General features: G+C 70.7%; 109 protein-coding genes and 2 riboswitches (2 of these 111 only partly in view). Of the genes, 58 read left to right on the forward strand and 51 right to left on the reverse strand.

The features are described 5' to 3' along the window. Positions 1-782 carry the 5' portion of a DUF6891 domain-containing protein gene (locus OG844_RS35455; protein ID WP_406389557.1) on the reverse strand. The gene continues 130 nt to the left of window position 1, outside the view, so 782 of the gene's 912 nt are visible here — the first part of the coding sequence; its start codon is at positions 780-782; the stop codon falls past the left edge of the window. An 87-nt stretch (positions 783-869) separates the two neighbouring features. Continuing rightward, complete coding sequence (gene glnII / locus OG844_RS35460) at positions 870-1,889, reverse strand: glutamine synthetase (protein ID WP_329211796.1); 1,020 nt, start codon at positions 1,887-1,889, stop codon at positions 870-872. A 227-nt stretch (positions 1,890-2,116) separates the two neighbouring features. Between glnII and OG844_RS35465 the strand changes: the two genes are divergently transcribed. Then, complete coding sequence (locus OG844_RS35465) at positions 2,117-3,139, forward strand: Gfo/Idh/MocA family protein (protein WP_406389556.1); 1,023 nt, start codon at positions 2,117-2,119, stop codon at positions 3,137-3,139. An 18-nt stretch (positions 3,140-3,157) separates the two neighbouring features. Here OG844_RS35465 and OG844_RS35470 read toward each other — a convergent pair whose 3' ends face one another. Together OG844_RS35470 and OG844_RS35475 are read right to left on the reverse strand one after the other, a co-directional pair. After that, positions 3,158-3,844, reverse strand: coding sequence for a hypothetical protein (locus tag OG844_RS35470; protein WP_406389555.1), 687 nt, complete (start codon positions 3,842-3,844; stop codon positions 3,158-3,160). A 110-nt stretch (positions 3,845-3,954) separates the two neighbouring features. Continuing rightward, positions 3,955-5,364, reverse strand: a complete 1,410-nt coding sequence (locus tag OG844_RS35475; RefSeq protein WP_406389554.1) for a PLP-dependent aminotransferase family protein — start codon at positions 5,362-5,364, stop codon at positions 3,955-3,957. A 47-nt stretch (positions 5,365-5,411) separates the two neighbouring features. On the opposite strand from OG844_RS35475, the gene OG844_RS35480 reads away from it, so the two are divergent. Beyond that, positions 5,412-5,909 (forward strand): carboxymuconolactone decarboxylase family protein, encoded by a 498-nt coding sequence (locus tag OG844_RS35480; RefSeq protein WP_406389553.1) that lies wholly within the window; start codon positions 5,412-5,414, stop codon positions 5,907-5,909. Positions 5,910-5,914: 5 nt separating this feature from the next. Here the strand turns inward: OG844_RS35480 and OG844_RS35485 are convergent, their stop codons facing one another. Then, positions 5,915-6,859, reverse strand: a complete 945-nt coding sequence (locus OG844_RS35485) for a hypothetical protein (protein WP_406389552.1) — start codon at positions 6,857-6,859, stop codon at positions 5,915-5,917. A 38-nt stretch (positions 6,860-6,897) separates the two neighbouring features. Next, on the reverse strand, positions 6,898-7,257 hold the full coding sequence (locus tag OG844_RS35490; protein ID WP_406389551.1) for an arsenate reductase family protein: 360 nt from the start codon (positions 7,255-7,257) through the stop codon (positions 6,898-6,900). 119 nt (positions 7,258-7,376) lie between these two features. Between OG844_RS35490 and OG844_RS35495 the strand changes: the two genes are divergently transcribed. The 5 genes from OG844_RS35495 to OG844_RS35515 all read left to right on the forward strand — a co-directional run bounded on the left by OG844_RS35495 (position 7,377) and on the right by OG844_RS35515 (position 12,248). After that, entirely contained in the window at positions 7,377-7,646 is a 270-nt protein-coding gene (locus OG844_RS35495; protein WP_351176071.1) for a hypothetical protein, read from the forward strand. Positions 7,647-7,764: 118 nt separating this feature from the next. Beyond that, positions 7,765-8,571, forward strand: coding sequence for a hypothetical protein (locus OG844_RS35500; protein ID WP_406389550.1), 807 nt, complete (start codon positions 7,765-7,767; stop codon positions 8,569-8,571). 106 nt (positions 8,572-8,677) lie between these two features. Next, positions 8,678-9,541 (forward strand): arpA protein, encoded by an 864-nt coding sequence (locus tag OG844_RS35505; RefSeq protein ID WP_406389549.1) that lies wholly within the window; start codon positions 8,678-8,680, stop codon positions 9,539-9,541. Positions 9,542-9,599: 58 nt separating this feature from the next. Next, complete coding sequence (locus OG844_RS35510) at positions 9,600-10,400, forward strand: class I SAM-dependent methyltransferase (protein ID WP_406389548.1); 801 nt, start codon at positions 9,600-9,602, stop codon at positions 10,398-10,400. Positions 10,401-10,439: 39 nt separating this feature from the next. Then, the gene (locus OG844_RS35515; RefSeq protein ID WP_406389547.1) at positions 10,440-12,248 is read left to right on the forward strand and encodes a choline/carnitine O-acyltransferase; all 1,809 of its coding nucleotides are present in this window, start codon (positions 10,440-10,442) and stop codon (positions 12,246-12,248) included. Between the two features lie 347 nt (positions 12,249-12,595). On the opposite strand, the gene OG844_RS35520 is transcribed toward OG844_RS35515, so the two are convergent. After that, positions 12,596-13,096: a hypothetical protein gene (locus tag OG844_RS35520; protein WP_406389546.1), complete on the reverse strand. Its 501-nt coding sequence runs from the start codon at positions 13,094-13,096 to the stop codon at positions 12,596-12,598. Positions 13,097-13,977: 881 nt separating this feature from the next. Then, positions 13,978-15,387 (reverse strand): type I glutamate--ammonia ligase, encoded by a 1,410-nt coding sequence (glnA, locus tag OG844_RS35525; protein WP_351173582.1) that lies wholly within the window; start codon positions 15,385-15,387, stop codon positions 13,978-13,980. Between the two features lie 223 nt (positions 15,388-15,610). Between glnA and OG844_RS35530 the strand changes: the two genes are divergently transcribed. Beyond that, the gene (locus tag OG844_RS35530) at positions 15,611-16,078 is read left to right on the forward strand and encodes an RDD family protein (protein ID WP_384609859.1); all 468 of its coding nucleotides are present in this window, start codon (positions 15,611-15,613) and stop codon (positions 16,076-16,078) included. An 83-nt stretch (positions 16,079-16,161) separates the two neighbouring features. On the opposite strand, the gene OG844_RS35535 is transcribed toward OG844_RS35530, so the two are convergent. The 4 genes from OG844_RS35535 to lipB all read right to left on the reverse strand — a co-directional run bounded on the left by OG844_RS35535 (position 16,162) and on the right by lipB (position 19,298). Further along, the gene (locus OG844_RS35535) at positions 16,162-16,872 is read right to left on the reverse strand and encodes a DUF4191 domain-containing protein (RefSeq protein ID WP_406389545.1); all 711 of its coding nucleotides are present in this window, start codon (positions 16,870-16,872) and stop codon (positions 16,162-16,164) included. A 30-nt stretch (positions 16,873-16,902) separates the two neighbouring features. Next, positions 16,903-17,103 (reverse strand): hypothetical protein, encoded by a 201-nt coding sequence (locus OG844_RS35540; protein WP_329211826.1) that lies wholly within the window; start codon positions 17,101-17,103, stop codon positions 16,903-16,905. Between the two features lie 300 nt (positions 17,104-17,403). Then, positions 17,404-18,357, reverse strand: a complete 954-nt coding sequence (lipA, locus tag OG844_RS35545) for a lipoyl synthase (protein WP_406389544.1) — start codon at positions 18,355-18,357, stop codon at positions 17,404-17,406. A 122-nt stretch (positions 18,358-18,479) separates the two neighbouring features. Then, complete coding sequence (gene lipB, locus OG844_RS35550; protein ID WP_406389543.1) at positions 18,480-19,298, reverse strand: lipoyl(octanoyl) transferase LipB; 819 nt, start codon at positions 19,296-19,298, stop codon at positions 18,480-18,482. A 278-nt stretch (positions 19,299-19,576) separates the two neighbouring features. Here lipB and OG844_RS35555 point away from each other — a divergent pair, with 278 nt between their 5' ends. Then, positions 19,577-21,250, forward strand: coding sequence for a regulator (locus OG844_RS35555; RefSeq protein ID WP_406389542.1), 1,674 nt, complete (start codon positions 19,577-19,579; stop codon positions 21,248-21,250). Between the two features lie 6 nt (positions 21,251-21,256). Here the strand turns inward: OG844_RS35555 and OG844_RS35560 are convergent, their stop codons facing one another. Both OG844_RS35560 and OG844_RS35565 read right to left on the reverse strand, forming a co-directional pair. Then, on the reverse strand, positions 21,257-22,570 hold the full coding sequence (locus tag OG844_RS35560; RefSeq protein ID WP_406389541.1) for an NAD(P)/FAD-dependent oxidoreductase: 1,314 nt from the start codon (positions 22,568-22,570) through the stop codon (positions 21,257-21,259). A gap of 278 nt (positions 22,571-22,848) precedes the next feature. Continuing rightward, positions 22,849-23,748 (reverse strand): TIGR01777 family oxidoreductase, encoded by a 900-nt coding sequence (locus OG844_RS35565; RefSeq protein ID WP_406389540.1) that lies wholly within the window; start codon positions 23,746-23,748, stop codon positions 22,849-22,851. Positions 23,749-23,810: 62 nt separating this feature from the next. On the opposite strand from OG844_RS35565, the gene OG844_RS35570 reads away from it, so the two are divergent. Beyond that, a complete protein-coding gene (locus OG844_RS35570; RefSeq protein WP_406389539.1) occupies positions 23,811-24,338 on the forward strand; it encodes a GNAT family N-acetyltransferase in 528 nt (175 codons plus the stop codon). A 17-nt stretch (positions 24,339-24,355) separates the two neighbouring features. Here OG844_RS35570 and OG844_RS35575 read toward each other — a convergent pair whose 3' ends face one another. The 7 genes from OG844_RS35575 to OG844_RS35605 all read right to left on the reverse strand — a co-directional run bounded on the left by OG844_RS35575 (position 24,356) and on the right by OG844_RS35605 (position 34,844). Then, positions 24,356-24,877 (reverse strand): DUF4240 domain-containing protein, encoded by a 522-nt coding sequence (locus OG844_RS35575; RefSeq protein WP_406389538.1) that lies wholly within the window; start codon positions 24,875-24,877, stop codon positions 24,356-24,358. Positions 24,878-24,938: 61 nt separating this feature from the next. Continuing rightward, entirely contained in the window at positions 24,939-25,907 is a 969-nt protein-coding gene (locus tag OG844_RS35580) for a helix-turn-helix transcriptional regulator (protein WP_406389537.1), read from the reverse strand. A gap of 78 nt (positions 25,908-25,985) precedes the next feature. Then, positions 25,986-28,655, reverse strand: a complete 2,670-nt coding sequence (gene aceE, locus OG844_RS35585; RefSeq protein ID WP_406389536.1) for a pyruvate dehydrogenase (acetyl-transferring), homodimeric type — start codon at positions 28,653-28,655, stop codon at positions 25,986-25,988. 290 nt (positions 28,656-28,945) lie between these two features. After that, on the reverse strand, positions 28,946-29,569 hold the full coding sequence (locus OG844_RS35590) for a GntR family transcriptional regulator (protein WP_329211843.1): 624 nt from the start codon (positions 29,567-29,569) through the stop codon (positions 28,946-28,948). Between the two features lie 148 nt (positions 29,570-29,717). Continuing rightward, positions 29,718-31,529 carry a 2-oxoglutarate dehydrogenase, E2 component, dihydrolipoamide succinyltransferase gene (gene sucB, locus OG844_RS35595; protein WP_406389535.1) on the reverse strand — a complete coding sequence of 604 codons (1,812 nt, stop codon included), beginning with the start codon at positions 31,527-31,529 and terminating at the stop codon, positions 29,718-29,720. 59 nt (positions 31,530-31,588) lie between these two features. Continuing rightward, positions 31,589-32,977 (reverse strand): dihydrolipoyl dehydrogenase, encoded by a 1,389-nt coding sequence (gene lpdA, locus OG844_RS35600; RefSeq protein ID WP_406389534.1) that lies wholly within the window; start codon positions 32,975-32,977, stop codon positions 31,589-31,591. Between the two features lie 325 nt (positions 32,978-33,302). Further along, complete coding sequence (locus OG844_RS35605) at positions 33,303-34,844, reverse strand: leucyl aminopeptidase (RefSeq protein ID WP_406389533.1); 1,542 nt, start codon at positions 34,842-34,844, stop codon at positions 33,303-33,305. 238 nt (positions 34,845-35,082) lie between these two features. Here OG844_RS35605 and OG844_RS35610 point away from each other — a divergent pair, with 238 nt between their 5' ends. Further along, positions 35,083-35,898 carry an endo alpha-1,4 polygalactosaminidase gene (locus OG844_RS35610; protein WP_406396070.1) on the forward strand — a complete coding sequence of 272 codons (816 nt, stop codon included), beginning with the start codon at positions 35,083-35,085 and terminating at the stop codon, positions 35,896-35,898. Between the two features lie 6 nt (positions 35,899-35,904). Here the strand turns inward: OG844_RS35610 and cobS are convergent, their stop codons facing one another. Next, entirely contained in the window at positions 35,905-36,684 is a 780-nt protein-coding gene (gene cobS, locus OG844_RS35615) for an adenosylcobinamide-GDP ribazoletransferase (RefSeq protein ID WP_406389532.1), read from the reverse strand. Between the two features lie 87 nt (positions 36,685-36,771). Between cobS and OG844_RS35620 the strand changes: the two genes are divergently transcribed. After that, positions 36,772-37,539 (forward strand): hypothetical protein, encoded by a 768-nt coding sequence (locus OG844_RS35620; protein WP_406389531.1) that lies wholly within the window; start codon positions 36,772-36,774, stop codon positions 37,537-37,539. A gap of 3 nt (positions 37,540-37,542) precedes the next feature. Here OG844_RS35620 and cobT read toward each other — a convergent pair whose 3' ends face one another. Both cobT and OG844_RS35630 read right to left on the reverse strand, forming a co-directional pair. After that, complete coding sequence (cobT, locus tag OG844_RS35625; RefSeq protein ID WP_406389530.1) at positions 37,543-38,673, reverse strand: nicotinate-nucleotide--dimethylbenzimidazole phosphoribosyltransferase; 1,131 nt, start codon at positions 38,671-38,673, stop codon at positions 37,543-37,545. Between the two features lie 136 nt (positions 38,674-38,809). Continuing rightward, positions 38,810-40,012, reverse strand: a complete 1,203-nt coding sequence (locus OG844_RS35630) for a bifunctional adenosylcobinamide kinase/adenosylcobinamide-phosphate guanylyltransferase (protein WP_406389529.1) — start codon at positions 40,010-40,012, stop codon at positions 38,810-38,812. A gap of 87 nt (positions 40,013-40,099) precedes the next feature. Between OG844_RS35630 and OG844_RS35635 the strand changes: the two genes are divergently transcribed. After that, positions 40,100-40,303: a hypothetical protein gene (locus OG844_RS35635; protein WP_327119322.1), complete on the forward strand. Its 204-nt coding sequence runs from the start codon at positions 40,100-40,102 to the stop codon at positions 40,301-40,303. A gap of 73 nt (positions 40,304-40,376) precedes the next feature. Here the strand turns inward: OG844_RS35635 and OG844_RS35640 are convergent, their stop codons facing one another. The 3 genes from OG844_RS35640 to OG844_RS35650 form a co-directional block, all read right to left on the reverse strand. Next, a complete protein-coding gene (locus OG844_RS35640; RefSeq protein ID WP_406389528.1) occupies positions 40,377-41,450 on the reverse strand; it encodes a S1C family serine protease in 1,074 nt (357 codons plus the stop codon). Between the two features lie 97 nt (positions 41,451-41,547). Then, entirely contained in the window at positions 41,548-42,282 is a 735-nt protein-coding gene (locus tag OG844_RS35645) for a class I SAM-dependent methyltransferase (RefSeq protein WP_406396068.1), read from the reverse strand. A gap of 59 nt (positions 42,283-42,341) precedes the next feature. Beyond that, positions 42,342-42,941, reverse strand: coding sequence for a DUF3043 domain-containing protein (locus tag OG844_RS35650; protein ID WP_383173436.1), 600 nt, complete (start codon positions 42,939-42,941; stop codon positions 42,342-42,344). Positions 42,942-43,237: 296 nt separating this feature from the next. Here OG844_RS35650 and OG844_RS35655 point away from each other — a divergent pair, with 296 nt between their 5' ends. From OG844_RS35655 to OG844_RS35675, 5 genes are all read left to right on the forward strand, one after another. Next, a complete protein-coding gene (locus OG844_RS35655; RefSeq protein ID WP_351173641.1) occupies positions 43,238-44,020 on the forward strand; it encodes a PspA/IM30 family protein in 783 nt (260 codons plus the stop codon). A gap of 10 nt (positions 44,021-44,030) precedes the next feature. Further along, a complete protein-coding gene (gene pspAA / locus OG844_RS35660) occupies positions 44,031-44,309 on the forward strand; it encodes a PspA-associated protein PspAA (RefSeq protein ID WP_406389527.1) in 279 nt (92 codons plus the stop codon). Positions 44,310-44,512: 203 nt separating this feature from the next. After that, positions 44,513-45,799 carry a histidine kinase gene (locus tag OG844_RS35665; protein ID WP_406389526.1) on the forward strand — a complete coding sequence of 429 codons (1,287 nt, stop codon included), beginning with the start codon at positions 44,513-44,515 and terminating at the stop codon, positions 45,797-45,799. Beyond that, positions 45,796-46,488, forward strand: a complete 693-nt coding sequence (locus OG844_RS35670) for a response regulator (RefSeq protein ID WP_406389525.1) — start codon at positions 45,796-45,798, stop codon at positions 46,486-46,488. Before OG844_RS35665 ends, OG844_RS35670 begins: the two co-directional genes overlap by 4 nt. Positions 46,489-46,664: 176 nt before the next feature. Continuing rightward, positions 46,665-49,820: an efflux RND transporter permease subunit gene (locus OG844_RS35675; protein WP_406389524.1), complete on the forward strand. Its 3,156-nt coding sequence runs from the start codon at positions 46,665-46,667 to the stop codon at positions 49,818-49,820. A gap of 142 nt (positions 49,821-49,962) precedes the next feature. Here OG844_RS35675 and nadA read toward each other — a convergent pair whose 3' ends face one another. After that, on the reverse strand, positions 49,963-51,150 hold the full coding sequence (gene nadA / locus OG844_RS35680; RefSeq protein WP_383173422.1) for a quinolinate synthase NadA: 1,188 nt from the start codon (positions 51,148-51,150) through the stop codon (positions 49,963-49,965). 230 nt (positions 51,151-51,380) lie between these two features. On the opposite strand from nadA, the gene OG844_RS35685 reads away from it, so the two are divergent. Further along, on the forward strand, positions 51,381-51,737 hold the full coding sequence (locus tag OG844_RS35685; RefSeq protein WP_056784314.1) for an iron-sulfur cluster assembly accessory protein: 357 nt from the start codon (positions 51,381-51,383) through the stop codon (positions 51,735-51,737). Positions 51,738-51,810: 73 nt separating this feature from the next. Here OG844_RS35685 and OG844_RS35690 read toward each other — a convergent pair whose 3' ends face one another. Together OG844_RS35690 and OG844_RS35695 are read right to left on the reverse strand one after the other, a co-directional pair. After that, positions 51,811-53,280 carry a hypothetical protein gene (locus OG844_RS35690; RefSeq protein ID WP_406389523.1) on the reverse strand — a complete coding sequence of 490 codons (1,470 nt, stop codon included), beginning with the start codon at positions 53,278-53,280 and terminating at the stop codon, positions 51,811-51,813. A 140-nt stretch (positions 53,281-53,420) separates the two neighbouring features. Continuing rightward, the gene (locus OG844_RS35695) at positions 53,421-53,618 is read right to left on the reverse strand and encodes a hypothetical protein (protein WP_406389522.1); all 198 of its coding nucleotides are present in this window, start codon (positions 53,616-53,618) and stop codon (positions 53,421-53,423) included. A 160-nt stretch (positions 53,619-53,778) separates the two neighbouring features. On the opposite strand from OG844_RS35695, the gene OG844_RS35700 reads away from it, so the two are divergent. After that, positions 53,779-54,753 carry a carbohydrate kinase family protein gene (locus tag OG844_RS35700; protein ID WP_351181624.1) on the forward strand — a complete coding sequence of 325 codons (975 nt, stop codon included), beginning with the start codon at positions 53,779-53,781 and terminating at the stop codon, positions 54,751-54,753. Positions 54,754-54,760: 7 nt separating this feature from the next. On the opposite strand, the gene OG844_RS35705 is transcribed toward OG844_RS35700, so the two are convergent. Then, positions 54,761-56,143 carry a cysteine desulfurase/sulfurtransferase TusA family protein gene (locus tag OG844_RS35705; RefSeq protein WP_406389521.1) on the reverse strand — a complete coding sequence of 461 codons (1,383 nt, stop codon included), beginning with the start codon at positions 56,141-56,143 and terminating at the stop codon, positions 54,761-54,763. A gap of 271 nt (positions 56,144-56,414) precedes the next feature. On the opposite strand from OG844_RS35705, the gene coxB reads away from it, so the two are divergent. The 4 genes from coxB (at position 56,415) to OG844_RS35725 (ending at position 60,895) form a co-directional block, all read left to right on the forward strand. Beyond that, the gene (gene coxB, locus OG844_RS35710) at positions 56,415-57,383 is read left to right on the forward strand and encodes a cytochrome c oxidase subunit II (RefSeq protein WP_406389520.1); all 969 of its coding nucleotides are present in this window, start codon (positions 56,415-56,417) and stop codon (positions 57,381-57,383) included. Further along, complete coding sequence (gene ctaD, locus OG844_RS35715) at positions 57,380-59,116, forward strand: cytochrome c oxidase subunit I (protein ID WP_406389519.1); 1,737 nt, start codon at positions 57,380-57,382, stop codon at positions 59,114-59,116. Before coxB ends, ctaD begins: the two co-directional genes overlap by 4 nt. Continuing rightward, entirely contained in the window at positions 59,113-59,511 is a 399-nt protein-coding gene (locus OG844_RS35720; protein WP_406389518.1) for a cytochrome c oxidase subunit 4, read from the forward strand. Before ctaD ends, OG844_RS35720 begins: the two co-directional genes overlap by 4 nt. A gap of 127 nt (positions 59,512-59,638) precedes the next feature. Beyond that, positions 59,639-60,895 (forward strand): Ig-like domain-containing protein, encoded by a 1,257-nt coding sequence (locus tag OG844_RS35725; RefSeq protein ID WP_406389517.1) that lies wholly within the window; start codon positions 59,639-59,641, stop codon positions 60,893-60,895. Positions 60,896-60,957: 62 nt separating this feature from the next. On the opposite strand, the gene OG844_RS35730 is transcribed toward OG844_RS35725, so the two are convergent. After that, the gene (locus OG844_RS35730; RefSeq protein ID WP_406389516.1) at positions 60,958-61,359 is read right to left on the reverse strand and encodes a hypothetical protein; all 402 of its coding nucleotides are present in this window, start codon (positions 61,357-61,359) and stop codon (positions 60,958-60,960) included. A gap of 196 nt (positions 61,360-61,555) precedes the next feature. On the opposite strand from OG844_RS35730, the gene OG844_RS35735 reads away from it, so the two are divergent. The 6 genes from OG844_RS35735 to OG844_RS35760 all read left to right on the forward strand — a co-directional run bounded on the left by OG844_RS35735 (position 61,556) and on the right by OG844_RS35760 (position 68,650). Continuing rightward, entirely contained in the window at positions 61,556-62,176 is a 621-nt protein-coding gene (locus tag OG844_RS35735; protein WP_329211890.1) for a heme-copper oxidase subunit III, read from the forward strand. A gap of 55 nt (positions 62,177-62,231) precedes the next feature. After that, positions 62,232-63,041 carry a c-type cytochrome gene (locus tag OG844_RS35740; RefSeq protein ID WP_383186779.1) on the forward strand — a complete coding sequence of 270 codons (810 nt, stop codon included), beginning with the start codon at positions 62,232-62,234 and terminating at the stop codon, positions 63,039-63,041. After that, the gene (locus OG844_RS35745; RefSeq protein ID WP_406389515.1) at positions 63,038-64,090 is read left to right on the forward strand and encodes a Rieske 2Fe-2S domain-containing protein; all 1,053 of its coding nucleotides are present in this window, start codon (positions 63,038-63,040) and stop codon (positions 64,088-64,090) included. The genes OG844_RS35740 and OG844_RS35745 overlap by 4 nt, the downstream gene beginning before the upstream one ends. Beyond that, on the forward strand, positions 64,087-65,712 hold the full coding sequence (locus OG844_RS35750) for a cytochrome bc complex cytochrome b subunit (RefSeq protein WP_406389514.1): 1,626 nt from the start codon (positions 64,087-64,089) through the stop codon (positions 65,710-65,712). The genes OG844_RS35745 and OG844_RS35750 overlap by 4 nt, the downstream gene beginning before the upstream one ends. A 122-nt stretch (positions 65,713-65,834) precedes the next feature. Further along, complete coding sequence (gene trpD, locus OG844_RS35755) at positions 65,835-66,899, forward strand: anthranilate phosphoribosyltransferase (RefSeq protein ID WP_406389513.1); 1,065 nt, start codon at positions 65,835-65,837, stop codon at positions 66,897-66,899. Positions 66,900-66,983: 84 nt separating this feature from the next. Continuing rightward, a riboswitch (SAM riboswitch) is annotated at positions 66,984-67,100 on the forward strand. A 173-nt stretch (positions 67,101-67,273) separates the two neighbouring features. After that, complete coding sequence (locus OG844_RS35760; RefSeq protein WP_406389512.1) at positions 67,274-68,650, forward strand: aminotransferase class V-fold PLP-dependent enzyme; 1,377 nt, start codon at positions 67,274-67,276, stop codon at positions 68,648-68,650. Between the two features lie 79 nt (positions 68,651-68,729). Here the strand turns inward: OG844_RS35760 and OG844_RS35765 are convergent, their stop codons facing one another. Then, positions 68,730-69,011: an Lrp/AsnC family transcriptional regulator gene (locus OG844_RS35765; RefSeq protein ID WP_123470113.1), complete on the reverse strand. Its 282-nt coding sequence runs from the start codon at positions 69,009-69,011 to the stop codon at positions 68,730-68,732. After that, a complete protein-coding gene (locus OG844_RS35770; protein ID WP_356413741.1) occupies positions 69,008-69,760 on the reverse strand; it encodes a rhomboid family intramembrane serine protease in 753 nt (250 codons plus the stop codon). The genes OG844_RS35765 and OG844_RS35770 overlap by 4 nt, the downstream gene beginning before the upstream one ends. A 162-nt stretch (positions 69,761-69,922) precedes the next feature. Here OG844_RS35770 and OG844_RS35775 point away from each other — a divergent pair, with 162 nt between their 5' ends. From OG844_RS35775 to OG844_RS35795, 5 genes are all read left to right on the forward strand, one after another. Beyond that, positions 69,923-70,165, forward strand: coding sequence for a hypothetical protein (locus OG844_RS35775; protein ID WP_329211905.1), 243 nt, complete (start codon positions 69,923-69,925; stop codon positions 70,163-70,165). A 37-nt stretch (positions 70,166-70,202) separates the two neighbouring features. Next, entirely contained in the window at positions 70,203-71,564 is a 1,362-nt protein-coding gene (locus OG844_RS35780) for an NYN domain-containing protein (protein ID WP_406389510.1), read from the forward strand. 290 nt (positions 71,565-71,854) lie between these two features. Beyond that, the gene (locus OG844_RS35785; RefSeq protein ID WP_406389508.1) at positions 71,855-72,880 is read left to right on the forward strand and encodes an NlpC/P60 family protein; all 1,026 of its coding nucleotides are present in this window, start codon (positions 71,855-71,857) and stop codon (positions 72,878-72,880) included. Between the two features lie 236 nt (positions 72,881-73,116). After that, positions 73,117-74,139 carry an NlpC/P60 family protein gene (locus tag OG844_RS35790; RefSeq protein ID WP_406389507.1) on the forward strand — a complete coding sequence of 341 codons (1,023 nt, stop codon included), beginning with the start codon at positions 73,117-73,119 and terminating at the stop codon, positions 74,137-74,139. Positions 74,140-74,155: 16 nt separating this feature from the next. Continuing rightward, the gene (locus OG844_RS35795) at positions 74,156-75,409 is read left to right on the forward strand and encodes a hypothetical protein (protein ID WP_406389506.1); all 1,254 of its coding nucleotides are present in this window, start codon (positions 74,156-74,158) and stop codon (positions 75,407-75,409) included. On the opposite strand, the gene OG844_RS35800 is transcribed toward OG844_RS35795, so the two are convergent. After that, a complete protein-coding gene (locus tag OG844_RS35800; RefSeq protein WP_406396066.1) occupies positions 75,366-76,589 on the reverse strand; it encodes a glycosyltransferase 87 family protein in 1,224 nt (407 codons plus the stop codon). The genes OG844_RS35795 and OG844_RS35800 overlap by 44 nt on opposite strands. Positions 76,590-76,666: 77 nt before the next feature. Between OG844_RS35800 and OG844_RS35805 the strand changes: the two genes are divergently transcribed. Then, positions 76,667-77,809, forward strand: coding sequence for a glycosyltransferase family 4 protein (locus tag OG844_RS35805; RefSeq protein ID WP_406389505.1), 1,143 nt, complete (start codon positions 76,667-76,669; stop codon positions 77,807-77,809). Between the two features lie 106 nt (positions 77,810-77,915). Here the strand turns inward: OG844_RS35805 and OG844_RS35810 are convergent, their stop codons facing one another. After that, positions 77,916-79,712, reverse strand: a complete 1,797-nt coding sequence (locus OG844_RS35810; protein WP_406389503.1) for an AMP-dependent synthetase/ligase — start codon at positions 79,710-79,712, stop codon at positions 77,916-77,918. A 280-nt stretch (positions 79,713-79,992) separates the two neighbouring features. Between OG844_RS35810 and OG844_RS35815 the strand changes: the two genes are divergently transcribed. From OG844_RS35815 to OG844_RS35840, 6 genes are all read left to right on the forward strand, one after another. Then, positions 79,993-80,802, forward strand: a complete 810-nt coding sequence (locus OG844_RS35815; protein WP_406389502.1) for a metallophosphoesterase — start codon at positions 79,993-79,995, stop codon at positions 80,800-80,802. A gap of 120 nt (positions 80,803-80,922) precedes the next feature. Further along, positions 80,923-81,369 (forward strand): SRPBCC family protein, encoded by a 447-nt coding sequence (locus OG844_RS35820; protein ID WP_351180593.1) that lies wholly within the window; start codon positions 80,923-80,925, stop codon positions 81,367-81,369. Positions 81,370-81,373: 4 nt separating this feature from the next. Next, positions 81,374-82,567, forward strand: a complete 1,194-nt coding sequence (locus OG844_RS35825) for an ArsA-related P-loop ATPase (RefSeq protein ID WP_406389501.1) — start codon at positions 81,374-81,376, stop codon at positions 82,565-82,567. A gap of 81 nt (positions 82,568-82,648) precedes the next feature. After that, positions 82,649-83,140 (forward strand): DUF5304 domain-containing protein, encoded by a 492-nt coding sequence (locus OG844_RS35830; protein ID WP_406389500.1) that lies wholly within the window; start codon positions 82,649-82,651, stop codon positions 83,138-83,140. A gap of 75 nt (positions 83,141-83,215) precedes the next feature. Continuing rightward, entirely contained in the window at positions 83,216-84,157 is a 942-nt protein-coding gene (locus OG844_RS35835; protein WP_351180584.1) for an ROK family glucokinase, read from the forward strand. A gap of 76 nt (positions 84,158-84,233) precedes the next feature. Beyond that, on the forward strand, positions 84,234-84,995 hold the full coding sequence (locus OG844_RS35840) for an endonuclease/exonuclease/phosphatase family protein (RefSeq protein ID WP_406389498.1): 762 nt from the start codon (positions 84,234-84,236) through the stop codon (positions 84,993-84,995). 13 nt (positions 84,996-85,008) lie between these two features. On the opposite strand, the gene OG844_RS35845 is transcribed toward OG844_RS35840, so the two are convergent. Beyond that, complete coding sequence (locus tag OG844_RS35845; RefSeq protein ID WP_406389497.1) at positions 85,009-85,677, reverse strand: hypothetical protein; 669 nt, start codon at positions 85,675-85,677, stop codon at positions 85,009-85,011. Next, entirely contained in the window at positions 85,670-86,449 is a 780-nt protein-coding gene (locus OG844_RS35850) for an alpha/beta hydrolase (RefSeq protein WP_406389495.1), read from the reverse strand. Before OG844_RS35850 ends, OG844_RS35845 begins: the two co-directional genes overlap by 8 nt. Positions 86,450-86,732: 283 nt before the next feature. Here OG844_RS35850 and OG844_RS35855 point away from each other — a divergent pair, with 283 nt between their 5' ends. From OG844_RS35855 to OG844_RS35875, 5 genes are all read left to right on the forward strand, one after another. Further along, entirely contained in the window at positions 86,733-87,452 is a 720-nt protein-coding gene (locus OG844_RS35855) for a lysophospholipid acyltransferase family protein (protein ID WP_406389493.1), read from the forward strand. A 61-nt stretch (positions 87,453-87,513) separates the two neighbouring features. After that, positions 87,514-88,740, forward strand: coding sequence for a MacS family sensor histidine kinase (gene macS, locus OG844_RS35860; protein WP_406389492.1), 1,227 nt, complete (start codon positions 87,514-87,516; stop codon positions 88,738-88,740). Then, positions 88,737-89,429, forward strand: a complete 693-nt coding sequence (locus OG844_RS35865; protein ID WP_406389491.1) for a response regulator — start codon at positions 88,737-88,739, stop codon at positions 89,427-89,429. The genes macS and OG844_RS35865 overlap by 4 nt, the downstream gene beginning before the upstream one ends. A gap of 114 nt (positions 89,430-89,543) precedes the next feature. Then, complete coding sequence (locus tag OG844_RS35870; protein WP_406389489.1) at positions 89,544-90,581, forward strand: 6-phosphofructokinase; 1,038 nt, start codon at positions 89,544-89,546, stop codon at positions 90,579-90,581. Between the two features lie 67 nt (positions 90,582-90,648). Further along, positions 90,649-91,647 (forward strand): 2-hydroxyacid dehydrogenase, encoded by a 999-nt coding sequence (locus tag OG844_RS35875; RefSeq protein WP_406389488.1) that lies wholly within the window; start codon positions 90,649-90,651, stop codon positions 91,645-91,647. 40 nt (positions 91,648-91,687) lie between these two features. On the opposite strand, the gene OG844_RS35880 is transcribed toward OG844_RS35875, so the two are convergent. Together OG844_RS35880 and OG844_RS35885 are read right to left on the reverse strand one after the other, a co-directional pair. Then, positions 91,688-93,574: an anthranilate synthase family protein gene (locus OG844_RS35880; protein WP_406389486.1), complete on the reverse strand. Its 1,887-nt coding sequence runs from the start codon at positions 93,572-93,574 to the stop codon at positions 91,688-91,690. Positions 93,575-93,670: 96 nt separating this feature from the next. Next, entirely contained in the window at positions 93,671-93,727 is a 57-nt protein-coding gene (locus OG844_RS35885; RefSeq protein WP_124277238.1) for a trp operon leader peptide, read from the reverse strand. A gap of 97 nt (positions 93,728-93,824) precedes the next feature. On the opposite strand from OG844_RS35885, the gene OG844_RS35890 reads away from it, so the two are divergent. Next, on the forward strand, positions 93,825-95,177 hold the full coding sequence (locus tag OG844_RS35890; protein WP_351175095.1) for a class II 3-deoxy-7-phosphoheptulonate synthase: 1,353 nt from the start codon (positions 93,825-93,827) through the stop codon (positions 95,175-95,177). Positions 95,178-95,338: 161 nt separating this feature from the next. After that, complete coding sequence (locus tag OG844_RS35895) at positions 95,339-95,608, forward strand: (2Fe-2S)-binding protein (RefSeq protein WP_351175135.1); 270 nt, start codon at positions 95,339-95,341, stop codon at positions 95,606-95,608. 63 nt (positions 95,609-95,671) lie between these two features. Here OG844_RS35895 and bfr read toward each other — a convergent pair whose 3' ends face one another. After that, positions 95,672-96,151 (reverse strand): bacterioferritin, encoded by a 480-nt coding sequence (bfr, locus tag OG844_RS35900; RefSeq protein WP_329211947.1) that lies wholly within the window; start codon positions 96,149-96,151, stop codon positions 95,672-95,674. A 156-nt stretch (positions 96,152-96,307) separates the two neighbouring features. Here bfr and OG844_RS35905 point away from each other — a divergent pair, with 156 nt between their 5' ends. Then, positions 96,308-96,940, forward strand: a complete 633-nt coding sequence (locus OG844_RS35905; RefSeq protein WP_406389483.1) for a sulfite oxidase-like oxidoreductase — start codon at positions 96,308-96,310, stop codon at positions 96,938-96,940. Between the two features lie 48 nt (positions 96,941-96,988). On the opposite strand, the gene OG844_RS35910 is transcribed toward OG844_RS35905, so the two are convergent. From OG844_RS35910 to thiO, 5 genes are all read right to left on the reverse strand, one after another. Further along, on the reverse strand, positions 96,989-97,852 hold the full coding sequence (locus OG844_RS35910; protein ID WP_406389482.1) for a deoxyribonuclease IV: 864 nt from the start codon (positions 97,850-97,852) through the stop codon (positions 96,989-96,991). A gap of 5 nt (positions 97,853-97,857) precedes the next feature. Then, on the reverse strand, positions 97,858-99,771 hold the full coding sequence (gene pknB / locus OG844_RS35915; RefSeq protein WP_406389480.1) for a Stk1 family PASTA domain-containing Ser/Thr kinase: 1,914 nt from the start codon (positions 99,769-99,771) through the stop codon (positions 97,858-97,860). A gap of 149 nt (positions 99,772-99,920) precedes the next feature. Further along, positions 99,921-100,715 (reverse strand): thiazole synthase, encoded by a 795-nt coding sequence (locus OG844_RS35920; protein ID WP_406389478.1) that lies wholly within the window; start codon positions 100,713-100,715, stop codon positions 99,921-99,923. Between the two features lies 1 nt (position 100,716). Beyond that, on the reverse strand, positions 100,717-100,983 hold the full coding sequence (thiS, locus tag OG844_RS35925; protein ID WP_406389477.1) for a sulfur carrier protein ThiS: 267 nt from the start codon (positions 100,981-100,983) through the stop codon (positions 100,717-100,719). After that, a complete protein-coding gene (gene thiO, locus OG844_RS35930; RefSeq protein WP_406389475.1) occupies positions 100,980-102,197 on the reverse strand; it encodes a glycine oxidase ThiO in 1,218 nt (405 codons plus the stop codon). Before thiO ends, thiS begins: the two co-directional genes overlap by 4 nt. Further along, positions 102,195-102,307: riboswitch (TPP riboswitch) on the reverse strand. It overlaps the preceding gene by 3 nt. A gap of 51 nt (positions 102,308-102,358) precedes the next feature. On the opposite strand from thiO, the gene OG844_RS35935 reads away from it, so the two are divergent. From OG844_RS35935 to OG844_RS35960, 6 genes are all read left to right on the forward strand, one after another. After that, positions 102,359-102,700, forward strand: coding sequence for a hypothetical protein (locus OG844_RS35935; RefSeq protein WP_406389473.1), 342 nt, complete (start codon positions 102,359-102,361; stop codon positions 102,698-102,700). Between the two features lie 97 nt (positions 102,701-102,797). Continuing rightward, entirely contained in the window at positions 102,798-103,961 is a 1,164-nt protein-coding gene (locus tag OG844_RS35940; RefSeq protein WP_406396064.1) for an NAD(P)/FAD-dependent oxidoreductase, read from the forward strand. A gap of 67 nt (positions 103,962-104,028) precedes the next feature. Then, positions 104,029-104,394: an Rv2175c family DNA-binding protein gene (locus OG844_RS35945; protein WP_383186721.1), complete on the forward strand. Its 366-nt coding sequence runs from the start codon at positions 104,029-104,031 to the stop codon at positions 104,392-104,394. A gap of 135 nt (positions 104,395-104,529) precedes the next feature. Continuing rightward, a complete protein-coding gene (thiE, locus tag OG844_RS35950) occupies positions 104,530-105,180 on the forward strand; it encodes a thiamine phosphate synthase (RefSeq protein WP_406389472.1) in 651 nt (216 codons plus the stop codon). A gap of 121 nt (positions 105,181-105,301) precedes the next feature. Beyond that, positions 105,302-106,219, forward strand: coding sequence for a methylenetetrahydrofolate reductase [NAD(P)H] (metF, locus tag OG844_RS35955; protein ID WP_406389471.1), 918 nt, complete (start codon positions 105,302-105,304; stop codon positions 106,217-106,219). Positions 106,220-106,269: 50 nt separating this feature from the next. Then, a complete protein-coding gene (locus OG844_RS35960; protein WP_406389470.1) occupies positions 106,270-107,208 on the forward strand; it encodes a hypothetical protein in 939 nt (312 codons plus the stop codon). A 34-nt stretch (positions 107,209-107,242) separates the two neighbouring features. Here OG844_RS35960 and OG844_RS35965 read toward each other — a convergent pair whose 3' ends face one another. From OG844_RS35965 to OG844_RS35985, 5 genes are all read right to left on the reverse strand, one after another. Further along, positions 107,243-108,757: a phytoene desaturase family protein gene (locus tag OG844_RS35965; protein ID WP_406389468.1), complete on the reverse strand. Its 1,515-nt coding sequence runs from the start codon at positions 108,755-108,757 to the stop codon at positions 107,243-107,245. Positions 108,758-108,788: 31 nt separating this feature from the next. Further along, positions 108,789-109,406 (reverse strand): DUF4126 domain-containing protein, encoded by a 618-nt coding sequence (locus OG844_RS35970; RefSeq protein WP_406389466.1) that lies wholly within the window; start codon positions 109,404-109,406, stop codon positions 108,789-108,791. A 356-nt stretch (positions 109,407-109,762) separates the two neighbouring features. Then, positions 109,763-110,374: a TetR/AcrR family transcriptional regulator gene (locus OG844_RS35975; protein WP_406389464.1), complete on the reverse strand. Its 612-nt coding sequence runs from the start codon at positions 110,372-110,374 to the stop codon at positions 109,763-109,765. A gap of 29 nt (positions 110,375-110,403) precedes the next feature. Then, positions 110,404-112,491 (reverse strand): YhgE/Pip family protein, encoded by a 2,088-nt coding sequence (locus OG844_RS35980; protein WP_406389463.1) that lies wholly within the window; start codon positions 112,489-112,491, stop codon positions 110,404-110,406. Further along, on the reverse strand, positions 112,463-113,242 hold the full coding sequence (locus OG844_RS35985; RefSeq protein ID WP_406389462.1) for an ATP-binding cassette domain-containing protein: 780 nt from the start codon (positions 113,240-113,242) through the stop codon (positions 112,463-112,465). The genes OG844_RS35980 and OG844_RS35985 overlap by 29 nt, the downstream gene beginning before the upstream one ends. A 168-nt stretch (positions 113,243-113,410) precedes the next feature. Here OG844_RS35985 and OG844_RS35990 point away from each other — a divergent pair, with 168 nt between their 5' ends. Together OG844_RS35990 and OG844_RS35995 are read left to right on the forward strand one after the other, a co-directional pair. Then, positions 113,411-113,932, forward strand: a complete 522-nt coding sequence (locus OG844_RS35990; RefSeq protein ID WP_406389460.1) for an SAV_6107 family HEPN domain-containing protein — start codon at positions 113,411-113,413, stop codon at positions 113,930-113,932. 129 nt (positions 113,933-114,061) lie between these two features. Further along, on the forward strand, positions 114,062-114,519 hold the 5' portion of the coding sequence (locus tag OG844_RS35995) for a class I SAM-dependent methyltransferase (protein ID WP_406389459.1). Its footprint extends 301 nt past the window's final position; the window shows 458 of its 759 coding nt (coding positions 1-458); the start codon lies at positions 114,062-114,064; its stop codon lies beyond the right edge, outside the window.

The following is a 114,519-nucleotide window of genomic DNA, read 5'->3' on the forward strand; positions in this document are numbered from 1 at the left end:
GTCGCCGCCGAGCCGTCGAAGCCCCCGTAGTACAGCGCGAGTCCATGGCCCTCGGCGACGGCATCCGTGCCCTGGGAGTGGAAGAAGACGAAACCGCGGGCGTCCTCACTCCCCTCCGAGTGGATCTCCCCCGTCCCGCAGGAACGGCAACAGGTGAAGTTCTCCCGTGCGGTGATCCCGCGTCCGTCCAGCGCGGCGAAGGCGCGCTCGACGCGGTCCGCGCCGGTCACATCCGTCCACCCCGTCTGCTCCTCCACCCGCTCCAGCCACAACCGCTCCACGATCTTGCGCGCCTGCGCCATGGTGACCGGCCGGACGCCGTCCTTGACCAGGTGGTCCTCGGCCGTCTCGGTCAGCGACTTCACGGTGCCGTATCCGCCCCGCAGCGACAGCCGGATCCGCTCCTCCAACTGCTCCCGTATCTCCGGGGCAGGCTCGGGCACCTCTTCCTCCGGAGGCATGCCGGCGCTCTCCCAGCCGATCCCGGCATCCCAGTCCGGCTCCTGGCGCGCCCACCGGGCCATCACCCCGGCCACCTCGTCCGGCGATTCGAGGTCGATCCCGACATGACTCGCGGCGTTGCCGGCGCGGCACTCCAGCCGGTAGCTCCCGCCCTCCTCGTGCCACGTCTGCACGAAGAAGCCCGGCAGGTCGGGAACACGCTGCACCACCAGGAAACGGTCGCACTCCCCGCCGATCCGGTGCACCAGGGCGCTCAGGGCCTGTTCGGTGACGCGCAGGTGCCTCTGCTGGTTCTCGGTCTCCACCGCGATGTCGAGCATGGGCGGAACTCTGGCACACAGCACCGACAGCGAGGGCGCCCACCGCAGTCGGTGGGCGCCCTCGCCGGTGGAACCATGCCGTGCGGATCAGACCTGGTCGGCCTTCTCCAGCGCGGTGCAGCAGGTGTCGACGATCAGCCGCGTGACGACGTACGGGTCGACGTTCGCGTTCGGACGACGGTCCTCGATGTAGCCCTTCTGGTCCTGCTCGACCTGCCACGGGATACGCACCGAGGCGCCGCGGTTGGAGACGCCGTAGCTGTACTCGTTCCACGGGGCGGTCTCGTGCAGGCCGGTCAGACGGTCGTCGATGCCCGCGCCGTAGTTCTTGACGTGGTCCATCGGCTTCGAGCCCTCACCGAGCGACTCGGCGGCGGTGATGATCGCCTCGTAGCCCTCGCGCATCGCCTTCGTGGAGAAGTTGGTGTGCGCGCCCGCGCCGTTCCAGTCGCCCTTGACCGGCTTCGGGTCGAGGGTGGCGGAGACGTTGAAGTCCTCGGCGGTGCGGTACAGCAGCCAGCGGGCGATCCACAGGTGGTCGGAGACCTCCAGCGGAGAGACCGGACCGACCTGGAACTCCCACTGGCCCGGCATGACCTCGGCGTTGATGCCGGAGATCGCGAGGCCCGCCTTCAGGCAGTTGTCGAGGTGCTTCTCGACGATGTCGCGGCCGAAGATCTCGTCCGAGCCGACACCGCAGTAGTAGCCGCCCTGAGCCGCCGGGAAACCGCCCTCGGGGAAGCCGAGCGGACGGTGACCGTCGAAGAACGTGTACTCCTGCTCGATGCCGAAGATCGGCTCCTGGCCCGCGAACTGCTCGGCGACCGGGCGCAGCTCGGCGCGGGTGTTCGACTCGTGCGGCGTCATGTCGATGTTGAAGACCTCGCACAGGACGAGTACGTCGTCACCGCCGCGGATCGGGTCCGGACACGAGAAGACCGGCTTCAGAACCCGGTCGGAGGCGTGCCCCTCGGCCTGGTTGGTGCTCGAGCCGTCGAAGCCCCAGATGGGCAGCTCCGCGCCATCGGTCATGATCTTCGTCTTGGAACGAAGCTTGGCGGTCGGCTCGGTGCCGTCGATCCAGATGTACTCAGCCTTGAACGTCACGGACGCCATCCTTTGCGGGTGCTGCGGTCTATGGTGCGCAGCTTGGCAAGGCGCGATTTCCCGTCCGTTGCCCGAATGTGAACCACGTGTTACCGAGGTTTCCTGTGAATGCCCTGCAGCAGGTGCCCCGGGCCCTGAGGCGTCTCACCGTACGGCGCACTGGATACGGTCCACGCCCCAGGAAGGCCCCGGTCCGCGCCGCAGGAGGGGCCGGGCACACTGGCTGCATGACCACACCATCTGCGTCCACACCGCCCCGCCCCGCCCCGGGCACCCCGATGCGGATCGGCCTCGTCGGCGCGGGCCCCTGGGCCCGCATGACCCATGCCCCCGCCCTCGCCGAACACCCCGGCGTCGTACTGAGCGGCGTCTGGGGCCGCCGGTCCGAGGCGGCGGAGGCGCTCGCCGCCGCCCACGGCACCGAGGCGTTCACCGGCGACGAGGGCATCGACGCGCTCCTGGCCGTGAGCGACGCGGTCGCCTTCGCCGTACCGCCCGACATCCAGGCCCCCCTGGCGGCGCGCGCCGCGGCCGCCGGCTGCCACCTGCTGATGGACAAGCCGGTCGCCACGACCGTGGCGGGCGCGCGCGAGGTCGCCGAGGCCGCGGAGCGGGCCCAGGTCGCCTCGGTGGTCTTCTGCACCCTCCGGTTCGCCACCGGAACCGCCCGGTGGATCGCCGAACAGTCCGCCGCGGGCGGCTGGTTCACGGCCCGGGCCCAGTGGATCGGTGCGCTCTACGCCCCGGGGACGAACAACGAGTTCGCCGCCTCGGTCTGGCGCCGCGAGAAGGGCGCCCTGTGGGACGTCGGCCCGCACGCCCTCTCGGTGCTGATCCCGGTGCTGGGGGAGGTGACGGAACTCGTGGCAGCACGCGGACCGGCCGACACCACGCACCTGCTGCTCCGGCACACCTCCGGTGCGTCCAGCACGGTGACGCTCGCACTGGACGCACCGGTGGGTGCGGTGGGGACGGACGTCGAGTTCAGGGGCGAGCACGGAACGGCCGCCCTGCCTCCGGGGTTCGACGACGCGCTCGGTGGGTTCCGGGCGGCCGTGGACGCACTGGCGGAGGCGGCGCGTACGGGAGTGGCGCACCCCTGCGACGTACGGTTCGGGCTGCGGATCACGGAGCTGCTCGCGCAGGCCGAAGCGGGACTGGGGCCGGTGCCCGCGCAGGCCGAAGCGGGACTGGGGCCGGTGCCCGCGCAGGCCGAAGCGCGACTGGGGCCGGTGCCCGCGCGCTCCTGAGCCCGGGCACCTCCTCGCTCAGCCCACGCGCTCGATGCGGGCGTTGCGGATCAGGAACTTGCCGGGCTCGCGGACCTGCTCGAACGCGGCGTTGTTGAGCAGCGCGCAGCTGCCCGACACGGAGGTGACCTGCACGGTCGTCGCCTTGTCGTTGTCGAGGTTGGTCACCTTGAGCTCGGTGCCGACGGGGAACTGGCTGCTGGACGCGGCAGGGGCGCCACCCTCGCCCGAGAGCGTCACGGTGGACCCGGCACAGACGACCTCCCCGGCCGCCTGGTCCCCGCCGCCGGGCGGCGCGGCGTCCGTCGGTTCTCCGGCCGGAGCCTCCGGCGCTTCCCCGGCCGGCGCCTCCCCGGGCTGCGAGGCGGCAGGGGGCTCCGCCGGGGGAGCGGCGGGCGGAGCGGCCTCGCCCCCGCATCCCGAGGCTGCCTGCTGGCGCCGGATCTGCGCGAGGACCGCCTCCCGGTTCTCGATCCGGGCCTCCGACAGGGCGTCCGGATTCGCCCGCTGACCGGCGATGAACTGCTCGTTGTTGCTCAGGGCCGTGGCCAGCCCCGTACAGACGACCGACGAGGCGTCCGCCGAGGGCGACTGCGACGCCTGACTGGTCCCGGCCAGCACGGCCGCGGTCCCTCCGGCGAGCGCGACGGCCCCGGCGAGCAGGGCGAGCTTCTTCTTCCGGCCGATGGTCTTCTTGCGTGACACGTAGGGCTCCTGTCCTCGGCCGGGGCGCGAACTGCACTCCGGCCGGTGCGGTGCGTGTGTGTCCCTACGTACGGGTAACCGGCCCCTTCGTTTCAACGGCCGTCCCGGTATCACTCCGGGGGCAGTGCCCGGCACAGCGCGGCGAGCGCCTCCTCGTACGCGTGCTCCGGCGGTGTCGCATAGCCCACGACCAGGCCGTCCCGCCGTGCCGCCGCGCCGACGGCGGCCGGGTGCAGGTACGAGGAGAGCCCGTCCACCGCCAGCCCCTGCCAGGCCGCGGCCCGCACCACCGAACGCTCCGTGCCGCGCGGCAGTTCCAGCACGGCGTGCAGTCCCGCGGCGATCCCGGACACCCGTACCTGCGGGGCGCGCCGCTCCAGAGCCGCCACCAGCTGATCGCGACGCCGCCGGTGGCGCTGGCGCATCCGGCGCACCTGCCGGTCGTACGAACCCGACTCGACGAAGTCCGCGAGCGTCAGCTGCTCCGTGGCGCTCGACCACTGCTCCCGCTCACCCTTCGCCGTGAGTACACCGTCCACCAGACGTTCGGGCAGCACCATCCAGCCGATCCGCAGCGTGGGGGAGAGGCTCTTGCTCACGGACCCGAGTAGCACCACATGCTCGGGATCGAGTCCCTGCACCGCGCCCACCGGCTGCCGGTCGTAGCGGAACTCCCCGTCGTAGTCGTCCTCCACGACCAGGCCGCCGGTCGCCCGCGCCCAGTCGACCGCGGCGGCACGGCGCTCCGGATGCAGCGGACCGCCGGTCGGGAACTGGTGCGCCGGGGTGAGCAGTACCGCCCGCTCCCTCCGCCCCAACTCCCCGATCCGCGCACCGTGTTCGTCGACGGTGACCGGTCGGGTCCGGACCCCGTGACCGGCCAGCAGCTCACGATGGAACGGCAGCCCGTAGGCCTCGACCGCCCACGGCCCGCCCACCACGTCCGCCAGCAGCCGCAGCCCGTGGGCGGCGCCCGAACAGAGCACGATCCGCTCGGGCGAGGTCCGCACGCCGCGCACCCGGGCGAGATAGGCGGTCAGGGCCTCGCGCAGCTCGGGCCGCCCGTGCGGATCACCGGGCCCGAAGGCGTCGTGCGGGGCGCGGTCCAGTGCCCGACGGGCGGAGGCCAGCCAGGCGGTCCGCGGGAAGACCGAGGGGTCCGGCCTCCCCTGGACGAGATCGTGGACCGGCCGGGCGGGCCGCTCGCGGGTGCGCTGCCGGTACGTCCGGGTGAGGGGCGCGGCCCTCTCGGCGACCCTGGTCCCCGAACCCTGGCGGGCGGCGAGCCAGCCCTCGGCGACGAGTTCGGCGTAGGCGTCGGCCACGGTGTTGCGGGCCAGCCCGAGATCCACGGCGAGCGAACGGTACGGCGGCAGCCGGGTCCCCGGGGCCAGCCGCCCGTTCCGGATCGCCTCGCGCAGTGCCCGCATCAGAACGGCCCGCCGGTTGCCGGTGCCCGACAGCTCGAGCGGCAGATCGCTGCCCAGGATCTCCGCAGAATTGACCCAGGAATCCGTCACCGAAATGCACCTCGTAACCAGTCACCGAACCTCCTAGATTCGTACCCATGACGACCACGGAGATCAAGCCCGCCACCGACGCCTCCCCCACCGCCTCCACCGTCCGGCTCAATTTCGCAAAGGCCGCCCCCAAGGTGTTCCGCGCCGTGATCGGCCTCGACGCGGCGGCCCGCGAGGGCCTGGACCCGACCCTGGTGGAGCTGGTCCAGATCCGCTCCTCGCACCTCAACCACTGCGCGTACTGCCTCCACATGCACACCTGCGACGCCCGCAAGGCGGGCGAGAGCGAGGAGCGGCTGCACATGGTCGCCGTGTGGCAGGAGGCGGAGCACTTCTTCACGGCGAAGGAGCAGGCGGCCCTCGCCCTCACGGACGCGGTCACCCGCGTCGCGGACGCCGGAGTGCCCGACGCGGTGTACGAGCGCGCCGCCACGCACTTCGAGGAGCAGGAACTGGCCCGGCTCCTGGCCCTGATCCTCACGATCAACACCTGGAACCGCATCGCCCTCGCCACGGCCAAGCGCGCGGGCACGGACGAACGCTGATCCGGCTACATCAGTCGTGCCCTGAGCTCCAGCCAGGCCTGCGCCTCGGCCCGCAGTTCCGGGTCGCGGACGTGGGGCAGGTGCTCACGGGTGGCGAGCGAGAGGCGCTTGGCCTCCTGGGAGAGGTTGATCACCGTGATGTTCTCGCGCGAGTACGCCGTGGTGTCCCGGGTCGCCACGCCGGCCCGGGACACCCGGATGCCGTCAAGGCAGGTGCGTACCGTCTCGTCCGGCGGCAGCAGCCCGGACCGGGCCATCCGGAGAAGGGCCTCCACGCGGCCGACGGCCCCGGCCGCCTCGCACTCCCGGAGCAGCCAGAGCCCGAGCCCGGCCCGGCGGGCCCGCTCCTCGTCCGTGCCCCCGGCGTCCCTCCGGCCGGAGGCCAACCACAGGAACCACCACCAGGCCGCGCGCTCCTGCGGCTCCTCCGGACGACGCCGCACGGCCCACCGCTCCCGCTCGTCCTGGTCGAGCCCCGCCAGATGCGCCACCCGGTTCCGGAGGGTCTCCGACGACCAGCGGGCCCGCTCGCTCCGGGGCCCCGGCCCGAACCATGCCGGCGCCGAGAGCTTGAGTACCGCCCCGTCCTCCCCGTCGACCAGCAACCCGACCCCGCTGTCCTCACGTACGAAGCGCCGGCACCCCAGCCCGTCCGGGGCCACCTCGACGAGCGGGAACCCCAGCCGGTCCAGTGCTGCCGCCAGGTCATCGACGAGCAGGGGCACTTCGAGCCGGTGGGCCTGGACCATAACATGGAGCCCCAGCCACGGTGCCTTCGGCGACTCCCGTTGCCAGGCGAACTCGGCGAGGCTGTAGGACCGCAGCAACAGGCCCTTGCGGCAGGTCTCCGCGTACCCGTTCCCGAGGAGCGCGGTGACCTCGTCCGGGGTGGAGGTGGCGTCCGCGCCGTCCACGGTGCCGCTGACGACGAAGCCGGTACAGACATTCATGCCGGGAGTGCCCGGGACGCGTCCGCTCACCGCCCGAGTCACCGCCCGAGCGCGTCCCGTACGGCGTCCTCCGACCGCGCCACCACGGCGGTCCCGTCGTCGGCGGTGATGATCGGCCGCTGGATCAGCTTCGGGTGCTCCGCCAGCGCCTCGATCCACCGCTCGCGCGAACCGGCCTCCTTCGGCCACTCCTTGAGCCCGAGCTCCTTCGCCACGGCCTCCTGGGTCCGGGTGATGTCCCACGGCTCCAGCCCGAGCCGGTCGAGGACCGCCCGGATCTCGTCGGGGGAGGGCACGTCCTCCAGGTAGCGCCGGACGGTGTAGTCGGCGCCCTCGGCGTCGAGCAGATCGACTGCGCTGCGGCACTTGGAACAGGCGGGGTTGATCCAGATCTCCATGGGGCCAAGGGTACGGGAGGGATCCTCGAAAAGGCCTCTGGCCAGGGGCGATTGTCAGTGGCGGGCAGTAAAATGGAGGGAGTTCGTGAGGGTTCCACCACTGTGCCAGGAGGTTGCCGATGGCCGTCGCCACAGTCACGACCGAGCCGCTGAACAAGCCGCTGCGGAAGAAGCCGCTCCCCGCGGGCAGGCCCCGCGAGTGGTACGTCTCCCACAATCGCCGCCTCAAGGCCATGCGCCTGGCGATAGCCCTGCTCGACACGGGCGTCTACCAGCCGTCGAGCGCCGACAACGACAGGATCCGTGCGACAGCCGAACGCCTCGCCATCCACCCGCCGTCCGACACCACCTGCCGCATGGTCCGCGCCCTGATCCGCTACGGCCGCTGACACCGGCACCTGTGCCCCCGGGAGACCGGGGGCACAGGCATGTCCCCTTCTGCGAGAGAGCGAGAGAGCGAGAGAGGGGGAGACGGGTGAGGGGGAAGGCAGTGCCAGACTGCACGCCATGTCACTCGTCGACCTGACCTTCGACCACTGGCGCGCCCTGGACCGGGACGCGGCCACGCGCTACGCCGGGGAAGCCGCCCGCCGGGTGGACGGCCGGCTCGTCCGGCTGGACGGCACCCCGCACCTCGGTGGTGTCCTGCACCGCGCCGTCGTCGAACGGGCGGGTGAGGAATACGCGTTGATACCCGGGGGCCGGGTGACCGTCGGCTTCGATCCGGACACCTGGCAGCCGATGCCCGAGCAGCTCGTCTCGTACCGGGAGGAGAGCCTCGACGGCGGCTTCGGCTTCGACGAGGACCCACGGGCCCACCTGGCGCGCGTGATGACGCCGCGGCGCACCGTCACGCTGCCCACCGTGCTGATGGCGGTGGAGCCCGGGAAGCTCTCCGAACTCCCGGGCCTGGTACCGGCGCTGCTCGCCGGGCGCGGTCTGCGGCTGCCGGCTCCCGACGAGTGGGAGCACGCCTGCGGGGCGGGCGCGCGGACGCTGTTCCGCTGGGGGAACGACTGTCCGTCGGACACGCTGCCGTACGGCAGCGGCCCAGGACCGCAGCACCGGCCCAACGCCTTCGGTCTGCGTATCGCCTTCGACGTCTACGACACGGCGGAGATGACATCCGACCCCGGGTCCGTATACGGCGGGGACGGCGGGGAAGCGGTCTGCGGGGGTTACGGCACCTTCCTGGAGTGGCTGCCGCTGGCAACCGCCAACCACAACCCGTCCCTGGCGGACTTCCTCAACGGGCCTGGGGGAGAGGACATGTTCGAGGACTTCCATGTCCGCCCGGTGATCGATCTCGGCTGACGGGCGTCAAGGTGTGGCGTGTCACAGACAACATGACGGCACTGTGGGAACTTCAACTCTGTTACTCCCCAGTTGAGTTATCGACGCGCGCGTGGAGAGGGTCGAATTGAGCACTCTGCAAGCCATCACGCTCGACCAGGTGGTCGACACGGACCGCTACCCCCTGTCCGACCCCGGAAGCGTCGAGGGGCGGGCGGTGATCGACAGGGCCCGGCACGAACTGGCCACGGTCGGCTGCACCGTACTGCCGGACTTCATCCGCCCGTCGCTCCACGACGTGCTGCGCCAGGAGTGCGCGGCCATCGCATCCCAGGCGTACTTCGACGTCGAGACCGTCAACGTCTACAACATCTCCGTGGACGCGGACCTGCCCGAGGACCACCCCGGCCGCCGCACCTTCCGACGGGGCAACGCGTTCGTCGCGCGCGACCGCGTCCCCGAGGGCGCCCTCATCAGCCGGCTCTACACGCACGAGGTGTTCCAGCGCTTCGTGGCCGACTGCTTCGGACTGCCGGGGCTGCACGAGCTCGCCGACCCGCTCTCCGGGCTCGTCCTCAACGTCGTACGGCCGGGCATGGAGCACCCGTGGCACTTCGACACCAACGAGTACACGGTGAGCATGCTGACCCAGCAGGCCCGGTCCGGCGGTGACTTCGAGTACTGCCCGAACATCAGGACCGCCGAGGACGAGCACTTCGACGCCGTCCGCGACGTACTGGACGGCCGCACCGAGGGCGACCGACTGCCCCTGCGGCCGGGCGACCTGCAGCTCTTCAAGGGCCGCTACTCACTGCACCGCGTCAGCCCCGTACGGGGCGACGTGGCACGCCACTCCGCGATCTTCGCCTACAGCGAGCACCCCGGCGTCATCGGGAGCGTGGCACGCACCCGGCAGCTCTTCGGCCGCGTCCTGCCCGCGCACCTGGCCGCCGAAGGCCGGGCCGTACGGGGAGACAAGCTGCTGGACTAGCGGGCGGTCCGCGCAGACCGTTCCTGCCCCGCCCCGCGATCCACGGAGGAGTAACCCCTTGCGTTTCGACGCGAACGGAAAAGTCTCGCTCGACCACATCTACACCGCGCCCGACCCGCGCACGTACTTCCAGGTGCTCCGCCCCCTCGGCTACTGCGTCCCCCAACAGGCCAAGCCCTACTTCGAGAAGCTCATCAAGGAGTACCGGGAGGCCGAGGAGGTGTCCGTCCCGACCGTCCTGGACATCGGCTGCTCCTACGGGATCAACGCCGCCCTGCTGAAGTACGACGCGACGATGGACGAGCTGTACACGCGCTACGGCGACGCCGCCGGGATGTCCCACGAGGAGCTCCTGGCACGCGACCGTGACCTCTCCCGCTCCCGCAGCCCCGCCCACGGCCTCCGCTTCACCGGCCTGGACGCCTCCACCAGCGCACTCGCCTACGCCCGCGCTGCCGGATTCCTCGACGAAACGGTCCACGCCGACCTGGAGAGGGACGACCCCACACCGGAGCAGCATGCCCGGCTCGCCGGGACGGACATCGTGATCTCGACGGGCTGCATCGGCTACGTCACCGAGCGGACCCTCACCCGCGTCGTGCGGGCGCAGGGCGAACGGCGCCCCTGGATGGCGCACTTCGTCCTGCGGATGTTCCCCTTCGACCCGGTCGAGGACGCCCTGGCCGGGCTCGGATACCGCACCGTCCGGGTCGACGACGTCTTCAAGCAGAGGAAGTTCGCCGACCCGCAGGAACAAACACGCGTGCTGGACAGCATGGCGGCGGCCGGAGTGGATGCGCGGGGCCTGGAGGAGGAAGGCTGGATGTACGCACAGCTCTACCTCTCGCGCCCCAACTGACACCCGCCACCCTTCCCACCAACCGAAAGCAGAGCCGAATTGAACGTCAGCCAGGAAGTCGCGGTCAGCGCCACCTTCGCCAGGGAGGGCGACCTTCCGCGTGTGCCGCTGCCCACGCTCGAAGCGAGCTGCGAAAGGTTCCTCGCCTGGAGCGCACCGCTCCTGACCGCCGAGGAGCGGGCGGCCACCGAGGCCGAGGTCGCCGCCTTCCTGCGGCCCGACGGACCCGGCCGGGTCCTGCACGCGGCCTTGGAGGAGTACGACGGCACGGAGGGTGTGCACAGCTGGCTCGACACCTTCTGGCCGTACCGCTACCTCGGCCGCCGGGACCGGATCGCGCTCAACGCCAACTTCTTCTTCCTGTTCCAGGACACCGGCCAGGGGCAGCTCGACCGGGCGGCCGGACTCGTCGCCGGGGCGCTCAACTACAAGCGGCAGCTGGACGAGGGCCTCATCGCGCCGGTGGAGCAGCGCGGAGTGCCGCAGTCGATGGTGCAGAACAAGTACCTGTTCTCGACGACCCGTATTCCCGGCGTCCCACTGGACACCGTCCGCGCCCCGTACAGCGACAGCGCGCCCGGCCCCTCCACGGCCCGGCACATCGTCGTGTTCTTCCGGGGCAGCATGTTCCGGCTGGACGTACTCGGTGAGGACGGCACCCCGCACAGCCTCGACGAGATCGAAGCCGGACTGCGCGCCGTGACCAAGGCCGACGTGCACACGGACGAGGCGGACCGGGCCGGCCACCTCACCAGCATGGCGCGCGCGGAATGGGCGGCGGCCCGGGACACCCTCCTCGCCCACCCCCGCAACGCCGAGACCCTGGACGTCATCGAGACCGCGCTGTTCTGCGTCTGTCTGGAGGACTTCGCACCCGAGGACACGAAGGCCACCTGCGACGAACTGCTGTACGGGGACCGGGGCAACCGCTGGTTCGACAAGGCCGTCTCCTTTGTCGTCTACACCGACGGCCGGGCCGGAATCAACGTGGAGCACTGCGAGCTCGACGGGACGACCATCCTCAGCTTCACCGACGCGCTGCTCAGCACCCCGCCCGAGGAGCACGCCGGCCGGTCCGGCGCCCGCGCGCAGGGACAACCGGTCCCGCAGCCCCTCGCGTTCGAGCTGGACGACACCCAGAGGGCCCAGGTGCGTTCCGCCGCCGAGTCGTTCGCCGCGTACGGCGCCGCCACCGCCACCAGCACGGTCTCCTTCGCCGACTTCGGCAGCACCGCGGCCAAGGCGCTCGGCGTGTCACCGGACGCGTTCGTCCAGGCCGCCTACCAGCTGGCCCACCAGCGCGCCAAGGGGCATCTCGGAGCCACCTACGAGTCGATCGCGACCCGCCAGTTCCGCCACGGCCGCACCGAGGCGATGCGCGTCGTCACCCCCGAGATGCCGGCCTTCGTCGCCGCGATGGACGACCCGGCGGCGGACCGCGACACCCGCCGCGCCGCGTTCCGCGCCGCCGCGACCGCCCATGTGACCCGTGCGAAGGAATGCCAGGTCGGGGACGCCCCCGAGCAGCACCTGTGGGAGCTGGAACTCATCCAGCGCCGCCGCGGCGCCGAGCTCGGGATCACCGAACAGCCCGCCCTGTACCGCTCACCGGGCTGGCTCACGATGCGGGACGACTACCTCAGCACCAGCTCGGCCCCGTCGGAGAACATCCAGTACTTCGGCTTCGGCTCCACGAGCAGCAAGTGCATCGGCATCGCCTACGTCCTGCTGCCCGACCGCTTCAACCTCTACCTGAGCACCCCGCTCCCCGTGGCCGCCCAGATGCACGCCTTCGCGGACCGCCTCCGCGAGGCGGTCGCGGAACTGCGCGAGCTGCTGGCGGGCTGACAACGGGCGGGCGGCGAGCGGCCGTTGCGGCTCAGCCCGCCGCCCGCCCACCCCGGCGGGCCTTCACCGGGCCCTAAGCAGTGCGTCGACGGCCGGCCGGCATCCGGCCCGCCGCGGTGCGGCGTGGTGACGTAGCCCTCCGCCGGAGCCGGCAGCGCACCGACGCACTCCGCCGAGCACGCGTTGACGAGCAGCGGCAGGACCTCGGTCGCCACGACGAGCGATATCCAGACCTGCCGGAGGGATGGTCTCTTCCCGCGACGCTGCACCCGTCGAACAACAAGAGGAGCACGTCCCGGCGGGGGTGGTACTCCTCTTGCTTGTGCAGGACCGACGCGGAGGAATCGTCAAGACTTGTGGATCGTGTCGGATTGGCGTTGATCCAAATCTTGCAGTCGGCGGCTCGCTGCGTTCCGGACGCGGCGGGTTCGTCCCCGTTCGGCGAGCAGGCTGAGGGCCTCATGTGAGGTGACGACGAGTACGAACGTGGCCGTGCGTTGGAACCAGTCGGATGCGGTGGTGAGCTCCTCTGCGGTCCATGGCTCATCCAGCGCGACTGCTCTGAGCAGGGTCCACTCGCGCAGCCGACGGGCGAGGAAGGGGCGGTCCCCGATTACGGTCGCGAAGGTGTGGGCCCAAGCGGTGAACGCCGGGTCGGTCAGCAGGTGGGCGACCCGACGCTCGAGGTGGCGGTTGACTGCGGCCTCCGCCATCGATACGTGCGGATCGTGCAGGACGGTGGCCACCAGGGTGGCCTCGTCCGCCTCCGAGACATCTTCCAGATCCTGCAGGTAGCTGCGGTAGCGGAGGTGCTCGGGGGGCTCCTCGTCGAAGGGCTGGTCGGTCACGCGGCGTGCCTTCCCGACCGACGCGCCAACGTCGGCCTACTCGATGACCGTCACAGGATCACTCGGGAAGATACGCCCTTCGCGCGTCCCCCTACACCGATCCACAGGTCTTGAGCAACGCTCCCGACGCGGTGCCTGCTCCCGCGAAAGCGCCCCCTGCTGAAATGCCGTCCGTAGCCACGACCGAGCAGCAAGGGCATGGGTGCTTGAGGATGCCCGGCCCCGTCCCTCACGGGGAGTTCTCCGAGGCATTTCAGGGGCGGGCTGTCATTCCGCTTGGCTCTCACCGCCCCTCTTACTAGAGAGTTGAGAGAAGACAGCGTCCGCATCCGTATTCGCGTCACCTTTGACCTGCGCAGATACTGCGGACGCTAAACAAAATGTATAGCGTCCGCCAGCGTCCGCAAGACCCCACCTCCTAAGAGCATCACCGCAGGTCAAGACGACTCTCAGGGGAGAGACCGGCGGACGCTGTGGACGCTCCCCCCGGCAGGGGAGGCCTGGCGACCGGGCTGAAACCCGCTTGGCGGTTCGCTCCTTGGCATCTATGGCAACAACCCGCAAACCTCAGGTGCCCTGCTGTCCCGGCGACGAGGAGACGACCACCGATGGGGCTGCCTGCGGCGGCGCCGGTGGACCAGCCACCATTGCCTGCACCAATGCCGACAAGATTTCCCCGGCTGCTCCTGCGACAGCTCACCATCCGCCACCGGACGCTCCGCAGCCAGGTACCGCGACAGCTCCAACGGCTGGTCGAAATAGGACCTCAGATGCCGACCGCAGAAAAGGCCGTCGGCCGTGTCTTCCGAGAGGGGAAGAACACGGCCGACGGCCCACAGACGGCCCAGGCGAGTGGAAACCCACTCTGACCTGTGGCCTTCCTAGATGTCGAAGTACAGCTCGAACTCGTGCGGGTGCGGGCGCAGCTGGATCGGGGCGATCTCGTTCGTGCGCTTGTAGTCGATCCACGTCTCGATCAGGTCGGGCGTGAAGACGCCGCCGGCCTGGAGGTAGTCGTGGTCCGCCTCGAGGGCGTCGAGGACCGCCGGGAGCGAGGTCGGGACCTGCTGGACGCCCGCGTGCTCCTCGGGGGCCAGCTCGTACAGGTCCTTGTCGATCGGCTCCGGGGGCTCGATCTTGTTCTTCACACCGTCCAGGCCGGCCATCAGCAGGGCCGAGAACGCCAGGTACGGGTTCGAGGACGGGTCCGGGGCGCGGAACTCGACGCGCTTGGCCTTCGGGTTGGAGCCCGTGATCGGGATACGCATCGCGGCGGAGCGGTTGCGCTGCGAGTACACCATGTTGACCGGGGCCTCGAAGCCCGGGACCAGGCGGTGGTAGGAGTTCACCGTCGGGTTGGTGAAGGCCAGCAGCGACGGGGCGTGCTTCAGGATGCCGCCGATGTAGTAGCGGGCCATGTCCGACAGGCCGGCGTAACCCTGCTCGTCGTAGAAGAGCGGCGTGCCGCCCTGCCACAGCGACTGGTGGACGTGCATGCCCGAGCCGTTGTCACCGAAGATCGGCTTCGGCATGAAGGTCGCGGTCTTGCCGTTGCGCCAGGAGACGTTCTTCACGATGTACTTGAAGAGCATCAGGTCGTCGGCCGCGGCGAGCAGCGTGTTGAACTTGTAGTTGATCTCCGCCTGGCCGGCGGTGCCGACCTCGTGGTGCTGGCGCTCGACCTGGAGGCCGTTCTTGTCCAGCTCCAGGGAGATCTCGGCACGCAGGTCGGCGAAGTGGTCGACCGGCGGGGTCGGGAAGTAGCCGCCCTTGTAGCGGACCTTGTAGCCGCGGTTGTTGTCCTCGGACCCGGTGTTCCAGGCTCCGGCCTCGGAGTCGATGTGGTAGAAGCTCTCGTTCGCCGACGTCTGGAAGCGGACGTTGTCGAAGACGTAGAACTCGGCCTCGGGACCGAAGTACGCGGTGTCGGCGACGCCGGTCGAGGCGAGGTAGGCCTCGGCCTTCTTGGCCACGTTCCGCGGGTCACGGCTGTACTGCTCGCCCGTGATCGGGTCGTGGATGAAGAAGTTGATGTTGACGGTCTTGTCGCGGCGGAACGGGTCGACGCGGGCGGTCGAGATGTCCGCGCGGAGCGCCATGTCGGACTCGTGGATGGCCTGGAAACCGCGGATCGACGAGCCGTCGAACGCAAGCTCCTCGTTCGGGTCGAAGACCGCCGCCGGGATGGTGAAGTGCTGCATCACACCGGGCAGGTCGCAGAACCGGACGTCGATGAACTTGACGTCTTCGTCGGCGATGTACTTCTTCACGTCGTCGGCGTTCTGGAACATCCAACTCCTCCTACTCCCGACCCGGAGAAGGGCGGGGTTGCAGCTCTTTCGTGCGGCCAGTGCGGTGGCACACGCTGGACCCGACCATAGGCAGGCAGGATTTCTCAAGCATGACCCATTTGTTTCGCCCAAGTTAACCAGGCCGGGCGGCAGCGGCACCTCAGCGACGTTTATCAGTGCCCCGCCCGGCCAGGTGCAAACACGGGCGCAGTACCGTGGACGGGTGGACAACAGGCAAGCAATCGGATCGTGGCTCTCGGGGCCACGCGCGGCGGCCGAGGAGATGGGCGCCGACTTCGGTTACCGGGGCGAGCGCCTCGGTCTGCCCCAGGAGGGCCCGGGGGCCGTGGCCCCGCTCGGCCGGCGCTTCGGGGCACTCTTCATCGACTGGACCGTGTGCATGGTGATCGCATACGGGCTGCTCGCTCAAGGTGACCAACAGGCGGCCGGGAACTGGGCGCTGGCCGTCTTCCTCGTACTGAGCCTGCTGACGGTCGGAACCATCGGTTCCACCCCGGGCAAGCGCATCCTGGGCCTGCGGGTCGTCGCCGAGGGCGGCGGTCGGCTCGGCACCGGGCGGGTGATCGTCCGGACCGTACTGCTGCTCCTGGTCATCCCCGCCCTGGTCTGGGACCGCGACAGCCGCGGTCTCCACGACCGGCTGGCCCGTGCCGTCCAGGTGCGCATCTGAGGCGGGGGCCCGAGAGCGCCGGAGCAACGAGGGCGGCCCCGGACGATCACGTCCGGGGCCGCCCTCGTTCCGTACGAAGTACGTCAGCGCATCTTTCCGCCGCGCGGCATCCGCATGCCCTTCGGCATCGGGCCCTTCGGCAGCGGCATGTTGCTCATCAGGTCGCCCATGGCCCGCAGCCGGTCGTTGGCAGCGGTGACCTGCGCGCCCGTCAGCACCCGCGGGAGCTTCAGCATCTTGGTGCGCACCTTCTTGAGCGGCACCTGGCCCTCGCCGTCGCCGACGATGATGTCGTGCACCGGCACGTCCACCACGATCCGGGCCATCTTCCTCTTCTCCGCAGCCAGCAGGCTCTTCACCCGGTTCGGGTTGCCCTCGGCGACCAGAACGATGCCCGCCTTGCCGACGGCACGGTGGACGACGTCCTGACTGCGGTTCATCGCGACCGCCGGAGTCGTGCTCCAGCCGCGGCCGACACGGTCCAGCACGGCCGCCGCAGCGCCCGGCTGTCCCTCCATCTGCCCGAAGGCCGCGCGCTCGGCACGTCGTCCGAAGATGATCGCCATTGCGAGGAGGGCCAGTACGAAGCCCAGGATGCCCGCGTAGACCGGGTGATCGATCAAGAAGCCGATCGCGAGGAGGACACCGAAGGTGACGATTCCCACACCCGCGACGACAAGACCGATCTTGGGGTCGGTCCGCCTGGTCATCTTGTAGGTCAGGGCGATCTGCTTGAGCCGCCCCGCGTTCTCGGCGCTGTCCGCGCCTTCAGTGGTGTTTGCCTTCCTCGCCATGTATTGAAGTTTACGTGGCCCCGGACCGGCCTAGGAACGGCGGTCGGCCACAGCCTCCAGTACATGCTGTGCCTCGACCCGGTCCTTGGCCCTGCGGCGGTCTTCGAGGACCGCCGTCCAGGCGTTCCGGCGGGCGGTGCGCTGGCCGCTGCTCATCAGCAGCGACTCGACGGCGCGGAGTGCGGTGGTGACGGACGGGATCGCGTTGGCTCGTACCGGCGCGGCGTGCATCGTGGTCGTTCCCCCTCGGAGCGGATGCGCGCACCCGGCGCGCACTGGGTAGCGGGAAGCAGTGACTGCGGCGGCCTCGGGGGCTGCCGCTGTATGTGTACCTAGGGTCACTGCTTGGTGTTACCAGTGCATGACCGGTCGGTCAAACACCAATGAAACCCAGATTTCGGCGCCGCGCACGCCGACGCGGCCCATACGGGCCCCGGACCTGCGGGGAGCGTACGGGCCGCGTCGAATCAGCCATTACTGTTCAGTAGCTTCTTGTGCGCGGATTCACACGGCCTGGGCGGCCACGGTCGCTCACGCGACGGTCGCGCCCCGGGCCTCCATCGCCTGCTTGAAGAGACGGCCCGCGCGGTACGAGGAGCGCACCAGCGGCCCCGACATCACGCCGGAGTAGCCGATCGCGTCGGCCTCGTCCTTCAGCTCGACGAACTCCTGCGGCTTCACCCAGCGCTCGACCGGGTGGTGCCGCGGGGTGGGCCGCAGGTACTGCGTAATCGTGATGAGCTCGCAACCCGCGTCGTGCAGGTCCTGGAGCGCCTCACTGACTTCCTCGCGGGTCTCGCCCATGCCGAGGATCAGGTTGGACTTGGTCACCAGACCGGCCTCACGGGCCCGGGTGATGACCTCCAGGGAGCGCTCGTAACGGAAACCGGGGCGGATCCGCTTGAAGATCCGCCGCACCGTCTCGACGTTGTGCGCGAGCACCTCGGGGCGCGAGGAGAAGACCTCGGCGAGCTGCTCGGGAACCGCGTTGAAGTCGGGGATCAGCAGCTCCACCTTGGTGGCGCCGGTCGCCCGCTCGGCGGTCTGGGCGTGGATCTGGCGCACGGTCTCCGCGTACAGCCAGGCGCCGCCGTCCTCCAGGTCGTCACGTGCGACGCCGGTGATCGTGGCGTAGTTCAGGTCCATCGTGACCACGGACTCGCCCACACGGCGGGGCTCGTCGCGGTCCAGGGCCTCGGGCCTGCCCGTGTCGATCTGGCAGAAGTCGCAGCGCCGGGTGCACTGGTCGCCGCCGATGAGGAAGGTCGCCTCGCGGTCTTCCCAGCATTCGTAGATGTTCGGACAGCCGGCTTCCTGGCACACGGTGTGCAGACCCTCGCTCTTCACGAGCTTCTGCATCTTCGTGTACTCGGGGCCCATCTTCGCCCGGGTTTTGATCCACTCCGGCTTGCGCTCGATGGGGGTCTGGCTGTTTCGGACCTCCAGGCGCAGCATCTTGCGCCCGTCGGGTGCGACACCGGACACTCCGGCACCCCTTTGCTTTCGCTGCATTGGATTCTTCGGCGAACACCAGGGTACGCCCGTGGTTAGAACGGCCTTACGTCTGCCCAACCTGTGGCCGACAGGGCCTATTCCCGGCCCCGTGGTCAGGCGGGGGCGGCCGCGGTCCCCGAGGCGGCGGCCCCGACGGTGCGGGGCGCGAGCTCCGCGTTCTCCAGGATGTCCCTGAGGTGCCCCTCGGCGACCGGCAGTACCTCCGCGATCGTGACCTCCCGGCCCAGCTCGTACGAGAGCGAGGTCACGCCCGCGTCCCGGATGCCGCACGGCACGATCCTGTCGAACCACGTGTTGTCCGGGTTCACGTTCAGCGCGAAGCCGTGCATGGTCACACCCTTGGCGACCCGGATGCCGATCGCGGCCAACTTGCGGTCCTCGCGGCGCTGGCCGGCGTTGGACGGCGCGTACTCGGGGCCGTTCAGCCGGGCGTCGAACTCCTCGTCGTGCAGGCGGGGGTCGAAGTCCAGGGACAGTCCGCCGAGCGCGGGGCGCTCCTCGACCGGGTCGCCGAGGACCCAGACACCACTGCGGCCCTCGACCCGGGAGGTCTCCACGCCGAAGTCGGCGGCCGTACGGATCAGGGCGTCCTCCAGCCGTCGCACATGGGCGACGACGTCGACCGGCCGCGGCAGCTTCTGGATGGGATAGCCGACGAGCTGGCCCGGACCGTGCCAGGTGATCTTCCCGCCGCGGTCCACATCGATGACAGGGGTGCCGTCCAGGGGGCGCTCGCTGTCGGTCGTGCGCCGCCCCGCCGTGTAGACGGGCGGGTGCTCGAGGAGCAGGCAGGTGTCGGGTACGGAGTCCTCGAACCGGGCCGCGTGCACCTCCCGCTGCTTCTGCCAGGCCTCCTGGTAGTCGACCGCTTCCTCGCCGAATCCCAGACGGACGAACCGCAGCTCACTCACTTCGGGTGCCTCCCTATTCGGGTGTCGGGAGGCCGGGGGGGTGTCCCCGGGACCACGGCACCATGCACTGATATGCGCCCTGAGCCACTGTACGACCGCTCGGGGGACGGACGTCCGGCAGGTTCGCTCCAGGCCGTCCCGTCAGCGATGTCCACAATCCTCACACGATCGGATGAATGTGGAGCGAAGGTCGTTGGGGCGGCTGCCGGGACAGCTAAATTCGCGCCGTTCCATAAGGGCTCCCCGCCCGGCCCCGAAGGCAGGAGACCGTACAGCTGATGTCGGAACGACCTCCGCAGCGCACCCCCAACAGGCGGCTCGCTGCGCTCATCGCGGAAGCCGGATTCTCCCATGCGGGTCTGGCCCGCAGGGTGGATCAGCTTGGCCTCGAACACGGCCTCGATCTGCGGTACGACAAGACCTCGGTGACCCGCTGGCTGCGTGGCCAGCAACCGAGGGGAACCACCCCCGCCCTGATCGCGGAGGTCTTCACCCGGCGGCTGGGGCGCCGGCTCTCCGCGCAGGACCTGGGGCTGGACGCGTGCGCCCCCGTCTATGCCGGGCTGGAGTTCGCGGCCACGCCCGCCGAGGCCGTCGACATCGTCAGCGGGCTGTGGCGGAAGGACTCCGGCAGCCATGCGGAGCTGCGCAAGATCGCGTTCACCCCGGCCGGACTCGTCGTGCCCAGCCGGGACTGGCTGATCGGGCGGGCCGACGAATGGGTCGGACACGGAGAACCGGCGACGGCGGCGGCTTCCCGCGGCGCGGGCGGTGCCGGCCCTGCGAGCACTGCGAACGGAGCTCCGGCGCACGGCATGGCGGGCCTGCCCGCCCCGCGCACACCCGGCGACACGAGCGCCGTCCGCACGTCGAACGCCTTCCACGCCTCCGGCGGCGCCCACGCGCATCACGGCCCCGGGGGCACACATGGGGCGTCTGCCCACGGCGGCCGGGCCGGCAACCGGGGTCCCGGTTCGGCCCGCCCGCCCGCCCCGGCACAGCCGCCCCTCGGCGTGCCCCGTCAGCGGCAGACCGACCGCGGCCCCGGCCAGCGGGTCGGCAACGGCGACGTCGCGGCCCTGCGGTCGGTCGGTGAGCTCTTCCGCACCCTGGACAACGCCTACGGCGGCGGTCACGCCCGGCAGGCCCTCGTCAGGTACCTGGAGCACGAGGCCGAGCCCATGCTCCGGGGAAGCTACGGCGAGGCCGTCGGCAGGCAGCTGTTCTCCGCGGCGGCCGATCTGACCCGGCTGGCGGGCTGGACCTCGTACGACATCGCCGCGCACGGCCTCGCCCAGCGCTACTTCGTCCAGGCGCTGCGGCTCGCGCAGGCGGCCGGTGACCGGGGGTACGGCTCGTTCGTCCTGATCACGATGAGCCGGCAGGCGGTGTACCTCGGGCACGGCAGGGAAGCGGTGCAGCTCGCCCGGGTCGCCCAGCAGGGGATCGGGTCCTCGGCGCCGCCCGTGGTCATGGCACTGCTGCACGCGGTCGAGGCGCGCGGACACGGGGTGCTCGGCGAGACCCGGGCGTGCATCGCCGCACTCGTACGCGCGGAACGGGCCCTGCAGTCCGAGCGCCCCGGGGACGACGTGCCGCACTGGGCCCGCTACTTCGACGAGGCGCAGCTCGCCGACGAGTTCGGCCACTGCCATCGCGATCTGCAGCAGTACCGGGTCGCCGTGCAGCACGCCGAGCGGTCGCTCCAACTGCGCGCTCCGGCGTACGCCCGCAGCAGGCTGTTCTGCCGTGTGGTGCTCGCCTCCGCACGGCTCGGACTCGGCGAGCTGGACCAGGCCTGCCTGCTGGGCGCGGAGGCGGCCCAGCAGGCTTCGGAGATGCGGTCGGTGCGCGCCACGGAGTACGTGCGGGACTTCGAGCGCCGACTCGAGCCGTACCGGGACGCGGTAGCCGTGCGGGGCTACCGCGACCGGGTCGCCGCGCTCGGCTGAGCCGGCCTACGCGGCGGCGGGCAGCGCGGCCCCGCCACCGGGTTCCTCCCGCACGCCCAGGTCCGCGAGGATCGCCGAGGCCGCACGGTGCCCCGAGTGCAGGGCGCCCTGGACCGTGCTCGTGTCGCGGTGGTCGCCGCACACGTACAGGCCGGCCAGGACCCGGACCGGCCGGCGCAGATCGTGCGGGGGCGGCATCGCGGGCACCGCCTCCGGGTCGTGATGGGCCGCCAGGAGTTCCCAGTCGTGCGTGGGCGTGCCGTACAGCGCGGCGAGGTGCTCGCGGACCGTGCGGTCGAGGTCCGGTGGCGGGGGACCGAGAACCGTGGAGGTGATCAGCGTCCGGCCGTGCGGCGCGCGCGACGGGTCGACCTCGCTCATCACGGCGGTGTGCGCGACCGGACCCGAGCGGTCCGCGTCCAGCAGCAGGTGCGCTCCCGTCGGCGGGGGTGCGGGTGCGGTGTGGTGAAGCACCGTCACCGGTTGGAAGGCCGGCATCCGCAGACCGGGCAGCAACTCCGCGGCCGCGCCCGCTCCGGTGGCCAGCAGCAGGGAGCGACAGCCCAGTTCGCCGTGCTCCTTGGTGCGTACGGACGTGATGTCGGCGGCCGTGACATGCACGCCGGTGCGTACGGTGCCGGGTGGCAGGGCGGCCGCCAGCAGCCGGGGCAGTTCCGCGGAACCGCCCGACGGCACGCAGAGCCTGCCGCGCGCGTAGCTGCGCAGTGCGAGCTCGGCGCAGCGGCTCGATGTGGTGAGCGCGGGGTCGTTGAGCAGCGCGGTGAGCAGGGGGTGCAGGAAACCGCTGACCATCCGCGGGGAGAGACCACGCGCAGACAGGGCCGCGCGTGCGGTCCGGTCCGGCCTGGCCAGGATCCGGGCCGCCGGTGCGGCGGCGAGGCGGCCGAGCCAGGAACCCAGCCGGGCTTGTTCGATCGCCCCGCCCAGGGGCGCCAGGGGGGCGCTCGATCGGGTGCGCACCGCTTTGAGTGCGCCCCTTGCGCTCCGTACGTCACCGGCGCGGTACCGGCGGCCTCCGCTGTGGACGAGCACCCCGGGGCTGAAGTCCCGCAGCACCAGGCCGTCGAGCCCCGGGGTGGTGCTCAGCTCCGGGTAGGCGGAGCTGAGCAGTGGACCGATGTGGTCGAGCCGGAACCCGTCCACATCGTGGGTGACCATCCGGCCGCCGATGTGCGGAGCGGCCTCCAGGACGCTGACGTTCACTCCTGCGCTGGTCAGTTGATGAGCCGCTGACAGGCCGGCGATCCCGGCCCCGATGATGACCACATCCGCGTGGTGTGCCGTGTGTGCCGTAAACACGTACCCCTCCCCGAGTCGGCGCGACTGGTGGGAGGCTCTTGCCCCCAACAGGCCCCCGGAATGCCGGAGTTCGGGTCGAGGCTAGATGGATGGCTGGTGCAGGCGCAGTCGCGCGCGCCTGGGGGCACCGGTGCACGGGGTCGCACGGACCCCCGGCGGGCGGTGCCGCAGCGGCGGCCTGCCCGGCCTGCCGGAGGCGCCGAGGAGGCCGGCCGCGACCGCTGAGCTGCGCCGCTGTGCGGGAAGGGCGGCCCGGCCGCACGGCCGGGCGGGCGGGTTCAGCGCAGCGCCGCGCGGACGGCGGCGTCGATTCCGGGGAAGGCGAACGAGAAACCCGAGTCGAGAAGTTGGCCGGGTAGCACCCGCTGGCTGCCCAGTACGTCCTCGGCGAACTCCCCGAGAGCGACGCGCAGCGCGGGCGCCGGGGCGGTGAACAGGGTCGGGCGGCGCAGCACCCGCCCCATCGCGGCCGTCACCTGGCCGTTGGTGGCCGGGGAGGGCCCGGTCAGGTTCACCGGGCCGGACAGCGACTCGGTGTCCAGGATGTGCCGCATCGCCGCGACGTGGTCGTGCAGGGCGATGAAGCTCCAGTACTGCCGCCCGTTCCCGAGCCGTCCGCCGAGCCCCGCCCTGAACAGCGGAAAGAGACGGCCCCAGGCCCCGCCCTCCCGGGCGACGACCAGACCGGTCCGGGCGTGCACCGTCCGTACGCCCGCTTCCTCGGCAGGGGCCGTGGCCTCCTCCCACTCCACGCACACCGACGGCAGGAAGCCCTTGCCGGGCGGCGCGCTCTCGTCGACCGCACGGTCCCCGGTGTCCCCGTAGTAGCCGATGGCGGACCCGCACAGCAGGACCTTCGGCGGTTCGTCGAGCGAGGCGACGGCCTCGGCGATCGCCGCCGTGCCCAGGACGCGGCTGTCCCGGATCTCCCGCTTGTACGCCGGGGTCCACCGGTGGTCGCCGACCCCGGCCCCCGCGAGGTGGACGACCGCGTCACATCCGACGAGGCCCGCCACGTCCACGTACTGCCGCTTCGGGTCCCATTCCACCTCGTCGCCGGTGGCGGCGGGGCGGCGTACCAGGCGCACCACCTCGTGCCCGTCGGCCCGCAGCGAGCGCACGAGCGCCGCTCCGATGAGGCCGGTCGATCCTGTGACGGCGATACGGGAGCGCTGCATGGCCTCCATCCTGCCCCATGGACCCTCGCTCACGCGGAACACGGCGTGGCACAGTGGCCCGCATGTCCGAGCCGCGGTTCCACTCCCTCCTGCCCGTCCGCCCCGCCGTACAGGCGGACGAGCGCGCGCTCGGAGAGCTCGACCGTGCCACCTGGTCGACGCTGCACGCCGTGCAGCCCAGACCACGGCCCCCTTACGAGCCGTTCTTCGACGAGCGGCACAGGCCGGGGGAGTTCCTGGTGGCCGCGGCTCTCTCCGACGCGGGCGAGGAGCACATCGCCGGGTACATCCGGCTCGCTCCGGCGACGCCGCTGGCCTGCAACGCGCACGTGCGCCAGATACAGGGCCTCGCCGTGGCCGAGTGGGCGCGGGGCCACGGTGTCGCGCGGGAGCTGCTGCGCGCCTCGTACGCGGAGGCGCGGCGGCAGGGAGCGGGGCGGCTCACCCTGCGCGTGCTCGGGCACAACACCCCTGCGCGGAAGCTGTACGCATCGGAGGGCTTCGCCGTCGAAGGCGTACTGCCCGGGGAGTTCTTCCTGAACGGGCGGTACGCCGACGACGTCCTGATGGGCCGTTCGCTGCTCTCCTGAGTTCAGATCGGGCGAGTTCAGGTCGGGCCGAAGCGGCTCCAGAGCGCGGGGAGCCGTTCCGCCAGCGCCGTGTCGTCCTCGAAGTCGACGGGCGTGCCGGCGGGCTCGGTGGCCTGCGGCGGCAGGCCCAGGTCCGGCGCGACCACGCCCGTGAGCTGCTCGTACGCCTCGTCGGCTGCATAGCCGAGGTCCTCGCCGTCGCCGTCGAGCTCGTCGTCGAAGTCGTCGAGCAGCTCGGCGAGGCTGTCGGGTTCGTGCACCGCGCCCTCGAAGACCTCCCGGCCCTGCCCGATCAGCCAGCACCTGAAGAAGTCGAACGCGTCGTCGCTCGCCCCGCCGAGCAGCACGGCGGCCGCGCCCCACAGGTCCCAGCGGTACGCGCGGTTGTAGCGGGCCTCGAAGTGCCTGGCGAAATCCAGCACGGAGTCGGGATCGAGCCGCACCAGCCGTTCGACGAGCAGGTCGGCATGGTCCTCGGGGTCGCCGTCGGCGGCCTCGCGGGTGTTGTCGATGATCTCCCAGAACTCCGTCTCGTCCATCACTGGTCCAGCATCGGCCTTGGCGGCGGGCGACGCACGCGGAGACACCGAAATGAAGCCTTCAACCGTAGAGGTCGCGCATGCGTTCGGCGGCATCGGCAACACGTTCGCGCAGGGCGGCGGGTGCCAGGACCTCCAACTCCGGCCCGAGGGAGAGCAGCTGGCCGTACGCGACATCCTCGGACTCGACCGGCAGCGTGAGCGTGCGCCGGCCCTCCGCGTCCGGCGGAGCGGCCGCGGCCAGCGCCTCCTCCGCAGCGGCCCTGTCCACGGCGTACGGCAGTCGGCGCACCCCCGCCTCGGACAGCCGTACCGTCACCTCGGTACGCAGGATCGACCGGGCGAACTGTGCGGCGCGCTCCTCCCAGAACCGGGGCAGATCGAAGTCCTCGTCCCGTTCGAACCGGGTAGCCGACACGGCGACCGCGGTGAACCGGTCGATCCGGTACACCCGGAAGTCGTCCGCCACCCGGGCGCAGAGGTACCAGACCCCGGCCTTCAGGACGAGCCCGTACGGGGACATCTCCCGATCCACCTCGCCCGCGGGGCCGCGGCGGTAGCGCGCCCGGACCACGCGGTCGTCCCAGACCGCCTCAGCGACGGCGGGCAGCAGCTCGGGGGTGACCGGCTCGTGGTACCAGCCGGGGGCATCGAGGTGGAAGCGCTGGGCGGCGCTCTGCGAGGCGTCCCGGAGCGAGGGGAGCAGGGCGGCCGAGACCTTCAGCCGGGCTGCGGACGCGGCGTCGTCGAGCCCCATCTCACGCAGGGCCGAGGGCAGTCCGGACAGGAAGAGCGCCTCGGCCTCGTGACGGGCCAGGCCGGTGAGCCGGGTCCGGTAACCGCCGACGAGCCGGTACCCGCCCGCCCGCCCCCGGTCCGCGTACACGGGCACGCCCGCCTCGGACAGGGCCTGGGCGTCCCTGGTCACGGTGCGCTCCGAGACCTCCAGTTCCTGTCCCAGCTCGGCAGCGGTCATGGAGGGCCGGGACTGCAGGAGCAGAACCATCTTGATGAGCCGGGCAGCACGCATGAAGCCATTGTGGGCGCCGCACGACGACTGCGGGGCAGGTGCCGGACCTGCCCGGCACCTGCCCCGCCCTCGTGCTGCCTACAGCCCGTACCGCTCCCGGGCCTCCTTGATCGTCGAGGCCGGGACCTCGCCGCGGCGGGCCAGCTGGGCCAGGGCCGCGACCACGATCGACTGCGCGTCCACACCGAAGTGGCGGCGGGCCGCGTCGCGGGTGTCGGAGAGGCCGAAGCCGTCCGTGCCCAGCGAGGACCAGTCCTGCTCGACCCACTGGCTGATCGAGTCCGGTACCGCGCGCATCCAGTCGCTCACCGCGAGGACCGGGCCCGGCGCACCGGAGAGCACCTGGGTCACGTACGGCACCTGCTGCTCACCGCGGAGCAGCGCCTCGTCGGCCTCCAGCGCGTCGCGGCGCAGCTCGCCCCATGAGGTGGCGGACCAGACGTCGGCCGTGACACCCCAGTCGGCGGACAGGAGTTCCTGGGCCTTGAGCACCCAGTGGATCGCCGTACCGGAGCCGAGGAGCTGCACGCGGGGCGCGTCCGCCGTGGTGGGCGTGCCCTCCTTGAAGCGGTACAGGCCCTTGACGATGCCCTCCTCGACGCCTTCCGGCATCGCGGGCTGCTGCTTCGGCTCGTTGTAGACCGTCAGGTAGTAGAAGACGTTCTCGGCCTCGGGGCCGTACATCCTCCGCAGACCGTCCTTGACGATCACCGCGACCTCGTACGCGAACGCCGGGTCGTAGTTGAGCGACGCCGGGTTCGTGGACGCGATCAGGTGCGAGTGGCCGTCCGCGTGCTGCAGGCCCTCGCCCGTCAGCGTCGTACGGCCCGCCGTGGCGCCGACGATGAAGCCCTTGCCGAGCTGGTCGGCGAGCTGCCACATCTGGTCGCCGGTGCGCTGCCAGCCGAACATCGAGTAGAAGATGTAGAACGGGATCATCGTCTCGCCGTGCGTCGCGTACGACGTGGCGGCGGCGATGAAGTCGGCCATGGCGCCGGCCTCGGTGATCCCCTCGTTGAGGATCTGACCGTCCTTGGCTTCCTTGTAGTACATCAGCTGGTCGCGGTCGACCGGGTCGTACGTCTGGCCCAGCGGCGAGTAGATGCCGGCCGACGGGAACAGCGACTCCATGCCGAAGGTGCGGGCCTCGTCCGGGACGATCGGCACCCAGCGCCTGCCGGTCTCCTTGTCGCGCATCAGGTCCTTCACCAGGCGGACGAACGCCATGGTGGTGGCCATCTCCTGCTTGCCGGACCCCTTGTACAGGGCCTTGAAGGCACGCTCCTCCGGCTGCGGCAGAGCCACGGCGTGCACCCGGCGGGCGGGGGCCGGACCACCGAGGGCGGCACGGCGCTCCTGGAGGTAGCGGACCTCGGGGGAGTCGGCGCCCGGGTGGCCGTAGGGGACCAGCCCGTCCTCGAAGGCGCTGTCCGGGATCGGGAGGCCGAGCAGCTCGCGCATGCTCTTGAACTCGTCCGTCGACAGCTTCTTCATCTGGTGGTTGGCGTTCTTGGACTCGAAGCCCTTGCCGAGCGTGTAGCCCTTGACCGTCTGGGCCAGGATCACGGTCGGCGCGCCCTTGTGCTCCACCGCGGCGCGGTAGGCCGCGTACACCTTGCGGGCCTCGTGGCCGCCGCGGGAGCTGTAGAAGCATTCGGCGATCTTGGCGTCGCTCAGCAGCTTCGCCAGCTCGGCGAGCGCGGGCTCGGTGCCGAAGAAGTGCTCGCGGATGTAGGCCACGTCGCGGGTCGCGTACGTCTGGAACTGCGCGTCCGGAACCTCGCGGAGGCGACGGATCAGGGCGCCCGTGGTGTCCAGCTGGAACAGCTCGTCCCAGGCGTTGCCCCAGAGCGTCTTGATGACGTTCCAGCCGGCTCCGCGGAACGCGCCCTCCAGCTCCTGGACCACGCGGAAGTTGGCGCGGACCGGGCCGTCGAGGCGCTGCAGGTTGCAGTTGATGACGAAGGTCAGGTTGTCGAGCTGCTCACGGGCCGCGAGGGCGAGGGCAGCGGTCGACTCGGGCTCGTCCATCTCGCCGTCGCCCAGGAAGGCCCAGACGTGCGAGTTCGACGTGTCCTTGATGTTGCGGTTGGCCAGGTAGCGGTTGAAGCGCGCCTGGTAGATGGCCGAGAGCGGGCCGAGGCCCATCGACACGGTGGGGAACTCCCACAGCCAGGGCAGCCGCCGCGGGTGCGGGTAGGACGGCAGGCCCTCGCCGCCCGACTCCTGGCGGAAGTTGTCGAGCTGCTGCTCGCTGATCCGGCCGTCGAGGAAGGCGCGGGCGTAGATACCGGGGGAGGCGTGGCCCTGGATGTAGAGCTGGTCGCCGGAGCCGTCCCCCTCCTTGCCGCGGAAGAAGTGGTTGAAGCCGGTCTCGTACAGCCAGGCTGCCGAGGCGAACGTGGCTATGTGGCCGCCCACGCCGAACCGGGCGCCGCGGGTGACCATCGCAGCCGCGTTCCAGCGGTTCCAGGCGGTGATCCTCGATTCCATCTCCAGGTCGCCGTCGAAGGCGGGCTCCGCGGAGGTGGGGATGGTGTTGACGTAATCGGTCTCCAGCAGCTTGGGCAGCGCGATACCGGCGCCCTCCGCGTGCTGGAGCGAACGACGCATCAGGTATGCGGCGCGGTGCGGGCCCGCGGCCTTGGTGACGGCGTCCAGGGAGGCCGCCCATTCGGCGGTCTCCTCGGGGTCGCGGTCCGGGAGCTGGTCGAGCTCGCTCGGATGTTTTGCTACGGGGTCGGTCATGATCGCCGCCTTCCGGAGTGGAGGGGGGTGGAGAAGGCCCTGGCTGGCAGGACAGGGCGATGGGGCCGGTGGGCCCGCGACTGAACTGTAAGTCGCCGATCGATGATCGATCAAAGGATGAAAGGCAAAACTTCTCGATCTGAAGAAAGTGGCATGGGGTGCCTCGAAATGGGGCACGGAGTGACGGGATTTTTAGGGTGAAACGGGCTCTGAGCTGCACAGTCGAGCGCTCGGTGCCGCAGATGGGTGCACGCCTTCGCGCGGGCTCACGCCGGGGGTGCGCACCGGGTTCACGCTCGCGGCGCGCACCCCAGGACATGCTCCTTCACGAGCACGGCGATCCGCGGGTCCCGCCGCAGGAACGCGTCGATGAGAGCCTCGTGCTCCTCCGCGTACGACTTCTGCACCGTGCCGAGCCAGCGGATCGACAGGGCCGTGAACACCTCGATGCCCAGCCCCTCCCAGGTGTGCAGCAGGACGGCGTTCCCCGCGGCCCGCACCATCTCCCGGTGGAAGGCAACCGTGTGCCGCACCTGCGCCTCGCCGTCGGCCAGCCGGTCCGCCTCGTACAGGGCCGCCACGTGCGGGGTCAGCGCCGAGCAGTCCTCGCCGAGTGCCGGAGCCGCCAGCTCCGCGGCGATCTGCTCGAGCCCGGCCCGTACGGGATAGCTCTCCTCCAGATCGGCCGCGGTCAGATTCCGCACGCGTACGCCCTTGTTGGGGGCCGACTCGATCAGCCGCAGGGTCTCCAGCTCGCGCAGCGCCTCGCGCACGGGCGTCTGACTGACCTCCAGCTCGGTCGCGATACGGCGCTCCACGATTCGCTCGCCCGGCTTCCAGCGCCCGCTGACGATCCCGTCCACGATGTGCTCGCGGATCTGCTCGCGCAGCGAGTGGACGACGGGCGGGGTCATGACGGGCTCCTTAGGGGCAAACCGGTGCTGCCTACACCAACACGGCCGCCAGGGGCGACCGGTGGTGTCTAGACAATACGGCGGCGCCCCCGCCCGGGAGTGTTCCGGACGGGGGCGCCGCTGGTGAGGCTGGTTACAACCGCGTGCCTCAGAGGCCGAGCTCGACCTCGAACTCGCCCGCTTCGAGGATCGCCTTGACCGTCGTCAGGTAACGGGCGGCGTCCGCGCCGTCCACCAGACGGTGGTCGTAGGAGAGCGAGAGGTACGTCATGTCGCGGACACCGATGACGGTGCCCTCGGCGGTCTCGATGACCGCCGGACGCTTGACGGTGGCACCGATGCCCAGGATGGCTGCCTGGTTCGGCGGCACGATGACCGTGTCGAACAGCGCACCGCGCGAACCGGTGTTGCTGACGGTGAAGGTCGCACCGGACATGTCGTCCGGGGTGAGGCCGCCACCGCGTGCCTTGCCGGCCAGCTCGGCGGTCTTCTTCGCGATACCGGCGATGTTCAGGTCGCCCGCACCCTTGATGACCGGGGTCATCAGACCCTTCTCGGCGTCCACGGCGATGCCGATGTTCTCCGAGTCGAAGTACGTGATGGTGCCCTCGTCCTCGTTGATCCGGGCGTTGACGACCGGGTGGGCCTTCAGCGCCTGGGCCGCCGCCTTCACGAAGAACGGCATCGGGGACAGCTTGACGCCCTCACGGGCGGCGAAGGACTCCTTCGCCCGGTTGCGCAGCTTCATCAGCTTGGTGATGTCGACCTCGAGGACCGAGGTCAGCTGGGCCTGCGAGTGCAGCGCCTTCATCATGTTGTCGCCGATGACCTTGCGCATGCGGGTCATCTTGACCGTCTGACCGCGCAGCGGGGACGCCTCGAGCTTCGGCGCGGCCTTCGCCGCCGGGGCGGCTGCGACCGGAGCCGGAGCGGCAGCGGCGGCCCTGGCGGCCTCCGCGGCGGCGACGACGTCCTGCTTGCGGATACGGCCACCGACGCCGGTGCCCTTCACCGTGCCCAGGTCGACGCCGTTCTCGGCGGCGAGCTTGCGGACCAGCGGCGTGACGTACGCGCCGTCGTCACCGGAAGGCGCGGCCGGAGCGACCGGTGCCGGGGTGACGGGTGCCGGAGCGGCGGCCGCGGGCGCCGGAGCGGCCGGGGCCGCGACCGGAGCGGCGGGCGCCTCCGGAGCCGGAGCCGGGGCTGCCGGAGCGGCAGGCGCGGGAGCGGCGGGGGCCGGAGCGGCCGGGGCCGCGACCGGAGCGGCGGGGGCCGGAGCGGCGGCGGGAGCCGGAGCGGCGGCGGGAGCCGGAGCGGCCTCTGCGGGAGCAGCGGCCGGGGCGGCACCCGGAGCACCGATGACGGCGAGCTTCGCGCCGACCTCGGCGGTCTCGTCCTCGGCGACCACGATCTCCAGCAGCACACCGGAGACCGGGGCGGGGATCTCGGTGTCGACCTTGTCCGTGGAGACCTCGAGCAGGGGCTCGTCCTCCGTGACCTCCTCGCCGACCTCCTTCAGCCAGCGGGTGACCGTGCCCTCGGTGACGCTCTCACCGAGCGCGGGGAGGGTGACGTCGGTACCTTCGGCGCCACCGGCCGCAGCCGGAGCTGCCGCGGGGGCCGGAGCGGCGGGGGCCTCGGCGACGGGCGCCGGGGCCTCGGCGGCGGCGGGGGCCGGGGCAGCCGCGGGCTCGGCGGCCGGAGCCGCCGCGGGCGCGCCCGAGCCGTCGTCGATGACGGCCAGCTCGGCGCCGACCTCGACGGTCTCGTCCTCGGCGACCTTGATGGACGCCAGGACACCGGATACGGGGGCCGGGATCTCGGTGTCGACCTTGTCGGTCGAGACCTCGAGCAACGGCTCGTCGGCCTCGACGTGCTCGCCCTCGGCCTTCAGCCAACGGGTGACAGTGCCCTCGGTGACGCTCTCGCCGAGCGCCGGAAGGGTTACGGAAACCGACATGGTTTCAGTTGCTCCTTACGAAAGTGCGGAAGTGGTCGGTCGTCGCGCCCGGGACTGGATCAGTCGTGGGAGTGGAGAGGCTTGCCGGCCAGGGCCAGGTGCGCCTCGCCCATCGCTTCGTTCTGCGTCGGGTGGGCGTGGATGAGCTGCGCGACCTCGGCCGGCAGCGCCTCCCAGTTGTAGATCAGCTGGGCTTCGCCGACCTGCTCGCCCATACGGTCACCGACCATGTGGACGCCGACCACGGCACCGTCCTTGACCTGGACGAGCTTGATCTCGCCCGCGGTCTTCAGGATCTTGCTCTTGCCGTTGCCCGCGAGGTTGTACTTGAGGGCGACGACCTTGTCCGCACCGTAGATCTCCTTGGCCTTGGCCTCGGAGATGCCGACGGAGGCGACCTCGGGGTGGCAGTACGTCACCTTCGGCACGCCGTCGTAGTCGATCGGCACGGTCTTGAGACCGGCCAGCCGCTCCGCCACCAGGATGCCCTCGGCGAAGCCGACGTGGGCGAGCTGGAGCGTCGGGGCGAGGTCGCCCACGGCCGAGATCGTGGGGACGTTGGTCTGCATGTACTCGTCGACGAGGACGTAGCCGCGGTCCATCGCGACGCCGGCCTCCTCGTAGCCCAGACCCTGCGACACCGGGCCGCGGCCGATCGCGACCAGCAGCACCTCCGCCTCGAAGGTCTTGCCGTCGGCGAGGGTGACACGCACGCCGTCCTGCGTGTACTCGGCCTTGTCGAAGAAGGTGCCGAGGTTGAACTTGATGCCGCGCTTGCGGAACGCGCGCTCAAGGAGCTTCGAGCTGTTCTCGTCCTCGACGGGGACCAGGTGCTTCAGGCCCTCGACGATGGTGACCTCGGTGCCGAAGGACTTCCACGCCGAGGCGAACTCGACGCCGATGACGCCGCCGCCCAGGACGATGGCGGACTTCGGGACACGGTCCAGCTTCAGCGCGTGGTCCGAGGAGATGATGCGGTTGCCGTCGATCTCCAGGCCGGGCAGCGACTTCGGCACGGAGCCGGTCGCGAGCACGACGTGGCGGCCCTGGATGCGCTTGCCGTCGACATCCACCGAGGTGGGCGACGAGAGGCGGCCCTCACCCTCGATGTAGTGCACCTTGCGCGAGGCGATGAGACCCTGCAGGCCCTTGTACAGACCCGAGATCACCTCGTCCTTGTACGCGTGGACGGCCGCGATGTCGATGCCCTCGAAGGTGGCCTTGACACCGAACTGACCGGCCTCGCGGGCCTGGTCGGCGATCTCTCCGGCGTGCAGCAGCGCCTTGGTGGGAATGCAGCCGTTGTGCAGGCAGGTGCCGCCGACCTTGCCCTTCTCGATCAGTGCGACGTCCAGGCCCAGCTGCGCTCCGCGCAGGGCCGCGGCGTACCCGCCGCTACCACCGCCGAGGATCACTAGGTCGAAAACGGTGCTGGCGTCGTTCGCCACGTCACGTCCTCCATGCATGTGCGCCGTACGCCGGGCCCCTCGCTGGGGTGTGACCGGCCGGTCGGCTGGTGTTCGGCCGCTTGTGTTGTTCGGCCCTGTGGTGGGGGCCCTGTCCTGCCGAGAACCCATCTTCGCACTTGTTGAGGGCGGGCGGGACGCGGGCCCCTGGTCCGAGACGGACGGAGGTCCGCCTCGGACCGTTGACGATACGTACAAAGTTTCGGAAAGAGGCCGGTCAGAGCCACTGAGGTGAACATGTACGGCCCCGGACGTATGCCCGGGGCCGTATCGCTGCGCGCGAACGGCGCGAGCGAATCCGTGGAACTCAGCCGAGATCGCCGGCGGCCGTGCGCTCCGCCAGCTTGACCAGGGTGCGGACCGCGGACCCGGTGCCGCCCTTGGGCGTGTAGCCGTACGGCGCGCCCTCGTGGAAGGCGGGTCCCGCGATGTCCAGGTGGGCCCAGGCGATGCCCTCGCCCACGAACTCCTGCAGGAACAGACCGGCCACCAGGCCGCCGCCCATCCGCTCGCCCATGTTGGCGATGTCGGCCGTCGGGGAGTCCATGCCCTTGCGCAGGTCGGCGGGGAGCGGCATCGGCCAGGACGCCTCGCCGACCTCCTCGGCGATCTCGTGGATGGCGGTACGGAAGGCGTCGTCGTTGGCCATCACGCCGAAGGTGCGGTTGCCCAGGGCGAGGACCATCGCGCCCGTCAGGGTCGCCACGTCGACGATCGCGTCGGGGTTCTCCTCCGAGGCGCGGGTCAGCGCGTCGGCGAGGACGAGCCGGCCCTCGGCGTCGGTGTTGAGGACCTCGACGGTCTTGCCGCTGTACATGTGCAGCACGTCGCCCGGGCGGGTGGCGTTGCCCGACGGCATGTTCTCGGCGAGGGCCAGCCAGCCGGTGACATTGACCTGGAGGCCGAGACGGGAGGCCGCGACGACGGCGGCGAACACGGCGGCGGCGCCGCTCATGTCGCACTTCATCGTCTCGTTGTGGCCGGCCGGCTTGAGCGAGATGCCGCCCGAGTCGTAGGTGATGCCCTTGCCGACCAGGGCGAGGGTCTTCTCCGCCTTCGGGTGGGTGTAGCCGAGCCGGACGAGGCGGGGGCCGTGCGTCGAGCCCTGGCCGACGCCCAGCAGGCCGCCGAAGCCGCCCTTGACGAGAGCCTTCTCGTCGAGGACCTGGACCTTGATGCCGTGCTCCTTGCCGGCGGCGGTGGCGACCGCGGCGAAGGACTCGGGGTACAGGTCGTTCGGCGGGGTGTTGATCAGGTCGCGGGCGCGGTTGATCTCCTCGACGACCGCGGTGGCGCGCTCGGCGGCGGCCTTGAACGCCTTGTCGCGCGGCTTGGTGCCGAGCAGGACGACCTCGGCGAGCGGCAGCTTCGGGCCGTTGTCCTTCTTGCCCTTGGGGGCGAGCTTGTTCTCGCCGCCCTGGTAGGCGGTGAAGGAGTACGCGCCGAGCAGGGCGCCCTCGGCGATGGCCTCGGCGTCCTCGGTGGACTCCGTCGGCAGTGCGAAACCGGCCTTCTTCGAACCGTTCAGCGCACGGGCCGCGCTGCCGGCGGCGCGGCGCAGTGCCTCCGCGTCGTACGCGCCGTCCTTCTCCGGGACCGGGCCGAGCCCGACCGCGACGACAACGGGGACCTTGAGACCGGACGGTGCGGGAAGCTTGGTCACTTCGCCCTCGGCACCGGCGGCGCCCAGGGTCTCCAGGACGGTGGCGAGCTTTCCGTCGAACGCCTTGTCCACGGCCTCGGCGCCCGGTGCGACGACCGGACCCTTGGCGCCCTTGGCGATGCCGACGACGAGTGCGTCGGCGCGCAGCGTCGCCGCACCTGCGGTGCTGAGAGTGAGAGCAGTCACGGTGGTGAATTCTCGCTTCCGTTGAGTTGAGTACCGGTCGAGGGGGTGGGCCGACCGTGCCCGGCGCATCGTAGATGCCGCCGCAATGCGCCGGGAACGAGCCTACGCGCGCCTTTGCTTCCGGCTCACAGGGGCGGGGCCGTCCGGCCGTACGCCGCCCGGGCCGGCAGGCCCCGTACGACGGAACGGACCACGGGGATAGGGTCGTTGAACTGGGCAGGTGAGCGAGGGGTACGACATGCGGGGCGCGAGGACACGATGGCCGGCGGCCTGCGCGCTGCTGGTGCTGTCGGCCGTACTGGCCGGCTGCGCCCCAACCGCGGAGCCGGCGGGCCCCGGGCGGCCGAAGGCCGTACCGCGCTGGCAGCCGGAACCGGGCGTGGACTGGCAGTGGCAGCTCTCCGGCAGGGTGGACGCGAGCGTGGACGCGCCCGTCTACGACATCGACGGGTTCGACCAGGACGCGAGGACGGTGGCCGAGCTGCACCGCAAGGGCCGCAAGGTCATCTGCTACCTCTCCACCGGCGCGTGGGAGGACTTCCGTCCGGACGCCGGGAAGTTCCCCGCCTCCGTACGCGGGAAGAGCAACGGCTGGGAGGGGGAGTGGTGGCTCGACATCCGCCGCACCGACATCCTGGAGCCGCTGATGGAGGCCCGGATCGCCATGTGCGCGAAGAAGGGCTTCGACGCGGTGGAGCCGGACAACATGGACGGCTACCTCAACGCCACGGGCTTCCCGCTCACCGCGGACGACCAGCTGCGCTACAACCGGCTGATCGCCCGCCTCGCCCACCGCCACCACCTCGCCGTCGGCCTGAAGAACGACCTGCCCCAGATCCCCCAGCTGGTGGACGAATTCGACTTCGCGGTCAACGAACAGTGCGCGCAGTACGACGAATGCGGGACCCTGACACCGTTCATCGAGGCGGGCAAGGCCGTCTTTCACGCGGAGTACGAAGTGCCGGTGGCGGACTTCTGTCCCGGGTCCCGCAAGCTCCGACTGAGCTCGCTGCTCAAGAAGTACGCACTCGGGGTCTGGCGCCGGACCTGCTGAGAGCCCTCAGCCGAGGACGAGCGCCACCAGGGTGACGGTGACCGCGGTTTCCTCCAGGGCGCCGAACACATCGCCCGTCACCCCGCCGAAGCGCCGCACACAGTGGCGCAGCATCAGCTGCGCTGCCCCGAGACCGGCCAGCGCCGCGACGGAGTGGTGCACCGCCCCGTACACCCCGAGGAGCGCACCGGCCCCCGCGCAGCCCGCCACCACCACGACGGCGACGGCCAGTGCGGTACGGGGCGCCACCGTGCCTGCCACCGCCGCGCCCAGGCCCTCGGGACGGGCGGGCGGAACGCCCCGGCGCGCGGCCAGAGTGAGCGCGAGCCGGGCGGTGACCGCGGCGACGGCCGCGCCCAGCGCGCCGTGGGCCCAGCCCTGTCCGTACAGCTCGAAGAGCACCGCGACCTGTGCCAGCAGGACGAACAGCAGGGTGATGACACCGAACGGACCAATGTCGGACTGCTTCATGATCCGTAGTGCGTCCTCGGCCGGCCTGGCGCTGCCGAGCCCGTCGGCGGTGTCCGCGAGCCCGTCCAGATGCAGGCCTCGGGTCAGGGCGGCGGGCACGGCGGCGGAGGCGACCGCCGCCGGCAGGGGACCCGATCCGGCGAGCAGGAACAGCACCCCGGGCACGGCCGCGAGCAGTCCCACGACGAGTCCGGCGAGCGGGGCGCAGAGCATGCCGGCGCGGGCGGCCTCGCGGTCCCAGCGGGAGACACGGACGGGGAGCACGGTCAGGGTGCCGAAGGCGAAACGCAGGCCGTGGCTGTTCAGGGAGGTCACCGCGCGCAGGCTAGCCGGTGCGGCGCGGCGCTAGATTGGGCAAAACAGACCGGAAGCCGCATAAGCGGATCATCGGGAGTGGGTGGCATGGGTCACTGGCTTCACCAGAACATCGTCGAGCCGGGCAAGCTTCCGCTGCTGCTCGCGCTTGGCTCCTTCGTGCTCACCTTCGCCATCACCCGTTTCGTCACCCGGATGATCAGGGCCGGGAAGGGGCCGTTCCGCAACATCACGCCCGGCGGCGTGCACATCCACCATGTGGTGCCGGGCGTCGTCCTCTCGGTGGTCGGCGGCTTCGGCGCGGTCGCCTCAGGGCAGCACGGTGTCGCCGCCGGGATCTGGGCGGTCGTCTTCGGGGTGGGGGCCGGCCTGGTACTCGACGAGTTCGCGTTGATCATGCACCTCGACGACGTGTACTGGACCGAGGAGGGCCGTCAGAGCGTGGAGGTCGTCGTCCTCACCGCATCGCTCGTCGTGCTCGTCCTCGCCGGGTTCTCGCCGCTGGGGGTGGACGAACTGAGCGGCGATCAGCAGCAGAACAGACTGGGCGTCGTCCTCACGTACGCCGTCAACTTCGGCTTCGTGCTGATCGCCCTGTTCAAGGGCAAGGCCCGCATGGCCGTGCTCGGCACCCTCGTCCCGTTCATCGCGCTGTTCGCCGCGATCCGGCTGGCCAGGCCGGCCTCTCCGTGGGCCAGACGCTTCTACCGCAAGCGGCACCGGGCGCGCGCGAGGGCGGTGCTGAGGGCGTACCACCACGATGTGCGCTGGGCGGGGCCGCGCCGCAGGTTCCAGGACCTGATCGGCGGGGCCCCCGACCGGACACCGCTGCCGGGGCCCGGTAGGGGAGACTGAGGTTCAGGCGGTGGTGGTCCCCGCGGGCTCGCCGCCCCCGGCGGCTTCCTCCGCGGTGTCCTCGGCGGTCTCGTCCGCAGGCTTCTCCGCAGGCTCCTCCGCCCGTTCGGGCAGCTCCGCTGCCAGCGCCGCCGCGGCCTGGACGAGCGGCAGCGCGAGCAGCGCCCCGCTGCCCCCGCCCACGGTCACCCCGTGATCGAGCAGCGGCGTCAGCGCCATCCGGTCCAGCGCCTTCATCTGCGCCGGCTCACCGCTCACCTGCCCCGCCAGCCACCAGTCCGGCGCCCTGAAGGCCGCCCGCTGGGCCACGAGTGCGCAGGCCGCCGAGACGACCCCGTCCAGCACCACGGGCATCCGGCGCACCGCGCTCTGCAGCAGGAAACCGGTCATCGCCGCCAGATCCGCGCCGCCCACCGCGGCCAGCAGCTCCAGCTGATCACCGAGAACGGGCCGGGCCCGGCGCAACGCGTCCCGGATCGCGGCGCACTTGCGCATCCACGCCAGATCGTCGATGCCCGTACCGCCGCGCCCGGTCACCACGGAGGCGTCCGTGCCGCACAGGGCGGCGATCAGGGTCGAGGCCGCCGTCGTACCGCCGACGCTCAGATCACCGAGCACCACCAGATCGGTGCCGGAGTCGGCCTCCTCGTCGGCGATCCGCATGCCGAGGCGAACGGCCTGCTCGGCCTCCTCGGCCGTCAGCGCGTCCTCGACGTCGATGCGGCCGCTGCCGCGCCGCACCCGGTCCCGTACGACCGCCTCGGGCAGCAGCGCGGGGTCGCAGTCGAGACCCGCGTCCACGATCCGTACGGGGACGGCGAAGCGGCGGGCCAGCACCGCGACCGGGCTCGCACCGTCCAGCGTGGCCCGCACCAGCTCGTGCGCGGTGCCGGGCGCCCGGCCGGACACCCCCAGCTCCGCCACCCCGTGATCACCGGCGAACAGCACCACACGCGGCTGGTCCACGGGCCTGACCGGTACGGACTGCTGGGCGGCCGACAGCCACTCACCCAGCTCGTCCAGCCGGCCGAGAGCGCCGGGCGGGACGGTCAGCCGCTCCCGGCGTTCCTCGGCGTCGCGCCGTACGCCGCCGTCGGGGCGTTCGATGAGGTCGGAGAAGTCGTCCAGATTCACGGGGGTCTGCCTCGCGGGTCGTCACATGGTGGGCAGGAACCCGGCGGAGGGCTCCTGTGCGGAACAGTACCCGGCAGCCTTCCGCGCCCCCGGCCCGCGCACCCGCCCGAGGCCGGGCCCTGCCCCGGCCCGCGGCTCAGCCCCGCAGCACCAGCGCCCGCCCCGCCACCACCAGCAGCACGTGCTCGCACTCGTCGGCGAACGCGGCGTTCAGACGGCCCAGTTCGTCCCGGAAACGCCGCCCGGACGCCGTCGCGGGGACCACACCGGAGCCGGTCTCATTGGTCACGGCGACGACCGTACGGCGCGTCCCGCGCACGGCCCGGACCAGTTCCGCGACCCGTTCCCGCAGTGCCTCCTCGCCACCGTCCGCCCACCGGGCGTCGTCCCACGCCCCCACCCGGTCCATCGCGTCGGTCAGCCACAGCGACAGACAGTCGATCAGCAGCGGCGGGCCGTCCGCCTCCAGCAGAGCCACCAGCTCGCAGGTCTCCTCGGTGCGCCACGCGGCGGGCCTGCGCTCGCGGTGCAGCCCGATCCGGGCCGCCCATTCCGCGTCGCCGTTCCGCCGGCCGCCCGTTGCCACGTACACCACCTCGGGGAACGTCTCCAGGCGCTGCTCGGCCTCCAGCGACTTCCCCGACCGTGCGCCACCCGTCACCAGCGTGCGCCGGGGCATCTCGGGCACCGCGTGGTACTCGCCCACCCTCAGCGTCGTCCCGTCCGGCACGGCCCGGGCCCCCGCGGCCGCGAGCCTGCGGTGCAGCTCGTCGCCGGGCGGTGCGTCGTGGTCCAGGTGGACGGCGACGACCTCGGTGGTGGGCCCGATCGCCTCCACGGCCCGCAGCCGGGCCACGGCGTCGGGCCGCGCGACCACATCGGCGACGACCATGTCGTACGGCTCCGCCACCCGGTCGGCCAGACCGGCGGGTGCGGCCCCCGGCGGCAGGTAGAGCAGCCGTTCGCCTTCCGGCGACGTCACCTCGTACCCGGTGCCCGGAGCGTCCATCGACACCGCCCGCACCCGGTGCCCGCTGATCAGCGTCAGCTCCTGGCCGTCCGGTACGCGCCCCGCGGACGGAAGCGAGGCGGGCAGTTCCACGGCGGGCCCGTCGTGCGGGTGGGTGAGCAGCACCTGGCGTACGCCGGTGAGCGAACGGCCCGCGCGGGCCGCGGCGAACACGGCGCCCGGAGTGAGGTCGAGCAGCAGCGCGTCGTCGACCAGCAGCGAGGTCGCGGCCCGCGCCCGCGCCCCACGGGCGGACGCGCAGGCGGCGCAGGGACAGTCGGGCCGCGGCAGCCCGTCGGGGGCTCCGGTGCCGAGCAGAGTCAGTTCCACGCTCCTGATCCTCCCGCGTCCATGCTTCACCTGCGCGCCCGGGCCACGTACTAGGCTTCGGGCAGCAACGTGACCCAGGAGGCGGACATGGCGTGGACGTGGCGGTTCGAGAAGTCCGACGGTACGGAGACGGAGCCGGCTCTGCAGCCGGAGGAGTTCACGACCCAGGGCGATGCGGAGTCATGGATCGGTGAGTTCTGGAAGGAGCTCCTGGAGGGCGGTGCCGACCAGGTGTCCCTGTTCGAGGACGCGACGAAGATCTACGGCCCGATGAGCCTCCAGGCCGACTAGGGCCTTCCCGCCCCGCGATCGAGATCCGGCCCGCCACCCGCCAGGGTGCCGGGCCGGGTGCCAGGGCATCGGCTCAGATCTCGCCCAGTGTGGCCTCGACCGTCTCCTTCGAATCGCCGCGCGAGTACGTCACCGTGACCCGCGCGCCCGGCTTCTCGCCCGCCAGGGCCTCCGACAGCGATGTGATCGTCGTGATCGGGGTGTCGTCGATCGCGGTGATGACGTCTCCGGTGCGCAGGCCCGCCTTCTCCGCGGCCCCGCCCTCCTGCAGGCTGACGACGGCCACACCGGCCGGCTGGTAGTCGTCGTCGACGACGGTGCGGCCCGTGATGTTCAGCGCCGCCCGGCCCGAGTCCGTGACCTTGCCGGACTTGATGATCTGGTCCGCGACCGTCCGCACCATGGACACCGGGATCGCGAATCCGATCCCGGGTGCCGCGCTGCCGCCCAGCTGCGGATCCGCCGCCGCGAGCGTCGGGATGCCGATCACCTCGCTGTCGAGGTTCACCAGCGCCCCGCCGCTGTTGCCCGGGTTGATCGCCGCCGAGGTCTGCACCATGTCGGCGAGCGTCGCCCCGGTGCCACCGCCCGAGCTGCTCTCGCTGACGGTCCGGCCCAAAGCGGAGACGATGCCCTGGGTGACGCTGCTGGACAGGCCGAGCGGCGAGCCCATCGCCAGCACGATCTGCCCCACCTCGACCTCTTCGGCTTCGCCGAAATTCGCCGCCTTCAGCCCGCCGGGGATGTCGGTCAGTCTGACGACCGCCAGGTCCTGCTCCGGATAGGAGGAGACCAGGGAGGCCTTGAGCCCCTTCTCCCCGGTGGCGACGGTGACGTCGAAGGTCTTCGCGCTTCCCACGACGTGCGCGTTCGTGACGATGTGGCCCTTGTCGTCGTAGACGATGCCGGAGCCGAGACTGTCCCCGGCGCCGATCTGCACGACCGAGGGCAGCACATCCCTGATGACGTCCTGGTACTGGCTCTCGAGATCACCCGGGGCCCGGGCCACCGTGCCCTGCTGTACCGGGGCGCCGGCCGGGGAGGAACCCGCGCCGGAGCAGCCACCCGCCAGGGCGATCGCGCAGGCACCGGCGGTCAGGGGCAGCAGCAGGCGGCGGCCCCGGCCGCGTGAGAGGGATGCGTCCATGCCCGGAGTATCGCCAGGGGCCCAGGACAGGGCATGTGCTGATGGGCCGATCAGACGTACGGACCGGTGGCCCGCCGAGCTCCTCGAGGGACAGCCCTCAGCCGCGCACCCCGCACAGGTGGAGCAGCGCCGCCACCCTGCGGTACGGATCGGTCCGCCCCGCCCGGTCCTCCGCGGCCAGCACCCGCTCCAGCTCCTGGGCGTCGGGCAGCTCGTCGTCGTTGCTCACGTTGTCGGTGAAGACCCGCACGCCGTACCAGGCGTGCAGCGGCGCGGCGATCCCGGCGAGCGTGGACGTCAGGGCGTCGAGCCGGTCTGCCCGCACGAGGAGGCCGAGCCGGTTGGTGTACGTATCGGTGTCGAATGCCGCGAGAGCCCCGCCGAAGTCCCCCGCCGTCCCGGGCCGCATCGCCAGCGCGTCCGCGTTCCGCACGAGCAGCGAGAGGAGCCCGCCGGGCGCCAGCATCCGGGCCAGGCCCGCCAGCATCGGATCAGGCTCGGGGACGTACATCAGGACGCCGTGGCAGAGCACCACGTCGAAGCTGCCGGGCAGGAAGTGCACCCCGGTGTCGCGGCCGTCGCCCTCGATGAGGCGCACCCGTTCCCGGATACCCTCGGGCTCGCCCGCGAGGGCATCCCGGGCGGTCCGGAGCATCTCGCCGTCGGACTCCAGACCGGTCACCGAGTGCCCGGCCCGGGCCAGCCGCAGCGCCTGCGTGCCCTGGCCCATGCCGACATCCAGCACCCGCAGCCGCCTCCCCACGGGGAAGCGCGCGGCTATCTGCTCGTCCAGCTGCCGGGCGACGAGCTCCTGGCGGACCGTGTTGCGCAGTCCGCCGAGCCCGTCCAGCCATTGGGAAGAGACCCCCGTGAAGCCGGAGGTCTCCGTGCTCAGGGCCGCTCTCCCCGCTTGACCTGCGGCTTCGGAAGCCGCAGTCGGCGCATCTGGAGCGTACGCATCAGGCCGTAGGCCACGGCGCCGCGCTTGGGAGTGTCCGGGAAGCGCTCGGCGAGCTGCTTCTTGAGCCGGAACGCGAGGCCGATGGAGTCGACCACGATCAGCACGATCACGCCGAGCCAGAGCAGCAGCGAGATGTTCTGGATGTTCTGGATCTGGATCACGCTGAGGATCAGGATGACCACTGCGAGCGGGAGGAAGTACTCCGCGATGCAGAAGCGTGAGTCCACGAAGTCACGGACGAAGCGCCGCACGGGCCCCTTGTCACGTGCGGGGAGATAACGCTCGTCACCCGACGCGAGCGCCTCACGCTGCTTGGCCAGGTCCGCGCGGCGCGCTTCGCGCTGTCGCTTCGTGGCCTCCTTGCGATCGGTCGGCGTGCCGCTCGAAGCACGTCGGCGCTGCGTCTGGGCCTCGTTGCGCTTAGGGGTGGGGCGACCCTTGGGAGCCTGAGGGTCGCGGGGCTGCTTGGAGAGGTCCGCCGTCACCTTGTCGGTGGGGGCCTTCTCTTCCTTGGAACGGCTACGGAACACAAAACCCAAGGGTACGGGGTCGGTCCGGGCAAGTCAGGACCGGGCGGGAACGATCCGGCAACGGCCTGCGTCCTGAAAGGTGTCCCGACAGGGGCAGAACGGACGTCGCCACCGGTTTCCCTGATGTTCCTCTACTCCCTGGGCGGGAGTGGTCGCAGGTGGCAGTCGTTCTTGGGTAGGAGCACATCCGTACCCGAACAGTGCGGTAATAGAGGCAGGGCCCGTACTGTGGGTTCTGTTGGAGTGCTGGAGCTCAGTCCGTCAGAAGGGGGCGCGCGAAGCCCATGAGCGGTGTCATGAAGCGTATGGGAATGATCTTCCGCGCGAAGGCAAACAAGGCCCTTGACCGGGCCGAGGATCCGCGCGAGACCCTCGATTACTCGTACCAGAAGCAGCTGGAGCTGCTTCAGAAGGTACGCCGCGGTGTCGCCGATGTGGCGACCTCGCGCAAGCGGCTGGAGCTGCAGCTGAATCAGCTGCAGGGACAGTCGTCGAAGCTGGAGGACCAGGGCCGCAAGGCGCTCGCGCTCGGCCGCGAGGACCTGGCCCGCGAGGCGCTGTCCCGGCGCGCCGCCCTCCAGCAGCAGGTCACGGACCTGGAGACGCAGCACCAGACGCTGCAGGGTGAGGAGGAGAAGCTCACTCTCGCGGCCCAGCGACTGCAGGCCAAGGTCGACGCCTTCCGTACGAAGAAGGAGACGATCAAGGCCACCTACACCGCGGCCCAGGCACAGACCCGGATCGGTGAGGCCTTCTCCGGCATCTCCGAGGAGATGGGTGACGTCGGCCTCGCGATCCAGCGGGCCGAGGACAAGACCCAGCAGCTGCAGGCGCGCGCCGGGGCCATCGACGAGCTGCTGGCCTCCGGTGCCCTGGACGACCCGACAGGGACGGCGAAGGACGACATCGCCGCCGAGCTGGACCGGATCTCCGGTGGTACGGATGTAGAGCTGGAGCTGCAGCGCATGAAGGCCGAACTGGCCGGCGGCTCCTCCTCTTCCCAGCAGGCCATCGAAGGCGGTGCGCAGGACTCGGCACCGCAGTCGCAGCAGTCCCCGCACAAGTTCGACAAGCAGTAAGGGCGGCGTCATGATCGTACGGATCATGGGGGAGGGCCAGGTAGCACTGGCCGACAGTCATGTCGCCGAGCTGAACAAGCTCGACGACGTACTGCTCGCAGAGATGGAGAGCGGCGACGGCCCCGGCTTTCGCAGCACTCTTCACGCGCTCCTCGACAAGGTGCGCGAGCTCGGCTCGCCGCTGCCGGACGACTCCCTGGAGCCGTCCGAGCTGATCCTGCCGTCTCCTGACGCGACCCTCGAAGAAGTGCGCGCCATGCTCAGCGACGACGGGCTGATCCCCGGCTGACCTGGGGCCTTCCGTTCGGAGCACGCCGGGCCCGCGAGGCCCGGCACGGTCCGGACGAAGGGCCCGAGCGCTTCACTCCACACTCCCGCACTGTGCCCCGCCCGGTCCCACCGGCGCGGGGCACAGTGGCACGGGGGCGGTTCTGTGGTCGGATCCGCACGCAGGGACGGGAAAGTGCGCGACACGCCGTACCGTAGCTTGACGTGACCACCCTCGGAACCGGGTTCGTGCGCGCCCGACGCTGGCTGCGCGGCCATCCTCTGGCATTCGACGCGGCGCTTGCCCTGGCCGTGCTCGCCTGCATGATCTGTGCGTCCTTCGCGGAGCCGAACCCGGGGCACGGGCCGATCTTCGGCATCCGCACCCCCGAACCGTCGAGCGTGCTCCTCATGGTCCTCGGCGCCGGGGCACTCGTGCTGCGGCGGCGCGACCCCATGGCGGTACTCGCCGTGACCGGGCTGCTGTCCACCGCCGAGTTCATCCTCATGGACCCGCCCGCCCCCGTGGTGATGAGCGCGGTCATCGCGCTCTTCACCGTCGCGTCCCGCACCGACCGCCCCACCACCTGGCGGGTCGGACTGCTGACGATGGCGGTGCTGACCGTGGCGGCGATGGTGGTCGGTTCGACGCCCTGGTACAGCCAGGAGAACCTCGGCGTCTTCGCCTGGACCGGCATGGCCGCGGCCGCCGGCGACGCCGTCCGCAGCAGACGCGCGTTCATCGACGCGATCAGGGAACGCGCCGAGCGCGCCGAGCGCACCCGCGAGGAGGAGGCCCGCCGGCGGGTCGCCGAGGAGCGGCTGCGGATCGCCCGGGACCTGCACGACGTCGTCGCCCACCACATCGCCCTGGTCAACGTCCAGGCCGGAGTGGCCGCCCACGTCATGGACAAGCGCCCGGACCAGGCCAAGGAAGCGCTCGCCCATGTCCGTGAGGCCAGCCGCTCCGCACTGGGCGAGCTCAGGACCACGGTCGGCCTGCTGCGCCAGTCCGGCGACCCCGCGGCGCCCACCGAGCCGGCACCCGGCCTCGCGGTCCTCGGCGAGCTCGTCGACACCTTCCGCAACGCGGGACTCCCCGTCGAGGTGGCCTGCACCGACCGGGACAGCCCGTTGCCCGCGGCCGTCGACCTCGCGGCGTACCGGGTCATCCAGGAGGCGCTCACCAACGTGCGCAAGCACGCGGGTGCCGACGCGAAGGCCGAGGTGAGCGTCGTACGGGTCGGGAGCACCGCGGAGATCACGGTGCTGGACAACGGCAGGGGCGTGCCGGGGACCGGGGACGGCGGAACGGACCCGTACGGGGAGCGCGACGGCGGCGGCCACGGCCTCATCGGCATGCGCGAACGTGTCACCGCACTCGGCGGCACCCTCACCGCGGGCCCCCGTTACGGCGGCGGATTCCGCGTCCATGCGATCCTGCCCGTCATGACGCGCACGGGTGAGCCGGAGAGGCCGGGCACGGCGGACAGCACGGGGGGACGCCCATGACGACACCGATCAAGGTGCTGCTCGCCGACGACCAGGCGCTGCTGCGCAGCGCGTTCCGGGTGCTGGTCGACTCGGAGCCCGACATGCAGGTCGTCGGTGAGGCCGCGGACGGCGCCCAGGCGGTGGAACTGGCCCGCTCGACCCGCGCCGACGTGGTGCTGATGGACATCCGGATGCCCGGCACCGACGGGCTCGCCGCCACCCGGATGATCAGCGCCGATCCGGATCTCGCGGGTGTACGGGTCGTCATGCTGACCACCTTCGAGGTGGACGAGTACGTGGTGCAGTCCCTGCGCGCGGGTGCGTCCGGCTTTCTCGGCAAGGGCGCCGAACCGGACGAGCTGCTCAACGCCATCCGCATCGCCGCTGCCGGGGAGGCGTTGCTCTCCCCGGCAGCGACCAAGGGACTCATCGCCACCTTCCTCGCCCAGGGCGGCAGCGCGGGCGAGGGCCCGGACGCCGCGGCGTACGCCGAGCGGCTCGGCGCGCTCACGGTGCGGGAGCGCGAGGTGCTCGTCCTGGTCGCGGGCGGGCACTCCAACGACGAGATCGCCGAGCGGCTCGCGGTCAGCCCGCTCACGGTGAAGACCCATGTGAACAGGGCCATGGCGAAGCTGGGCGCCCGGGACCGGGCCCAATTGGTTGTTATTGCGTACGAATCGGGCCTGGTGCGTCCCAGGGCGGAGTGACGGGTGGAGATCCGGCGTACTCCACCTGCGGTATGCGCGACATAAGAATGCAACCCGGGGGGCGACGAATCCTTCCCCGGGATCGGCGATCGTATAGACGGGCGGGCTGTGTCCCCCTTTCTGCTCCCCGAGCAGCCGCCCATCTGCCGCGTAAGCCACAGAAGAGAGACCCACCCATGTCCTGGCTGTCCAGATTCAGCCTCGCGCAACGGGCCCTTATCGGGCTGATCTCGATCGTCGCGCTCGTTTTCGGAGCGATCGCGATCCCGCAGCTCAAGCAGCAGCTGCTGCCCACCATCGAACTCCCGATGGTGTCGGTGCTGGCCCCCTACCAGGGTGCGTCCCCCGATGTGGTCGAGAAGCAGGTCGTAGAACCCCTCGAGAACGCCATCAAGGCCGTCGACGGCGTCGAGGGCATCACCTCGACCGCCAGCGAGGGCAACGCCGTCATCATGGCGAGCTTCGACTTCGGCGACGAAGGCACCAAGCAGCTCGTCGCGGACATCCAGCAGGCCGTGAACCGTGCCCGCATCCAGCTGCCCGAGGACGTCGACCCGCAGGTCATCGCCGGGTCGACGGACGACATCCCGACCGTCGTCCTCGCCGTCACGTCCGACAAGGACCAGCAGGCGCTCGCCGACCAGCTGGACCGCACGGTCGTCCCGGCCATCGAGGACATCGACGGCGTCGGCCAGGTCGCGGTCGACGGCGTCCAGGAACTCCAGGTCTCCGTCGTCCCCGACGACAGGAAGCTCGCCGCCGCCGGTCTGAACGCCGGCTCGCTGGCCCAGGCCCTCCAGGCCGGCGGTGCCACGGTCCCGGCCGGTTCCTTCGCCGAGGCGGGCAAGAGCCGCACGATCCAGGTCGGCGGCTCCTTCACGTCGCTGAAGCAGATCGAGGACCTGAAGGTCTCCGCGCAGAACCCCGCCACCGGCAAGCCCGGGAAGCCGGTCCGCGTCGGCGACATCGCCACGGTGAAGCAGGAGCCCTCCACCGCGGTCTCCATCACCCGTACGAACGGCAAGCCGAGCCTCGCCGTGATGGCCACGATGGACAAGGACGGCAGCGCCGTCGCCATCTCGGACGCCGTCCAGGACAAGCTCCCCGACCTGCGCAAGGACCTCGGTTCCGGCGCGGAACTGACCGTCGTCTCGGACCAGGGACCGGCCGTCTCCAAGGCGATCTCCGGCCTGACCACCGAGGGCGCGCTCGGACTGCTCTTCGCGGTCATCGTGATCCTGGTCTTCCTCGCGTCGATCCGCTCGACCCTGGTCACCGCGGTCTCCATCCCGCTGTCCGTGGTCCTCGCGCTGATCGTGCTCTGGACCCGCGACCTCTCGCTGAACATGCTCACGCTCGGCGCCCTCACGATCGCGATCGGCCGGGTCGTCGACGACTCGATCGTGGTCCTGGAGAACATCAAGCGGCACCTCGGCTACGGCGAGGAGCGCCATTCGGCGATCATCACCGCGGTCAAGGAAGTGGCCGGCGCGGTCACCTCCTCCACGCTCACCACCGTCGCGGTCTTCCTGCCCATCGGTCTGGTGGGCGGCATGGTGGGGCAGCTCTTCGGCTCGTTCTCCCTGACCGTCACCGCGGCCCTGCTCGCCTCCCTGCTGGTCTCGCTGACCGTGGTCCCGGTCCTCTCGTACTGGTTCCTGCGCGCCCCCAGGGGCACCGCCGAGAACCCGGACGAGGCGCGCCGCAAGGCCGAGGAGAAGGAAGCCGCGAGCCGGCTCCAGCGGCTCTACGTCCCCGTGCTGCGCTTCGCGACACGGCGCCGTATCACCAGCATCGTCATCGCCTTCGTGGTGCTGTTCGGCACCTTCGGAATGGCGCCCCTGCTGAAGACCAACTTCTTCGACCAGGGTGAGCAGGAGGTCCTCTCCATCAAGCAGGAGCTGACCCCCGGCACCAGCCTGGAGGCGGCCGACGCCGCCGCGCAGAAGGTCGAGAAGGTCCTGGCGGCCGACGACGGCGTCAAGGCCTACCAGGTCACCGTCGGCTCCTCCGGCTGGATGGCGGCCTTCGGCGGCGGTACGGGAGCCAACCAGGCCTCCTACCAGGTCACCCTGAAGAACTCTGCGGACTTCGACGCCACCCAGGACCGGATCGACGAGGCCCTCGGCAAGCTCGACGGCATCGGCGACACGACGATCGCCGCGGGTGACGGCTTCGGCAGCCAGGACCTGAGCGTCGTGGTGAAGGCCGCGGACGCGGACATCCTGAAGAAGGCCTCCGAAGCGGTGCGGACCGAGGTCGCGAAGCTCGACGACGTCACCGACGTCCAGAGCGACCTGGCGCAGAGCGTTCCGCGCATCTCGGTCAAGGCCAACGACAAGGCCGCGGACGCCGGATTCAGCGAGGCCACGCTCGGCGCGGCGGTCGCCGGTGCGGTGCGCGGCACCCCGTCCGGCAAGGCGATCATGGACGACACCGAGCGTGACGTCATCGTGAAGTCGTCCAGCCCGGCCACCACCATGGCCGAGCTGAAGGCCCTGAAGCTCGGCCCGGTCGAGCTCGGCCGGATCGCCGACGTGAAGCTGGTTCCCGGCCCGGTCACGATGACCCGGATCGACGGACAGCGCGCGGCGACGATCACCGCCAAGCCGACCGGCGACAACACGGGCGCGGTCAGCGCCTCGCTCCAGACGAAGATCAACGCCCTGGACCTCCCGGACGGCGCCACCGCATCCATCGGCGGCGTCTCCCAGGACCAGGAAGACGCGTTCATGAAGCTGGGCCTCGCCATGCTGGCGGCCATCGCGATCGTCTTCATGCTGCTGGTGGCCACCTTCCGGTCGCTCATCCAGCCGCTGATCCTGCTGGTCTCCATCCCGTTCGCGGCGACCGGTGCCATCGGCCTCCTCGTCATCACCGGCACGCCGATGGGCGTCCCGGCGATGATCGGCATGCTGATGCTGATCGGCATCGTGGTGACGAACGCGATCGTGCTGATCGACCTGATCAACCAGTACCGGTCGCAGGGGATGGGCGTCGTCGAGGCAGTCGTCGAGGGCGGCCGCCACCGTCTGCGCCCGATCCTGATGACGGCACTGGCGACGATCTTCGCCCTGCTCCCGATGGCGCTCGGCGTCACCGGTGAGGGCGGGTTCATCTCCCAGCCGCTGGCGGTCGTGGTGATCGGCGGTCTGATCACCTCCACGCTGCTGACGCTGCTCCTGGTGCCGACGCTGTACGCGATGGTCGAGCTCCGCAAGGAGCGCCGCGCCAAGAAGAAGGCGGCCAAGCGCGAGGCGAAGGCGGGCGTCACGGCCTCCGGGACGCCGGAGGACGTCACCTCCGACGAGCCGGAGCCCGCGAAGGCCTGACGGCCCTCGTAGCGACACAGGAAGGCCCCCGACGCCGCACAACGGCGTCGGGGGCCTTCCTGTGTCGGGTGATGCGGGGTGACGGCCGCGCGGCCGGGTCGGCAGGCGTTCCCGCCGCGGCCGGGTCCGCCCCCGCCACCCCCTACGGCAGCGCCAGCATCCGCTCCAGCGCCAGCTTCGCGTACTTCTCCGTCTCAGGGTCGACCTGGATCCGGTTGACGAGGTTCCCCTCGGCCAGCGACTCCAGCGTCCACACCAGGTGCGGCAGGTCGATCCGGTTCATCGTCGAGCAGAAGCACACCGTCTTGTCGAGGAAGACGATCTCCTTGTCCTCCGCGGCGAAACGGTTCGCCAGGCGGCGCACCAGGTTCAGCTCCGTACCGATGGCCCACTTCGAACCGGCCGGGGCCGCCTCCAGGGCCTTGATGATGTACTCCGTCGAGCCCACGTAGTCCGCGGCCGCCACGACCTCGTTCTTGCACTCCGGGTGGACCAGCACGTTGACACCCGGGATCCGCTCCCGCACGTCGTTGACGGACTCGACCGAGAAGCGCCCGTGCACCGAGCAGTGCCCGCGCCACAGGATCATCTTCGCGTTCCGCAGCTCCTCGGCGGTGAGGCCGCCGTTCGGCTTGTGCGGGTTGTAGAGGACGCAGTCCTCCAGGGTCATCCCCATGTCCCGCACGGCCGTGTTGCGCCCCAGGTGCTGGTCCGGCAGGAAGAGCACCTTCTCACCCTGCTCGAAGGCCCACTCGAGCGCCCGCTTCGCGTTGGAGGAGGTGCAGATCGTCCCGCCGTGCCGGCCGGTGAAGGCCTTGATGTCGGCGGAGGAGTTCATGTACGAGACCGGCACGACCTGGTCGGCGACACCCGCCTCCGTCAGCACGTCCCAGCACTCGGCGACCTGCTCCGCGGTGGCCATGTCGGCCATCGAGCAGCCTGCGGCCAGGTCCGGCAGGACGACCTTCTGGTCGTCACCGGTCAGGATGTCCGCGGACTCCGCCATGAAGTGCACGCCGCAGAAGACGATGTACTCCGCCTCGGGCCGCGCCGCCGCGTCCCGGGCGAGCTTGAACGAGTCGCCGGTGACGTCCGCGAACTGGATGACCTCGTCGCGCTGGTAGTGGTGTCCGAGGACGAAGACCTTGTCCCCGAGCTTCTCCTTGGCTGCGCGAGCACGCTCCACGAGGTCCGGGTCGGACGGGGAGGGCAGGTCGCCGGGGCATTCGACGCCGCGCTCACTCCTCGGGTCGGCCTCGCGGCCGAGCAGCAGCAGGGCGAGGGGTGTCGGCTGGACATCCAGGGGCTGGGCGGTGGTCACGACACGCACCCTTTCTTTTCTGCGAACTCTGCGAACAAGCCTTTTCGTCTAATTGACGCTATCTATCATAACCGGTTCACGTCAGATTGACGATGCCGATAGCGTCGATGTGACGCATCCCGCCGAGGGTGCGGTGTGCGAGCATGAAGGGAACAGACAAGCGCCCGGCCCGGAATGAATCCGAGGCCCCGATGGTTGGACCGTCGGCAAGCACTCCGTACAACCCGGGAGAGAAGCAGATGTCCGTATCGGACGAGACCACCACCGTGAGCGACGGCATCCTCCTGTCCGACGCCGCCGCAGACAAGGTCAGGACCCTGCTGGAGCAGGAGGGCCGTGACGACCTCGCTCTGCGCGTCGCCGTTCAGCCCGGAGGTTGCTCCGGCCTGCGTTACCAGCTCTTCTTCGACGAGCGCTCGCTCGACGGCGACGTAGTGAAGGACTTCGGCGGCGTCAAGGTTGTCACCGACCGGATGAGCGCCCCGTACCTGGGCGGCGCCTCGGTCGACTTCGTGGACACGATCGAGAAGCAGGGCTTCACGATCGACAACCCGAACGCCACGGGCTCCTGTGCCTGCGGTGACTCCTTCAGCTGAGCCTGATGACGACAGCGGCGGCGCTCCCGGAGTCCGGGAGCGCCGCCGCTGTCGTCCGCGTGCGGTGCGGCGGTCAGCCGCGCGGCACCGTCGCGCCCGACGCGTCGAGCACCTTCCGGCCGTCGAGCGGTGCGTCCAGCGTCACCGTCCGGGTCAGTTCCTTGGCGATCATGATGCAGGCCTTCCCGGGCTCCGGCTTCGACTCCGTGACCGTCACCCGGACCGTGGACCCGCTCTCCTTGGCGTGTGCCGCGTACGTACTGCAGACGCCGCCCCAGAACGTCACGTCCAGCTTCCGCCCGTCGGCGCTGTACGAGATGATCTGGCGCCCGCTGCCGGTCGCGTCACCCGGGTCCGTCCCCGGGTCCTTCGTCGGCTCGGGCGCCGGCTCCGTGCCGTTCTTCTTCGCCAGGTGGTCCGGGTCCACGGCGACCTGGGTGACGGTGCTTCCCGGGCCGCCCCCCTCGGGCCGTACGGAGAAGATCCACGACGGGACGAGCGTCTGCTCCCCGTCCACGTACTGCGCCGCGAGTCCCAGAACAGCCTTGTCGACCGTCACGGTGGTGGCCACCGGCGCCCCGCTCCGCGAAGCGCAGCCGGTCTCGGCCGAGGACGGGTCGCCCTCCAGCGGTACGGGCGTCGCGCAGCCGCCGACGGACGGCTTCGTGTTCTGCCGGCTCTCCGCGTTCAGCTGCTTCAGCGCCTCGTCCGCACCGATCACCGGGTAGGTGTCGCCCTTCGCCAGGCCCTTCACCTGCCCGCTGCCGCCGACGACCTCGCCCCCGGCGCCCACCTGGATACCGGTGGACCAGCCGTAGGTCGGCAGCCCGCCGACCACCGGATCGGCATTCACCACCCGTACGGAGCCCATCACCTGGCGCGCGTCGAGTGCGGCATCGTCCTGCCCCCCGGCCTTGAGCACCGGAACAGCCGCGGCCTTGGCGGCCTTCTCGCTCACCGGCGAGCCGGCGCCGGGCCCCGGTGCCGTGTCCTTCGAGCAGACCGTGACCGACTCGCACGCGTCAGGGCCGGCGGGGCCGTTCCGGGCGAAGGTCCAGGTGCCCGGAGCCTGCTCGGTGACCCGCAGGATCGGTCCCGACCCGTCCCCGTCGACGCCCACCTTCCAGGAGGTGCCTTCGGCACGCGGCGTTCCCTGCACCCCGAGTGCCTTCGCCAGGCGCGCCACCTCGGCCGAGGTCACCGTCCCCGTCGCACGGTGGACGGCTGCCTTGCCGGGGCCGTCGGGCAGGTCTCCTGAGGCGCGGTAGACGGTCCCGCCGCCATGGGGATCGGGCTCGCCCGGCGCGATGCCCTGCGGAGGCGCCGACGGGTTGTCCGCCGACGTGTCCAGGGAGAGCAGGGGTGGAGAGCCGTCACCGGCGGCAGGGCTGCTCGCGTCCCCGCCGTCGCCCGCAGCGGTCGAGGCCCAGTACGCGCCGCCGCCGCCGGCGATCAGCACAGCTGCCGCCACCGAGGCCACCGCGAGCGGTGAACGCCGCCGCCGGGGGCCGGTCACGTCATTCTCGGGTTGCTCGGTGCTCACCGGATCGCTCCTTCGACTGCATAGCCGCCACTGGATCAACGCCTGTCCCCCGAGTGGGGACAACGGTGGGACGGAGCAGGGGAGCGTGCGGTTCCACCGCGGTGCGCGGGGGAGCCGCCCCTACCGGACACGTGCCCCGGTCAGTCCCCGTACTCGGACATGGCGTCGATGAGGCGGGACGAGTACGGCGGCACCGTGACCCCGTGGATCAAGGACGGTGCCACCGGATCGGTGACAGTCTTCACGGGCACGACCCAGTGGGGCGCCATCCGTGCGCAGTCACCCCGCAGCTCGGCCAGGCTCATCTCGGACTCACGCGAAACGATGTTGTTCGACATATCCGCACCGTACGCACGGTGGAGCTCAGGTAGAAAGACCTACTATCGGGTAGTTTTCCCCTTAGGGTCCGGTGGCGCCACCGGGTAGCGTGAACTGTCATGCCGTCCCGGAGGGCGCGCTCACGCGTCCCCTCCGCACTTCCGCAGGAGCAGCCTCCCCGTGCGCATTGCAGTCACCGGCTCCATCGCCACCGACCACCTGATGACCTTCCCCGGCCGATTCGCCGACCAGCTCGTCGCGGACCAGCTGCACACGGTCTCGCTCTCCTTCCTGGTCGACAACCTCGACGTGCGCCGCGGAGGTGTCGGCGCCAACATCGCCTTCGGTATGGGCATGCTCGGCGCCCGGCCGATCCTGGTCGGCGCCGCCGGGGCCGACTTCGACGAATACCGCGCCTGGCTCGACCGGCACGGTGTCGACACCGACTCGGTCCGGATCTCCGAGGTCCTTCACACGGCCCGCTTCGTCTGCACGACGGACGCCGACCACAACCAGATCGGCTCCTTCTACACCGGCGCGATGAGCGAGGCGCGGCTGATCGAGCTGAAGAGCGTCGCCGACCGCGTCGGCGGCCTCGACCTCGTCTCCATCGGCGCCGACGACCCCGAGGCGATGCTCCGTCACACGGAGGAGTGCCGCTCGCGGAGCATTCCGTTCGCCGCGGACTTCTCGCAGCAGATCGCCCGGATGGACGGCGACGACATCCGGATCCTCCTCGACGGCGCCACGTACCTCTTCTCCAACGAGTACGAGAAGGGGCTCATCGAGTCCAAGACCGGATGGAGCGACGAGGAGATCCTCTCCAGGGTCGGCCACCGCGTCACCACCCTCGGCGCCCGCGGCGTCCGCATCGAGCAGGCCGGTCAGGACCCGATCGAGGTCGGCTGCGCCGAGGAGGAGCGGAAGGCCGACCCCACCGGCGTCGGCGACGCCTTCCGGGCCGGATTCCTCTCCGGCCTCGCGTGGGGCGTGGGTCTGGAGCGTGCCGCCCAGGTCGGCTGCATGCTCGCGACCCTGGTCATCGAGACGGTCGGCACCCAGGAGTACACCCTGCGCCGCACCCACTTCATGGACCGCTTCACCAAGGCGTACGGCGACGAGGCCGCCACCGAGGTGCGGGCACACCTCTCCTAGGACGGGCTCACAGGAGCCGGCGGACCACGAAGGCCGAACCCCGGTCCGCCGGCTCCTCACCCACGTACTCCTGCTCGCGCATCTCGCACCAGGCGGGAATGTCGAGCCGGGCGGCCTCGTCGTCGGCGAGGACCGTCACCGTGCCGCCCACGGGTACCTCTCCGATCACCTTTGCGAGCTCGATCACCGGAATCGGACAGCGCCTGCCGAGCGCGTCGACGACCAGCGAGGCGCGCGGGGCGGGGGAGGGGGCCGCCGCGACGGGAGCCCCGAGCCTCTCCCGTACCCCGGCCACCAGGCCCGGAAGCACCTCGAGGAACCGGTCGACCTCCGTGTCGGTGGTCCCGGCGGGGAGCGACACGCGGATGTTCCCCTCCGTGAGCACCCCCATGGCCTTGAGGACATGGCTGGGAGTCAGCGTGCTGCTCGTGCAGGACGAACCGGATGAAACAGAGAATTCCGCCCGGTCCAGCTCATGCAGCAGAGTCTCTCCGTCGACATAGAGACAGGAGAAGGTCACCAGGTGCGGCAGCCGCCGCACCGGATCGCCGACCACCTCCACGTCGGGCACCACACCGGCCACCGTGGCGCGAATACGGTCCACCAGGGCACGCAGCCGTACGGACTCCGCCGCCGCCTCGGCGCGCACCGCGCGCAGTGAGGCCGCCGCGGCCACGATCGCCGGGATGTTCTCGAAGCCCGCGGCGCGCCCCGACTCCCGTTCGTCGGCGGCGCCTTGGGGGGCGAACCGGACACCCTTGCGGACGGCGAGCAGGCCGACCCCCGCGGGTCCGCCCCACTTGTGGGCGCTGGCGGTCAGCAAGGACCAGCCGCCGGGCACCGGCCCCCACCCCAGGGACTGTGCGGCGTCCACCAGCAGGGGCACGCCCGCGGCGGCGCAGACCGCGGCGGTCTCGGCCACCGGCTGCACGGTCCCCACCTCATGGTTGGCCGACTGCAGGCAGGCCAGCGCCGTGTCCGCCCGCAGCGCCCGGCCGTACGCCGACGGATCCACCGCACCGGCCCGGTCCACCGGCACCTCGGTGAACGACCCACCCGCCGCCTCCAGCGCCGCGGCCGAGTGCAGCACCGACGAATGTTCGACTGCGGAGACCACCAGATGGCGGCCGACACGCCGACGGCCGTGGAGGGCCCCGGCCACCCCGGAGTGCACCGCCCGGGTCCCCGATGAGGTGAAGACGAGCTCGTCCGGCCGGCATCCGACCGCCTCCGCCGCGGCCTCCCGGGCCGCGTCCAGCAACAGTCCGGCCCGCCGCCCCTCGCGGTACAGGCGGGCGGGATCGGCCCAGCCCTCGTCCAGCGAGGCAAGCAGCGCCTGGCGGGCGACGGGGTGCAGGGGCGCGGAGGAGGCGGTATCGAAGTAGGACACACCGCCACGCTAGCCCGCACCGGCGCCCACCTGGGGGCGGGCCGCCGCCCGAGCCGCAAGAGGGAGCGTCAGATGACCGCCGGAGGGCCGGATTCCACCCCTTCGGGGAGTCGGGCGGCGCGTTGGGCACCCTCCCCGCGCGACCCCAAATAGCGTCCAGTAGGGTTTGGTCCGCATAAACATCCAAACCCCTGCCCGCGTCAGGGCCGGCGACCGACCAAGTGAGACGGGCGCGCCGACCGTGCGGGCGAGACTCTCGGGAAGGCGCTACGTGAGTCCCAACGGCTCCGACCGCTTGTCGCGGCGCCCGATGCGGCGGAAGCTGCCGCAGGTGCTGACTGCGGGCCTGGTCCTGGCGACGGCCTCCGGTTGTTCATACAACTGGGAGGATTTCCCACGCCTCGGTATGCCCACCCCGGTAACGGAAGAGGCCCCGATCATCCTGTCCCTCTGGCAGGGCTCGTGGGCGGCAGCGCTCGCCACGGGTGTCCTTGTCTGGGGGCTGATCATCTGGAGTGTCATCTTCCACCGGCGTAGCCGGACCAAGGTGGAGGTACCTCAGCAGACCAGGTACAACATGCCCATCGAGGCGTTGTACACAGTGGTACCCCTCATCATCGTCTCGGTGTTCTTCTACTTCACCGCACGCGATGAATCGAAGCTCCTCGAGCTCACACCGAAGCCTGCCCACACCATCAACGTGGTCGGCTACCAGTGGAGCTGGGGCTTCAACTACATCGAGAACGTGGAGGGCTCGCCCTCCACCGACGGCGAGATCCCGAAGGAACTCGACGCCATCCCCGACAAGTACCTCAAGGACTTCCCCGCGGACGCCGGCGGCGTCTACGACGTGGGCATCCCCGGTACGAGGAACCCGCAGAACGGCAACCCGGGTCCGACCCTGTGGCTGCCGAAGGGCGAGAAGGTCCGCTTCGTTCTGACTTCGCGTGACGTCATCCACTCCTTCTGGGTGGTGCCGTTCCTCATGAAGCAGGACGTCATTCCGGGCCACACGAACTCCTTCGAGGTGACTCCGAACAAGGAGGGCACCTACATGGGCAAGTGCGCCGAGCTCTGCGGCGTCGACCACTCCCGGATGCTCTTCAACGTCAAGATCGTCTCTCCGGAGCGTTACCAGCAGCACCTCAAGGAGCTGGCGGAGAAGGGTCAGACGGGCTACGTGCCGGCAGGCATCGAGCAGACGGACCCGGCCAGGAATGCGGAGACGAACAAACTGTGAGCATCCTCAATGAATCCCAGGGTGCCGCGGCAGCAGACGACTCGTTCGAGGACGAGCTGCCGGTACGGCGCAAGCAGCCGGGGAGTGTCGTCGTCAAGTGGCTGACCACCACTGACCACAAGACGATCGGCACGATGTACCTGATCACGTCGTTCGCCTTCTTCTGCATCGGTGGCCTCCTGGCGCTCTTCATGCGCGCCGAGCTGGCCAGGCCGGGTACGCAGATCATGTCGAACGAGCAGTTCAACCAGGCGTTCACGATGCACGGCACGATCATGCTGCTGATGTTCGCGACGCCGCTGTTCGCCGGGTTCGCGAACTGGATCATGCCGCTGCAGATCGGTGCGCCCGATGTGGCGTTCCCGCGGCTGAACATGTTCGCGTACTGGCTCTACCTCTTCGGCTCGATCATCGCCGTGGCCGGCTTCCTCACCCCGCAGGGTGCGGCCGACTTCGGCTGGTTCGCCTACTCCCCGCTCTCGGACGCTGTCCGCTCGCCGGGTGTCGGTGCCGACATGTGGATCATGGGTCTGGCCTTCTCCGGCTTCGGCACGATCCTCGGCTCGGTCAACTTCATCACCACGATCATCTGCATGCGCGCCCCCGGCATGACGATGTTCCGCATGCCGATCTTCACCTGGAACGTCCTGCTGACCGGTGTTCTGGTCCTGCTGGCCTTCCCGGTCCTGGCCGCCGCGCTCTTCGCGTTGGAGGTGGACCGTAAATTCGGTGCGCATATCTTCGACTCGGCCAATGGCGGAGCATTGCTCTGGCAACACCTCTTCTGGTTCTTCGGCCATCCAGAGGTGTACATCATCGCTTTGCCATTCTTCGGAATCGTCTCCGAGATCATTCCGGTCTTCAGCCGGAAGCCGATGTTCGGCTACATCGGTCTCATCGCGGCGACCATCTCCATCGCGGGCCTCTCGGTGACGGTCTGGGCGCATCACATGTACGTGACGGGCGGTGTGCTGTTGCCGTTCTTCTCGTTCATGACATTCCTCATCGCGGTACCGACCGGTGTGAAGTTCTTCAACTGGATCGGCACGATGTGGAAGGGGTCGTTGTCCTTCGAGACACCGATGCTCTGGTCCGTCGGCTTCCTGATCACCTTCGCCTTCGGTGGTCTGACCGGTGTGATCCTGGCGTCGCCGCCCCTGGACTTCCACGTCTCCGACTCGTACTTCGTGGTGGCGCACTTCCACTACGTCGTCTTCGGCACCGTGGTCTTCGCGATGTTCGCCGGGTTCCACTTCTGGTGGCCGAAGTTCACCGGCAAGATGCTGGACGAACGGCTCGGGAAGATGACCTTCTGGACGCTGTTCGTGGGCTTCCACGGCACGTTCCTGGTGCAGCACTGGCTCGGCGCGGAAGGCATGCCCCGTCGTTACGCGGACTACCTCGCGGCGGACGGCTTCACCGCGCTGAACACGATCTCGACGATCTCCTCCTTCGTGCTCGGCCTGTCGATGCTGCCGTTCTTCTACAACGTGTGGAAGACCGCCAAGTACGGCAAGAAGATCGAGGTCGACGACCCGTGGGGCTACGGCCGTTCGCTCGAGTGGGCGACGTCCTGCCCGCCCCCGCGGCACAACTTCCTCACGCTGCCGCGGATCCGTTCCGAATCCCCGGCGTTCGACCTGCACCACCCGGAGATCGCGGCGCTCGAGCTGCTGGAGCACCACTCCGACGGTGACAAGGTCCTCGTCGGCGGCAAGGAGGCCGGCAAGTGAAGATCCAGGGCAAGCTGTTCATCTGGCTGAGCGTCTTCATGCTGGCCATGGCCATCACGTACGGCGTCTGGTCCAAGGAGGCGGTGGGTACCACCGCGCTCATCCTGTCCTTCGGACTGACCATCATGATCGGCTTCTATCTGGCTTTCACGGCCAACAGGGTCGACAAGATGGCCCAGGACGACAAGGAAGCCGATGTCGCGGACGAAGCCGGTGAAGTGGGCTTCTTCTCCCCGCACAGCTGGCAGCCGCTCTCGCTGGCCGTCGGTGGCGCCCTCCTCTTCCTGGGCGTCGTCTTCGGCTGGTGGCTGGCCTACTTCTCGGCCCCGCTGCTGCTGATCGGCCTCTTCGGCTGGGTCTTCGAGTACTACCGCGGTGAGAACCGCACCCAGTGAGACCGCGCCGTCCGTAGGACCCGTTACACCCTTACGGGGGCCCGCCCCGCTCTGTGATGAGCGGGGCGGGCCCCCGTTTGCAGTCACTGAACGCGCTGGATCGGATGAATCTTCTTAGCGTGGGTTCATGAACCACACGCCGCGCATCCGCACCGTAGTGAGCTGCACTCTGCTGGTCGTGACCCTGGTTGCAGGTGCGACCGCCTGTGGCGAACCCGATGGCCATCCGTTGTCGCTGAAGCCGTACGACGCGGCCGACCTGGTCTCCTTCAACGGCCCCTCCAAGGGCGAGAAGGCCGACCCCGACAAGCCCCTCGAAGTCACCGTCAAGGATGACGACGTACGCATCACCGATGTGACGGCCGTCGACACGCAGGGCCGCCGTCTGGCGGGCGAACTCGCCGCCGACGGACGGCGGTGGCACTCCACCACCTCGCTCGCCGCAGGCACCCGGTACACCGTCAAGGTCTCCACCGAGAACGGCGACGGAGCCCCCGGCAGCCGCACCTACGCCTTCGGCACGACCTCGGCCAAGAAGTTCCTCAAGGTCGCCTTCGGCCCGCAGGCGGGCACCTACGGCGTCGGACAGCCCCTCACAGCGGAACTCAGCGCTCCGGTCACCGACAAGGCCTCCAGGGCCACCGTGGAACGCGGGCTGCAGGTCCGCTCCACCCCCGCCGTCACGGGCTCCTGGTACTGGGTCGACGCCAAGACCCTGCACTACCGGCCCAAGGAGTACTGGCCCGCCGACGCCACCATCGACGTCCGCAGCAACCTCAAGGGCATAAAGGTCACCAACGCCCTCTACGGGGCCGCCGCGAAGCCCCTGAAGCTCACCACCGGCGACCGCATAGAAGCGATCACCGACGCCTCCGACCACTCCATGACCGTGCTGCGCAACGGTGAGGTGATCAACACCCTGCCGGTCACCACGGGCAAGCCCGGCTTCGACACGCGCAACGGCGTCAAGGTGGTGCTGGCCAAGGAACAGTTCGTACGCATGCGCGGGGAGAGCATCGGCATCGCCGCCGGCTCCTCGGAGTCGTACGACCTGCCCGTCTACTGGGCGACACGCGTCACCTGGAGCGGTGAGTACGTCCACGCGGCGCCCTGGTCGACCGGTTCACAGGGCAGCGCCAACGTCAGCCACGGCTGCACGGGGATGAGCACCGCCGACGCCCAATGGTTCTTCGAGACCGTACGCGAGGGCGACATCGTCAAGGTCGTCGGGAGTGACGGCGAGACGATGACGCCGTTCGACAACGGCTTCGGCGACTGGAACCTGGACTGGGACGCCTGGCGGAAGGGCAGCGCCCTGCACGGGGGCGGCACACCGGACTCGGGCACCGACGTCGAGGCGGCGCGGCTGCGCCCCCAGGTCTGACCCGGCCGGGAGTGCGCCGCGCCCTCGAAGGACACCACGGAGGGGTTCGGGGCCCCTCCGCCTCAGGCCTCCACGGAGAGCCTGTCGCGCAGCAGGGCGGCCAAGGCGTCCGCGAAGTCGACCGGGTCGACCGGATGCGTCACCGCGGAGTCGGCACGGCTCCACGTGGCCAGCCAGGCGTCCTGGGGGCGCCCGATCAGCAGGAGCACCGGCGGGCAGTCGAAGATCTCGTCCTTGATCTGCCGGCAGACGCCCATACCGCCCGCCGGAGCCGTCTCGCCGTCCAGCACGCAGACATCGACTCCGCCACCGTCGAGCGCGCTCAGTACGGCCGGGAGGGTCGCGCACTCCAGGAACTCCACCGGAGGCACGTCGGCCGCAGGCCTGCGGCCCGCGGCCAGCCTCACCTGCTCACGGGTGTTGGCGTCGTCGCTGTAGACCAGGACCGTGGCGGTCGGCTGCATTGTTCCTCCGTGACATCCGTGTCTTCGGGGCGCTCTGAGCTCTCGGGGCATGAACCGTTGGGCGGATCGTACTCCGGCGAACAGTCTGTCAGCACCGTTGGTGACAGCGTTTCGCTGGGCCGTTCGGTGAGGACACACCCCACTGACACACCGAACGGCACCCCCCGGAGTGAGGGCGGGATAAGCGACCGACATAATGTCGGTCGTGGCGACAGCAACGACAGTAGAAACCGGGCACGCGCACCCGTCGGTCAATCGGCCGAACCTCACCAGCGTCGGAACCATCATCTGGTTGAGTTCCGAGCTGATGTTCTTCGCGGCCCTCTTCGCGATGTACTTCACCCTGCGATCGGTGATGGGACCCGCTCACTGGAAGGAGATGGCCCACCATCTGAACTTCCCGTTCTCGGCGACGAACACCACGATCCTGGTGCTTTCCTCTCTCACCTGCCAGCTCGGCGTATTCGCCGCGGAGCGGGGTGATGTGAAGAAGCTCCGCACCTGGTTCATCATCACGTTCGTGATGGGTGCGATCTTCATCGGAGGCCAGGTCCTCGAGTACACCGAGCTGGTCAAGGAGGCGGGTCTCTCCCTGTCCTCCGACCCGTACGGTTCGGTGTTCTACCTGACGACCGGCTTCCACGGTCTGCATGTGACAGGCGGTCTCATCGCCTTCCTGCTCGTACTGGGCAGGACATACGCGGCCTCGAGATTCACCCATGAACAGGCCACCGCCGCCATCGTCGTGTCCTACTACTGGCACTTCGTCGATGTCGTCTGGATCGGCCTGTTCGCCACGATCTACATGATCAAGTAACCGGGCTCGCACCCACCCACCATCGACGCAGAAGATCCTGACACCGGGGTAATCCGTGAAAAAGCTCTCCGCACGACGACGCCATCCGCTGGCGGCGGTCGTCGTACTACTCCTCGCGCTGGCGGCTACCGGGGGGCTGTACGCCGCGTTTGCGCCTGCGGGTAAGGCGCAGGCCGACGAAACCGCCCAGTCCCTCGCCATCGACGAGGGCAAGAAGCTCTACTCCGTAGGCTGCGCCAGCTGCCACGGAACCGGCGGTCAGGGCACCTCCGACGGGCCGTCCCTCGTGGGCGTCGGCTCCGCCGCCGTCGACTTCCAGGTCGGTACCGGACGTATGCCGGCTCAGCAGCCGGGTGCCCAGGTACCGAAGAAGCCGGTCATCTACTCCCAGGCCGAGATCGACCAGCTCGCGGCGTACGTCGCGTCCCTGGGCGCCGGTCCGATCACGCCGACCGACAGCCAGGTCGACCCCGCGGGCGCCGACGTGGCCAAGGGCGGCGACCTGTTCCGCACGAACTGCGCGCAGTGCCACAACTTCACAGGTGAGGGCGGCGCGCTGACACACGGCAAGTACGCCCCGAACCTCGAAGGCGTGAGCCCGAAGCACATCTACCAGGCCATGCAGACCGGCCCGCAGAGCATGCCGTCCTTCCCCGACAGCACCATGCCGGAGCAGGAGAAGAAGGACATCATCGCGTACATCAAGACCGTCAACGGTGACGACGCCGAAACCCCCGGTGGCCTCAGCCTCGGTGGTCTCGGACCGGTCAGCGAAGGTCTGTTCGCGTGGGTCTTCGGGCTCGGAGCCCTCGTCGCAATTGCCGTTTGGGTCGCGGCCCACACCGCTAAGGCCAAGAAGTCATGAGTAGCCAAGAGATTCCAGAAGAGGTCCTGCCCGCAGAGCGGGACACCGCGCACGGCGCGGTAGAGGGTGCCGGCGATCCGTTCGCCGACCCCGGGCTGCCGGCCCACCGGCCGCGCATCCAGGACATCGACGAACGTGCCGCGCGCCGCTCCGAGCGAGCCGTCGCCTTCATGTTCACGCTGTCCATGCTGGCGACGGTGGCGTTCATCGCCTCCTACGTCATCTTCCCGGTCGACCAGATCGTCTACATCTGGCCGTTCGGGCACGTGAGTTCGCTCAACTTCTCCCTGGGCCTGACCCTGGGCGTCGCGCTCTTCTGCATCGGCGCGGGGGCCGTCCACTGGGCGCGCACCCTGATGTCCGACGTGGAGGTCGCCGACGACCGGCACGCCATCGAGGCCGAGCCCGAGGTCAAGGCGAAGGTTCTCGCCGACTTCGCGGACGGTGCCAAGGAGTCGGCGATCGGACGGCGCAAGCTGATCCGCAACACCATGTTCGGCGCGCTGGCCCTGGTGCCGCTCTCCGGCGTGATGCTGCTGCGCGACCTCGGTCCGCTGCCGGAGAAGAAGCTCCGCTCGACCCTGTGGGCCAAGGGCAAGCAGCTCATCAACATGAACACGATGGAGCCGCTTCGTCCCGAGGACGTCGTCGTCGGTTCGCTGACCTTCGCCATGCCCGAGGGCCTGGAGGAGGACGCGCACGACTTCCAGACGCAGATCGCCAAGGCTGCCCTGATGATCATCCGCATCGAGCCGGACAACATCAAGGACAAGCGTGAGCGTGAGTGGGCCCACGAGGGAATCGTGGCCTTCTCCAAGATCTGTACCCACGTCGGCTGCCCGATCAGCCTGTACGAGCAGCAGACGCACCACGTGCTCTGCCCGTGCCACCAGTCCACCTTCGACCTCTCCGACGGCGCCCGCGTCATCTTCGGTCCGGCCGGTCACGCCCTCCCGCAGTTGCGGATCGGTGTGAACAGCGAGGGCAACCTCGAGGCGCTCGGCGACTTCGAAGAGCCCGTCGGTCCTGCCTTCTGGGAGCGCGGATGACTACTGCGACGGATTCAAAGCGCAAGGCGCCCGCCGGTGAGCGGGTAGCCGACTGGGCAGACGGCCGGCTGGGCATCTACGGCCTGGCCAAGGCCAACATGCGCAAGATCTTCCCGGACCACTGGTCCTTCATGCTCGGTGAGATCTGCCTCTACAGCTTCATCATCATCATCCTCACGGGTGTGTACCTGACGCTGTTCTTCCACCCGAGCATGAACGAGGTCGTGTACCACGGCTCGTACGAGCCGATGCAGGGCATCCGCATGTCCGAGGCCTACGCCTCGACGCTGGACATCAGCTTCGACGTCCGCGGTGGTCTGCTCGTACGGCAGATCCACCACTGGGCCGCGCTGATCTTCCTGGCCGGCATGTTCGTGCACATGATGCGCGTCTTCTTCACGGGTGCGTTCCGCAAGCCCCGTGAGATCAACTGGATGTTCGGCTTCCTGCTGTTCGTCCTGGGCATGTTCACCGGGTTCACCGGCTACTCGCTCCCGGACGACCTGCTCTCCGGTACGGGTGTCCGCTTCACCCAGGGCGCCATCCTGGCGACGCCGATCGTCGGTACGTACCTCTCGATGTTCCTGTTCGGCGGAGAGTTCCCCGGCGGCGACTTCGTGGCCCGGTTCTACTCGATCCACATCCTGCTGCTGCCGGGCATCATGCTCGGCCTGGTCGTCGCCCACCTGATCCTGGTCTTCTACCACAAGCACACGCAGTTCGCGGGTCCCGGCAAGACGAACAAGAACGTCGTCGGCATGCCGCTGCTGCCGGTGTACATGGCGAAGGCCGGAGGGTTCTTCTTCCTGGTCTTCGGTGTCATCACCGTCATCGCGGGCATCGCCTCGATCAACCCGATCTGGGTCCTCGGCCCGTACCGCCCGGACCAGGTGTCCACCGGCGCCCAGCCCGACTGGTACATGGGCTTCGCCGAGGGTCTGATCCGAGTGATGCCGGGCTGGGAGATCAACCTGTGGGGTCACACGCTCGTCCTGGGTGTGTTCATCCCGCTGATGGCCTTCGGCCTCGTGCTCGCGGCGATCGCGGTCTACCCCTTCATCGAGTCCTGGGTCACCGGGGACAAGCGCGAGCACCACATCCTGGACCGCCCGCGCAACGCCCCGACCCGTACGGCCTTCGGTGTCGCATGGATCACCGAGTACGTCATCGTCTTCATCGGTGGTGGAAACGACCTGTGGGCCACGCACTTCCACCTGTCGCTGAACGCCATCTCGTGGTTCGTCCGGATCTTCATCTTCGTCGGCCCGGTCATCGCGTTCATCGTGACGAAGCGGATCTGCCTCGGCCTCCAGCGCCGCGACAGGGACAAGGTGCTGCACGGACGCGAGTCCGGCACCATCAAGCGCCTGCCGCACGGTGAGTTCGTCGAGATCCACGAGCCGCTCAGTCAGGGCCAGCTGCACACGCTCACCGCGCACGAGCAGTACAAGCCGGTCGAGATCGGCCCGACGGTCGACGAGAACGGTGTCGAGCGCAAGCCTTCGGCGCTGCAGAAGCTGCGGGCCAAGCTCAGCAAGAGCTACTACGGCGAGCAGAGCCAGATCGCCAAGCCCTCCGCCGAGGAGTACAAGGAGATCACCAGCGGCCACGGCCACCACTGATCACCTGAGCTGATCGCCACAGCGGGAGCCCCGTCCATTCGATGGACGGGGCTCTTCGCTGTCCCCGGGGCTGGATAGGGTGGGGGGATCCTTCTATCGGCTGTGGACCCCAGGAGCGGACCATGAACGTTGTGACCCCGGACGGCGGCGACAGCGTGGCGGACCGTTCGTGGCCCGGCGTGCTGATGCCCCTCCTGCGCGGCGAGAGCCTGACGGCCGAGGACACCGCGTGGGCCATGGACCGCATCATGAGCGGCGAGGCCACCGACGTGCAGATCGCCGGCTTCGTGATCGCACTGCGTGCCAAGGGCGAGACCGTCGACGAGGTCACCGGACTCGTACGCACCATGTACGAGCACGCCCACACCATCCAGGTGCCCGGCCGCACGGTCGACATCGTGGGCACCGGCGGCGACCTGGCCAAGACGGTCAACATCTCCACCATGTCGGCGATCGTCGTCGCCGGGACCGGCGCCAAGGTCGTCAAGCACGGCAACCGCGCCTCCTCCTCGTCGAGCGGGGCCTCCGACGTGCTCGAGAAGCTCGGCGTCAACCTCGAGCTGACCCCGCAGGGCGTCGTCCGGGTCGCCGAGGAAGCGGGCATCACCTTCTGCTTCGCGGTGAAGTTCCACCCGGCCCTGCGGCACGCGGCGAGGGCCCGCAAGGAGCTCGGCACGCCGACCACCTTCAACATCCTGGGCCCGCTCACCAATCCGGCCCGGGTGCGCTCCCAGGCCGTCGGCGTCGCCGACCTCAGGATGGCGCCGATCGTCGCGGGTGTGCTCGCCGACCGGGGTAGTTCGGCGCTGGTCTTCCGGGGCGACGACGGCCTCGACGAGCTGACCACCACGGCGACCTCCCGGGTCTGGATCGTCCGGGACGGTGCCGTGCGCGAGGAGGCGTTCGACCCGCGGGACGTCGGCCTGGACCTGGTGCCGGTCTCGGCGCTGCGCGGTGCCGACGCCTCCTTCAACGCGGACGTCGCCCGGCGGATGCTGGACGGGGAGGCAGGTCCCGTACGCGACGCGGTGCTCCTCAACTCCGCTGCCGCGCTGGTGGCGCTCGACCCGGGCGAGGGCACGCTCGACGAGCAGATCGCGGCGGGGATCGCGAGGGCCGCGGAATCGATCGACTCGGGTGCCGCCAAGCGGGCGCTGGAGCGCTGGGTGGCCGCCAGCAACGCATGAAGCAAGGACGTGTGGGGCGGGGCGCAGTCCGGATCGCGGACTGCGCCCTTGCGCATGTGGTCACGTATGGCAAGATGCTGCGCAGGTCATGAGTGACAGCGAATAAGCCCCGGCTCGCTGTCCGGCAACCCTCCGTCCGTGGCGGGGTGCCCCGGGTGAAGACCAGGCCGCAGGCAGCGAGGTCTGTGGCAAGCGCGGGCCCCTAGGCATCTGTGAATGCCATCCCCCGGGGTCCTGGTCCCCAGGGAGCCTCTTGTGAGCAAGCGAATGCGATAGGGCCCAACGCCCTCTTCCGCGCACCCTTTTCTCCTTCCCCTGCGCTGCCGCGTATCTGCCGGCGCCGGGATTTCGCCTGCCTGTTACGGGAGTTCGCCATGTCTGTCTCCACCGCTGCCGCCGATCAGTCCATTTGTGCCCCGCTGCCGGTTCTGGGAGCCGATGTCACCGTTCCGCTGGTTACGGGCGGCGAAGTCACCTATGCCGCCCTCGACTACGCGGCGAGCGCCCCGGCCCTGCAGCGCGTGTGGGACGACGTGGCCGCCTACGCCCCGTACTACGGCAGCGTGCACCGCGGCGCCGGCTACCTCTCGCAGCTCTCCACGGACCTCTTCGAGAGCAGCCGCGTCACCGTCGCGGAGTTCCTCGGCTGCCGTGCCGAGGACCAGGTGGTCTTCACCCGCTCGACGACGGACTCCCTCAACCTGCTTGCCGCAGCACTTCCCGCGGACTGCCAGGTGTTCGTGTTCGAGACCGAGCACCATGCCTCGCTGCTTCCCTGGCGCGACGCCCGGGTGACCTTCCTCGACGCCCCCAGGACCCCTGCCGAGGCAGTCGTGACGCTGGAGCGTGCGCTGGCCGACCGCGACCCCTACGGCCCCGCACTGGTCTGTGTGACGGGCGCGTCGAACGTCACCGGAGAGCTGTGGCCGGTGAAGGAACTGGCCGCCGCCGCCCACGCGCACGGTGCCCGGATCGTCCTCGACGCCGCGCAGCTGGCACCCCATCACCCGGTGGACATCGCGGAACTGGACGTCGACTGGCTCGCCTTCTCCGGGCACAAGCTGTACGCGCCGTTCGGCTCGGGCGTCCTCGCCGGCCGGGCCGACTGGCTGCGGGACGCGGAGCCGTATCTCGCGGGCGGCGGCGCCTCCCGGAAGGTTGCCCGGCGCGCCGACGGTGGCGTCGACGTGGAGTGGCACACCACGGCTGCCCGGCACGAGGCCGGATCGCCCAACGTGATCGGCGTCTACTCCATCGCCGCCGCCTGCAAGGCCCTGACCGAGGCCGGGTTCGAGCAGCTCGTCGCCCGCGAGCAGCAGCTCGTCACCCGGGTCCGTGAAGGCCTGGCCGAGGTCCCCGCGGTCAAGGTGCTCTCCCTGTTCGGCGACGACGCCCCGAGGGTCGGCGTCATCTCCTTCGTGGTCGAGGGCTGGAACAGCTCGCACTTCGCCGCGGCGCTCTCCGCGGAGTACGGCATCGGGGTCCGCGACGGCCTGTTCTGCGCCCACCCGCTCGTACGGACCCTGCTGGGCAGTGAGCCGCAGGACCCGGGCGAGTGCGGCGCCCCGGACGCCGAGCCGGGCGAGCGGTCCCTCAACGCCATCCGGGTGAGCTTCGGGGCCGGTACGCCGGACGAGCACATCGAGCGGTTCCTGGGCGCGGTCCGCGAGCTGGTGGGCGCGGGTGCCCGGTGGACCTACCGCACCGAGGACGGGCGCTGCGTCCCCGACAGGGGTGCTGCGCAGGTCTGACCCGGCCGCGTACGGCTTCGGCCGGGGACGGGAGGCCATTGTCCCGTCCCCGGCCGAAGCCGTACGCCGTCCGGTCGTCCTACGCGTCGAGCCCGATGGCGAAGGCCGCCTCGAGGTCGTGCTGCGAGTACGTGCGGAACGCCACGTGCGTGTCGGTGCCCTCGACACCGGGGATCTTGCTGATCCGGCCGGGAATGACATCCGCCAGATCGTCGTGCTTGGCCACCCGGACCATGGCGATCAGGTCGTACGTACCGGTGACCGAGAAGACCTCGCTGACGCTGTCCAGCGCGGCGACGGCCTCGGCGATCTCGGGAATCCGGTCCACGCTGGTTTTGATGAGCACGATCGCGGTGATCACGGCTGGCTTTCTCCCTCGGTGGCCGTGGCTGGAGACTTCACTCTAGCCCCACCCCGGTAACGCCCCCAGGCGTAGAGGAACCCGGCCGCGAAGCCCGCGACATGGGCGAGGTAGGCGACGCCGGGGCCGCTGCCCGCGCCCTGCGCCGCCAGCCACTGCAGCGCGAACCAGAAGACGAGCACGATCCAGGCGGGGAAGCGCAGCGGCAGGAAGAAGAGGAACGGGAAGAGGCTGGTGACCCGGGCGCGGGGAAAGAGGTAGAGGAACGCGCCGAGCACCGCCGAGATCGCCCCCGACGCGCCCACCAGCGTCTGGTCGGATCCGGAGTGCGCGACCGCGTAGACGACCAGGGCCAGATAGCCGCAGCAGACGTAGAAGAAGACGAACTCGGCCCGGCCCATGCGCTCCTCGGCCATGGCCCCGAACACGTACAGGAACAGCATGTTGCCCAGCAGGTGCAGCCAGCTCCCGTGCACGAAGAGGGCGGTCAGCGGGGTGAGGGCCGCGTGCGCGGAGCCGTCCAGGAGTTCGCTGGGGATCACTCCCCACCGCTCGAAGTACCCGGCCTGCGCGGCGAGCAGGGCGTCCGCCGTGCCGTAGGCCGGGTTGAACCCTGAGAGCGGGCTGATCAGGAACACGGCGGAACAGACGGCGATGAGGCCGTAGGTGACCGGTGCGCCGCCCGCCGAGGCCGCGGCCCCGAACTCCCTGGCCCGCTCCCGCCACCCGGCATCCCGCCAATCGATCACGTACAGAGCATGACGCACCGGCGGAGAACGTGACAGATCGCCTCGCCGTGTCGACGGGGAAACGCAAGGCCGTAGGGTTACCGCAGGACATGCGCAGTTCGACGGCGCACCGCGAGATCGAAGACCTGGGCAGTACGAGACTCGACGAAAGAGGACGCAACGATGACGACGGTTCCCACGCCGACCGACGGGACCCGCTGGCGCTGCACGCTCTGCGGCAATCTCACCCGCTTCGATGTGACGCGCTCCTCCAAGGTCGTGGAGTACGTCCACCTCGACCTGGCCGGGGAGTCGAGTGTCGAGGAGCGGGAGGTGGTCAGTGAGACCATCGAGTCGGTGCGCTGCCGTTGGTGCAACGCGGTGGACCAGATCGAGCTGGTCGACAGGCCGGGTGCCGACTCCTGACGGGGCCGTGCGGACAGACATATTGGGGTGATGGATGGTGGAGCAGCCGACAGGCGGCGCCGGACCGGCCGACGCGGCCGACGGCGCCGCGGAGTCGCTCGACCGTCCGCTGCCCGAGGGCGTGCGCCGCAGGGTCGTGGCGCTCGTCTCCGACGCCTTCGGCGGCCTGACCGTCGGCGAACTTCCCCCTCAGCTCCGGCAGTACGCCCGCTTCACCCCGACCAGGCGCGCCAAGTTCGCGGGCAACGCGATGGCGGCCGCCCTCGAGAGCGACCCGGTCTTCCGCCGGCGCATCGGTGAGCGGATCGGCCAGGGCCAGCCGGAGCTGGCCGCGGCGCTGGAGTCCGGCGCGCCGCCCGCGGCCGCCGATCCGGTCGACGTGGCCGCGGCGGCGTACGTGCTGCGGCCGGCCGGCTGGGTCAAACTGGTGGCCGCGGCGGGCGAAGAGGTCCAGCGGGCCGACGCCGAGCGCGTGGACGAGGAGACCCGGCGCGAGCTGGAGAGGCTGCGCGAGGAGCTCGCCCACGCCCGCAGCCACACCAGGAGCGAGACCGAGCGGCTGCGTTCGGAACTGGACGCGGCCCGCAAGGACGCGGAATCCCTGCAGCGCAAGCTGCGCAGCGCCCTCAGCGAGGTGAAGCGCGGCGAGGCGGCCCTGCGCAGGGGCAGCGCCGAGACGGACACCGTGCGGGCCGAGGCGGCCGCCCAGGTGTCCGCCGCCGAGAGCGAGTCCCGGCGGCTGAAGGCGCGCCTGGCCGAGGCGGAGACCTCTGTCGAGGCGAGCCGCCGGGCGGCCAGGGAAGGGCGTTCCGTCGAGGACATGCGGCTGCGGCTGCTCCTGGACACCGTGCTCGACGCGGCTCAGGGACTCCGCCGTGAACTGGCGCTGCCGCCCTCGTCGATCCGCCCGGCCGACAGTGTCGAGGCGGTGGAGCCGGGCCGCATGTCACCGAAGGACATTGCGGCCAGGGCCCTTTCGGAGACGGATCCGGCGCTGCTCGACCAGCTGCTCGCGCTGCCGCAGGCGCATCTGATCGTCGACGGCTACAACGTCACGAAGACCGGCTATCCGCAGATGCCGCTGGAGAAGCAGCGGTTGCGGCTCCTGGGCGGCCTCTCGGTCCTCGCCGCGCAGACGGGCGCCGAGATGACCTGTGTCTTCGACGGGGCCGAACTGGCCGCACCCGTCCTGCTCGCGCCGCCGCGTGGGGTGCGTGTGCTGTTCAGCAAGGCGGGGGTGACGGCCGACGAGCTGATCAGGCAGCTGGCCCGCGCGGAACCGCCGGGCAGGCCCGTCGTGGTGGTGTCCACCGACCGCGAAGTGGCCGACGGTGTGGCGAAGGCGGGAGCCCGGCCTGTCGCGTCCGCATTGCTCCTGAAGCGCCTTTCGCGCGTCTAGTTCGACATGTGCGGCATGTACGACTTGCCGGGATTTTGGGAACGTACCGTCAAGTCGCCACTACACGCGGTGTGATGAAAGTAAAGAAGTGCCTGGTGTGACGAGATTTTTCTTGTGAGGATTTGAACTGATCACAGGATGGTCACTAGGGTCAGGCCTCGAACCTTCGCACGGTTGATCACCCACCAGGGGTGGCAGCGAAGGAACCGCCGAGTCCGTGAGTGCACGGAGCCGGGGATTCAGTCCCCCACAGCCCGGTAGGCGGCTCGAGGAAGAAGGAGCTCGCCTTCGTGGCGTCCCACCGTCGTCCCAAGCAGCCGAGCCGCACCCGCGTGACCGTGCTCACCGCGACCGCCGCTGCGGCCGTGGCCCTGACTTCCCAGGCGGCCCACGCCGACCCCAAGCCGACCAAGAACGAGGTCAAGGCGAAGGTCGACAAGCTCTACCACGAGGCCGAGGCCGCCACCGAGAAGTACAACGGGGCCAAGGAGCAGCAGGACAAGCTCAAGAAGCAGGTCGACGCGATCCAGGACAAGGTCGCCCGCGGCCAGGACGAGCTCAACACCATGCGCGGTGAGCTCGGTTCGCTCGCCACCGCGCAGTACCGCTCCGGTGGGATCGACCCGTCCGTCCAGCTCTTCCTGGCCTCGGACCCGGACACCTTCCTCGACCAGGCCTCGGCGCTCGACCAGCTGACGGCCAAGCAGACCGAGTCGCTGCAGAAGATCCAGTCCAAGCAGCGCACCCTCGCGCAGCAGCGCAAGGAGGCGCAGGCGAAGCTCGGCGACCTCGCCGACGTCCGCGAGACCCTGGGTGAGAACAAGAAGAAGTTCCAGGGCAAGCTCGCCGACGCCCAGAAGCTCCTGAACACCCTCACCGCCGCCGAGCGGGCCAAGATGGCCGCGGACGACCAGCGCGCCAGCCGCGCCGCCGGTGAGCGCGTCAACCTCGGCAACGAGGTCCCCGCGTCGGCTCTCGGCGGCGCCGCCCTCCGGGCCGCCGCCACGCAGCAGGGCAAGCCGTACGTCTCCGGCGGCACCGGCCCGAACTCGTTCGACTGCTCGGGTCTGACCCAGTGGGCCTACGCCCAGGCCGGCGTCCAGATCACCCGCACCACGTACACCCAGATCAACGACGGTGTCCGGATCGGCCGCAGCGCCCTGAAGCCGGGCGACCTGGTCTTCTTCAACAACACCTCGCACGTGGGCCTGTACGCGGGCAACAACCAGATCCTGCACGCCCCGAAGCCGGGCACCGTGGTCCGTTACGAGTCGATGGACTACATGGGCACCTTCCAGTTCGGCGTGCGGATCTGACGCCCGAACGGGCGAATCGCCACACCCTTCGCTGAGCCCCGCCCCGCCGGAGACCGACAGGTCACCGGCGGGGCGGCGCTGTTTGTCCCCTTCTCGCGCCCGGGCGCGGCCTTTGGTCGCTCCGTAGTCGTCCGGTTACTGTCTGCGCTGTCGTGCAGCTCCCGGTCGTCGGTCCGCCCTCCAGGGCGGCAGGGGCTGCGCACATCTGCGTACAGCGGAAGGGAGTGCGGCTTCCTGTGGTGTCGCATCGCCGTCCCACCCGGCCCGGCCCCACCCGGGGCATCCGGGCCACCGTCCTGTCGGCCGCCGCAGCCACCGCGGCGGCCACCCTCGGCGCAGCCCCGGCGGGCGCAGAACCGCAGGACACCCGGGGGAGCACGAAGGCCAGGGTCGACCAGCTGTACGGGGAGGCCGAGCGCGCCACCGAGCAGTTCAACAAGGCCCGGGAGAACGTGGACCTGCTGCGCGGCGAGGTGGACAGGGCCCAGGACGCGGCGGCCCGCGCCCAGGAGGGCATCAACCGGATGCGGACCGCCCTCGGCTCCATGGCGGGTGCGGAGTACCGCTCGGGTGGCATCGACCCTTCCCTCGCGCTGCTGCTCTCCTCGGACCCGGACACCTTCCTGGACCGGGCCGCCGCCCTGGACCGGCTGGGAGACCGCAGGGCCGTGCTGCTGCACAAGCTCCGGCAGGCCCAGCGCAGGATCGCCCAGACCCGTGCCGAGGCCACCGGCGCCCTCGCCGGGCTGGAGCGCAACAGCGCGGCCGTCACCCGGCACAAGCGCACCGTCGAGGGCAAGCTGGCCCGGGCCCGGCAGCTGCTGCACTCACTGCCCGCCGAGGACCGCGAGAGCCTCGGCCGCGCTTCGCGGTCCGCCGGGCACGAGGCGCTTCCTCCTCCCGGTGCCGCCTCCCCGCGCGCGCTGGCGGCTCTCATGGCGGCCCGGCAGGCACTCGGCAGCCCGTACGTGTGGGGCGCCGACGGCCCGTCCGCGTTCGACTGCTCCGGGCTGACGCAGTGGGCGTACGCCCAGGCCGGGGTCAGCCTGCCGCGGACCTCCCAGGCCCAGCGGAACGCGGGCCGCATGGTGCCGCTCGGGGAGGCGATGCCCGGGGACCTCGTCGCCTACCGTGCCGACGCGAGCCACATCGGCATGTACGCGGGGAACGGCCAGGTCATCCACGCCCCGTACCCCGGCGCCCCGGTGCGCTACGACCCCGTCGGCGTGATGCCCGTCTCCTCGGTGACCCGCGTCTGACCGTACGATCGGCAGGATGGCTGTTCGGACGCGGAACGCGCGGCGGGGACGCACCCGCACACGGAGCACGGCGGGCGCCGTGCTCGCCGGGCTGCTCTTCGCGTCCGCCTGCTCCGTGCCGCAGGACTCCGCAGCCGGCCCCACCGCCCGGGAGATAGGCACCACCCTGGACCGCAGGGCCGCCGCGGTGATGGGGCACGACACCGACGCCTACCTGGCCTCGCTCGACCCGCGGGCCACGTCGTTCCGGGCGGCCCAGCGCACCGAACTGGAGAATCTGGCCGAGATACCCCTGGAGTCCTGGGCGTACAGGGTGAAAGACGTGACCGAAGAGGGCTCCGGCCGGGTCACCGCCGACGTCGAGCTGCGCTACCGCTTCAAGGGCTACGACAACGCCCCGATGTCCTCCGCCCGCACGGTGGAACTGGTGCGCCGCGGCGAGGAGGGGACCTGGTACATCGCCGCCGACCGGGCCGACGAGGACGCTCCGGGGCTGCTGTGGCAGCAGGGCGACGTCCAGGTCGTACGCGGCACGCACAGCCTCGTCCTCGGCGTCGGCCGCCGCGAGCGGGAACTGCGCCGGATCGCGGACACCGCGGACCGGGCCGTGCCGGCCGTCTCCGGCAGCTGGCCGGAGCCCTGGGCGGAGCGGGTGGTCGTGCTCGTACCGGAATCCGTGGAGGACATGGCGGGCCTCCTCGGCTCACCCGTGGCGAGCTACCGGGGCATAGCGGCCGTCACCACCGGTGAGGTCGGCGGCAAGGGCCGGGCGCCCGCGGACCGGGTGATCGTCAATCCGCAGGCGTACGGAATGCTCGGCGAGTTCGGCCAGAGGGTCGTCCTCACCCACGAGACCGCCCACGTGGCGACCAGGGCCCACACCTCCGCGGCCACACCGGTCTGGCTCTCCGAGGGCTTCGCCGACCGGGCCGCCTACCGGCAGGAGAGCCGCACCGCCGAGGAGATCGCACCCGAGCTGACCGGCGCGGTCCGCCGCGCCGAACTGCCCGCCCGGCTGCCGGTGGACGAGGACTTCGGATTCGGCGGGGACGCGGCCACCCTCGCGAAGGCGTACGAGGGCGGCTGGCTGGCCTGCGAGCTGATCGCGCAGGACTGGGGCGAGGAGAAGCTGATCGCCTTCTACAAGGCCGTCGGGGCCCGTTCCGGGCGGGACGGGGCGGTCGAACAGGCCATGCAGACGGTGCTCGGTACGACTCCGGAGGACTTCACGGTGCGCTGGCGGGAGTATCTGCGCGAGCGGCTCGGCTGAGCCGCTCGCGCCCGGTCCGCACTCCCGGCACCGTCCCCCGCCACAGCCGCCGCCCGGCGCTCAGCGTCGCCGCGACCAGCAGGCCGTTGCGTACGACGAGGAGCGTCACGCCCTCCGCGTCACTGGCCACCACATGCGCGAACCCCAGCGGGAACTCCAGCAGGGTGACGCCGGTGGCCACCAGGACCAGGCACGCCGGAGGGGCCATCCGGCTGCCGTGGAACACCAGGCACACCGAGGCCAGACCGACCAGCCACACCATGTACTGCGGGCTGATGACACGGCTGGTCGTGGTGAACAGCAGCACCGCCGTGAACGCCGCGTCCGCCGGGGTGTGCACCGCGAACGTGCGGGCCCGCAGCCGCCACACCAGCAGCCAGCCGAGGGCGAGGGCGCTCAGCCCCAGTGCCAGCGTGCTCACCGGCCCGACGTGGGCACCGGCGAACTCCATCGAGCCGTACCGCAGTTCCACCCGGCCCTCCCAGCCGAACTGCCGCGCCAGGTGGAAGACCAGCGCCCCCAGCGACTCGACCTCCAGCCCCCGGTCCCGCTGGAACGTCAGGAACGCGAACGCGCCGGGCAGAGCCGCCGCGGCCGCCAGGAGGAGCCCGCCGGCCGTCACCGCCGCGGCCGACCAGGAGAGCCGCGTGGCGCGCCCCCGGGCCGTACCCACCAGCAGCAGGACCGGCCACACCTTCATCAGCGCGCCGAACGCCGCCAGCGCCCCCAGGACCCGCGGGCGGCGCACCCCGGCCAGCAGCGCCGCCACCGCGACGGCCGTCACCACCAGGTCGTACCGGGCGTACACCGTCGGCCCGAGCAGCGGCACACCCGCCACCCACACCCAGGCACCCGCGGCGCGCGTACCCGGCCGGCCGGACGCGTGCGGCAGGAGCAGAACCACCAGGGCGTCGCACGCCAGTACCAGGACGAAGAAGGCGGACGCGTACTCCAGGAAGGGCAGCAGCGCCGGGGCGAGCACGGCCAGCGCGGCGGCGGGCGGGTACTGCCAGGTGACGTCGTCCAGCGGGTAGGAACCGGCGCGGAGCACCTCGTACCAGCCGTGGTAGATCACCGAGACATCGCTCGTGACGTCCGGGCCCGGCACCGTGAACACCTTGAAGACGCAGAGCAGCAGCGCCGCTCGGGTGAGGATCCAGGTGGCGAGGAGCAGACGCATAACCGTCATGATGCCGTTGCCTGATGTGCGGGAGCCGTCAAGCAGGGCCGGTCGGCAGCCCGGTACTGTCGGCGGCGATGGACAAGACCTTGATCGTGACCAACGACTTCCCGCCCCGCCCCGGTGGCATCCAGGCCTTCCTGCACAACATGGCACTGCGCGTGGACCCCGGCCGGCTCGTCGTCTACGCCTCCACCTGGAAGCGCGGCGCGGAGGGCCAGGAGGCCACCGCCGCCTTCGACGCGGAACAGCCCTTCACCGTCGTGCGCGACCGCACGACGATGCTGCTGCCCACCCCGCGAATCACCCGGCAGGCGGTCCGGCTGCTGCGCGAACACGCATGCTCCTCCGTCTGGTTCGGCGCGGCGGCCCCCCTCGGCCTGATGGCACCCGCGCTCCGCCGGGCCGGAGCACGCCGCATCGTGGCGACCACCCACGGGCACGAGGCGGGCTGGGCCCAGCTGCCCGGGTCCAGGCAGCTGCTGCGCCGCATCGGCGAGGGCACGGACACGATCACGTACCTCGGCGAGTACACCCGCTCCAGGATCGCCGCGGCCCTCACGCCCGAGGCCGCGGGCCGCATGGTCCAGCTGCCGCCCGGTGTCGACGAGTCGACCTTCCACCCGTCCTCGGGCGGGGACCGCGTCAGGGCCCGGCTGGGGCTCGCGGACCGGCCCGTCGTCGTCTGTGTGTCGCGGCTCGTCCCGCGCAAGGGCCAGGACACCCTCATCCTCGCCATGCCCGCGATCCTGGCACGGGTGCCGGACGCCGTCCTGCTGATCGTCGGCGGCGGCCCGTACGCGGGGCAGCTGAAGAAGCTGGCCGCCGAGACGGGCGTCCAGGACTCCGTGCGCTTCACCGGACCGGTGCCGTGGGAGGAACTGCCCGCCCATTACGGCGCCGGCGACGTCTTCGCCATGCCCTGCCGCACCCGGCGCGGCGGGCTCGACGTCGAAGGCCTCGGCATCGTGTACCTGGAGGCGTCCGCGACCGGGCTGCCGGTGGTGGCGGGCGACTCGGGCGGCGCACCCGACGCGGTGCTCGACGGCGAGACCGGGTGGGTGGTGCGGGGCGGTTCGGCCGAGGACTCCGCCGAGCGGATCGTCACCCTTCTCGGCGATCCCGAGCTGCGCCGACGGATGGGGGAGCGGGGCAGGGCCTGGGTCGAGGAGAAGTGGCGCTGGGACCTGCTCGCGGAGGAGCTGAAGACGCTGCTCTGAGCGCGTACGACGAGACGAGGGGCCCGCACCGTCGTGGTGCGGGCCCCTCGTCATGTGTACGGCCCTGTCGTGCGGCCGGCCTCGTGCCTACGGCCTCGTCGTGTGCTCAGGCGCGGTAGATCGACTCGACCTCGTCCGCGAAGTCCTTCGCCACGACGTTGCGCTTCAGCTTCAGCGACGGCGTGATGTGGCCCGCCTCCTCCGTGAACTGCTGGGCCAGGATGCGGAACTTGCGCACCGACTCCGCCTTGGACACCGCCGCGTTGCCGTCGTCGATCGCTCGCTGCACCTCGGCCAGGAGATCGGCGTCCTCGCGCAGCGACACCGCCGTCGAACCGGCCGGCTTGCCGTTCTCCTCGGCCCATCGGGAGAGGAACTCCTCGTCGAGGGTGACCAGGGCGCCGATGAACGGCCGTCCGTCGCCGACCACCATGCACTCGGCCACCAGGGCGTGTGCGCGGATCCGGTCCTCGATCACGGCCGGGGCGACGTTCTTGCCGCCCGCCGTGACGATGATCTCCTTCTTGCGGCCGGTGATCGCGAGATAGCCGTCCTCGTCGAGCGTGCCGATGTCGCCCGTGTGGAACCAGCCGTCGGCCAGTGCCTCGGCCGTCGCCGCCTCGTTCTTCCAGTACCCCGTGAACAGGTGTTCGCCGTGCAGGAGCACCTCGCCGTCGTCGGCGATGCGCACGACCGAGCCGGGCAGCGGCTGGCCGACCGTACCGATCTTCTGCCGGTCCCACGGGTTGAAGGCCGTGGCCGCGCAGGTCTCGGTGAGGCCGTAGCCCTCCAGCACCGTGAAGCCGATGCCGCGGAAGAAGTGGCCGAGCCGCTCCCCGAGCGGCGCGCCGCCCGAGATCGCGTACTCACCGCGACCGCCGAGCACCGCCCGCAGCTTGCTGAACACCAGTTTGTCGAAGACCTTGTGCTTGACCTTCAGGCCCACCGACGGGCCCTGCGGCGTGCCCAGCGCGCGGCTGTACGCGATCGCCGTGTCGGCCGCCCGGTCGAAGATCCTGCCCTTGCCGTCTGCCTGCGCCTTGGCGCGCGCCGAGTTGTAGACCTTCTCGAAGACCCGCGGCACACCGAGGATCAGTGTCGGGCGGAACGAGGCCAGTTCGTCGGTGAGGTTCTTGATGTCCGGCACACAGCCGAGCTTGATCGGCGCCATCACCGAGGCGACCTCGACCAGGCGGCCGAAGACGTGCGCGGCGGGCAGGAAGAGAAGGACGGAGCACTCACCCGTACGGAAGAGGGGCTTCAGCCGCTCCACCACGTTGCCGCACTCCGCGAAGAAGCTGCGGTGCGTCAGCACACAGCCCTTGGGGCGGCCGGTGGTGCCCGAGGTGTAGACGATGGTGGCCGGGTCGTCGGCCTTGGCGCTCACCATGCGCAGATCGAGGGTCTCGTCGGAGACGCCGGTGCCCGAGGCGGTCAGCTCGCCGACCGCGCCCCGGTCGATCTGCCACACGTGCCGCAGCCCGGGGAGCGCGTCGCGCACCGAGGCGACGGACTCGGCATGGGCGTCGCTCTCCACGACGACCGCGACCGCACCGGAGTCGCCGAGTATCCACTGGACCTGTTCGGCGGAACTGGTCTCGTAGACCGGCACGGTGACCGCGCCCGCGCTCCAGATGGCGAAGTCCAGCAGGACCCACTCGAAGCGGGTGCGGGACATGAGGGCGACCCGGTCGCCGGGCTCGATGCCCGCCGCGATCAGACCCTTGGCGGCGTCCCTGACCTCAGCCAGGAACCGGGTGGCCGTGACGTCCGTCCAGACTCCGGCCACCTTGCGGCTCATCACCGCGACATCGGGATGCTGAGCGGCATTGCGGCGGATGAGATCCGTCAGGTTGCCGTCCGTAGGGACCTCGTACAGGGCCGGAAGGCTGAACTCGCGCAAGACTGCTGCTCCTCATCGGGCTCCGGTTCCACGGCTCTGTGTGACGCACCGGATCGGTCCAAGACTGGCAGATGCTCAGTGGGGTGAGCACGACTGGACTGGCGGGACGTTACCCATCAGTACTCGGTTCCGGATAGGGGGTTCCGGCCAGATGTCTTATGCATCACACATATAAGTGGTCCTTGGGTGCACACTAGTCCACCCCTGTCACGACCCGGAAGTATCCGCAGGTCCGGTGGGCCCTACCCAGCGCGGGTGCGGAGAACCTAGGGTGATCTCCATGCGAGCCAGGGGACCGGACGGTCGAGACGCAACCGCCACCCGCGGTACGCGTGTGCACGTGGTCAGTGACGTGCACGGCAACACGGAGGCGCTGGCACGCGCCGGCGACGGTGCGGACGCCCTGATCTGCCTCGGGGACCTCGTTCTCTTCCTCGACTACGCGGACCACTCGCGCGGCATCTTCCCGGACCTGTTCGGGAAGGACAACGCGGACCGCATCGTCGAACTGCGCACCGCACGCCGCTTCGAGGAGGCGCGCGAATTCGGCCGCGCCCTGTGGGCGGGCAGGGACCGCAACGCCGCGATCCTGGGCGCCGTGCGCAAGCAGTACGCCGAGCTGTTCGCCGTCCTTCCCACCCCGACGTACGCCACCTACGGCAACGTCGACGTGCCCGCTCTCTGGCCGGAGTTCGCAGGCCCCGGCACCACGGTCCTGGACGGCGAGCGCGTCGAGATCGGCGGCCGGGTCTTCGGGTTCGTCGGAGGCGGCCTCAGAACCCCCATGAACACCCCGTACGAGATCAGCGACGAGGAGTACGCCGCCAAGGTCGAGGCCCTCGGCCCGGTGGACGTCCTGTGCTCGCACATCCCGCCCGAGGTGCCCGAGCTGACGTACGACACGGTGGCCCGCCGCTTCGAGCGCGGCAGCCGCGCGCTCCTGGACGCCATTCACCGCACCCGCCCGAGTTACGCGATTTTCGGCCACGTTCACCAGCCGTTGGTACGCCGGATGCGGATCGGCGTCACGGAGTGCGTCAACGTCGGCCACTTCGCGTCGACCGGGCGGCCCTGGGCCCTGGAGTGGTGAGGACCGCGGGTCGGGGCCGGCGGCCGGGGCGTGGACGGGGCGACGCCGGGTACGCGATAGCCTGCACACGGCAGGCCTCTGCCGAACGCGACCGGTACACCGCACTGGAGGGCCACGGCGATGGCTGAACACACCAGCTCGAGCATCACGATCGAGGCGGCACCGGCCGACGTCATGGGAGTGATCTCCGACTTCGCCCGCTATCCGGAATGGACCGGCGAGGTGAAGGAGGCCGAGATCCTGGCCACCGACGAGCTCGGCCGCGCCGAGCAGGTCCGGCTGGTTCTGGACGCCGGAGCGATCAAGGACGACCACGTCCTCGCCTACACCTGGAACGGCGCGAACGAGGTCAGCTGGACCCTCGTGAAGTCCCAGATGCTGCGCGCCCTCGACGGCAGCTACGCGCTGGCCCCGGTCGGCGGCGACCGCACCGAGGTCACCTACCGGCTGGCCGTCGACGTCAAGATCCCGCTGCTGGGCATGATCAAGCGCAAGGCCGAGAAGGTCATCATCGACCGTGCCCTGGCCGGACTGAAGAAGCGCGTCGAGTCCGTCCCGAAGGCCTGATCACGTGCGTACGGTCCTCGTCACCGGCCCCGGCGGCGCAGGCCGTACCACCGTCGCCGCGGCGACGGCACTGGCCGCGGCCCGCAGCGGCCGGCGCACCCTCCTGATCTCTTCGGACGCCGTACCCGGCTTCCCGGCCGGCACCGGACCCAACGAGGTCACCCACGGGCTCCACCACGCCCGCATCGACTCCGGCGAGCACTTCCGCAGCGAACTCGTCGCCCTGCAGGACCGGGCGTCCGGAGCGCTCGACCTGCTCGGCGCGGGCCGGCTGGACGGTGAGGAGCTCACCGAGCTGCCCGGCAGCGCCCAGCTCGCCCTCCTGCACACCCTGCGCCGCGCGGCCGAGGGCGACTGGTCGAAGGACGGCTACGACGTCCTCGTCGTCGACCTCCCCCCGCTGGCCGACGCCCTCGCCCTGCTCGCCCTGCCCGGGCAACTGCGCCGCTACCTGCGCCGCCTCCTGCCCCAGGAACGCCAGGCAGCCCGCGCGCTGCGCCCGATGCTCGCCCAGCTCGCCGGCGTCCCCATGCCGGCGCAGTGGCTGTACGAGGCCGCCGCCCGCAAGGACACCGAGCTCGCCGCGGTCCAGTCACTGATCGAGGACAGCTCGACCACCGTGCGGCTGGTCGCCGAACCCGGGCCGGCCGCCGAGGACACCCTGGGCGCCGCCCGTACCGGACTGGCCCTGCACGGACTGCGCGTCGACACCCTCGTGGCCAACCGCATCCTGCCCCGGCACTCGTCCGACCCCTGGTTCGCCGGTCTCGCCGCCCAGCAGGAGAAGAGCCTGGACCGCTGGCACCAGGTGTGGGCCCCCGGGACCCCGGTGACCGAGGTGGCCCACCTCGGGCGTGACCCGCAGGGCCTCGACGACCTCGCCCTCCTGGGCGGGGCCTGCGCACCCGACGAACGGACACCGGGCCGTGCCGGTGACCCCTCGTGGACGGAGGACACCCGTGGCGAGGGGGGCGACGGCGTCCTCGTCTGGTGCCTGCCCCTGCCCGGAGCCGTCAAGGAGCAGCTGCGGCTCGTCCGGCGCGGTGACGAACTGCTCCTCACCGTGGGTGCGTTCCACCGGATCGTGCGCCTGGAGCCCGCGCTGCGCCGCTGCACCGTCTCGGGGGCCGCGCTGACCGACGGCGTCCTGCGTGTCCGGTTCACGCCGGACCCCGGGCTCTGGCCGAGGACACGATGAACGGCGTACCACCGTTCGGGTAACGTCGGTAGTACGTGGCCCGTGGGGCCACCACAGGCAACCGCGTCGCAGGAGTCCGCCATGAGTGAAGCCACCGATCGTCCCGTCGACGACGATGCGTGGGCCGAGGCCTGCGCCGAGGACCTCGAGGCGGAGAAGGCCCGTCGGCGGGCCCAGCACGGGCCGCAGCCCGGATCCGCCGCGGAGGAGCTACGCAAGCTGATCGACGCGGTGGCCGACAAGGTCACCTCGCTCCAGTCACCGCTGCTCGGCATGGCCGCCCAGGGCACCGTCCAGCAGGTGATCCGGCAGGCCAAGTCCGCGGTCGAGCCGGTCATCGAGCGCAATCCGGACGTCTTCGACCATCTCGCCGCCGCCGGCAACGAACTTCTCGCCGCCTACCGTTCCGCGGTCGAGGGCCAGGAAGGCCGCTGGACCCGCGGCACCGAGGGCGCCGGAGGCTCGACAGGTAGGACGACAAGTACCCCGGGCCCGGCGAAAAAGGCCGCCGACGACCCCTCGGACCCGCGTGACGAGGGCCCCGGCGGCAGCGAACACATCGACCTGGACTGACCGTGGGCAGGAAATACCCGTCCCCGGCTCGGGTACGGTTGGCCGTAGCGGGGCTCGACCGAAACTGAGGGATTCATGGGACTCACCATCGGCGTCGATATCGGCGGCACGAAGATCGCGGCTGGAGTGGTCGACGAAGAGGGCCGGATCCTCTCGATGTTCAAGGTATCGACCCCGCCGACGGCCGAAGGCATCGTCGACGCGATCTGCTCGGCCGTGGCCGGGGCGAGCGAGGGACACGAAGTCGAGGCGGTCGGCATCGGCGCAGCCGGATACGTGGACGACAAGCGCGCCACCGTGCTGTTCGCTCCGAACATCAACTGGCGCCACGAGCCGCTCAAGGACAAGGTCGAACAGCGCGTCGGCCTGCCGGTCGTCGTCGAGAACGACGCCAACGCGGCGGCCTGGGGCGAGTACCGCTTCGGTGCCGGCCAGGGGCACGACGACGTCATCTGCATCACGCTCGGTACCGGGCTCGGCGGCGGCATCATCATCGGCAACAAGCTGCGCCGGGGACGCTTCGGCGTAGCGGCGGAATTCGGTCATATCCGGGTTGTCCCGGACGGCCTGCTCTGCGGCTGCGGAAGCCAGGGCTGCTGGGAGCAGTACGCATCCGGGCGGGCACTCGTCCGGTACGCCAAGCAGCGTGCCAACGCCACCCCGGAGAACGCCGCGATACTGCTGTCGCTCGGCGACGGCACGGTCGACGGCATCGAGGGCAAGCACATCAGCGAGGCCGCCCGACAGGGCGACCTGGTGGCCGTCGACTCGTTCCGTGAGCTGGCCCGCTGGGCCGGAGCCGGACTGGCCGACCTCGCGTCGCTCTTCGACCCGTCGGCGTTCATCGTCGGCGGCGGCGTCTCGGACGAGGGCGAACTGGTCCTCGACCCGATCCGCAAGTCGTTCCGGCGCTGGCTGATCGGCGGCGAGTGGCGTCCGCACGCCCAGGTTCTCGCGGCCCAACTGGGTGGCAAGGCAGGCCTGGTGGGCGCGGCCGACCTGGCTCGCCAGGGCTGAGCCCACAAGCACCACGACGACGGACGCCCGTCGCGCCCCACGGGGAGCGACGGGCGTCCGTCGTATCGTGCTTCGCATGGTCACGACGCCGATGCCGCTGCCCGACTCCCGTACCGAGCCGGACGGTTCGGCCGTCATCAGGGTGCTCAGCTACAACGTCCGCTCGCTGCGCGACGACACCGAGGCGCTGGCCCGCGTCATCCGCGCCTGCGCACCCGACCTGGTGTGCGTCCAGGAGGCCCCGCGCTTCTTCCGCTGGCGCAAGGCGGCGGCCCGGCTCGCGGCCATGACCGACCTGGTGATCCTCGGCGGCGGTGCCCCCGCGGCAGGACCGCTGCTGCTGTGCTCCTTGCGCGCCACAGCGGAACGCACCGAGGACGTCCTGCTGCCGCTCACCCCCGGACTTCACCGACGGGGCCTGGCCACGGCGGTGGTACGGATCGCGGGGGCCAGGCTCGGGGTCGTGAGCTGCCATCTCAGCCTGCAGCGTGAGGAGCGCCGCACCCAGGCGGAACTCCTGCTCGCACAGCTCGACGCGATGGACGTCCCGCACGCCGTCGTGGCGGGAGACCTCAACGACGTGCCGGAAGGGCGGGCGTTCCGGCGGCTTGCCGGACGGCTCCAGGACTGCCGGTCCGTACGCCCCTGGGGTGGCGAGTACACCTTCCCGCCCCACGCACCGGTCAAGCGCATCGACGCGGTCTTCGCGTCGGACGGCATCGAGGTGCTCGGGTGCGGCGTTCCGGCGGGCCTGCCCGGAGTCGTCGAGGCGGACCTGCGGGCGGCCACGGACCATCTGCCCGTACTGGCCGCCCTCAGAGTGCCCGCGGGGGGCTGAAGGCCCGTCGCGGTCAGACGACCGCGCCGCGCCCCGGGTCGTCGTCCCCGTCTTCGTCGTGGGGCATCCGGGCCACCAGGGTGGCGAAGCCGCCCAGGAAGCCGCCGATGCAGAGGGTCGTGAGCCACCACGTCATGTCCCACTGCAGCAGCACCGCGACCAGCATCAGCACCGGGCCGCCGACGACCGCGAGCCAGGCGAACTTCGCCGTCACATCGGCCTCGGGCAGCGGCGGCGGCTCCGGAGGGACGAAATGCCCCTCCTCGCTGTCGTCCGGATCGTCGACGTCGCCGTCCTGGGGTTCCACCACGTCGTAGTCGCGCGGACCCGCCACCCCGGGAGCGAAGACCACCGAACTGCCGAGCGGCTTCTTCTCCGGCGGCTTGCCGGGTGCCTTCTTGCCCGCACCCTTGTCCGCGTCGTCACCCGCGCCCGTGTCCGTACCGGGCAGGGTGTTGAGCTGGTCGTCCTCCAGCAGGGCGAGGTCGTCGATGGACTTGAACGGCTTGGCGCCCGGCGGGTCCGGCGGCTCCTCGCCGTATCCGGCGACGATCGCCTCCCAGGCCGCGGCCTCGTCCAGCGGCCTGGCCTCCTCCGTACCCTCGGGGACGGCCGTCCCCTCCGTGGGGCGCGGTTCGCGCTCCTCGTCACTGCCTGCTCGCTCCGCGTCGTGCTCAGCCACCGGACGTGCTCCCCTTCCTACCGACGCTCGGTGCGAGGCGGCCGATGAACCGGTAGCTCTCATCGAAGATCCGCTCCGCATCGTGGTCCAACGTCGCCACGTGGTAGCTCTGTTCCAGCAGGATCTCCTCGACGTCCCTGGACGACACCCGGCTGAGGATCCGTGCCGAGTCGGCCGGCGGCACGACATGGTCCTGCGGGCTGTGCAGCAGCACGATCGGCTGCGTGACCTGAGGCAGTTGGGCGTCGACCAGCCGGAAGAACTTCCGGACCGAATGCGCGGCGTGCAGCGGCACCCGGTCGTAACCGACCTCTTCGGAACCCTCCAGCGCGATGTCGCTGGTCAGCCCCTTCGTCGTCCGCACCAGGTGCCGGGCGACCGGCAGGGCGTACGCGGACAGACCGTGCACCTTGTTCGCCGGGTTCACCAGGACCAGGCCCCGGATCGCGTCGCCGTGCTTCGCCGCGAGGCGCAGCGACAGCGCTCCCCCCATGGAGAGCCCGAAGACGAAGACCTGCTCGCACCGGGCCAGCAGAACGCGCAGCTCCCGGTCCACCTCCGCGTACCAGTCCTGCCAGCCCGTGACCGCCATGTCCTCCCAGCGCGTGCCGTGTCCGGGCAGCAGCGGGAGGGACACGGTCAGGCCGCGCTCCGCCAGGTAGTCGGCCCAGGGGCGCAGCGACTGCGGCGATCCGGTGAATCCGTGACAGAGAAGGACGCCGACCTCTCCGCCCTCGTGGCGGAACGGCTCGGCTCCAGGAAGGACCGGCACCGGGGTCTCCTGTTCATGAGCGGGACGGGGGCGTGCGAGGGGAGTGCAAAAGGATTACTTCACCGTACGCGACCGGACCGACACCGACCAGGGCCGTCGCCGTCCGACGTCGTCTCCGGCCGTCGTCTCCCGGCCGTCGGCCGGGCCGGGGTGCCCCTGCGGCGGGGAGCACCGGTCGGGAGCACCGTCACAAGCCGGTCGGGAGCACCGTCACAAGCCGGGCGGAAGATGCCGAGGCCTCACAGGCTAAGGTCGGACGGACAGCACACAGGAGGCATCCGAGTTGATCTACGGCGCAATGAAGTTCTCCATCGGCGGGTCTCTGAAGCTCGCCTTCAGGCCGTGGGTGGAGGGCCTGGAGAACATCCCCGTACAGGGGCCGGCGATCCTCGCGAGCAACCATCTGTCGTTCTCCGACTCGTTCTTCCTGCCGGCCGTCCTCGACCGCAAGGTGACCTTCATCGCCAAGGCGGAGTACTTCACCGCCCCCGGAGTGAAGGGCAAACTCACCGCCGCCTTCTTCAAGGGCGTGGGCCAGCTCCCCGTGGACCGCTCCGGTGGCCGCGGCGCCGGTGAGGCGGCCATCAGGGCCGGCATCCAGGTCATCGAGAGCGGCGGGCTCTTCGGCATCTACCCGGAGGGCACCCGGTCACCGGACGGACGGCTCTACCGGGGCAAGCCCGGCGGTCTCGCCCGGGTGGCCCTCGCCACCGGCGCACCCGTCATCCCCGTCGCGATGATCGACACGGAGAAGATCCAGCCGCCGGGCCAGGTGGTGCCCAAGCTGGTGCGGCCCGGCATCATGATCGGCAAGCCGCTCGACTTCAGCCGCTACCAGGGCATGGACGGCGACCGCTTCATCCTGCGCTCGGTGACCGACGAGGTCATGTACGAGATCATGAAGCTCTCCGGCCAGGAGTACGTGGACATCTACGCGACCGCGGCCAAGCGCCGGATCGCCGAAGAGGCGAAGCAGAAGGGGACGGAACGGTCCGGCGCGTAACCGCGTCGTTCACCGTCCGGGGCAGGAAAAGCAGGACACGCAGGAAAACGGGGGAGGGCACATGGCCAGGATTGAGCGGGTCGTACGGATGTCGGTCGAGCAGCCGCTGTGGCGTGCGCTCACCGCGTACCGCGTACTGACGCTGATCTACGCGGTGCTGCTCGCGGGCTTCCGCGACAAGACGTACGACCGGCCCTGGGTGGCCATCGCCTTCCTCGCGATCATGAGCATCTGGACGCTGGCCACCCTCCCCAGGGTGGCGGGCGCCGCGAGCTGCACCAAACGCTTCCTCGGCATCGACCTCGCCATCGCCCTGACGGGGATCCTGCTGACCCCGCTCGCCGACTTCAGCGCCCAGCACGTCGACGGCCCGACCCTTCCCTCGATCTGGACCGCGGGCTCGGTCCTCGCCTTCGCGCTCAAGGGCGGCTGGCGCTGGGCGGCCTTCGCCTCCACGCTCGTCGCCGCCGCGAACATCGTCGAGCGCGGCGAGCCCAGCCGGGACACCTTCCACAACGTCCTGCTGGTCTGGGTCGCGTCGATAGCGATCGGCTACGTCGTCGAGGTCGCCCGCGCCAGTGAGCGCACCCTGGCCCGCGCCCTGGAGATCGAGGCCGCCACCCGTGAGCGCGAGCGCCTCGCCCGCGACATCCACGACAGCGTGCTGCAGGTCCTCGCGATGGTGCAGCGCCGTGGTTCGGCGCTCGGCGGCGAGGCCGCCGAGCTGGGCAGGATGGCGGGCGAGCAGGAGGTCGCCCTGCGCACTCTGGTCTCCAGCGGACTGGTGCCCACCACCCGGGTCTCCGAGGACACCGCCGAGGGTGCGGTGGTCCGCACCGTGGACGTGGACATCGACGACGAGGAGTCCGGGTCCGCATGCGACCTGCGCACCCTCCTCGCCCGGCACGCGGGCTCCCGGGTCAGCTTCGCGGAGCCCGGCGCCCCGGTGCTGCTCGCGCCCGCCGCCGCGCGTGAACTCGCCGCCGCGGTGAGCGCCGCGCTGGACAACGTGCGGGTCCACGCCGGACAGGGCGCGCAGGCGTGGATCCTGGTCGAGGACGAGCCGGACGAGGTGATCGTCACGGTCCGGGACGACGGGCCCGGCATCCCGGAGGGCAGGCTCGACCAGGCGGAGGGCGAAGGGCGGCTCGGCGTCGCCCTGTCGATCCGCGGGCGGCTGCGCGAGCTGGGCGGCACAGCAGAGCTGATCTCGGTACCCGGACAGGGCACCGAGGTCGAGTTGAAGGTTCCGAAGGTTTCGCGGGGGAAGGCAGGATCGGCCCGATGAGTACACCGAACACACAGGCATCCGAGGAGCGGCCCATCAAGGTGATGGTCGTCGACGACCATCCGATGTGGCGCGACGCCGTGGCCCGCGACCTGGCCGAGTCCGGTTTCGACGTGGTGGCGACCGCGGGTGACGGCCCGCAGGCCGTACGCCGCGCCAGGGCGGCCGGCCCCGACGTCCTCGTCCTGGACCTCAACCTGCCCGGCATGCCGGGCGTCCAGGTCTGCAAGGAGCTCGTCGGCTCGCACCCCGGGCTGCGCGTCCTGGTGCTCTCCGCCAGCGGTGAGCACGCCGATGTGCTGGAGGCCGTGAAGTCGGGCGCCACCGGCTATCTGCTCAAGTCGGCCAGCACCCAGGAGCTGACCGACGCCGTGCGCGCGACGGCGGCCGGCGACCCGGTCTTCACCCCCGGTCTCGCCGGACTGGTCCTCGGCGAGTACCGCAGGCTCGCCTCCGACCCCGCCCCGGCCGCCTCCGACGAGCCGAAGGCCCCGCAGCTCACCGAACGCGAGACCGAGGTGCTGCGGCTCGTGGCCAAGGGACTCTCGTACAAGCAGATCGCCGAACGCCTGGTCATCTCGCACCGCACCGTGCAGAACCACGTGCAGAACACCCTGGGCAAACTCCAGCTGCACAACCGCGTGGAGCTCGTGCGGTACGCCATCGAGACCGGCCTCGACGACGCCTGACAGGAACAAACACCGCCCACCGCACGGGAATTGACTGTCCGACCCATCCCGGAGTGAGCTGGATCACCATTAGCGTGACCCGTAGAGAGCTCACTTCGGCGAAGGGATGCTTCCATGCGGGTCGGAGTACTGACCGGGGGCGGCGACTGCCCCGGACTCAACGCGGTCATCCGCGCCATCGTCCGCAAGGGCGTGCAGGAGTACGGCTACGACTTCACCGGCTTCCGGGACGGCTGGCGCGGACCACTGGAGGGCGAGACGGTACCGCTCTCCATCCCGGCGGTGCGCGGCATCCTGCCGCGCGGCGGCACGATCCTCGGCTCCTCCCGTACCAATCCGTTCGACGCCGAGTACGCCGGGCAGGGCGTCCGCCGGATCAGGGAGAACCTCGCGAAGTACGAGGTCGACTCCCTCATCACGATCGGCGGCGAGGACACGCTCGGCGTCGCGGCGACCCTGTCCGACGAGTACGGCATCAAGTGCGTCGGCGTTCCCAAGACCATCGACAACGACCTCTCCGCCACCGACTACACCTTCGGCTTCGACACCGCCGTCGGCATCGCGACCGAGGCGATCGACCGGCTCCACACCACGGCCGAATCCCATATGCGCGTCCTCGTCGTCGAGGTGATGGGCCGGCACGCGGGCTGGATCGCCCTCCACTCCGGTCTGGCCGGCGGCGCCAACGTCATCCTCATCCCGGAACAGCGCTTCGACATCGACCAGGTCTGCGACTGGGTGAGCTCCCGCTTCAGGGCGAGCTACGCGCCGATCGTGGTGGTCGCCGAGGGTGCGGCTCCCGCGCACGGCGAGATGGTCCTCAAGGACGCGTCGCACGACTCCTTCGGGCACGTCCGGCTCTCCGGCGTCGGCGAATGGCTGGCCAAGGAGATCGAGAGCCGTACGGGCAAGGAGGCGAGGACCACGGTCCTGGGGCATGTCCAGCGCGGGGGCACACCCAGTGCCTTCGACCGCTGGCTCGCCACCCGTTTCGGGCTGCACGCCATCGAAGCCGTGCACGACGGCGACTTCGGCATCATGGTGGCGCTGCAGGGCACGAACATCGCACGCGTACCGATCAGGGAGGCGACAGCCCGCCTCAAGACCGTCGATCCCGCCCTGTACGCGGAGGCCGGGGTCTTCTTCGGCTGACCGGCGCACCGGGGGTGCGGGCCGTATATTCGCGACGACAGGCCCCACCCCCAACCCGGGAGACGTCGTGGAAATCCTGGCATTCGGTGTGCAGTCGGACGAGAAGCCACTGATCGAGAAGGCCTTCGCCGGCCTGCACGACGTCCGCTGCCTGGACGTCTTCCTGACCAAGGACACCGCCCCCATCGCGGCCGGCTACGAGATCATCTCCACCAGTGTCAACGCCGACCTCGGCGGCCCCGTCCTGCAGACCCTGGCGGCGGGCGGCACGCAGATGATCGCCCAGCGCTCCACCGGCTTCAACAACATCGACCTGGACGTCGCCGAACGCCTCGCACTGCGCGTCGCCAGGGTCTCGTACTACTCGCCCCACTCGGTCGCCGAATTCGCCTGGACCCTCGCCATGGCGGTCAACCGCAACATCGTCCGCGCGGTGAGCCGCACCCGTGACTTCGACTTCCGGCTCGACGGGCTCCTCGGGCGGGACATGCACGGCCGCACGGCCGGTGTGATCGGCACGGGCAAGATCGGCGAGGCGTTCACCCGGATCGCCCACGGCTTCGGGATGAATCTGCTGGGCTGGGACATCGCGGAGAACCCCGCCTGCACCGCGCTCGGCATGACCTACGTCGACAGGGAGCAGCTCCTCGCCGAGGCCGACCTGATCAGCCTCCACGTGCCGCTGCTGCCCGCCACCCACCACCTCATCGGCAAGGACAGCCTGTCGGTGATGAAGGACGACGCGATCCTGGTCAACTCCAGCCGCGGCGGCCTCATCGACACCGAGGCGCTCGTCGTCGAACTGCGGGCCGGCCGCTTCACCGGCGTCGGACTCGACGTGTACGAGGCGGAGGCGGGGCTGTTCTACCTCGACAAGTCCCTGGAGGGCGTCGACGACGACACCCTGGCCCGGCTCGTCACCTTTCCGAACGTCATCGTGACCTCGCACCAGGCGTACTACACGCGCGAGGCGGTGGGACAGATCATCGAAGCCACCGTGCAGAACGTCACCGACTACCTGGCGGGCCGCCGCAGCGCCAACGTCCTCGTGCCGGCCGCTCCGTAGCCCCGTGGGGCCCCGGTCGCCCGGGCCCCACGGGATTGCCTCAGCCGGCCACCGGCAGTGCCGCCAGCAGCCCGGTGACGATCGCGGCCCCGCGCAGCGTCAGCACCGACTCCGGGTGGAACTGGACCGAGGCGAAGCCCTTGCCCCGCAGGGCGTGCAACTCCCCGGAGCCCGCGTCCCGGCTCACCTCGATGCCGTGCGCCCCCAGCTCGGTGGCGGCGGCCTCGTCGCAGCGCGCCGTGAAGCTGTTGTAGAAACCGACGGTCTCGGGCCGCCCGAACAGCTCGATCCGGGTCTGCGCACCCTGGTACGGCACGGCTTTCCGTACGATCTCCAGGCCCAGCTCCGCCGCGATCAGCTCATGGCCCAGGCATACGCCCAGCAGCCCGTGGCGGTGTTCCCCGACCAGCTCGGCGGTCAGTCCGCGCAGCAGCCGCATCTTCGGATCCGCGGCGTCCCCGGGGTTGCCGGGCCCCGGGCCCAGGACAACGGGTCCCTCGTGCGCCCGTACCGTCTCGCGCAGGCCGGGCTCGTCGTACCTGTGCACCGACACGGTGAGGCCCGAGGAGCGCAGCAGATGCGCCAGCATCGCGGTGAACGTGTCCTCGCCGTCCACCACCAGCGCGTGCCCGGACAGTTCACGGGTGCGCTCCTGCATGCGCAGCCAGAAGGGGGCGAGGCCGCCGCGCCGGTCGTCCAGGGCCGCCTGCACCCGCGGATCGGAGGCCAGCTGCGGGCGGCCCGCCTCCGCCTCGGGCCGGCCGGGCCGGACGCCCAGCGCCGCGAGCACACCGGCCGCCTTCGCATGGGTCTCGGCGACCTCGCCCGCCGGGTCGGAGTGGCGCACGAGCGTCGCCCCGACCGGTACCCGCAGCCGGCCGCCGGCCGAGATGTCCGCGGTGCGGATCAGGATGGGGGAGTCCAGCGTCTGCGCCCCGCCGGGCTCCTGGCGCAGCAGGGCCAGGGCGCCCGCGTAGTAACCGCGGCCACCGGGCTCGTACCGCTCGATGACCCGGCAGGCGTTCTGCACCGGGGAACCGGTGACCGTCGCCGCGAACATCGTCTCCCTGAGGACCTCGCGCACATCCAGCGAGGAGCGCCCGCGCAGTTCGTACTCGGTGTGCGCGAGGTGGGCCATCTCCTTGAGCCGGGGGCCGACCACCACACCGCCCATGTCGCCGACGGTGCACATCATCTTGAGCTCCTCGTCGACCACCATGGAGAGCTCCTCGGTCTCCTTGCGGTCGCCGAGGAAGGCCAGCAGGCTCTCGGCGCTCGGCCCCTCGGCGGGGTAGCGGTAGGTCCCGCTGATCGGGTTCATCACGACGGTCCCGCCGGACATCCGCACATGCACCTCGGGACTGGCGCCGACCAGCGTCCTGTCCCCGGTGTGCACGACGAACGTCCAGTACGCGCCCCGCTCACCGGCCAGCAGCCGCCGGAACAGCGCCAGCGCGTCGGCCCGGCCGAAACCCGGGATCCCGCCCTCGAAGGTCCGCCGGATCACGAAGTTCGCGCCCTCGCCCTGCCCGATCTCGTCCTCGATGACCCGCCGCACGATGTCCGCGTACTCCCCGTCGGGGACGTCGAAGGCACCGTCCTCGACGCGTACGTCATGGGCGGGCAGCCGCGCCAGCACCTCGTCCAGCGGCAGCTCCCAGGACTCGTCGGCGACCAGTACGGCCAGCGGGGTGCCGTCGTCGCGTACGTCGAAACCGCGCTCGGCGATCTGCCGGAACGGCACCAAGGCCAGGGCCGGCTGCTCGCCCACCGGGAGTCCGGCGAGTCTGTCCACCTCGTGGACGGGGCCGATCAGGACCTCGACGGTGTCGTGGTCCCGGCCGGGTGTACGCCTGCGCAGCAGCGCGAAGGGAGGGCAGTCGTCCCGGAGCAGTCTGCGAACCAGGTCGGTGACACGGTCGGGCATGGGAGTTCCTTCCGGATGGAGGAACGGCTCCCGGCTCCGAAACGCAGAGAAGGCCGCCCCTCGGGCGGCCTTCGCGAAGTCTGTACGCGCGATGAGTCAGCGGGCCGCCGGATGAGCGGTCCACCACCAGTTCTGGGTCGTCTGCGCGAACATGTCCCGAACCCTAGCGGATCCACCGGACGAACGAGCGTGTGTCTCAATTGTTGAGCGCCCGGATGGACGCGCTCCGCGACCCCGTAATGTTGGGGAGGTGACCGTGAACGCCAATACCTCCGTCGCCAGTGGCAACACCTGGCGTGACCTTCCCGCGGCGCAGCAGCCCGAGTACCCCGATGCCGAGGCTCTGCGCGATGTGCTCGCGGAGCTCGAATCGTATCCTCCGCTCGTCTTCGCAGGCGAGTGCGACCAGCTGCGTGCCCGCCTGGCGGCCGTTGCCAAGGGCGAGGCGTTCCTGCTGCAGGGCGGTGACTGCGCCGAGGCCTTCGACGCGGTGTCGGCCGAGCACATCCGGGCCAAGCTGAAGACGCTGCTCCAGATGAGCGCCGTCCTCACCTACGCGGCTTCCGTGCCCGTGGTCAAGATCGGCCGGATCGCGGGCCAGTACTCCAAGCCGCGCTCCAAGTCGACCGAGACCCGCGACGGCGTGACCCTGCCGACCTACCGCGGCGACTCCGTCAACGGCTTCGCCTTCACCGAGGAAGCCCGCATCCCGGACCCCGAGCGGCTGAAGCGGATGTACCACGCATCCGCCTCCACGCTGAACCTGGTCCGCGCCTTCACCACCGGCGGCTACGCCGACCTGCGGCAGGTCCACGCCTGGAACCAGGACTTCGTGAAGTCCTCGCCCTCCGGCCAGCGCTACGAGGCCCTGGCCCGCGAGATCGACAACGCGCTGAACTTCATGAAGGCGTGCGGCACGGACCCGGCCGAGTTCAAGGCGGTCGAGTTCTACGCCTCGCACGAGGCGCTCCTGCTGGACTACGAGTCGGCGCTCACCCGCACCGACTCGCGCACCGGCCGGCTGTACGACACCTCGGGTCACATGGTCTGGGTCGGTGAGCGCACCCGCCAGATGGACGGCGCGCACATCGAGTTCGCCTCGAAGGTCCGCAACCCCATCGGCATCAAGCTCGGCCCGACGACCACCGTCGACGAGGCGCTCGGCTACGTCGACCGTCTCGACCCCGACCGCGAGCCGGGCCGGCTGACCTTCATCGTGCGCATGGGCGCCGACAAGGTCCGCGACAAGCTCCCCGAGCTGGTCGAGAAGGTCACGGCCTCCGGCGCCACGGTGGTGTGGGTGACCGACCCGATGCACGGCAACACCTTCGAGGCCGCGTCCGGACACAAGACGCGCCGCTTCGACGACGTCCTGGACGAGGTCAAGGGCTTCTTCGAGGTCCACAAGGCCCTGGGCACCCACCCGGGCGGCATCCACGTCGAGCTCACCGGTGACGACGTCACCGAGTGCGTGGGCGGCGGCCACGAGATCTTCGTGGACGATCTGCACCAGCGCTACGAGACGGCCTGCGACCCGCGCCTCAACCGCAGCCAGTCCCTCGACCTGGCCTTCCTGGTCGCCGAGATGTACCGCGACCAGTAGGGACCACCGCTGAGAGCACCTGTGGGGCACGGATCCATGTGATCCGTGCCCCACAGTCGTAACCGGGGCTTTTGCGGGCCTGGCGCGACGGGTAAGGTTAGGTTAGCCTCACCGAAACATCGGGACGGCGCAGCGAACGACCCCGTCGGGAGGTGAACCGCGTGTACGTCTGCTCCTGCTTCGGCATCACGGAACAGCAGGTCAAGAAGCATGCGGACGACGGGGCGTGCACGCCTCGCCAGATAGCCTCCGCCTGCAAGGCGGGAACGGACTGCGGTGGCTGCGTCCGCAGGATCCAGGCACTGCTCGGACGCGGCGACTGCCCGCGCCGTGAGCTCATCGAGGGGCGGACGGAGCCGACGGGCGCTCCTGCCGGTGCGCCCGTCACCTTCGCCGGTCCGCCGGACGTCCGGCTCTCCGACGCCGCCTGAGCGGGCCCTCCAGGAGCGTCAGGGTCTCCCGCGGAGCCCTGGCCCACGGACGGGTCGGGCGGGTCAGCTCTCCGGCTGCTCGATCAGCTGCGCGATGTAGAGCGGCTCCCCGAGCTTCTCCACCAGCTCCAGCTGGGTGTCGAGGTAGTCGATGTGGTGCTCCTCGTCCGCCAGGATGGACTCGAAGATGTTCGCCGAGGTGACGTCGCCCTTGGCGCGCATCACGTCGATGCCCCGCTTCAGGCGGTCGATCGCCTCCACCTCGACCTGGCGGTCGGCCTGGAACATCTCGGTGACCGTCTGGCCGACCCGAACGTGGAAGAGCCGCTGGTAGTTGGGCAGGCCCTCCAGGAAGAGGATCCGGTCGGTGAGGATCTCGGCGTGCTTCATCTCGTCGAACGACTCGGCCCGGGTGTACTTGGCGAGCTTCGTCCAGCCGAAGTTGTCCTGCATCTTGGCGTGCAGGAAGTACTGGTTGATGGCAGTCAATTCGGCGGTCAGCTGTTCGTTCAGAAACTCGAGGACCTCGGGGTCGCCCTGCATCGCAGAGGCTCCTTCCAACCGGTGAACTGGGCATGTTTGCGCCGCATCCTTGCATCGCACCCCGCAGTCGTCCAGTAAGTGCATGCTTAGTACGAGTTGCCCGAATCGGGTCTCCCTTGGTCATAACCACCCCTGCCTGTCTGTCACCATGGAGGCATGGGTCAGCCGGAAAGCCGGGAACGCGGCACAGCAGAGCAGTCCGGGCTACCGCCGGGGCAGCGACTGCAGCGTGGCTGGCCGGTCACCCACTACGGGCCGGTGCCCAAGTTCAAGCCCGATCGCTGGGAGTTCAGGGTCTTCGGGGCCACGGCGGACGGTGAGAAGCGCTGCTGGAACCACCAGGAATTCTCGGCGCTGCCGTACTCCACGGTCGTCGCCGATCTCCACTGCGTGACGAAGTTCAGCATGCTCGGAGCCGAATGGGGCGGAATCCTCGCCCGCTCGGTCGTGGAACTGGCGCCGCCCGCACCCCATGTCACCCATGTGATGGTCTGGGCCGAATACGGATTCAGCTCGAACCTGCGGCTGTCCGACTTCATGTCCGACCGCACGCTCTTCGCCACCCACAAGGACGGCGAACTCCTCACCGCCGAACACGGATTCCCGCTGCGGCTGGTCGTACCGCACCTGTACGCCTGGAAGGGCCCCAAGTGGGTCCGCGGCATCGAGTACATGAGCGCCGACCGCCGGGGATTCTGGGAGGAGCGCGGCTACCACAACATCGGCGATCCGTGGCGCGAGCAGCGCTACAGCTACCAGGAGGAGCCCGGGGACGGCCCCGAGCTCTGACCCCGCGGCAGCCGGTACACCCGCACGGAGTACCCTGCCGCGCTCACCTCACAGGCCGACGGTGCCCCGGAGTTCCTTCAGACGCGCCACGTCCGCCGCGTGCCCTTCCTTGCCGCCGGGCGTCTCGATGATCAGCGGCACCCCTTCGGTCGCCGGATGCGAGAACAGCTCCCGGAAGGGTTCGGCGCCGATGTTGCCCGCGCCGATGTTCTCGTGGCGGTCCTTGTGCGCGCCCACGACGTCCTTGGAGTCATTGGCGTGGATCAGCTTCAGCCGGCCCTCACCGACCGTGTCCACCAGCAGATCCAGGGTCTGCCGCATGCCGCCGGGGCCCGCCAGGTCGTGGCCCGCCGCGTAGATGTGACAGGTGTCCAGGCAGATCCCCAGCTTGGGGTGGGAGTCCAGGGCCTCGAAGTACGGGCCGAAGTCCCAGGTCCGTGAACAGAGCGAGAATCCCTGCCCGGCCGTCGACTCCAGCAGCAGGAACGGATCGTCGTCATGGGTCAGCTCGTCGAGCAGCGGCCTCATGTGCGTGCGCACCTGGGCGAGGGCCTCGGACCGCGGTCGCCCGCCGGTCGCCGACCCGGTGTGCACCACCACGCCCAGGGCGCCGATCTCCCTGGCCCGGCGCAGCGAGTGGCGCAGCGACTCGACGGACCTCTCGGCGGTGGCCTCGGTGTGCGAGCCGAAGTTGATCAGATACGGGGCGTGGACGTACGCGGGGACGGACTCTGCCGCGCACTCCGAGCGGAACAGCTCGTCCTGCGCCGGGTTTCCTGGCGGTGTCGCCCACCCGCGCGGATTGGCGACGAAGACCTGTACGGTCTCCGCCGCCAGCTCCCTCGCATAGCCGAGGCCGACCTTCGCGAGGCCGCCCGCCACCGGGACGTGACCGCCTACTGGGTTGCGCATGTGTTCTAGAGACCCTTGGTCTTGATGGTGATCGTGGAGCCCTCCGGGGCCTCTTCGCCACCGTCGACCGACTGACTCTCGATCGTGTCGCTGAAGGAGAGGAACGACCGGTCGACCTTGACCTCGAACCCCGCCTCCTCCAGTGTGCTCCTGGCCTCGTCCACGTCCTTCCCGGTGACATCCGGGACGTCGAGCATGCGCGGGCCCTTGGAGACCGTGAGCTCGACGGTGTCGCCCTCCGCGGCCTCCGCGTCGTCGGCGGGTGACTGGCGGGCGACGGTGCTCTCGGCCTCGGGAGAGGTGACCCGGTCGGGCAGCACCTCGGTCCTGAGGCCCGCCTCCTCCAGCGCGGCCCTCGCGGCCTCGATGTCGAGCCCCGTGACGTCCGGGACACTGACCGGGCTGCCCTTGCTGATCACCAGGGCGACGGCCGAGTCGGGGTGGCGATCGGTACCGACGGCGGGATCCGTACGGATCACCTCGCCCCGTGCGATCTCCTCGCTGAACTCCCGGGTCACCATCCCCGGCACCAGGCCGACCTCCTTCAGCTCGCGTCGGGCATCGGCGAGCGCGATGCCCTCGACATCGGGCACCTGCACGATCTCCGGCCCGCGCGAGATCACCAGCTTCACCGCGTCATTGCCCCGGATCCGCTCGCCCGATCCGGGATCGCTGCTGATCACCCTGCCGCGATCGACCGTGTCGCTGTAGGAACGCTTGACGCCCCCCACGTCGAGACCGGCGTCCGCGAGCCGCTTCTCCGCCGCCGTCTGGGTCTGGCCCAGGAGCGAGGGGACCCGGGTGAACTGCCCCGAATTGATGTACCAGACACCCGCACCGACCCCCAGGACCAGCAGGAGGGCGACGAGCGTCGCGAACATCCCGCGCCGGGATCCGGCGGCGAACGGCCGACGGCCACCCGTCCGCGGCGGCAGCGGGGGCATCTCCAGGCGGCTGGTGTGGTGCGCGGTGCCCTGGCCGGCCGGGATGACCCGGGGGATCACGCTCGTACGGTCGCCGGCGGCGTCATGCGTCCCGGCGAGGGCCTGCGGAGGCATCGCGTCCAGGTGCTCCCCGGTCAGACCGGCACGCACCTCGCGGGACCGGGCCAGCATGGCCACCGCGTCATGGGGCCGGGCCTCGGGATTGCGGGCGGTGGCGCCCGCCACCAGCTCGTCCAGCCCTGCGGCCAGGCCCGGAACCGCCGCGGACGGGGCCGGGACGTCCTCGTTGAGGTGCTGGTAGATGACCTGTGCGGCGGTCTCACCGGTGTGCGGCTTGCCGCCGGTCAGCATCTCGTACAGCACGACCCCGCAGGCGTACACATCGGCGCGGGTGTCGGCCGTGCCGTGCTCGATCTGCTCCGGCGCGAGGTACGAGACGGTGCCCAGGAGCGAGCCGGTGGTGTCCGTGACCGTGCCCACCGCCCGTACGAGACCGAAGTCGGCGACCTTCACCCGGCCGTCGTCCCCTATCAGGACGTTCTCCGGCTTCATGTCGCGATGGACGAAGCCCGCCCGGTGCGCGGCACCGAGCGCGGCGAGGACCGGCTCCAGGATGTCCAGTGCGGCCCGCGGCTGCAGGGCGCCCCGCTCACGCAGTACGTCGCGCAGGGTGCACCCCGCGACGTACTCCATCGCCAGATACACGTACGCGCCCTGGGCGCCCTGGTCGAACACGGCCACCACATTGGGGTGCGCCAGCAGGGCCACGGACTTGGCCTCGCGGATGAAGCGCTCGACGAAGGCGGCGTCGGTCGCCAGGGCCGGATGCATCACCTTGAGGGCGAGCACCCGGTCGAGACGGGTGTCCACGGCCCGGTAGACCGTGGCCATACCGCCGACGGCGATGCGCGCATCGATGCGGTAGCGGCCGTCGAGCAGCTGCCCGACGAGGGGGTCCTGGAGGGTCGTGTCCACGGGTCGAGTCTACGAGCCGCCACGGACACGGCGGACGGCCCGGGGCAGCCCGGGGACCGTTCTGAAGCCGAGCCGTGACAGGGACATGTATGTGTGGTGACCTGGGAGCGGCCGGTGGAGCAGCCGTGTGAGCAGGTCGGGCGGCCGTGTCAGAAGGCCGGGCGCTCCGGATCCAGCACCGCCCGGCCCTCGGCGGGCGAGGACGCCTCGGCGAAATGCCGCCTCGGGATCCGGCCGGCCCGGTACGCCAGGCGCCCTCCGTCCACCGCGTGCCGCATCGCCGCGGCCATCAGCTCCGGCTCCTGCGCCCGGGTCACCGCTGAGGCGAGCATCACAGCGGCGCACCCCAGCTCCATCGCCAGCGCCGCGTCCGAAGCGGTTCCCGCCCCCGCGTCGAGGATCACCGGAACCGCGGCCTGCTCGATGATCAGCTGGAAGTTGTGCGGGTTGCGGATGCCGAGCCCGGATCCGATGGGGGAGCCGAGCGGCATGATCGCCGCGCACCCCACGTCCTGGAGTTTCCGGGCGAGGACCGGGTCGTCACTGGTGTACGGAAGGACGGTGAAGCCCTCGTCCGCCAGGGTCTCGGCGGCGTCCAGCAGCTCGATCGGATCGGGCAGCAGGGTCCGCTCGTCTGCCACGACCTCCAGCTTGATCCAGTCGGTGCCGAGCGCCTCCCTGGCCAGCCGGGCGGTCAGTACGGCCTCGCCCGCGGTGAAACAGCCGGCGGTGTTGGGCAGCACGCGGATGGAGAGCCGCTCCAGGACGGAGAGCACCGAGCCCTGCACGGTCGGATCGAGCCGGCGCATCGCGACGGTGGTCAGCTCGGTTCCCGAGGCGATCAGGGAGCGCTCCAGCACCTCGAGGCTGGGCGCACCGCCCGTTCCCATGATCAGCCGGGACGAGAAGGTGGTGGAGCCGAGCGTGAAGAGATCGTCCGACATGTCAGCCTCCCTGGACCGCGGTGAGGACCTCGACGCGGTCGCCCTCGCCGAGAGCGGTGGCGGACCACTGACTGCGCGGCACGACGGCCTCGTTGACCGCGGCGGCGACACCGGAGTGCGCCGTGGTCAGGGTCGCGACCAGGGCGTCCAGCGCGGTACCGGCCGGGACGGTGCGGTGCTCCCCGTTGACGGACAGGGACACCGACTCGGGCCCGGATGCGGAGGCGGACGCAGGTGCGGGAGCGGCGGTGGGCAGGGGCTCGGTCATGCGGGCTGCTCCTGAGGTGCTGAAGTGAGGGCTCCGGGGGAGAGGTTCGGTGACGCGGGACCCCGGCCGGAGGACGCGAAGCGGCTCGGCGCGAAGGGGCGCGCCTCTGCGGGCAGTTCGCCGGTGGCCAGCACTTGGCCCATCACGTCACCGGTGACGGGCGTCAGCAGCACCCCGTTGCGGTGGTGGCCGGTGGCGAGGTGCAGGCCGGGCAGTGCCGTCGGGCCCAGCAGCGGGGCGTTGTCCGGAGATGCGGGACGCAGGCCCGCGCGGGTCTCGGTCAGCGGCAGTTCGGTGATGCCCGGCACCAGCTCGTGGGCGTCGCGCAGCAGTTCGTAGACCCCGCCCGCGGTGACCGTCGTGTCCCAGCCCATCTCCTCGCTGGTCGCGCCCACGACCAGCTCGCCGTTGGCGCGCGGGACGAGGTAGACGTGACTGCCGCGGACCACGGCCCGTACGGTGCGGCTGAGGAAAGGGGCGTACGCGGGCGGCACGGCCAGACGCAGTACCTGCCCCTTGACCGGGCGGACCGGTGGTACGACCTCCTCGGGGACCCCGGCGAGTCTGCCGCTGAGACTGCCGGCGGCCAGCACGACCTGGTCGGCGCTCAGCTCCGTACCGTCCGCGAGGACCGCTCCGGCCGCCCGGCCGCCCGTCACGCGGAGCCGCTCCGCCCGGGCCCGGTGGAAGACCACACCGGCCCGCTCACACGCCGTGACCAGGGCCGAGGCCAGCCGGCGGGGATCCACCTGGTGGTCGCCGTCCGCCCGCAGTCCGCCGCGCACGCAGGGGGCCAGCATCGGCTCCAGCCGGCGGCACTCGCGGCCGCTCAGCCACTCCGACGCCAGCCCCGAACGCTGCTGCAGGGCGTGCAGCTCCCGCAGATGGGCCCGGTCGTCGGAGTCCAGCGCGACCGCCAGCGTGCCGCAGGCACGGAAGCCGGTCTCCTGCCCGCTCGCTTCCTCCAGCTCGGCCACGAACGCCGGATAGCGGGCGGCGGAGGCGACATTGAGGCCGAGCAGCGTCTGCTCGCCGTAGTGGAGTTCGGTGACGGCCGCGAGCATGCCGGCCGCGACCTGGGCGGCACCGCCGCCCGGTTCGGGATCGGCGACCGCGACGGACATGCCGCGCCCGGCCGCCCGCCAGGCGGTCACCAGGCCGATGATGCCGCCCCCGACGACCAGGACGTCGGATCCGTTCTCGGAGATGCGCATGGGCGTCCAGCCCCTCCCTTCGCCGGCATGACCCGGATCAGGTTCGTACGGTCGGAGGCCGTCCAGCCTCCCTCTCAGCCCGGTGCGTCCGGGCTCCCGCGAGTGCCTTACGTTGGCCACCCTAAACCCCGCAACCCGCAGCCAGTAAGGGAGCAGCCACCGTGGCCCGTTCACTCGACGGACTCGTCCTGTCGCCCGTCGCGGACCAGGCACCCGGCCAGGTCGGCACCCGCACACGCTTCACCTACCGGGAGCGGGAGGGACGGGTCTGGGCCGAGTACGCGGGCGGTGACGTCGTCCGCGGACATCTCGTCGGCACCAGGGAGGGCGACACCCTGGACTTCCGTTATGTGCAGCTGAAGCAGGACGGAACGACCTCCGGCGGCCACTGCGTCTCGACCGTCACGGAACTCCCCGACGGCCGGGTGCGGCTGGAAGAGCGGTGGGAGTGGGAGTCCCAGGAGGGCAGCGGGACGAGCGTGGTGGAGGAGCTCGACACCTGATGGAACGTCAGGTGATTAGGGTGGCCGGGTGAGCGAGCAGACGGAACAGCGGGAAACGGGACAGCAGCCACGCCGGGTCGTGGTCGTCGGCGCCGGCATGGCAGGCGTGCAGACCGCCGTGGCCCTGCGCGAACAGGGCTTCGCCGGCCAGGTCACCCTGATCGGCGCGGAACCGCACCAGCCCTACGACAGGCCGCCCCTGTCGAAGGCGGTCCTGCTCGGCAAGGCCGAGGACTCCGCCTTCGACGTCGACTTCGAGGCGCTTGACATCACCCTGCGCCTTGGCCTCGACGTGAGCGGACTGCGCGCCGACGCACACGAACTGGACACCCCCGAGGGCCCCGTCCCGTACGACGTGCTGGTTCTCGCCACCGGGGCCGAGCCCGTCGTCCTGCCCGGCTCCGAGGGCGTTCCCGGTGTCCATCTGCTGCGCACCGTCGACGATGCCGCACGGCTGCGGCCCGTCCTGGAGCGGCAGCACGACGTCGTGGTCGTGGGAGCCGGCTGGATCGGTGCCGAATTCACCACCGCGGCCCGTGCCGCGGGCTGCGCGGTCACCGTCGTCGAAGCAGCGGAACGCCCCCTCGCGGGCACCCTGCCCGCCGACGTCGCCGCCCCGATGGCCCGCTGGTACGCCGAGAGCGGAGCCGAACTCCTCACCGGCGCCCGGGTGGCGCGCGTCGACCCCGGTGCCGTCGTCCTGGCGGACGGACGGGTGGTCCCCGCCGGAGCGGTGATCGTCGGCATCGGCGCCCGCCCCGCCACCGGCTGGCTGGAGGACTCCGGCATCGCGCTCGGCCCGGACGGCTCGATCACCGCCGACGGCTCGCTGCGCACCTCCCTGCCCGACGTGTACGCGGTGGGTGACTGTGCCTCCTTCCCCTCCGCCCGCTACGGCGAGCGGCTGCTGGTCCACCACTGGGACAACGCCCTCCAGGGGCCCCGGACGGTCGCGGCCGCCCTCGCGGACGGGCAGCCCCGGACGTACGACCCGGTGCCCTACTTCTGGTCCGAGCAGTTCGGCCGGTTCGTGCAGTACGCCGGTCACCACGCCGCCGCCGACACCATGCTGTGGCGCGGCGACCCGGCGGACCCGGCCTGGACGGTCTGCTGGCTGCGCGGGGGCGTCCTGGTGGCGGTGCTCGCCGTCAGCCGGCCGCGCGACCTCGCCCAGGCGCGCAAGCTCATCGAGGCCGGGGCGAGCATCGATCCGGTGCGTGCCGCGGACCCCTCCGTACCGCTGAGGACTGCGGCGCCGTAGGACCCGGGTACCTCCTTACGGGCGGCCCGGCTACCGACTGCCGGTCCGGGATGGCAGGCTTGTCCCCGTGACCGAGATTGACGCAAAGATCGATGTTCTCGTCCCCGACTGGCTCCACCTTCCCGACATCGCGGAAATGCTCGATGTCGAGGTGACGCGTGTACGGCAGCTGGTCAAGGAGGGTCAGCTCATCGCCGTACGACGTGGTGAGAGGCGGACGCTCCAGGTGCCTGCCGCCTTCATCGACGGCAACAAGGTGGTCAAGGGCCTCGCAGGGACCCTGACGCTCCTGAAGGACGACGGCTACAGCGACGAAGAGATGCTGGAGTGGCTCTTCACCCCCGACCCGAGCCTGCCCGGCACGCCCGCGCAGGCACTGAGTGAGAATCGCGGTACGGAGGTGAAGCGCCGGGCCCAGGCGCTCGCCGTCTGACCGGACGACCGTATGCGGGGTGCGGGCCGTGCTTCACGGCCCGCACCCCGCCGTGACCGGCACCCCGCCGGGCCGACGACCACCGGGTCGGCGGCCCGGCGGGTGCCGGCGACCTATCAACGGGGGAAATCCACCATGTCCACGCCTCGCTCGCTGCTGGCCGACGCCCGGCTCTACCTCTGCACGGACGCCCGCAAACGGCAGGGCGACCTTCCCGCGTTCCTCGATGCCGTGCTCTCCTCCGGCGTCGACATCGTGCAGTTGCGCGACAAGGGCATGGAGGCCGCCGAGGAGCTCGAACACCTGGCCGTGTTCGCGGACGCCTGCAAGCGTCACGGCAAACTCCTCGCGGTGAACGACCGGGCCGACGTCGCCCACGCCATCGGCTCCGACGTGCTGCACCTCGGGCAGGGCGATCTGCCGGTGCCCGCCGCCCGCGCCGTCATCGGCACCGAGGCGGTGATCGGCCGCTCCACCCACGCCGAGTCCGAGGTGGACGCGGCCGTCGCCGAGACGGGCGTCGACTACTTCTGCACGGGCCCCTGCTGGCCCACCCCGACCAAGCCCGGCCGGTACGCCCCGGGTCTGGGGCTCGTCCGCTACGCCGCCTCACTCGACCAGCCGCGCCCCTGGTTCGCCATCGGCGGAATCGACGCGGGCAATCTGGACGAGGTGCTGGACGCGGGCGCACGGCGGATCGTTGTCGTGCGGGCGATCACCGAAGCGGCGGATCCCGCCGCGGCGACCGCGGCGCTCGCCGCGCGCATCAGGGCGCGCGCGGCCTGAGCGGGCGCATCTCGCGCTCCGGGGGAGGCAGTTGTCCGAGGGGTGGACAGCGATCACATTAATCCGGGTGAAAAGCCCCGGTCTGGTTGGGGTACCGCCGAGCCCTGGTTAACCTCCCAGTATGGCTCTTGGCACACCCTCCACGAGGACAGATCACGCTCGCACCGTGCGTGAGATGCTCGCGACCGGCAAAACGTCGTACTCGTTCGAGTTCTGGGCGCCCAAGACCGAGAAGGGCGAACGGAACCTCTGGAACGCCCTGCGGCGGGTCGAGGCGGTGGGCCCGAGCTTCGTCTCCGTGACGTACGGGGCCGGCGGTTCGACGCGTGCGGGGACGGTGCGGGCGACCCAGCAGATCGCCGCCGACTCCACGCTCACCCCCGTCGCGCATCTCACGGCCGTCGACCACTCCGTCGCCCAGCTGCGCAACATGGTCGGGCAGTACGCCGACGCCGGTATCCGCAACATCCTCGCGGTGCGCGGAGACCCGCCGGGCGACCCGATGGCCGAGTGGGTAAAGCACCCTCAGGGCGTGCGGTACGCGGCGGATCTCGTCCGGCTCATCAAGGAATCCGGCGATTTCTGCGTCGGCGTCGCGGCCTTTCCCGAAATGCACCCGCGGTCGGCCGACTGGGACACCGACATCGGGCATTTCGTGGACAAGTGCCGCGCGGGTGCCGACTATGCGATCACCCAGATGTTCTTCCAGCCGGAGAGCTATCTGCAGATGCGTGACCGCGTGGTCGCCGCCGGTTGCGACACCCCCGTCATTCCCGAGGTGATGCCGCTCACCAGCGTCCGGCAGCTGGAGAGATTCGCCCAGCTCAGCAACGCGTCCCTGCCTTCCTCACTGAAAGAGCGCATCCTCGCCGCGAAGGACGATCCCGCCGCTGTACGCTCCATTGGCATCGAGTTCGCCACGGAGTTCTGCGCGAAGCTGCTCTCCGAGGGTGTCCCGGGGCTGCACTTCATTACGCTCAACAACTCGACGGCAACACTCGAGATCTACGAGAATCTCGGACTGCACAAGCAGTCGTGACCGGCCGTACCCGCCACCAACCGGGGCGGTGGCCGTAGGAGGGGGCGGGCGTGGGCTGGACGGTCCTCTACATCGCATTCGGCGTCGTGGCGCTGTGGCTGCTGGGCGAGGTGCTGCTGCAGTACAAGGCGCGGCTGCGCTGGCGGCTGCTCGCCTTCGCCGGATTCCTCGGTGTGGTCCTCGGCGTACTGATTCCCTCCGTGCTGGTGATCGCCCTCGGCGCGATCGCCTTCGCGACGGGTCAGACGTATGTGACCCTCTCCTTCCGACGGGGCTTCTCGACGGGCTGGGCCATAGGCGGCAGCCCCGGCGAGAGCCGCCGTCGCCGTGGTTCCGGCGACGCACCCGGCCGGAAACCCACGCTCGAGGTCTCCGGCCTGGAGTACCAGGAACCCGTACCGGAGGCCGGGGACGAGACCGCGGCATCCGCGGTCTACGAACCGCAGCCGCTGCCGGACGACACCGGGCAGTACGGGATATACACCGACGCCGCCTACGCGGCCGCGGGCAGCCAGGAAACGCAGGGCGAGCAGCAGCAGTACGGCGCCTACGACCCGTACACCGACTACGCGCAGCCCGCCCAGGACACCTACAGCGGCCAGGGCGCCTACCAGGGCCAGAGCGCCTATCCGGGCCAGGACACCTACCAGGGCCAGGACTCCTACGCCGGCCAGTACGACTACGGCACGCAGACGCCGGACTACGCCCCCTACTCCGACCCGTACATCGGGACCGGTGCGGCAGCGGGCCCCGACCAGTACTCCTCGTACGACAGCTACGGCAACGGCTACGACAGCTACGGGGGCCAGCAGCAGTACACCGGCCCCTACGCCGAGCAGTACGCCTCGGAGACGCCGCCGGGAGGCGTCTGGGTCCCGCAGCAGCGCGAGGGCGAGCAGTACCCCCCGATGCCGCCCGAGCAGCCCCCGCAGCCCGCCCCGTACGGCAACGGGTACGACACCGGCCAGAACGAGCAGTACCGCTACTGACCACCCGCGGGCACGACGACGAGCGCTCCGCGGCTCACTGCGAGCCGCGGAAGCCGTCACCCTCCACCACGAGCCCCGCGACCAGGGCCCCCGACATTCCGGCATGCGCCAGTCCGCCACCGGGATGCGACCAGCCGCCCGCCAGATACAGGCCGGGCAGCCCGGTGCGGTTCCCGGAGTGCAGATACGCGCCCCGAGCTCCCGCCAGCGCGGGCGCGGGCACCGAACCGCCCTCGGCGCCGGTGTCGGCGGCGGTCTCGGCAGGGGTGCGCACCTCGACGTGGAGTATCCGCTCCCGCAGACCGGGAACGGCCACGCGGGCACGATCGATCAGCACGTCCGCGTACCGCTCGCGCAGCGCCGCGTCCGTCCAGTCCACCGGACCGTGCGGGGCCACCGTCGCCATCAGGGTCACCGCCTCGTGCGCCTCGTCGGGGCGGGTGGCGGGGTCGTCGGGACGCAGCACCGTCACGGTGGGCCGCTCCGCGGTCCGTCCCCCGAACACCGCGTCCTGCTCAGCGGCCCCGTCCTCGCGGTGCACCACGCTCCGGTGCACCGCACCTGCCTCCCGGGCGCCGCGCAGTGACAGCAGCACCAGGAAGCGGCCCGGCACCGGACCCTGCACGGCCCCCCGTGCTTCTCCTGCCTCTGCGCCGGGCCGCCGCCCCTCACCGGACAGCAGACCGGGCCACGGCTGCGCGCCCAGGACCACGTGATCGGCCTCGACACTCTCGCCGTCCGCCAGTTCGACGCCTGCGGCCCGGCCGTCCTTCTCGGCCACCCGGACCACCTCGGCACCGAAAACGAACGTCACACGGCGCGCCAGGCACCGTTCGTACACCGCCTCGGCGAGCGCCCGCATGCCCCCGGTGACGTACCAGCTGCCGAAGGTCTCCTCCATGTAGGGCAGCAGGGCGGCGGCCGCCGGCGCGCGGCGGGGGTCCAGGCCGTACGACAGGGCGTACCCGTCGAGCAGGGCGGCCAGCCGGGGGTCCGCGAGCTCCCACGCACCGATCTCGGCGACCGTGCCCGCTTCCCGGACGGTCAGCAGCCTGCGCCTGCGGAGCGCGGGGTAGGGATCACGGCCCAGCACCTGCCGGTCGTCCCGCAGGGGCTCCTCCAGCAGCGGCCTGCGCGAGCGGTCCCATGCCGTCCCCGCCCGGTCCAGGAACTCCCCCCAGCGCACTCCCGATCCCTTGCCGAGTGCCCCGTCCAGCGCGCCGACGACTCCCGCCCGCGAGGCGTTCGGCAGGGAGACCGCGGTGCCGTCCGCGAAATGGTGGCGGCTCGCAGGGTCGACCTGGGTCAGCGTGACGCGCTGCTCCAGGGATTCCTTGCCCGTCTTCACGAACAGGTCGCGATAGACCGCGGGAAGGTGCAGCAGCGAGGGTCCGGTGTCGAAGACGAACCCCTCGTGGGCATACCGGCCGAGCGAGCCGCCGTAGGTCCGGGACCGCTCGTACACCGTCACCCGGTGGCCTGCCACGGCCAGCCGGGCAGCCGCCGCCATCGCGCCCGTCCCGGCGCCGATCACCGCAATTCGTGCCATGTCAGTGACCCTAAGGGGTGGCACCGACAGCTCACTCGTGAGGCCGGTGCCCGCCCGTTGCCGCCATGCGTTTCTCTTCGCGTCGCTGTGCTCTGCGACGCAGGAAGCGGCGGATACGCGAGGCGAGGAAGACCAGTATCACCAGGCCGAGCACCAGAAGTGTCGCGGCGATGACGGCCGCGGCCACGGGGTTGAACATGGCGAACGTGATGATCCCGGCGACGCCGAGGTCCTCCGCGACGCTCACCGCGACGTTGCTGAACGGTTCGGGCGAGGTGTTGACCGCCATCCTGGTGCCCGCCTTCACCAGATGGCTCATCAGCGCGGTGGAACCGCCGACCGCCGCGGCCGCGAGCTCCGGCAGCGATCCGCTCTCGCCCGCCAGCAGCGCCGCGACGACCGCCCCGGCGACCGGACGCACGACCGTATGGACCGCGTCCCAGGCCGAGTCCACGTAGGGGATCTTGTCGGCCACCGCCTCGAACAGGAAGAGCACCCCGGCCGTCACGAGCACATCGGTGCGCTGCAGCGACTCGGGCACCTCGTCGGTGAGTCCGGTCGCGCCGAAGATGCCGAACAGCAGGACCACCGCGTAGGCGTTGATCCCGCTCGCCCAGCCACTCGTGAACACCAGGGGGAGTACGGACACGGACGCGATCGTAACCAGTCGCCGTCCGCCCCGGGTGGGCTCCCGCACACAGCTCTGAGTATGTGTACCTAGTGGGGGAGATGAGTAGGGACGCGGATGGGCTCCCACCTGCACGGACGGCAGAGTGGAGACCACGGAAGGGGCGCAGCGCCCGGACCGCCGGCACGGGGCGGCGGAACGGTGCGGCACTCCGGACGCAACGGGGGTGTACGACGCGGAGCCCGGGGACCACGGGGGAATCGGGGTCACGGGGAAGGGCGCCGCGGAAGCACCGAAGACGCCGGTCCGGTGGCATTCGAGGGGGATCGAATGCCACCGGGCCGGCGTCTTCGTGTGCCGTGTGCTCCCGGGTCTCCTCAGCGTCCGCTGACGCGCCCGTGCAGCAGCAGGGACAGGGCCGAGTGCACATCGTCGATCGAGCGCTCCGGCTGGAACGCCTGCCAGTCGAGCGCCGCCACGAGGACCATCCCGACGAGGGCGGCGGCCGTCAGTTGGATGTCGATCTCCTCGCTGAGCTCACCGTTCGCGACACCTTCCCGGAGCACCCCCTCGACGACCGCGACGGCTTCCTGGCGCAGCACCAGGAGTGTCGACTGCCAGGCGCGGTTGGTGCGCCAGAGCTCGGCGACGTACAGCTGGGTGAAGGCCGGGTAGCGGTCGATGAAGACCAGACCGGCCCGGATCATCGCGTCGAGGGCCTCCACCCGGGTGCCGTCGCGCTCGTCGGTCTCCTCGGCCGCGGAGCGGAGCGACTGCGTGAGCAGTCCGACGCCGTGCCGCAGCAGCTCCTCGAAGAGTTCGGTCTTGCTCTTGAAGTTGTAGTAGACCGTGCCCTTGGCCACCCCGGCACGCTCGGCGATCTCGTCCACCGTGGTCGCCGAGAAGCCCTTCTCCGCGATGAGGGTCACAGCCGCCTCGTAGAGCTTCTGCCGCGTGGCCTTGCGGCGTGTGGTGCTACTGCTGTCCATACGGTCGATTCTCACAGGTCCCGGCGAGCTCACAGACTGAGCTCCGGATGCAGCCGGTCCAGGGTCCACACCTGCTTGCGGCGGGCGGAGAGCGCGGTCAGTGCCAGAGCGCCCGCGGTGAAGGCCAGCAGCACGGCGCAGGCCTGCCAGACCGGTCCGAGACCACCCCCGGTGATCAGCCTGCGCAGCCCCTCCACGACGTACGTCATCGGCAGGTAGGGGTGGATCGCGCCGAAGAAGCCGGGGCTGGTCTGGACGGGGTACGTGCCGCCTGCGGAGGTCAGCTGGAGCATCAGCACCGCCAGCACGAGGATCCTTCCCGCCGCGCCGAAGCGGGCGTTCAGCCACTGGACGATCGCGGCGAAGCAGCAGGTGACCAGGGCCAGGAAGCCGATCGTCCCGGCGGCGTGCGCCATCTGCAGGCCGAGCCGCCAGTGCAGCACGGACATCAGGGCGACGACCTGGAGCAGGCCGATGGCGGCGACCGGCAGCCAGCCGGCGAAGGCGATGCGCCAGGCCGGTGCACCGGCCGCGAGCGCGCGCCGGTTGAGCGGCTGGATCAGCATGTACGCCACCATCGCCCCCACCCAGAGGGAGAGCGGGATGAAGTACGGGGCGAAGCCGGTGCCGTAGTTGGGAGCCGCGTGCAGCGACGAGGAGGCAAGCTGCACGGGGTCGGCCATGACACCGGTACGGGCGTCGCGGTCCTTCTTGTCGTAGTCGGGGATCCTGCCGACACCGTCGTTCAGCCCCTGGGCCAGGGTCGCGGACCCGTCACTGAGCCGGAACAGCCCGCCGTCCAGACTCTTGGCCCCTTTCTTGAGCTTCGAGAGCCCGCTGTCCAGATCCGCGGACCCGGTCTTCGCGGTGCCGAGCCCCGTGTGGAGTGCGTCGGCGCCCTTGGCGACCTTGTGGGCACCGGTGTTGAGCGAGTTGATCTTCGAGACGGCGGACTCCAGGTCCGTGTCCAGGTTCGGCGAGCGCCTGGCGAGGGCGTCGGCCTGCTTCTGAAGGGTGGTCAGCTGGGCGCGCAGCTTCTTCAGGTCCCCGTTCTGGTTGGTGACCAGGGTGTTCAGGTCGTCGGAGACCTTCGCGACATCGGCAGCCGCGGTCTTGGCGCGCTTCAGCTGCGGGCACACACCGGGGTCGGGCAGCGGCTGCTCCGTGCAGCGGATGCGGTGGACGTCGGCCAGATCGTCGGAGGCCGCGTGTGCGGCGGCCGACGCGGTGGGCGCGGCCTCGACCAGCAGGTCGAGGTTGTCCCGCACGGTCTTCGAGGAGTCGGCGACCAGCCGCGCCGTGTCCCCGATCGTCCTGCCGTTGTCCTTCAGGAACGGACGGACATCGCCGGCCACCTTGTTGACCTTGTCGGCGAGGAGCTGGGTACCGGAGGCGACCTGCCGGGATCCGGTCTCGAGGTCGCCGGCGCCCTTGTTGAGCCTGACGATCCCGGCGGACAGCGTGCCGCTGCCCGACTTGGCGTCCTTGAGCCCGACCGCGAGGTCCTTCGAGCCCTTCTTCGCCCTGGCGACGCCGCCCTTGAGGTCGTCGGCGCCCGCGGCGGCCTTCGCCGTCGCGTCGTGGAGGCCGGAGAAGTTGATGAAGATCCGGTCGAGGAAACCGCGCGAGGCCTTCGTCGACGCGGCGCTGCGGACCTCGGCGAACACGGTCCGGGAGATCTGCCCGACGATGTAGTTGTTGGCGTCGTTCGTACGGACCTGCAGGGCGCCCGTCTCGGGGGAGTCGCCGGAACTCGATGCGATCCGCCTGCTGAAGTCGGCCGGCATGGTCAGAGAGAGGTAGTACGTTCCGTCCTCGACGCCCCTGCGGGCCTCGGCGGAGTCGACCTCGTGCCAGTCGAAGACCTTGGAGTCGAGGAGCCTGCCGGCTATCTCGTCACCTGCCGCGACGCGCTTGCCCTCCGCGCTAGCGCCCTTGTCGTCGTTGACGAGCGCGACGGGGATCCTGTCGAGCCGCCCGTACGGATCCCAGAAGGACCACAGGTACAGGGCGCCGTACAGCAGGGGGAGCAGCAGGAGGGCCACCAGTGCGGCCCGCGGCATCCGGCCCCTTCCGAAACGCCTCAGCTCAAGCGCGGCCAGTTTCGGCGATCGCATCGGCCGTCCCCTCTCCGGTCGTGTCGTCCTCGGTCGGTGCGTTCTCGCTGGTGTCGGGGGTTCCGGTCCGTACGGTGAACGCGTTCTCAGGTGCCTCGCTGCACACGGCGAGCACCGTCGTCCCGGCGTCCGCGAGGGCGCCCAGCAGGGCCCAGGCCTCGGCACGGTCCGCGTCCGAGAGCTTGAGGTCGGTGTCGTCCACCGCGAGGAGCCGGGGCCGGGCCATCAGCGCAAGGGCGACGGACAGCCGCAGGGCTTCGAGCCGCTCCAGGTCCCGTACGGAGGTCCGTTCGGCCTTGGGCAGGGCCGAGGTGTCCAGGCGGACGGCCTCCAGCGCGGCGTCGACGGTCGCCCGGGCCGTCGCGGTCCGCCGGGCCCGGGGCTCCAGCAGGGTGCGCAGCGATCCGTCGAAGCGGCGCTGCAGCAGGGCCCGTTCGCGCAGATGCTCGGCGACGGTGAAGGCGGGGTCGAGTTCGCTGACCCCGGGCACCGGGCCCAGCGCGCTGATCCTTCGGACGGCGGCGAGCCGGCCGGGCACGCGCAGACCGCCGACCTCCGCGTGCCCCTGAGTGGAGCGCATCCGGCCGGTGAGCGCGAGCAGCAGGCACGTGCGGCCCGACCCGGACGGGCCCTCGATCGCGACGAGCGTCCCGGGATCCGCGGTGAAGTCCACACCCCGGAAGGCCCAGCCGCGCGGCCCTTCGAGCCCGAAGTCCTCGGCGCTCACTTCCGCCCCGTGCGGGCTGTCCACAACCCCACCCCCCATTTTGCACTGACCAGTCAGTGCAAAAAGCTAGCCCGAACTCGCGCTCGAAGCAAAGTGCCAGGTCAGTGGCGGTACGGAAGGGATTGTCAGTGGTGGCCGTCACGATGGATACATACGGCCACGAAGCCGTCACACGACGACAGGAGGTTCGTCATGGCCAGCTCGTCCGCAGCCGCCGCTCCACGGCGCCGCGCAGGCAGCCCTGCCCCCTCACTGACCGGTCCGGCAACCGACGTCCACCCCGTTAGGCGTCGCACCACTGCGCCGCCCGCCGCTCTCGATCTGCTCGTCCAGGCCCGTTCCGGCCTGGACGAGGCCGCCGTACTCGACGTGCCCAACGAGCGGTACGCCACCGCTCACCTCGCCGCGCTGCGTACGGCAGCCGCCGTGCTCGCCGCCCGTGGCCGTCCCGAAACCAGCAGGCGCCGCCGGGAGAGGATCCGCAGCGCCTGGGAAGTCCTGCCGGAAATAGCGCCCGAACTCACCGAATGGAGCGCCCTGTTCGCCTCCGGGGCCCGGCGCAGGGCCCGGGCGGAGGCCGGGATACCGGGCGCGGCCACCAGCCGTGACGCCGACGATCTGCTGCGGGACGCCGCCATGTTCCTGCGTCTGGTCGAGCGGCTACTGGCGCTCCAGCCGGTCCTTCCGCAACCCCGCAAGGACCGGCCCCGGTAACAGTCGGGAGGTGGTCCGACGCGGGGTGACCGGGACGGCGGTGCAAGGCAATAGGGTGGAGAGCCCGTACCACCTGCACCGTTCACGCTCCGCCGTCCGTGGCGGCATCGTGCCGAGGAGTCAACTGCCGTGTCGGACCAGCTGCGCCCCCGTGCCTCCCTCCGTACCGCCGTGGTCTGGGAGGTCCTGAAGGACACTCTGGAGCGCCGCGTCAAGGCGACCGGCAGGGACGCCCTGGACGTGCTGGACACGGGCGGCGGCACCGGCAACTTCGCGGTGCCCGTCGCCCGTCTCGGTCACCGGGTCACCGTCGTCGACCCCAGCCCCAACGCGCTGTTCGCGCTGGAGCGCCGCGCCGCCGAGGCCGGGGTGGCCGACCGGGTCCGCGGCGTCCAGGGCGACATCCTCGGCCTGTTCGACGTCGTGGAGCGCACCGGCTACGACGCGGTCCTGTGCCACGGCGTCCTGGAGTACGTGGACGACCCCGCCGAAGGCGTACGGATCGCGGTCGACGCGCTCCGTCCCTCCGGCGCGCTCAGCCTGCTGGGTGCCGGGCTCGGCGGTGCCGTCCTGGCCCGCGCGCTCGC

Source organism: Streptomyces sp. NBC_00887 (assembly GCF_045207585.1).

Coding starts and splice junctions, on each gene's coding strand:
- OG844_RS35465 (WP_406389556.1), top strand. CDS start 2,117: ATGACCACACCATCTGCGTCCACACCGCCCCGCCCCGCCCCGGGCACC.
- OG844_RS35480 (WP_406389553.1), top strand. CDS start 5,412: ATGACGACCACGGAGATCAAGCCCGCCACCGACGCCTCCCCCACCGCC.
- OG844_RS35485 (WP_406389552.1), bottom strand. CDS start 6,859: ATGAATGTCTGTACCGGCTTCGTCGTCAGCGGCACCGTGGACGGCGCG.
- OG844_RS35490 (WP_406389551.1), bottom strand. CDS start 7,257: ATGGAGATCTGGATCAACCCCGCCTGTTCCAAGTGCCGCAGCGCAGTC.
- OG844_RS35495 (WP_351176071.1), top strand. CDS start 7,377: ATGGCCGTCGCCACAGTCACGACCGAGCCGCTGAACAAGCCGCTGCGG.
- OG844_RS35500 (WP_406389550.1), top strand. CDS start 7,765: ATGTCACTCGTCGACCTGACCTTCGACCACTGGCGCGCCCTGGACCGG.
- glnA (WP_351173582.1), bottom strand. CDS start 15,387: ATGTTCCAGAACGCCGACGACGTGAAGAAGTACATCGCCGACGAAGAC.
- OG844_RS35535 (WP_406389545.1), bottom strand. CDS start 16,872: ATGGCGAGGAAGGCAAACACCACTGAAGGCGCGGACAGCGCCGAGAAC.
- OG844_RS35540 (WP_329211826.1), bottom strand. CDS start 17,103: ATGCACGCCGCGCCGGTACGAGCCAACGCGATCCCGTCCGTCACCACC.
- OG844_RS35555 (WP_406389542.1), top strand. CDS start 19,577: ATGTCGGAACGACCTCCGCAGCGCACCCCCAACAGGCGGCTCGCTGCG.
- OG844_RS35565 (WP_406389540.1), bottom strand. CDS start 23,748: ATGCAGCGCTCCCGTATCGCCGTCACAGGATCGACCGGCCTCATCGGA.
- OG844_RS35570 (WP_406389539.1), top strand. CDS start 23,811: ATGTCCGAGCCGCGGTTCCACTCCCTCCTGCCCGTCCGCCCCGCCGTA.
- OG844_RS35575 (WP_406389538.1), bottom strand. CDS start 24,877: ATGGACGAGACGGAGTTCTGGGAGATCATCGACAACACCCGCGAGGCC.
- OG844_RS35580 (WP_406389537.1), bottom strand. CDS start 25,907: ATGCGTGCTGCCCGGCTCATCAAGATGGTTCTGCTCCTGCAGTCCCGG.
- aceE (WP_406389536.1), bottom strand. CDS start 28,655: ATGACCGACCCCGTAGCAAAACATCCGAGCGAGCTCGACCAGCTCCCG.
- OG844_RS35590 (WP_329211843.1), bottom strand. CDS start 29,569: ATGACCCCGCCCGTCGTCCACTCGCTGCGCGAGCAGATCCGCGAGCAC.
- sucB (WP_406389535.1), bottom strand. CDS start 31,529: ATGTCGGTTTCCGTAACCCTTCCGGCGCTCGGCGAGAGCGTCACCGAG.
- OG844_RS35610 (WP_406396070.1), top strand. CDS start 35,083: ATGCGGGGCGCGAGGACACGATGGCCGGCGGCCTGCGCGCTGCTGGTG.
- OG844_RS35620 (WP_406389531.1), top strand. CDS start 36,772: ATGGGTCACTGGCTTCACCAGAACATCGTCGAGCCGGGCAAGCTTCCG.
- OG844_RS35635 (WP_327119322.1), top strand. CDS start 40,100: ATGGCGTGGACGTGGCGGTTCGAGAAGTCCGACGGTACGGAGACGGAG.
- OG844_RS35640 (WP_406389528.1), bottom strand. CDS start 41,450: ATGGACGCATCCCTCTCACGCGGCCGGGGCCGCCGCCTGCTGCTGCCC.
- OG844_RS35655 (WP_351173641.1), top strand. CDS start 43,238: ATGAAGCGTATGGGAATGATCTTCCGCGCGAAGGCAAACAAGGCCCTT.
- pspAA (WP_406389527.1), top strand. CDS start 44,031: ATGATCGTACGGATCATGGGGGAGGGCCAGGTAGCACTGGCCGACAGT.
- OG844_RS35670 (WP_406389525.1), top strand. CDS start 45,796: ATGACGACACCGATCAAGGTGCTGCTCGCCGACGACCAGGCGCTGCTG.
- OG844_RS35675 (WP_406389524.1), top strand. CDS start 46,665: ATGTCCTGGCTGTCCAGATTCAGCCTCGCGCAACGGGCCCTTATCGGG.
- OG844_RS35685 (WP_056784314.1), top strand. CDS start 51,381: ATGTCCGTATCGGACGAGACCACCACCGTGAGCGACGGCATCCTCCTG.
- OG844_RS35695 (WP_406389522.1), bottom strand. CDS start 53,618: ATGTCGAACAACATCGTTTCGCGTGAGTCCGAGATGAGCCTGGCCGAG.
- OG844_RS35725 (WP_406389517.1), top strand. CDS start 59,639: ATGAACCACACGCCGCGCATCCGCACCGTAGTGAGCTGCACTCTGCTG.
- OG844_RS35730 (WP_406389516.1), bottom strand. CDS start 61,359: ATGCAGCCGACCGCCACGGTCCTGGTCTACAGCGACGACGCCAACACC.
- OG844_RS35735 (WP_329211890.1), top strand. CDS start 61,556: ATGTCGGTCGTGGCGACAGCAACGACAGTAGAAACCGGGCACGCGCAC.
- OG844_RS35745 (WP_406389515.1), top strand. CDS start 63,038: ATGAGTAGCCAAGAGATTCCAGAAGAGGTCCTGCCCGCAGAGCGGGAC.
- OG844_RS35750 (WP_406389514.1), top strand. CDS start 64,087: ATGACTACTGCGACGGATTCAAAGCGCAAGGCGCCCGCCGGTGAGCGG.
- trpD (WP_406389513.1), top strand. CDS start 65,835: ATGAACGTTGTGACCCCGGACGGCGGCGACAGCGTGGCGGACCGTTCG.
- OG844_RS35760 (WP_406389512.1), top strand. CDS start 67,274: ATGTCTGTCTCCACCGCTGCCGCCGATCAGTCCATTTGTGCCCCGCTG.
- OG844_RS35775 (WP_329211905.1), top strand. CDS start 69,923: ATGACGACGGTTCCCACGCCGACCGACGGGACCCGCTGGCGCTGCACG.
- OG844_RS35795 (WP_406389506.1), top strand. CDS start 74,156: ATGGCTGTTCGGACGCGGAACGCGCGGCGGGGACGCACCCGCACACGG.
- OG844_RS35800 (WP_406396066.1), bottom strand. CDS start 76,589: ATGCGTCTGCTCCTCGCCACCTGGATCCTCACCCGAGCGGCGCTGCTG.
- OG844_RS35805 (WP_406389505.1), top strand. CDS start 76,667: ATGGACAAGACCTTGATCGTGACCAACGACTTCCCGCCCCGCCCCGGT.
- OG844_RS35815 (WP_406389502.1), top strand. CDS start 79,993: ATGCGAGCCAGGGGACCGGACGGTCGAGACGCAACCGCCACCCGCGGT.
- OG844_RS35820 (WP_351180593.1), top strand. CDS start 80,923: ATGGCTGAACACACCAGCTCGAGCATCACGATCGAGGCGGCACCGGCC.
- OG844_RS35830 (WP_406389500.1), top strand. CDS start 82,649: ATGAGTGAAGCCACCGATCGTCCCGTCGACGACGATGCGTGGGCCGAG.
- OG844_RS35835 (WP_351180584.1), top strand. CDS start 83,216: ATGGGACTCACCATCGGCGTCGATATCGGCGGCACGAAGATCGCGGCT.
- OG844_RS35840 (WP_406389498.1), top strand. CDS start 84,234: ATGGTCACGACGCCGATGCCGCTGCCCGACTCCCGTACCGAGCCGGAC.
- macS (WP_406389492.1), top strand. CDS start 87,514: ATGGCCAGGATTGAGCGGGTCGTACGGATGTCGGTCGAGCAGCCGCTG.
- OG844_RS35865 (WP_406389491.1), top strand. CDS start 88,737: ATGAGTACACCGAACACACAGGCATCCGAGGAGCGGCCCATCAAGGTG.
- OG844_RS35870 (WP_406389489.1), top strand. CDS start 89,544: ATGCGGGTCGGAGTACTGACCGGGGGCGGCGACTGCCCCGGACTCAAC.
- OG844_RS35880 (WP_406389486.1), bottom strand. CDS start 93,574: ATGCCCGACCGTGTCACCGACCTGGTTCGCAGACTGCTCCGGGACGAC.
- bfr (WP_329211947.1), bottom strand. CDS start 96,151: ATGCAGGGCGACCCCGAGGTCCTCGAGTTTCTGAACGAACAGCTGACC.
- OG844_RS35905 (WP_406389483.1), top strand. CDS start 96,308: ATGGGTCAGCCGGAAAGCCGGGAACGCGGCACAGCAGAGCAGTCCGGG.
- OG844_RS35910 (WP_406389482.1), bottom strand. CDS start 97,852: ATGCGCAACCCAGTAGGCGGTCACGTCCCGGTGGCGGGCGGCCTCGCG.
- OG844_RS35920 (WP_406389478.1), bottom strand. CDS start 100,715: ATGTCGGACGATCTCTTCACGCTCGGCTCCACCACCTTCTCGTCCCGG.
- thiS (WP_406389477.1), bottom strand. CDS start 100,983: ATGACCGAGCCCCTGCCCACCGCCGCTCCCGCACCTGCGTCCGCCTCC.
- thiO (WP_406389475.1), bottom strand. CDS start 102,197: ATGCGCATCTCCGAGAACGGATCCGACGTCCTGGTCGTCGGGGGCGGC.
- OG844_RS35940 (WP_406396064.1), top strand. CDS start 102,798: ATGGCAGGCGTGCAGACCGCCGTGGCCCTGCGCGAACAGGGCTTCGCC.
- thiE (WP_406389472.1), top strand. CDS start 104,530: ATGTCCACGCCTCGCTCGCTGCTGGCCGACGCCCGGCTCTACCTCTGC.
- metF (WP_406389471.1), top strand. CDS start 105,302: ATGGCTCTTGGCACACCCTCCACGAGGACAGATCACGCTCGCACCGTG.
- OG844_RS35965 (WP_406389468.1), bottom strand. CDS start 108,757: ATGGCACGAATTGCGGTGATCGGCGCCGGGACGGGCGCGATGGCGGCG.
- OG844_RS35975 (WP_406389464.1), bottom strand. CDS start 110,374: ATGGACAGCAGTAGCACCACACGCCGCAAGGCCACGCGGCAGAAGCTC.
- OG844_RS35980 (WP_406389463.1), bottom strand. CDS start 112,491: ATGCGATCGCCGAAACTGGCCGCGCTTGAGCTGAGGCGTTTCGGAAGG.
- OG844_RS35990 (WP_406389460.1), top strand. CDS start 113,411: ATGGCCAGCTCGTCCGCAGCCGCCGCTCCACGGCGCCGCGCAGGCAGC.